Below are 113,480 nucleotides of genomic sequence, written 5' to 3'. Positions count from 1 at the left end.
GCAAAGAGTCACGGCGGCTGCGGTCATGGCTCCAGCCTAACCGGCACTTCCGCGGATACCGGACTGCATCACGCCTGCTGCCACGGGCCATCCCCATTGCTACAGTGAGGCCCATGAACCCGGCTGGAGAGGACCACTCCACCCCTGCACCAAGAGTTGGGGCCGTGCTTCGCCGCCCCGTGCCGTTGCCGGGCTGGCTGGCCCGGAATCCGCTGTATGCCGGGTGGGCGTGGACTGGTGCGTGGGCGGTGCTGATCGTTGCCGACGAGTACCTGGACCTGGCCGACTGGACCTGGTACGCCTGCGTGGGGATGGCCGCCCTGCCTACCTTGGCGTGCACTGTGGCCGTGCTTCACGCAACTCCGCGCCGATACCTCCGGCCAACACGGGAATCTGTGCTCTCGCACTTCTTCGTCAGGTTCCTGGCGTTGACTGCCGCTTTCCTGGTGTGGGGCATCTCGGTCGTGGCCAGCGCCTCAATTTCAACCACGGTCCAGGCGCCTGCCGGCGATTCGGAGCGGGAAGTCACCTCGCTGGGACTCAGCCTGCTCGCCGCGGCCGTCCCGCTGGTTGTGTCCGTGCTGTGGATGGCACTGATCGTGCGCTGCGCGTGGTTCCTGCGACGCCTTCGGGGCTGGCGCCAGGTACCGGTGCATTCGCGTGTGCCGTCAGGGTTCCTGCACCGCTCGCCGCAGCTCCGGCAGGTAGTGGTTGCCCTCGCCCACCCGGGGCTGCTGCTCGTGGCCGGACTGGGCACTTCGATCCTGGCGCTGTCCCTCGGCGCAGCGGAAGTAACCCTGGACCTGGCCGGGTAAACGATCTTTTCCTGCCGCCGGCAGGCCCCGGGGCCGGCTAGCCCAGAGCCCTCGGATGGGCGGCGGCGTAGATCTCCCGCAGTGTGTCGGCGGTGACCAGCGTGTAGACCTGCGTGGTGGTTACGGAGGCGTGGCCCAGCAGTTCCTGCACCACCCGGACATCGGCGCCCCCTTCGAGGAGGTGGGTGGCGAACGAGTGGCGCAGCGTGTGGGGTGAGACGTCCCTGGTGATGTTGGCTTTCTCCGCAGCAGCCTTCAGGATGGTCCAGGCGCTCTGCCTGCTGATCCGTCCGCCGCGGGCATTGAGGAACAGGGCCGGTGTGCCTTTGCCCTTGGCGGCGAGCAGCGGGCGGCCGCGGACCAGGTAGGCATCGAGGGCGCGTGCCCCGTACGACCCCAGCGGGACCAGCCGTTCCTTCGATCCCTTGCCGAACAGCCGGACGATGGCGGGACCCGCCCCGGGCTCCGCGAGGGTGATGTCATCGACGTCCAGCCCCACCGCCTCGCTGATCCGCGCTCCGGTGGAATAGAGGAACTCGAGCAGGGCCCGGTCCCTCAACCCGGTGGCAGTATCAGTGCCCGCGGCCTCGAGGATGCGGGTCACCTCGTCCACACTGATGGCTTTGGGCAGCCGTTTGCCGGCCATCGGCGGATGGACTTCGCTGGCGGGATCGGCCGGCGTGTACCCTTCGAGGGCCCAGAACTTGTGCAGTCCCCTTACCGCCACCACCGTCCTGGCCGCTGACCGCACTCCCAAGGCGGAGCCGCCGTCGGAACCGTCGGAGAGGGCGCGGACGTAACCGGTGACATGATGACGGGTGATGTCCTCCGGGCGGCTGCAGCCGGCGGCCGCGAGGTACCGGGCGTACCGGGCGAGGTCGCGGCGGTAGGCCGCCAGTGTGTTGGCGGCCAATCCCCGCTCCACGCCCACGTGCTGCAAATAATCGGTGATGGCCCGGTCGATGGCCCCGGAACGTCCTGCTGCCGGTTCCGCGTCTGCAGCGGCCGCAGCGGTTCGCGGCGCCGGTCCGGCGGAAGGCACCGGTTCAGCCGAAGGACCGGGACCCATCAGCGCTGGCTGGGGTGCGCGGGCCAGGGGGCGTCGGCTGGGCGGAGTTCCTGGAAGTTGCCGGCACGGGCGGCTGCGGCGGCAAGGATCCCGACGACGGCGGACGGGTTGTGCAGGCGCCCGGCCAGGACGGAGGCCACGGCATCGTCCAGGCTGATCCAGTGGAACTCGATCTCCGCTTCCTCGTCGGTCCGCTCGTGGCGTTCGTGGTGCGGGATCTCGGTGAGGTCGCGGGCCAGGTAGATGCGGATTGCTTCGCTGGACGAGCCGGGCGAATTGAAGACGTCGGCAAGGACGTTCCAGGTTCCGGCGGCGAGGTCGGCTTCCTCGGCAAGTTCGCGGGCGGCGCCCACCACGAAGTCTTCGCCTTCGACGTCGAGCAGGCCGGCCGGCACCTCCCACAAATCCATCCCTACCGGGTGCCGGTACTGCTTTAGGAGCAGGATGCGGCCCCCGGCATCCATGGGCAGGACAGCCACTGCCCCGGGGTGGTCGATATAGTCGCGGGTCAGCGCATCCCCGGACTCGGAAAGCTGGAAAGTGTCGCTGACGACGTCCCAGATCCGGCCCTGGTACACCTTCTCGGTAGACAAAAGACGGCGCGGGCTTGGTGCATCCGAAACCTGCGTTGCAGGGGGGTTTTCAGGTGTACCAGGCATCGCGCCGTCCTTCTTCTGCTCTATTGACTACTTAGCGGTAACCGTACCGGATGCCGCGGCCTTCCCGGCCACGGGCGCAGCCGTGTCGGCAACCGCCTGGGATCCGGCGCCCTGGTGGTCCAGGGCCGCCTTGACCAGGCCGGCGAACAGCGGGTGCGGGCGGGTGGGCCGCGAGCTCAGCTCGGGGTGCGCCTGCGTGGCCACGTAGTACGGGTGAACGTCGGCGGGCAGCTCGACGAACTCCACCAGCTTGCCGTCCGGCGAGGTACCTGAGAAGACCAGGCCCTTGTCGGCAATCTGCTGGCGGTACTTGTTGTTGACCTCGTACCGGTGCCGGTGGCGTTCGCTGACGGTGGTGGCGCCGTACGTTCCGGCGATGACCGAGCCTTCGTCAAGCTTGGCTTCGTAGAGGCCCAGGCGCATGGTTCCGCCGAGGTCTCCGCCCCCTTCGACGAACTCGAGCTGTTCCTCCATCGTGGCGATGACGGGGTATTTGGAGTCCGGTTCGAACTCGCTGGAAGAGGCACCCTCCAGGCCCACCACGTTGCGGGCGTACTCGATGACCATGCACTGCAGGCCCAGGCACAAACCCAGGACGGGGAGCTTGGTTTCGCGGGCGAACTTCAAGGCGCCGAGCTTCCCTTCCAGTCCGCGGATGCCGAAGCCGCCCGGCACGCAGATGGCGTCGACGCCGTCGAGCGCCTTAATGGCGCCTTCGCGCGTCTCGCACTCGTCGGACGGGACCCAGCGGATCTTCACCTTGGCCTCGTTGGCGAAGCCGCCGGCGCGTAGTGCTTCGGTCACCGAAAGGTAGGCGTCGGGCAGGTCGATGTACTTGCCCACCAGGGCGATCTCGACGTGGTGCTTGGGGTTGTGGACGGCGTCGAGCAGTTTGTCCCAGCTGGTCCAGTCGACGTCCTTGAACGGCAGGTCGAGGGCCCGGACGATGTAGGAGTCCAGTCCCTGGGAGTGCAGGGTCTTGGGGATGTCGTAGATGCTCGGGGCGTCGGCGGCGTTGACCACGGCGTCGATGTCGACGTCGCACATCCGGCCGATCTTTTCCCGCATGGCTTCGGGAACTTCGCGGTCCGAACGGATCACGATCGCTTCGGGCTGGATGCCGATGGAGCGCAGCGCGGCCACGGAGTGCTGCGTGGGCTTGGTTTTCAATTCCTGGGACGGCCCGATGTAGGGCACCAGCGAGACGTGCAGGAAGAAGACGTTTCCGCGGCCGATGTCCTGGCGGACCTGGCGGGCGGATTCGAGGAACGGCTGGGACTCGATGTCGCCAACGGTGCCGCCGATTTCGGTGATGATGACGTCGGGGGCGTTCTTTCCCTCGGCGGGCAGGCGCATGCGGCGCTTGATCTCATCCGTGATGTGCGGGATGACCTGGACGGTGTCGCCGAGGTATTCGCCGCGGCGTTCCTTCGCGATCACCGTGGAGTACACCTGGCCGGTGGTCACGTTCGCGGAACCTTCAAGGTTCTCGTCGAGGAAGCGCTCGTAGTGCCCGATGTCGAGGTCCGTCTCGGCGCCGTCGTCGGTCACGAAGACCTCGCCGTGCTGGAAGGGGTTCATTGTGCCCGGATCCACGTTCAGGTAGGGATCGAGCTTCTGCATCGTCACGGACAGGCCGCGGGCCCGGAGCAGGTGACCAAGGCTTGAAGCCGTCAGTCCCTTACCGAGCGAGGACGCCACACCGCCGGTGACGAAAATGTGCTTCGTCGTCTTGGAGGAGCCCGGGAACCGGGAATTTACACGGGAATTTGATCGCTGCACCACGGAATTCGAGCCTATCATCAATTCAGCCGTCCCGTCGTTGTCCCGTCAGGCCCGCTGGGGCAGGAGCTTGGCGTCGTCCAGCAGTTCGCGGGCGTGTGCCTGCGCGGATTCGGAGTCCTCCTGGCCTGCCAGCATGCGGGCCAGTTCACGGACCCGTTCGGGACCGTCAAGGAGGCGGACATCACTGGACGTGAAGCCTGTGGCGGTTTTGCCGTCCGCTCCCCTGACCGAGGTTTTGGTCACAGTGATGTGCTGGTCCGCGAAGGCGGCCACCTGGGGAAGGTGGGTGACCACCAGCACCTGCACGTGTCGGGCCAGCATCGCCAGGCGCCGGCCGATCTCAACGGCGGCCCGTCCGCCCACCCCGGCGTCCACCTCGTCGAAGACGAACGTGGGGACCGGATCCACGGCGGCAAGCACTACCTCGATGGCCAGCATGACGCGGGACAATTCACCGCCGGATGCACCCTTGCCCAGCGGCCGGGCCGGAGCGCCGGAATGGGGCTGGAGCAGGAAACTGATGTCGTCCGCGCCGTGCGGGCCCAGTTGTCCGGCTGGTTCCAGGTTGATCACCAGGGTGGCGTCTGCCATGGCCAGCGCCGTCAATTCGGCGCTGACACGGGCCGAGAGGTCCTTGGCGGCCTTGGAACGGATCTTGCTGATGGCCGCCGACTGCTTCTGGAGCTCCGCTTCGGCCCGCACCACCTCGGCGTCCAGCGCCTCGATCCGGGAGGAGTCGTCCTGCAGTTCGTCGTACCGAACCCGCGCGGTTTCAGCCCACACCAGCACCTCGTCAATGGTGGGTGCGTACTTGCGGACCAGCTTGGCCAAGGCGCCCCTGCGGTCCTCGATTTCGGCAAGCCGTTCCGGCCCTTCCGAGTCCAGTCCTGCCTGGTAGCTGGCAAGTTCCGTGGCGATGTCGTTGAGCAGGAAACCAACTTCGGCCAGGCGTGCGGCGGCGGAACCGAGCTCGGCATCGTGCTCTGCCACATGCTCCAGGGTGCGCTTTGCAGCATCCACAAGCGTGGTTGCATCGGCGGCTTCGCCAAAGTCCTCGGCGATGAGGGCCTGGTGGGCGGTGCTGGCGGCGATCCGGAGTTCCTCGACGTTCGCAAGCTTTACGGCTTCGGCCTTCAGCTGCTCATCCTCGCCGGGCTGGGGGTCCACGCCGTCGATCTCCGCGAGGGCCGCCTCCAGCGACTCCGCTTCCCGGAGCCGGTCGCGGGCTGCGCTGCGCAGGCTGTCCAGCTCTGCCTGGCTGGCCTTCCACCGGCCGTAGAGCTCCTGGTAGGCGGCCAAGGGCCCGGCCAGGACATCGCCGGCGAACTTGTCGAGCGCCTCCCGCTGGGCCGTGGCGCTCTTGAGCCGGATCTGGTCCGACTGGCCATGCACCACCACCAGCGACTCGCCGATCTCGGCCAGTACACCCACCGGAGCGGCCCGGCCGCCCAGGAACGCCCGACTGCGTCCGTCCGCGCCCAGGCGGCGGCCCAGGATCAGCTCGGCGCCGTCGTCGAACTCTTCTGCTTCCGCGCCGGCATCAAGGGCGCGGGCGATGGCCGGATGCCCGGCTTCAAGCTTCAGGACGGCCTCGGCCGTGGCGCTCTTCGCGCCGCTGCGGACGGCCCCGGCATCCGACCGGGCACCCAGCAGGAGGCCGACGGCGGTGACCACCATGGTCTTGCCGGCACCGGTTTCGCCGGTCACCACGCTCAGGCCCGGGCCGAGCGGCAGCGTTGCGTCGGTGATGACGCCCAGATCGCGGATTCTCAGTTCTTCAATCATGGATTCACTTTGCAGTCGACGGATCGGGGTCGCCGCCGGCGCCGTCCGGCTCCGGGACCTGCAGCGGCGGCATGGGCCGTGGCGTGCGGACCAGCGGGATGGGGCCGGTGTGCACTGCGTCGGCTTTGGGCACGGGGCCGCGCCAGCCGTGGATGGGCAGTTCGAACTTGCGGACCAGGCGGGCGGAGAAGGGGGTCTGGTGGGTGCGGGCCAGCCGCACCGGGTTGGCGGACTTGGTGACCTCGACGCGGGCGCCGGGCGGCAGGTCCACGGAGCGCCGGCCGTCACACCACAGCACACCCTGCGCGTCGGTCCGGCCGAGCACCTCGACGGCCAGCCTGGACCGGGGCGAGACAACCAGTGGCTTGGCAAACAGCGCGTGCGCACTGATGGGCACGATCACCAAGGCTTCCACTTCCGGCCAGACCACGGGTCCGCCGGCAGAGAACGCGTAGGCCGTGGAACCGGTGGGGGTGGCCAGTACGATGCCGTCCGAGCCGAAGGACGTGAGCGGGCGCTCATCCACTTCGGTCACAACTTCGAGCATCCGTTCGCGGTTGGCCTTCTCGATGGCGGCTTCGTTTAGAGCCCAGGTGTGCCAAATCTTTTGTCCCCTGACCCACACCTGGACGTCAATGGTCATCCGCTCTTCCACCGTGTATTCACGGCTGGCGATCCAGTCGACGGTCTGGGCCAGGTCCGCCCGTTCGCTTTCGGCCAGGAAGCCCACGTGCCCAAGGTTGACGCCCAGCAGGGGCACGTCCTCCTCGCGTACCAGTTCGGCTGCGCGCAGGATGGTTCCGTCGCCGCCCAGGACCATGACGAGTTCGACGTCGGACAGCTGGACATGGTCGTGGAGCACCTCCACCGGCTGGGCCAGGTGGCCAAAAAAACGCTCCATGTCCCCCAGCTCGGACTCCTGCATCACAGGGACGATGCCCGACGCGTGCAGCAGGGCGCAGGCTTCCCAGGCAGCCTTCAGTGATTCCTCGCGGCCGGTGTGGGCAAGGACCAATACACGCCTGCTCATCAGGTTCCGCTCTCTAGTGGTTCGGCCAGATTTGTCCGAGCAACGCAGCGGCTGCTGCCTCTCGCTCTTCGATCTTAGGCAAGTCTTGGGTGTTCCTGCGTTTTATCCACAGGAAGTATTCGACGTTGCCATCCTGTCCCGGAAGCGGGCTGACCGCCAGCCCGCACAGGTCCAGGCCGGCGTCGAGCGCCGCCATGGCGACTTTCTCTACGGCCAGCCTGCGTTCGCGCTCCGACGTGACCACGCCAGTCCTGCCCAGGCGGTCCTTGCCGATTTCGAATTGCGGCTTCACCATGAGCACCAGGTCGCCGCCAGGGTCGGTGCAGGCCGCCAGCGGCCCCAACACCAGGGTGAGCGAAATGAAGGAGAGGTCGGCCACCGTCAGGGCGCACGTCCCGACGATGTCCTCCGGCACCATGTACCGGACATTCATTCCCTCGTGGACGGCCACGCGCGGGTCGTTGCGGAGGTGCGGCACCAACTGGCCGTGCCCGACGTCGACCGCCACCACGTGCGCGGCCCCGCGGCGAAGCAGGACGTCCGTGAAGCCGCCGGTGGAGGCGCCGGCGTCAAGGCACCTCTTGCCCTGGACGGTGATCGCCGGAAAGGCGTCAAGGGCACCGGCCAGCTTGTGACCGGCACGGCTGGCGTAAACATCCTGGTCATCATGCTCGACGGCGATGTCCCGGCCGTCATCGATCTGGAGGGATGCTTTGGCGAGGACCTGGCCGCCGGAACTGACCTTGCCTTCCGCGATGAGCGACGCCGCGTGCGTGCGCGACCGTGCCAGGCCGCGGGCCACCAGTGCCTGGTCGAGGCGGACGGGCATCAGGCGCTGCCTCCTGCGGGAGCATTGGCGGCAGGTGCGCTATCCGTGGGGTCGGTGTTGAGCGCGGCCAGCAGGTCGTCGTGAAGCCGGTTGTACACGTCTTCGTGACCGGCGGTTGGAAGCCGGGGTATCTCCTGGAGACGGTCGACCGCCTGTGCCACGCCTGGATCGGGGATGTCCTGTCCGACGGCCTGCGGCCACTCGGGAGCAGGCTGGGCTGGCACGTTGTCCGGTTCGGTCAGCTCAGTCATGGAACCATCCTAGTGATCCATCCACACCAGCTTGGGCGCCTGCGGGGCGGATGCGTCCGGGGTCGCAGCCCACCAGGCGGCACATGCTGCCCGCCAGGAATCAAGGTCTTCCTTGCTGCCAATGATGCCCACCGCGCCGTTGGCCACGCGTGCCGTCGCCTGGCCGCATGCGTACGTGCCGTCGTCGTGCGTCACGTCCGGGTACGGACGGTGCAGCCCGGCAAGGTCTTCGATGATGTAGTCGGGCCGTTCCGCGGACCGCGCCGCGAGGATGCTTTCCCGGGTGTCGACGCCGGTCAGGACGGCGACCGTGGCAAAGCCTGCGTTGTTGCCGCCCAGGATGTCCGTGTCCAGCCGGTCGCCCACGACCAAGGGACGCTCGGCACCGAGGCGCTTGGCGGCGGAGTGGAACAGCGGCGCCTCGGGTTTGCCGGCGACTTTGGGCTTCTGTCCGGTCGCCGCCGCGACGGCGGCCACCAGGGTCCCGTTCCCGGGTGCGATGCCGCGGGCCTGCGGAATGGACATGTCGGTGTTTGTTGCAACCCACAGGGCACCGGCAGACACCACATAGGTGGCTTCCGCCAGGTCCTTCCAGCCGATGGACGGGCTGAAGCCCTGCACCACGGCCACGGGTTCCTCGTCCTGGCTGCCAACCGGTACCAGGCCTGCCAGCTCTATTTCCCGGGCCAGCGCGGAACTGCCGGTGATCAGGACCCGTGAGCCGGCCGGGAGAAGCGAGGCCAGCAGGTCCGCCGCCGCTTGGGACGAGCTGACCACCTGGTTGTCCTCTGCCGGGGCACCAAGCTCGCGAAGGTGCCCGGCCACCTCCGCCGGGGAGCGGGAGGCGTTGTTCGTTACGTAGCCCAGCCCGATGCCCAGCCCGGAGAGCTGCTTCAGCGCATCGACGGCTCCCGGGATGGCGTGCGGGCCGGCGTAGACCACGCCGTCCAGGTCTGCGAGGAGTGCGTCGAAGCGGGAAACCAGGGAAGCGTCACTCATCCGGTGTCAGTCCTCCCGGCGTTCGTCGGAGTGCTGGGCGCTGTCTGCCCCGTCTTCGTGGCTTTGTTCCGAGGCGTCGGTAACAAGCTCGTCCTCTTCCACCGAGTCCGGGTCGGATTCGGCGTCGTCGGAGACGAAGTAGTCGGCGTCCTGGTCGTCGAGGTTGCTGTCCTGGACCGTCTTGGCCGCGGTGGCGCGACCAGCCTGGGCGCTTTCCGAGGAAGGAGCGGCGGCGTCTTCGGTTTCGGAGCCCCGTGCTTCCGGGGACGCGGACGCACGCTCCAGCAGCTTCCGGCGTTCGGCTTCTTCCCGGGCTTCTTCCTCTTCGTCCCAGCCGAGGTCGATGATTTCGGGTTCTTCATCGACGCCCTGGCCGAGGGCGTCTTCGGCAACGACGGCCTGCCTGCTCCACTTTTCCGACTCTGCCTGGCGGCCAACCGCGGCGAGGGCGTCGGCGTAGGCGCGGAACAGCCGCGGGCTGTAGGAGAATGCGCGGTTGATGTCCAGCTGCTGGATCTCGAGCTCGGCTACAGCGGCATCCAGCTGGCCCAGGTCGGTCCGGGCGCCGGCCGCCACGATGGCCAATTCCACCTTGCCGGGTGCGTCAAGGTCCTGGGCTTCCTCGGAACGGGCAACATCCAGCGCCCTGTCCGGACGTCCCAGGCCGCGTTCGCAGTCGGCCATGACAGGAAGGTGGACGTTGGAGCCGCTGATCCGGCGGAACGTACGGAATTCGCGGAGCGCCTCGCCGTAATGCCCGGCGGCGTAGGCGGTCAGGCCCACCGCTTCACGGACGGCCGCGAGCCGTCCACCACGCCGGCTCGCGGCGAGGGCATGCTGGAACGCCAGCTCAGGTTCGTCATCGATCAACCGGCCGGCCATCACCAAGTGGCGGGCCACCCACTCAGCGCTCTTCGGCTCGAGGGTCTTGATCTGGTGGTGGGTGGCGCGGTCCAGTTCCTTGCCCGTGACGTCCTCATCGATTTCGGGCGAACGTTCGCGGTCCGGCCGGTTGGCGCTGCGGAGATCGGCTGCGTTCGGCACACGAACGGGGCGCTCCTCCTGGCGGTCACGGCCGAAGCCGCGGGGACCCGAGCCGCCCCGCCCGGAGTCTGCACGGGAATCTCCACGATCGAAACTGCGGGGCGCGCGGTCCTGGCGGTCCCCGAACGGCTTGCGGTTCTCGCCGCCACTGAATCCGCGGCGGTCACCCTCACCATCACGACGGGGACGGTCACCAAACGGCTTACGATCACGGTCGCCGAACGGCTTACGATCACGGTCGCCGAACGGCTTACGATCACGATCACCAAACGGCTTACGATCACGATCACCACCGCCGATGAATCCGCGACGATCCCCTTCACCGTCACGGCGCGGACGATCACCAAACGGCTTACGATCACGTTCACCGAACGGCTTACGGTCACGGTCACCGAACGGCTTACGGTCACGGTCACCACCGCCGCTGAATCCACGACGATCCCCCTCGCCATCACGACGCGGACGATCACCAAACGGCTTACGATCACGATCACCACCGCCGCTGAATCCACGACGATCCCCTTCACCGTCACGACGCGGACGATCACCAAACGGCTTACGATCACGATCACCGCCACCGCTGAATCCGCGACGATCCCCTTCACCGTCACGGCGCGGACGATCACCAAACGGCTTACTATCACGATCCCCGCCACCTGCAGAACCGCCACGGGGGTCACGGTCTGACCTGGAGCGGAACCCGCGCGGGTCCCCGCCGGAATTGTTGTTGCCTCGGAAGGCCCCCCGGTCATTGCCGCGGTTGCCACCGTTGTGCTCGGCCATTTGGATTCCTCCTGTTATGAGCCGACCACTGGCGCAACTGCAGCCGCTCGTTTTGTTTCCTACGCAACCCGAAATCAACCGCTTCGAAGTCCGTGTATCTTCATCAATTCTAGTGGAGACGCCAAATCCCCCGGGACGGCGAAAGCCTTGACGGCCGAATCGTGGCGATCTTCACAGATGAGGCCTGGCTCGTGCTCCGAACGCCCGCTCACATCCTGCAGCCTCAACCCGAACGCCCGTTCAGATCCTGCAGCTCCAACCCCGACGCCCGCTCACTTCCTGCAGCTCCAACCCCAACGCCCGCTCACTTCCTGCAGCTTCTCCCCCAACGCCCGCTCAGATGTGAGCGGGGGTTGCGGGGTTACGTGTCGGGTGTGAGTGGGCGTGGTGGTGGTGGGTGGTGGTGTTTTTAAATGTGGGAGGCCCCAACCGTGTTGGTTGGGGCCTCGACCAATGTGTGTGTCCGGCGGTGTCCTACTCTCCCACACCCTCCCGGGTGCAGTACCATCGGCGCTGTGGGTCTTAGCTTCCGGGTTCGGAATGGGACCGGGCGTTTCCCCCACGCTATGACCGCCGTAACCTTGTTACCCGTCCCAACCCTGGGGTTGGTGGGAAGACTGTGTGGTTACAACATGTGTGGTGTTGTTATTCAGTTGTTGGTTCCGTGCCGTATCAACCCCCGGTGTTGGGGGTTGTTGGTTGGGAACCACATAGTGGACGCAAGCAGAATTTGTATGTATCTGTGTGGTGTAAGTTGTTGGCCTATTAGTACCGGTCAGCTTCACGAGTCGTTAGTCCTCGCTTCCACATCCGGCCTATCAACCCAGTGGTCTGGCTGGGGGCCTCTCACACATAAAGTGTATGGAAATCTCATCTTGAAGCGAGCTTCCCGCTTAGATGCTTTCAGCGGTTATCCCATCCGAACGTAGCTAATCAGCGGTGCACTTGGCAGTACAACTGACACACCAGAGGTTCGTCCGTCCCGGTCCTCTCGTACTAAGGACAGCCCTTCTCAAATTTCCTGCGCGCGCAGCGGATAGGGACCGAACTGTCTCACGACGTTCTAAACCCAGCTCGCGTACCGCTTTAATGGGCGAACAGCCCAACCCTTGGGACCTACTCCAGCCCCAGGATGCGACGAGCCGACATCGAGGTGCCAAACCATGCCGTCGATATGGACTCTTGGGCAAGATCAGCCTGTTATCCCCGAGGTACCTTTTATCCGTTGAGCGACGGCCATTCCACAATGTACCGCCGGATCACTAGTCCCGACTTTCGTCCCTGCTCGAGATGTCTCTCTCACAGTCAAGCTCCCTTGTGCACTTACACTCGACACCTGATTGCCAACCAGGCTGAGGGAACCTTTGGGCGCCTCCGTTACTTTTTAGGAGGCAACCGCCCCAGTTAAACTACCCATCAGGCACTGTCCCTGACCCGGATTACGGGCCGAAGTTAGATGTCCAAAGTGACCAGAGTGGTATTTCAACGATGACTCCACCCGAACTGGCGTCCGGGCTTCAACGTCTCCCACCTATCCTACACAAGCCACTCCGAACACCAATACCAAACTATAGTAAAGGTCTCGGGGTCTTTCCGTCCTGCTGCGCGTAACGAGCATCTTTACTCGTACTGCAATTTCGCCGAGTTTATGGTTGAGACAGCGGGGAAGTCGTTACTCCATTCGTGCAGGTCGGAACTTACCCGACAAGGAATTTCGCTACCTTAGGATGGTTATAGTTACCACCGCCGTTTACTGGGGCTTAAATTCTCAGCTTCGCCGTGAGGCTAACCGGTCCTCTTAACCTTCCAGCACCGGGCAGGAGTCAGTCCGTATACATCGTCTTGCGACTTCGCACGGACCTGTGTTTTTAGTAAACAGTCGCTTCCCCCTGGTCTCTGCGGCCCCGATCCCCTCCACACCGCGAAGGTGTATCAAGGTTGGGGCCCCCCTTCTCCCGAAGTTACGGGGGCATTTTGCCGAGTTCCTTAACCATAATTCTCTCGATCGCCTTAGTATTCTCTACCTGATCACCTGTGTCGGTTTGGGGTACGGGCGGCTAAAACCTCGCGTCGATGCTTTTCTCGGCAGCATAGGATCACCAAATCCCCCCAAACGGGGGTCCCATCAGATCTCAGGCACCATGAGTGGCGGATTTGCCTACCACTCGCCCTACATCCTTAGACCGGGACAACCATCGCCCGGCTCGGCTACCTTCCTGCGTCACACCTGTTAATACGCTTGCCTCCCAGGATCAGGTCCCGCGCTCCACCAAAACCCACAACACCACAAGGGTGAGCGGGCAGGTCTCGGGCGGTTAGTATCCCCTGTTCAACATGGACGGTTTTTCGCCGGTACGGGAATATCAACCCGTTGTCCATCGACTACGCCTGTCGGCCTCGCCTTAGGTCCCGACTTACCCAGGGCAGATTAGCTTGACCCTGGAACCCTTGATCATTCGGCGGACGGGTTTCTCACCCGTCTTTCGCTACTCATGCCTGCATTCTCACTCGTGTAGGCTCCACCGCTGGTTTACACCGCGACTTCACCGCCCACACGACGCTCCCCTACCCATCCAAACACCTGAACCACGAAGGCTTAGTAAATGTTTGAATGCCACAACTTCGGCGGTGTACTTGAGCCCCGCTACATTGTCGGCGCGGAATCACTTGACCAGTGAGCTATTACGCACTCTTTTAAGGGTGGCTGCTTCTAAGCCAACCTCCTGGTTGTCTGGGCAACTCCACATCCTTTCCCACTTAGCACACGCTTAGGGGCCTTAGTTGGTGGTCTGGGCTGTTTCCCTCTCGACTATGAAGCTTATCCCCCACAGTCTCACTGCTGCGCTCTCACTTACCGGCATTCGGAGTTTGGCTGACGTCAGTAACCTTGTAGGGCCCATTAGCCATCCAGTAGCTCTACCTCCAGCAAGAAACACGCAACGCTGCACCTAAATGCATTTCGGGGAGAACCAGCTATCACGAAGTTTGATTGGCCTTTCACCCCTACCCACAGCTCATCCCCTCCATTTTCAACTGAAGTGGGTTCGGTCCTCCACGACGTCTTACCGTCGCTTCAACCTGGCCATGGGTAGATCACTTCGCTTCGGGTCTAGATCACGCCACTGCAACGCCCTATTCAGACTCGCTTTCGCTACGGCTGCCCCACACGGGTTAACCTCGCGACGTAACACTAACTCGCAGGCTCATTCTTCAAAAGGCACGCCGTCACCAGAATCAGACTGGCTCCGACGGATTGTAAGCACACGGTTTCAGGTACTGTTTCACTCCCCTCCCGGGGTACTTTTCACCTTTCCCTCACGGTACTGGTCCGCTATCGGTCATTAGGGAGTATTTAGGCTTATCAGGTGGTCCTGACAGATTCGCACGGGATTTCTCGGGCCCCGTACTACTTGGGATACTCTCACAGGCGGCACAAACACATTACGGTTACGGGACTAACACCCTCTCTGGCCGGCCTTTCAAAACCGTTCACCTATGCGCGCACATCACACCCCACCAGCCCGGCAGAACTGGTATGGAAAGTCCCACAACCCCGACCATGCAACGCCCGCCGGCTATCACACATGGAACGGTTTAGCCTGATCCGCGTTCGCTCGCCACTACTAACGGAATCACTATTGTTTTCTCTTCCTGCGGGTACTGAGATGTTTCACTTCCCCGCGTTCCCCCCACGCACCCTATGTGTTCAGGTACGGGTCACCAAGTCACTCGCGCGCTTGGCGGGGTTTCCCCATTCGGACACCCTGGGATCACAGTCCGGTTATCGACTCCCCCAGGCTTATCGCAGATTCCTACGTCCTTCTTCGGCTCCTAATGCCAAGGCATCCACCGTGTGCTCTTAAAAACTTGACCACAAAGATCAAAAAAATTTCTCGAGAGAACCACGGAAACCAACCACACCCCAACACCCACAAAGGGCATCAACAGCGCAGCCAGATCCAGGTTCATATTCTTGGAAATTGCTTCTTATACAAGATGCTCGCGTCCACTATGTAGTTCTCAAACAACAACCCCAAACCACACACCCCACACACCACGCCCGCAACAGCAGACGCACCCATGCATGATCGATGCAGCCAGGAAACCAGAAACAAACAAACCCACCAACAACCCCCACCCAAACAGGCAGGGGCCGTCCGTGGCCCTGTTGCCTCAGGACCCAACAGTGTGCCAAACACTAAACCGCGCCATCACCCACCCACCGTTCCAGAACCATCACTGGCTCGTACTAAGACAAGCAGAAAACACCACGACCGCTATTTGTTGATATTCCACCCTTGAGCACCCGCCACGAAACACTCGTCCGCGAAACGGGCCTTTACTCCTGACAACACCACCACCCCGCATACACGGGACAGCAACCGTTGTAGGTGCTCCTTAGAAAGGAGGTGATCCAGCCGCACCTTCCGGTACGGCTACCTTGTTACGACTTAGTCCCAATCGCCAGTCCCACCTTCGACAGCTCCCTCCCACAAGGGGTTAGGCCACCGGCTTCGGGTGTTACCAACTTTCGTGACTTGACGGGCGGTGTGTACAAGGCCCGGGAACGTATTCACCGCAGCGTTGCTGATCTGCGATTACTAGCGACTCCGACTTCATGGGGTCGAGTTGCAGACCCCAATCCGAACTGAGACCGGCTTTTTGGGATTAGCTCCACCTCACAGTATCGCAACCCTTTGTACCGGCCATTGTAGCATGCGTGAAGCCCAAGACATAAGGGGCATGATGATTTGACGTCGTCCCCACCTTCCTCCGAGTTGACCCCGGCAGTCTCCTATGAGTCCCCACCATCACGTGCTGGCAACATAGAACGAGGGTTGCGCTCGTTGCGGGACTTAACCCAACATCTCACGACACGAGCTGACGACAACCATGCACCACCTGTAAACCGACCACAAAGTGGGGCACCTGTTTCCAGGTATTACCGGTTCATGTCAAGCCTTGGTAAGGTTCTTCGCGTTGCATCGAATTAATCCGCATGCTCCGCCGCTTGTGCGGGCCCCCGTCAATTCCTTTGAGTTTTAGCCTTGCGGCCGTACTCCCCAGGCGGGGCACTTAATGCGTTAGCTACGGCGCGGAAAACGTGGAATGTCCCCCACACCTAGTGCCCAACGTTTACGGCATGGACTACCAGGGTATCTAATCCTGTTCGCTCCCCATGCTTTCGCTCCTCAGCGTCAGTTAATGCCCAGAGACCTGCCTTCGCCATCGGTGTTCCTCCTGATATCTGCGCATTTCACCGCTACACCAGGAATTCCAGTCTCCCCTACATCACTCTAGTCTGCCCGTACCCACCGCAGATCCGGAGTTGAGCCCCGGACTTTCACGGCAGACGCGACAAACCGCCTACGAGCTCTTTACGCCCAATAATTCCGGATAACGCTTGCGCCCTACGTATTACCGCGGCTGCTGGCACGTAGTTAGCCGGCGCTTCTTCTGCAGGTACCGTCACTTTCGCTTCTTCCCTACTGAAAGAGGTTTACAACCCGAAGGCCGTCATCCCTCACGCGGCGTCGCTGCATCAGGCTTCCGCCCATTGTGCAATATTCCCCACTGCTGCCTCCCGTAGGAGTCTGGGCCGTGTCTCAGTCCCAGTGTGGCCGGTCACCCTCTCAGGCCGGCTACCCGTCGTCGCCTTGGTAGGCCATTACCCCACCAACAAGCTGATAGGCCGCGAGTCCATCCAAAACCACAAAAGCTTTCCACCAACCACCATGCGATGGAAGGTCATATCCGGTATTAGACCCAGTTTCCCAGGCTTATCCCAGAGTCAAGGGCAGGTTACTCACGTGTTACTCACCCGTTCGCCACTAATCCCCAGTGCAAGCACCAGTTCATCGTTCGACTTGCATGTGTTAAGCACGCCGCCAGCGTTCATCCTGAGCCAGGATCAAACTCTCCGTTGAAGAAAAACAGACACAACCAAGCAGGTGGAAATAACACCACACCCGGCTGCACAAAATTTGAAACCAGCTGTAAAAACCAGACCACACCACGGGGGTGGCGGATCCAGTCAATTCAACCAATCCATAAAACAATTGGTATCAACAAACTTGGCACACTATTGAGTTCTCAAACAACAGACACATTCGAATATTCCCGGAAGAAATTCAGTAACTGAATTACATATTCCGTATTTCTTCGCTGCGATGTTTCGATCTTATTTCATTCATATTCACTTTTGCAAATCCGGTTATTTTCCCGGAATTCACTCGGTGGAATGAATCCGCCCAGCAGAATGGGAAGCAATTTCTCCAGTTCCACGCTGTGCGCGGTAAGAATTGCTTCTCATCAGTTGGGGGTTGTCGCCACTCAGCGGCGGCGACTCAAAAAACAATACACGCCCCCCGGCGGCCGTGCAAATCGGCTGCCGAGAGGCGTGCATCAAGCATCCGAAGGTGCTAGGGAACCAGCACCTCAACCGTGGCCAGGTTCTTCTTGCCCCTGCGCAGGAGCAAATACTGGCCATGCAGGAGTTCAGACTCGGAAATCACGGCCTCAGGATCCGAGACTTTCTCGTTGTTGACGTAGGCGCCGCCCTCCCCCACGGTTCTTCGGGCAGCCGACTTGCTTTCGGAAAGTCCGGACGCAACCAGGAGGTCGACGATTCCCATCCCGTCCACCTGCACCGTGGTGGTGGGAAGTTCGGAGGTTGCCGCCTGCAGGGTTGCCTTGTCCAGCGCGGCCAGGTCGCCGTTGCCAAAGAGCGCCGCCGAGGCGGCAATGACCTTCTCGGTGGCGTCGACGCCATGCACCAGCGAGGTGACCTCGAAAGCCAACTTCCGCTGGCCTTCCCTGGCAAAGGGACGCTCCGCCACCGAAACTGCGATCTCTTCGATCTCGGCCCGCGTCAGGAAGGTGAAGACCTTGAGCCGGTCCACGACGTCGGCATCGGACGTGTTGAGCCAGAACTGGTAGAACGCATACGGGCTGCACATGCCGGCATCGAGCCAAATGGCGTTGCCCTCGCTCTTGCCGAACTTGGTTCCATCGGAGTTGGTGATCAAGGGAGTGCCGAGGGCGTGTACGCTCTTGCCCTCCACCTTGCGGATCAGCTCCGTACCGCTGGTGAGGTTGCCCCACTGGTCGGAGCCGCCGGTCTGCAGTACGCAGCCGTAGTCGCGGTAGAGCTGGAGGTAGTCCATGCCCTGCAGGATCTGGTAGCTGAATTCGGTGTAGCTGATGCCTTCATCGGAGTTCAGCCGGGAGGCCACAGCGTCCTTGCGCAGCATGGTGCCCACCCGGAAGTGCTTGCCCACTTCACGCAGGAAGTCGATGGCGCTCAACGGCGCCGTCCAGTCCAGGTTGTTCACGATCCTTGCAGCGTTGTCCCCTTCAAAGCTGAGGAAGCGGCTGACTTGGGCCTGGAGGTAGCCGACCCACTCCGCAACCGTGTCCTTGGTGTTCAAGGTGCGCTCCGCCGTCGGACGGGGATCGCCGATCATGCCGGTGGAACCGCCAACCAGCCCCAGCGGTTTATGCCCGGCCAGCTGGAGCCGCCGCATGACCAGCAGCTGGACCAGGTTGCCCAGGTGCAGGCTCGGCGCGGTGGGGTCGAAGCCGCAATAGTAGGTGACCGGCCCATTGGCGAGGAGCTGCTCCAGCTCTGCTTCGTCCGTGGAGACATGGACCAGCCCACGCCACTTCAGTTCCTGCCAAATGTTGGCGAAAGTGGGGTCGTTGCGCTGCGGTTCGAGGTTGTTCAGTTCAGGCACGCTTCCTAAGTTAGCAGTAACGCCGGGACCCCGGTCAGCCGGCTATTCCGGCCGGTACCGGTTCTGCGGCAATCAACCGCAGCCGCTGCGTGGCGCGGGTCATGGCAACGTAGAGATCCCCCACCTTGCCGTGCTCGTGGTTGAGCATGAGAGAAGGTTCCAGCACCACCACACCGTCGAACTCCAGTCCCTTCGCCTCACGCGGGCTGATTACCACGATGTCCTGTTCGTAGCTTCCCGCGCCGGTACCGATCCGCCGGCCGTAGGCCGCACGCAGGGCGGAAGTTGCCTGGGGCAGGAGGTCACCGTCGGCGATGACGGCGAGCAGGCCGCCGTCGAGCGCTCCCAACTCCTCCGGAAGGACCTCGAGGAGCCGGTCCACCACGCCGCCGGCAGCAACCTCATCGATGATGGGTGACCAGCGTCCTTCACGTACGGCCTTGGGAGCGGACACCACCAGGCCGGCGGCGTTGGCCATCCTGACCGCGGCCTCGGCGATCTGGGACGGCGTACGGTAATTGACCGTCAACTCTTCCAGCTGCCACCGGTCACCGAACATCGGGGCCAGTGCGCCCTGCCAGGAGTTGGCACCGGCCACGGAACTGGTCTGGGCGATGTCCCCCACGATGGTGAAGGACTTCAGCGGGCAGCGCCGGACCAGCAGCCGCCACTGCATGGGCGAGAGTTCCTGCGCCTCGTCCACCACGATGTGCCCGAATGCCCAGGTCCGGTCACTCGTGGCACGCTCGGCAGCGGTCTGCCGGGCGCCCTGCTCCTGGTTCTGTTCAGCAAGCTCCTCAGCGGACATCAGCGGGTCCACGCCGGCGGCCTGCATGTTGACCAGGGTCTGTTTTGCGTTGGCAAGGTCCCGGGCCCGGTCGTGCTCCTGCTGGGCCAGCCCCCGTCCGGCGGCCGGGTCCAGCTCGCCCAGCAGCTCGGCGGCCTCATCCAGCAGCGGCACGTCCGGCTCGGTCCACGGAGCGTCGGCGGGGCGCAGCAGCAGCGCCCGCTCCTCCGGTGTCATGTTGGGGGTGCAGAATTCCAGGATTTCCGGCTTGCTGAAGAGGTCCGAGATCAGCTTTTCCGGAGTCATCGGCATCCAGCACAAGTTCAGCGCAATCCGCACGTCCCGGGCAGTGCGCACATCCTCGGCCAGGTACGAGCGGTCCGCATTGTTCCCGATGCTCCCGGCCTCAACGAGTTCGGTCATCTCCTCGGTCAGCTCGCGCAGCAGGATCTTGACGAACGTCACCCGGGCCTCGTTGTACGGCTTCCCGGTGGCGCGTGCACGTTCCCGGGCACGACGGACCTGCCGGGGCGTCAAGGTCAGCTTGCGCCCGTCCACCTCGAGGATCCGGTTCCGGGCGGGGACACGCATCCGGTTGGACACGGCGTTGGCCACGATGGCGGCCATGTCCAGGCGCCCCTTGATGGCCGCCACGTCGGCGTTGGTTTCGGGCACGGCGTGGATGCCCGGCATCAAGCGGCCAACGCTGGCCATGACAACCCCCGTCTCGCCGAGCGAGGGCAGCACCCGTTCGATGTATTTCATGAACGACGACGACGGCCCCACCAGCAGGACGCCGGCGCTTTTGAGCCGGTCACGATGGGTGTAGAGCAGGTAGGCGGCGCGGTGCAGCGCCACGGCGGTCTTGCCCGTGCCGGGGCCGCCCTGGACCACCACGGCACCGGAGATCGAGGACCGGATGATGCGGTCCTGCTCGGACTGGATGGTGCTGACGATGTCCGACATCCGGCCGGTCCGCTTGGAGTTCAGGGCGGCAAGCAGGGCCCCTTCGCCCTGGAGCGATTCGGCGTCCGTCAGCATGCCTGCGTCAAGGACGTCGTCCTCGATGGCTTTGACGTCGCGGCCCTGCAGGATCAGGTGCCGGCGGCGCCGCACACCCTGCCGGTCGAAGGCGGTGGCCTGGTAGAAGTGGCCGGCCTCGGGTGCCCGCCAGTCCACCATCAACCGCTGCAGGTCCTCGGTGGTCAGCCCGATACGCCCGATGTACTGGGCCTCGCCGGAATCCAGGTCCAGCCGGCCGAACACCAGCCGGTCATCCACGGCGTCCAGCTGGGCCAGGCGGTCCTCATACAGTGCGGCGAACGCATCACGTTCGGAAACGTTCTGCATGGTGCCCACGGCTCCGGCACGGCGGACCTGCGCCAGTTGGCGGCGCTTTTCCTCACGGAGCTCCTCCAGCCGGGCATACAGGCCGGCAACATAGTCCCGTTCGTGGGCCAATTCGGCGTCGAGCATCAACGTTCCCCTATCGCGAAAGACAGACCGTCCATTCTACAACCATTTCGATTAACGCAGGCGAAACGTGCCGGCCCCGGGCGGCCCACCGGCCGCGGGCCTCCGGGTCCGCGGTTTGGCTGCCTTGTATTTGGAAACCGTGGGGTCGCCGGTGAGCCAGAACCGCCAGGCGTAGCGGTCCGATCCCCCGGCCCCGGCCACGCCCACCCGCGGACCGGAGCTGACGGGACCGGCCGGACCGGAGGGAAGCTCCAGCCCGAACGGCGGTGCCAGCGCATCCCGGCCGCTGTCCGCCGTCGTCATGCCCAGCGCCTTGGCCAGGCGGGCCGGGCCGCTGGCAAGGTCGGCGGGGGTTTTCGACGTCGGACGCCGGCGTTGCGCCACGTCCAGCCCGCCGACGATTTCCCCGGCCCGCAGCAGCAGGGCGGAAGCCACCCCGTCGGGTCCGCACACGATGTTGGTGCAGTGATGCATGCCGTAGGTGAAGTAGACGTAGAGGTGCCCGGCCGGACCGAACATCGGCGCGTTGCGGGGCGTCGGGCCGCGGTAGGTGTGCGAGCCGGGATCGGGATGCAGGGAGTCCTCCGGCCCAAGGTAGGCCTCCACCTCGGTCAACCGCACGGACACGGTGCCGTCCCGGGACTCGTGGGTCAGCACGGCGCCAAGCAGCAGCGGCGCGAGTTCCCGGGCGTCCCCGGACAGGAAATCCCGGAGCAGCCCGGTGGTTGAAGGGCTCTCATCCATTGCTCGACTGTACCCAGAAATCCGCTGTTCCCGCGGGAACCAACGGGCATCCGGCACCAACCGCGGCGATGTCCGATTTCCGCTAGTAGCAGTGGTGCGGGGCTGGCAGGATGGAGGCATGGACTTCTGGCAGCGCTACCGGGCAATCGATGCCCGCGACCCCCGGTTCGATGGCCAGTTCTTCACAGCCGTCCGCACCACCGGGATCTATTGCCGTCCCTCGTGCCCGGCCCGGACGCCAAAGGCATCGAACGTGACGTTCTACGAGACGTCCGCGGCCGCCCACGAGGCAGGGTACCGGGCCTGCAAACGTTGCCTGCCGGAGGCTGTCCCCGGGACACCGGCATGGAACGTGCGCCAAGACGTTGCCGGCCGGGCGATGCGCCTGATCAACGATGGCGTCATCAACCGGGACGGCGTGGCGGGTCTTGCTGCCCGGCTGGGTTACTCCGCCCGGCAGCTCAACCGCATCCTCGGCCAGGAACTGGGTGCCGGTCCTCTGTCGCTGGCCCGGGCGGCGAGGGCACAGACGGCACGCACCCTGTTGGTGTCCACGTCCATGAAGTTTGCGGATGTGGCCTTCGCAGCCGGTTTCAGCAGCATCCGGCAGTTCAACGACACCATTGCCGAAGTCTTCGACCTGACCCCCACGGCACTGCGGCGGACCACCCGGCATCCGGCAGCCGCCGGGGGCGCCACCGCCCTGACCCTGAGCCTGCCCTACCGGGCGCCCTTCGATACCGGTATTTTCTCCTTCCTGGCCGTGCGTGCCATTCCGGGAATCGAGGAGGGCACGCCCACCTCCTATGCCCGGACCCTCCGCCTCCCGCACGGCGACGCCCGGTTCCGGGTGGAGTACGACGACGCCGCGCGGGGGCGGCCGCTGACCCTCACCGTCGGCGCGGTGGACCTGCGCGACCTTCCGGCGCTGCTGAGCCGCGTGAGGCGGCTGTTCGACCTCGACGCGGACCCGGAAGCGATTGACGGCACGCTTGCTGCGGACCCCCGGCTGGCGGACTCCGTTTCAGCTGCCCCCGGGATGAGGCTGCCCGGGGCGCTGGACCCGCAGGAACTGTTGGTGCGGGCCATGGTGGGGCAGCAGATCACGGTGGCGGCCGCCCGGACCGCACTCACGCAACTGGCCGCCGCCGGCAGCCCCGCCAGCGACCCCGGCGGGGGCCTGGAACGGCTGTTTCCGACGCCGGCGCAGATCGCCGCAGCGGGGCATGTGCTGCGCGGACCCCGGCGAAGGATCGAATCGCTGCTGAACGCGGCGGATGCGATGGCCGGCGGGCGGCTCGAATTCGGGTACGGCGACGATGTGCCAAGCCTCACCGGGGCCCTGCTTCCCCTGCCGGGGGTGGGACCATGGACGGTGGGATACGTGGCAATGCGCGTCCTGGGCGCCCCGGACATCTTCCTCGCCAACGACGCCGCCGTCCGGAACGGCATCCGCGCCCTCGGCACCGGAGGCCACACCCTCACACCGGACTTCCGGGAAACCAGCCCCTGGCGTTCCTACGCCACCATGCACTTGTGGCGCGCCGCGGCACGGCCCGCCACTCCATCCACCCCCGCGAAAGGGATGCCATGAAAGCCCAACTGCTGCAACTGTCCACCCCGGACGGTCCGTTTACCATCCTCGCCAGGGACGGCATGGTCCTGGCCTCGGGCTGGACGGCCGGCCTGCCGGAATTGATCGGGCAGGTCCACCCCGCGCTGCGTCCCGAGGACGTGGAGGAGGTGGCCGGCCTGGCGGGAATCTCGTCCGCCGTCGAGGCCTTCTACGACGGCGACCCGGCGCCCGCCATGGCCGTTCCGGTCCTGCAGCGGTCCGGGCCGTTCCGCGCGCACGCCTGGGATGTGCTGCGGGAGGTCAAACCGGGTTTCCCGGTGACGTACAGCGAGTACGCGGCCCTGGCAGGGAACCCCAAGGCAGTGCGGGCGGCGGCCAGTGCGTGCGCCTTCAACGCGGCGGCCCTTTTTGTCCCATGCCACCGGGTGATCCGGACTGACGGCTCTTTGGGCGGGTTCCGCTGGGGCCTGCCTATCAAGGAGAGCCTGCTGGCCCGCGAGGCCGCGTAGGGCTACTTGGGGTCCGGCATCGCCGAAGGCCAGGGCAGCAGCTCCGGAAGGTCCGTCCCGTCGCCGGCGGCGGTGGCGCGCAGGCTGTCCAGCGATGGCTGCCTGCCGGCGAGCCACGCGGCGATGTCAGTGACCATGCCGCTGACGACGACGGTGCTGCCGCCGGCGCCGAGTCCCATCGGCGGCAGGGCAACGGGCTGCAGGACCAGCCGGGTTCCCGTGGGAACCCGGGCGGCCAGGAAGTCGAAAAGGTGCGAGCAGAAGGCGCCGTTCCAGGTTTCGGGGCCCGTGCCGGCATCCAGGTCCGAGGTGTGGATGACAAGTTCGCGCCACAGCGCCAGGCCTGCGTCGTAGATGACTCCGTCGCGGAAGGCGATGGGCGTCTGCCACTCAGGACCGGTCAGAGCATCGAAGGCGGCCAGCGCCCGGTGGAGGGCTGCGGTGATGTCGGCGCGGTGCTGGCCGAGGCTGTGCCCCGCTGCAAGATCGATGGCACGGTTGCGTCCCTCTACGCCGCCGTCGTAGAGCGCCACTTTTTCGCCGCGGCGGCCGTGCTCCACCTGCCGGGCGAGGGCGTCGCAGATGCCGGCGATGTGGGCCAGCAGGTGGCCGCGGCTCCAGCCGGGAAGCGTTGACGGCGCCTTTTCGCCGCCGTCGGGAAGGCGGTCCAGGGCGGCGGCAAGCGCCTCGGCGGCCTTGTGCAGTTCAGCTTGGAGCGCCGCAGGGGAAGGTGAGGTCATGCGGTCAGCCTAGCGGAGGGCCCGGCGCGGCGGCGGCTATTCCAGCGGTGTTCCGTCCGGTCCAACGCGGTGCCGGACGTGCCGGCCGTCGGCGGCTGCCTGCCAGAACTCAATCTCGCGAGGCTGGAGTGCATAGAGCTGCCAGTTCGGGTTTTCGGTGCCGTCTGCGCGGGGCCGTTCGTGCCAGTCGAGGCTGGAGGCTTCGGCGGAGAGACCGGTCACCGTCCCGGCGAGCCGGACCTGGCGGCCCAGGCGTGGCCAGTAAAAGTTCATCGCAGCCCTCGGTTCCGCCGTGAGTTCCCTGCCCTTGCGGGAGGTGCGGGACGTGGCGAAGTGCCAGCCGTCGTCGTCGATGTTCTTCAGGATCAGCATCCGGGAGGAAGGCTGCGGGCCACCGCCGGACGCGGCATCCACCGTGGCGAGGCTGAACGCGTGCGGCTGCTGCTCCCCCGCGTCCAAGGCCTCGTCCAGCCATTGTTTGAAGAGCAAAGCCGGATCCTGCGGGGCACTGCCGGGATGGAAGGCGGGCAGGTCGGCCGGGAAATCGGGCAGCGTGCGAAGGAACTTCCGGAACGTTTCGCTCATGGACCCAGCCTAGCCACATGCGGGTTTCAGCAAGCCCAACCACCCACACCTACCCCCGACGCCCGCTCAGATATTGCAGTGGAACTACCAACGCCCGCTCACTTTCTGCCCTATAAAACGAAACGCCCGCTCACTTCCGTAAAGAAAGTGAGCGGGCGTTGGCCCAAAACCTGCAGGAAGTGAGCGGGCGTTCGCCCCAAAACCGGCAGGAAGTGAGCGGGCGTTTCAGCCGGCGTACGCCCGGACGTCCGCGAGTTCACCCTCCAGGGCGACAAGCTGGCGTTCGACGGCGGCCGGTGCCGTGCCGCCCTGGGAGTTGCGGCTGTTCAGCGAACCTTCCGTGGACAGGACCGTGCGGACCTCCGGCGTGAGGTGCTCCGAAATGGCGGCGTACTCCTCATCCGTCAGATCCCACAGCTCAACGCCGCGGGACTCGGCCTGCTTGACCGCGGCACCGGAGAGCTCGTGCGCCTCGCGGAACGGCACGCCCTGGCGGACCAGCCACTCGGCGATGTCCGTGGCCAGAGCGAAACCCTGCGGGGCCAGGGACTCCATCCGTTCCGTATTGAACTTTAGGGTGGCGATCATGCCGGAGACGGCCGGGAGCAACAGCTCCAGGGTGTCGGCGGCGTCAAACACCGGTTCCTTGTCCTCCTGCAGGTCGCGGTTGTACGCGAGCGGCAGGCCCTTAAGCGTGGCCAGCAGCCCGGTCAGGTTGCCGATCAGGCGCCCTGCCTTGCCGCGGGCCAGCTCTGCCACGTCCGGGTTCTTCTTCTGCGGCATGATCGAGGAGCCGGTGGAATAGGAATCGTGCAGGGTGACGAAGGAGAACTCCTTCGTGGCCCAGAAGATCACTTCCTCGGAGATCCGGGACAGGTCCACGCCGATCATCGAGCAAACCCAGGCGAACTCGGCGAAGACGTCGCGGGACGCGGTGCCGTCGATCGAGTTGTGCGTGGCCGAGTAGAACCCAAGGTCAGCCGCCACCGCTTCGGGGTCCAGCCCCAACGAGGAGCCGGCCAGCGCACCGGAGCCGTAGGGCGAGACCCCGGCCCGCTTGTCCCAGTCCTGGAGCCGCTGCACGTCGCGCAGCAGTGCCCAGGCGTGGGCCAGCAGGTGGTGGCTGAGCAGGACCGGCTGGGCGTGCTGCAGGTGGGTGCGGCCCGGCATGGCAACACCGTGGTGCGCCTTGGCCTGCTCCACCAGGGCATCCACTGTTGCCAGGACGCCCCGGGCAATGATCCGTGCATGGTCGCGCAGGAACATCCGGCCCAAAGTGGCCACCTGGTCGTTACGCGACCGGCCGGCGCGGAGCTTGCCGCCGAGCTGGGCACCGGCGCGCTCGATCAGGCCGCGTTCCAGCGAACCGTGCACGTCCTCGTCGGACTCGGCCGGAGTGTACGCGCCGGAGGCGACGTCCGCGTCCAGGCGGTCCAGGGCATCCAGCATTCCCGCCAGCTCGCCGTCGTCAAGCAGTCCGGCCTTGTGCAGCACGCGCGCGTGCGCCTTGGAGCCGGCTACGTCGTAACGGGCCAGGCGCCAGTCGAAGTGCGTGGACTTGCTCAGCGCCGCGAGGGCGTCCGCGGGGCCGCCGGCGAACCGGCCGCCCCACAACGCACCCGTGTTCGTCCCCGAGCGCACCCCAACCTCGCTGCGCTCGGCCGGGGACCCCTGCGCTCGTGGGCCCTGCTTGGAATTCTGCTCAGCCATCCGGGCTACTTTCCTGCGACGCGGATGTCGCGGCCGGAGGCAACCTTGGCGGACATGCCCCACAGCTCGATGAAGCCCTTGGCCTGGGACTGGTCGAAGGTGTCGCCGGTGTCGTAGGTGGCCAGCGAGAAGTCGTACAGCGAGGTGTCGGAGCGGCGGCCGTTGACGATGGCCTGGCCACCGTGGAGGGTCATGCGGATGTCGCCGGAGACGTACTTCTGGGTGTCCTCGATGAAGGCGTCCAGGGAGCGCTTGAGCGGGGAGAACCACTGTCCGTCGTAGACAAGTTCGGCCCAGCGCTGGCCAACGGTGGCCTTGAAGCGGGCCTGCTCGCGCTCGATGGTGATGTCCTCCAGGTGCTTGTGCGCGGTGATCAGCGCCATGGCACCGGGGGCCTCGTAGATTTCGCGGGACTTGATGCCCACCAGGCGGTCCTCGACGACGTCGATGCGGCCCACGCCCTGGGCACCGGCGCGGCGGTTGAGTTCCTTGATGGCCTGCAGCGGGGTGACCTTGACGCCGTCGATCGCGACGGGGACGCCTGCCTCGAAGGAGATGGTGACTTCATCCGGTGCCGGCGGGAACTCCGGGGTGGCGGTGTAGTCGTAGATGTCCTTGGTGGGGGCGTTCCAGATGTCCTCGAGGTAGCCGGTTTCCACGGCGCGGCCCCAGACGTTCTGGTCGATCGAGTACGGGTTCTTCTTGGTGGTCTCGATGGGCAGTCCCTTTTCCTCGGCGAAGGCGATGGCCTTGTCGCGGGTCAGGGCGAGGTCGCGGACCGGGGCGATGCACTTCAGGTCCGGGCCGAGGGTCTGGATGCCCACTTCGAAGCGGACCTGGTCGTTGCCCTTGCCGGTGCAGCCGTGGGCCACGGTGGTGGCGCCGAATTCGCGGGCGGCCTTCACCAGGTGCTTGACGATCACCGGGCGGGAAATGGCGGACACCAGCGGGTAGTGGCCCTGGTACAGGGCGTTGGCCTTCAGCGTGGGCACGCAGTATTCGTTGGCGAACTCGTCCGAGGCGTCTGCGACGTAGGCCTCGACGGCGCCGCAACCGAGGGCGCGCTGGCGGATGGTTTCCAGAGATTCGCCGCCCTGTCCGACGTCGACCGCCACGGCGATGACCTCGGCACCGGTGGCTTCACCGATCCAGCCGATGGCTACTGACGTGTCCAGGCCGCCGGAGTAGGCCAGCACAATGCGTTCAGTCACTTTAAATGCTCCTTGTTGGGGTTGGTTGATGTTCTGACGTCAAGCTTATTGCCCGGCTTCCTCGGCCAGTTGCAGGAAGCGGGCTGCGAGGTCCGGGCCGCCCAGCGGATCGCGTGACACCAGCAGGACGGTGTCGTCCCCTGCGATGGTGCCCAGGATGGATGGCATCACCGAGTGGTCGATGGCCAGGGCCAGGAAGTTCGCGGCACCGGGCGGGGTCCGCAGGACGGCGATGTTGGCGGAGGCTTCCGCCGTGACCAGCAGTTCGCTGCACAGCCGGGCCAGCCGCGCGTCCAGGATTTCCTGCGTGACGCCGCTCTTCGCGGCCCGTTCACCGCCTTCGCCGGGGACGGCGTACACCAGGACGCCTTCCTTGCCACGGACGCGGACCGCACCCAGTTCCACCAGGTCCCGGGACAGGGTTGCCTGGGTGACCTGCACGCCGTCGTCCGCCAGCAGCGCCGCAAGCTCAGCCTGCGAACGAACGGACTGCCCGGTAAGGATGGCGGTGATGCGTGCCTGCCGGGCGGTCTTGGTGGCCGGGCTGCTGCCCGGGGAGGACGGCTGGGCGGTCACTGGAACGTGCTCTCCCCGGCACCTTCAACGGGGGAAAGGCCGTCAACGACGGCCAGGCCGGACCGGTGCATCAGCCAGGCCATCAGGGCCTTCTGGGCGTGCAGGCGGTTTTCCGCCTCGTCCCAGACGATGGACTGGGGTCCGTCGATGACGTCCGCTGAGATTTCGTAACCGCGATAGGCAGGCAGGCAGTGGAGCACGACGGCGTCTTCCGCGGCGAGTGCCAGGGCGTCCGAATCGACGGAGTAGTCCCGGAACAGCTGGAGCCGTGCTTCCTTCTCGGCTTCCTGCCCCATGGAAACCCACGTGTCGGTGGCCACCACGTCCGCTCCCTGCAGGGCTTCCTTCGCATCGGTGGTGACCAGCACGGAACCGCCGGTTTCGGCCGCCCGTTCCTTCGCGGCCGCCACGATGTCCGCGGCCGGCAGGTAGCCTTCCGGCCCGGCAATGCGGACGTGCATCCCGGCCGTGACGCCGGCCAGCAGGTAGGAGTTGGCCATGTTGTTGGCGGCGTCGCCGAGGTAGCTCATGGTGAGCCCCTTCAGTTCGCCCTTGTGCTCCTTGACGGCGAGGAGGTCGGCCAGGAGCTGGCAAGGGTGGTAGTCATCGCACAGGGCATTGATGACCGGGACTTTGGAGTTGGCAGCCATGGCCACCAGCCCGGAGTGCGCGCCGGTGCGCCACACGATGGTGGACACCATCCGTTCGAGGACCTTGGCGGTGTCCTCCACGGATTCCTTGTGCCCGATCTGCGCCTCGCCGGGATTGATGATCAGGGCATTGCCACCCATGTCGGCGATGCCCGTGGCGAACGAGACGCGGGTCCGGGTGGAGGTCTTGTCGAAGATGACGGCCACGGTCTTGCGTCCGCTGCGCTCAGCGGCGAACGGCTGGACGCTGTACGGAGCGGCCTTCATCCGGGCTGCGAGTTCCAGGACCTCTGCCTGCTCGGCGGGGCTGAGGTCGGTGTCCTTGAGGAAGTGCCGGGTTGCGGTGGTCACTGGGCGTCCTTAGCTGTCTGGAGGATTGCCGGGAAAGCGGCGAGGAAGGTGTCCGCCTGGGCTGTGGTGAGGATCAGCGGGGGTGCGAGGCGGATGGTGCGCGGGCCGGGGCTGTTGACGATGAAGCCTGCGTCGAGGGCGGCCTGCACGACGGCGGGGGCGACGTCGGCGTCGAGGTCGAAGCCGACCAGCAGCCCTTCACCCCGGACCTCGGTGACGCCGGGGACCGCGGCCAGTGCGGAGCGCAGGTGCGCACCCACCGCGGTGGCGTTGGCCAGGACGTCCTGGCTTTCGAGCGCGTGGAGGGTGGCCAGGGCGGCCGCCGTGGCCACCGGGTTGCCGCCGAACGTGGTGCCGTGCTGGCCGGCGGACAGCAACGACGACGTCTTCTCACCCATGGTGATCAGGGCGCCGATGGGGAATCCGCCGCCGAGGCCCTTGGCCAGGGTGACGGCGTCGGGGACGATCCCGGCGTCTTCGCTGGCCAGCCACTTGCCGGTCCGCCCGATGCCGGTCTGGACCTCGTCGAGGATCAGGAGTGCTCCCGCCTTGGTGGTGGCCTCACGGGCAGCCTGCAGGTAGCCCGGGGGCAGCGGCCGGACGCCGGCCTCGCCCTGGATGGGCTCCAGGAAGACGGCGGCAACGGTGTCATCCACTGCTGCCTGCAGCGCAGCGATGTCGCCGAACGGAATGTGCACCACGCCGCCGGGCAGCGGTTCGAACGGTGCCCGGTAGGCTTCCTTGGCGGTCAGCGCCAGGGCACCCATGGTCCGGCCATGAAAAGCGCCTTCGAGGGCGATGATTTTGCTCCGCTTGGTGTCGCCGGCGCCGGTGTTGCGGCGGGCAAGCTTGAACGCTGCCTCGTTCGCTTCCGTGCCGGAGTTGCTGAAGAACACCTTGGACCCGGCAGGGGCGTGGGTGAGCTCCAAAAGTTTCTCCGCCAAGGCCACCTGCGTGGGGCTGGTGAAGAAGTTCGAGACATGGCCCAGGGTTGCCAGCTGGCTGGCGATGACTGATGTCACGAAGGGGTGGGCGTGGCCGAGGGCGTTGACGGCGATACCGCCGAGCAGGTCCAGGTATTCCTTGCCGTCGGCGTCCCACACCAGGCAGCCGGCGCCGCGGACCAGGACGCGCTGGGGCGTGCCGAAGACGTTCATCAGCGAGGTGGAGTAGCGGGAGAGCCACTCGGAGCCCGCGTGGCCCGTGGTTTGCACCAGTTCGGCCACCGGGGTTTCGACAAGCTCAACCTCTGCGGTGTGCTTACTCATGCGTTGTTCTCCTCGTCCGGGACCACCTGGGTGCCGATGCCCGCCGTCGTAAATGTTTCAAGAAGCATGGAGTGGGGCAGGCGCCCGTCCACGATGTGCGCGCGCTCCACGCCCTCGTCGATGGCCTTCAGGCACGCGGCCATCTTGGGGATCATGCCCGATTCGAGCCGGGGCAGCATCTTCCGGAGCTCGGAGGCCGTCAGCGATGAAATCAGGGAGGACTTGTCCGGCCAGTTGGCATACAGGCCTTCGACGTCGGTCAGGATGACCAGCTTGGAGGCGCCCAGTGCCGAGGCGACGGCGGCGGCCGCGGTGTCCGCGTTGACGTTCAGGACCTGGCCGGTGGGCTGGAAACGCCCGGCACCTGGCACGTTCTCCCCGCCGTCGACAATCTCCGGGGCGACGGTGGAAATCACCGGGATGCGGCCGGCGGCCAGGATGTCCACGATGCCCGCGGGGTCGACGCCGACCACCTCGCCCACGAGCCCGAGGTCGATGTCTTCGCCGTCCACCACGGTGCCGGTGCGGACGGCGCGCAGCAGCCCGCCGTCTTCGCCGGACATGCCGACGGCGTAGGGCCCGTGGGAGTTGATCAGGCCCACCAGTTCGCGCCCCACCTGGCCGGTGAGGACCATGCGGACCACGTCCATGGCTTCCGGGGTGGTGACGCGCAGGCCGCCTTTGAACTCGGATTCGATGCCCAGCCGGCCCAGCATGGAGTTGATCTGGGGGCCGCCGCCGTGGACCACCACCGGGTGGATACCCACGTGGTGCAGGAAGACGATGTCCTCGGCGAAGGCCCGGCGGAGTTCGTCGTTGACCATGGCGTTGCCGCCGTACTTGATCACCATGGTGGTGCCTGCGAACCGCTGGATCCAGGGCAGTGCCTCGATCAGGGTGGCGGCCTTGTCCTGGGCAGCGGACATGCTGGTGGTTTCACGCGTCTGGGTGTTCATGCTGTCACTTTCCGCAGCGGTTCCTGCCGGGAGCAGGAGCTCCTAGCTGGAGTAGGCGCTGTTCTCGTGGACGTAGTCGTGGGTGAGGTCGTTGGTCCAGATGGTGGCTTCGGCGTCGCCTGCCTGCAGGTCGATCTCCACCAGGACCTCGCGCGGTTCCAGGTCCACCAGGCTCCGGTCGTCGCCGATGCTGCCGTTGCGGCAGATCTGGATCCCGTTCATGGCCACGTTGAGCTTGTCCGGATCAAACGCAGCGTCCGTAGTGCCCACGGCGGACAGCACGCGGCCCCAGTTCGGGTCCTTGCCAAAGATGGCGGCCTTGAACAGGTTGGAGCGGGCCACGGAACGGCTGACCGTTTCGGCGTCCGCTTCGCTGGCGGCATTGAAGGTGCGGATGGCGATGTCGTGGCTGGCACCCTCGGCGTCGGCGATCAGTTTGCGGGCCAGTTCGGCGCAGACCTGGGTGAGGCCGGCACCGAAGTCCGCTGCGGAAGGTACGGCCCCGGACGCGCCGGAGGCCAGCAGGACCACGGTGTCGTTGGTGGACATGCAGCCGTCGGAGTCGGCGCGGTCGAAGGTGACGCGGGTGGCGTCCCGCAGGACGACGTCGAGCATTTCGGATTCGACGGCGGCGTCGGTGGTGAGGACTACCAGCATGGTGGCCAGGCCGGGGGCCAGCATGCCGGCACCCTTGGCGATGCCGCCGATGCTGAACTCCTGGCCGTCGGCGTCGGTGCCGATGAACAGCGCCGATTTGGGAACGCTGTCGGTGGTCATGATCGCGGTGCCCGCCGCCGGACCGCCGTCGGCGCTCAATGCTGCCGCCGCCGCTTCGACGCCCGGGAGGATCTTGTCCATGGGCAGCTGTTCACCGATCAGGCCGGTGGAGCAGACAAAGACGTCGGTGGCCGAAATCCCCAGGACCTCTGCCACTTTCTCCGCGGTGCTGTGGGTGTTCTGGAAGCCGGTGGGGCCGGTGCAGGCGTTGGCGCCGCCGGAATTAAGGATCACGGCGTCAACGCGGCCGTCGGAGACCACCTGGCGGGACCAGTGGACCGGAGCCGCTGCCACCCGGTTGCTGGTGAACACGGCGGCCGCGGCCTTGGCCGGGCCGTCGTTGACCACGAGGGCGAGGTCCGGGTTGCCGGAAGCCTTGAGGCCGGCGGTGACGCCGGCTGCCCGGAATCCCTGGGGTGCGGTGATGGTCACGGGGCTACTCCCTGCAGGTTGAGGCCGTCGGTTTCCGGCAGGCCGAGTGCGATGTTCATGGACTGGACGGCGCCGCCGGCGGTGCCCTTGGTGAGGTTGTCAATCACGCAGGTCACGATCACGCGCCCGGTGTGGGGGTCGAGGGCGAGCTGCATGGCGGCGTGGTTGGAGCCCTGGACGGACTTGGTGGCTGGCCACTGGCCTTCCGGCAGGACATGGACGAACGGCTCGTCGTCGTACGCGTCCGTCCAGGCCTGGCGCAGCTGCGTCGCGGTGGTGCCGGCCTTGACCTTGGCCGTGGCGGTGGTGAGGATTCCGCGGCTCATCGGAGCCAGCGTGGGGGTGAAGGACACCGTGACCTGCTCCCCCGCCGCGTTGGACAGTCCCTGCTCGATTTCCGGTGTGTGCCGGTGTCCGCCGCCCACTCCGTACGGGCTCATGGATCCCATCACTTCGGAGCCGATGAGGTTGGCCTTGGCCGCCTTGCCCGCGCCGGAGGTGCCGGAGGCGGAAACGATGACGACGTCGTCGGGCTCCAGCAGGTGGGCTGCGAACCCGGGAGTGAGCGCCAGCAGGGCGGAGGTGGGATAGCAGCCGGGGACGGCGATGCGCCTGGCACCCTTCAGGGCCTCGCGCTGGCCGGGCAACTCCGGAAGTCCGTACGGCCAGGTGCCGGCGTGGGCGGAACCGTAGAACTTCTCCCAGGCCGCGGGGTCCTCGAGCCGGTGGTCGGCTCCGGCATCAATGACGACCGTTCCTTCCGGAAGCTGGGCGGCGATTTCGGCGGAAGCGCCATGCGGGAGGGCAAGGAAGACGACGTCGTGGCCGGAGAGGTTCTCCACCGTGGTGTCTTCCAGGATCCGGCTTGCCAGTCCGTGCAGGTGCGGCTGCAGTTCCCCCAACCGCGAGCCCGCGTTGCTGTGCGCCGTAATTGCGCCGATGGTCACACCGGGGTGCCCGGCCAGGAGGCGGAGGACCTCTCCCCCGGCGTATCCGCTGGCTCCCGAAACCGCAACAGAAATAGTCATGCCTCCACCATACAACAATAATTATGCAATGGGGTCGATATTTATACATGCGCAATCCGGGGACGGTTGTTCCGCATACGTGTCCGTCCGGCACAAGGTGTCCCTAGGATGGACTTCGGCAGCCGGGCCGGAGGTACCGGAACCCGGGAAAGGAGCGCCATGACGCACGCAATCCTCGCACGGCAGGCAGGCGGACCGGAAGTCCTTGAATATACCGGGGTTGAGCCCCCCACGCCCGGCCCGGGGCAGCTGCTGTTCAAGGTGGGCGCGGCCGGCGTGAACTTCATCGATACCTACAAGCGCAGCGGCACCTACAAGGTGCAGTACCCCTTCACCCCCGGCACCGAGGCCGCCGGCACGGTGGAGGCGGTGGGAGACGGGGTGACCGGATTTGCCGTCGGCGACCGGATTGCCACGGCTGAGGGCATCAACTGCTACGCGGACTACGCGCTGGTGGACGAAGACGCCGCGCTGCCGGTACCAAGGGGCCTGGACGTCTTTACCGCCGCGGCGCTGCCCCTGCAGGGCATGACTGCCCACTACCTGATGAACTCCACCTTCAAGGTGGAACCTGGCCACAAGGTCCTGCTCCATGCCGGCGCCGGAGGCGTGGGACTGCTGCTGATCCAGCTGCTTAAGGCACGGGGCGCTGAGGTGTTCACCACGGTGTCCACGGACGAAAAGGAAGACTTGGCGCGCGACGCCGGCGCGGACCACGTGCTCCGCTACGAAGGATTCGCGGAGCACGTCAGGGACATCACGGGCAGTACCGGCGTGGACGTGGTGTACGACGGCGTGGGCAAAGACACCTTCGACGGTTCCCTTGCCGCCTTGCGCATCAGGGGGATGCTGGTGTTGTTCGGTGCCGCGTCCGGTCCCGTCCCGCCCGTCGACCCGCAGCGCCTGAACGCCGGCGGCTCCTTGTTCCTGACCCGCCCCACGATGGGCCACTACCTCCGGGATGCCACGGAACGGCGCTGGCGCTCCGACGAGGTGTTCGCAGCGGCGGCCGAGGGCAGCCTGAAGGTGCGGGTCGGGGCCCGTTACCCCTTGTCGCAGGCAGCCCTCGCGCACCGCGACCTTGAGGGCAGGAAGACCACCGGCAAAGTCCTCCTGGTCCCGTAACCTCCGGCAACGTGAACACCGGGCAAACGCCCGGGCCGCCGCAAACGGCGGTTTCGGGCGCGCCGGACACCTTTTGTTCATCTTCTCCCGGGAAAATGCACGGGTGACCCAGCAGCAGGTCCCCTTCGGGGATGACCATCCCGGTGCAGCGCCGGCCAGCACCGTCCACCAGGATCCTGCGGCCTCGGCAGCCGTGCCCCCGGCAGGTGGGGCCGGCAGGAACGTCGCCCTGTACGGGCCCCAGCTGCCGGGGGCCGCGGCTGCACCGGCGGCCCGGACGCTGATCGATATCCTGCAGGACACCGCGGCCCGCTTTCCCGACGCCTCGGCGCTGGACGACGGCCGTACCTCACTGAGCTACGCGCAGCTGCTGGACGCTGTCCGCGCCACCGGCCGCCGCCTGCACCAGGCCGGGTTCGGCGCCGGGGACAGGATTGGCATCCGGATCCCGTCCGGCACCAGCGAACTCTACGTCTCCATCCTCGCCGTCCTCCTGGTGGGAGCCGCTTATGTTCCCGTGGATGCCGACGATCCCGAGGAACGCGCACGGCTGGTGTTCGGCGAGGCCAACGTGGCAGCCGTCCTGGGGCAGGGCGGTTCGATCAGGCCGGGCGCATCGATCGGGACGGGGCCGGCCGGGCAGGGGCGGAAAGGCCCGTTCAAAGGCGCACGGCCCCCGGAACCTGGCGACGACGCCTGGATCATCTTTACCTCCGGCTCCACCGGAACACCCAAGGGCGTGGCGGTCCGGCACCGGTCTGCCGCTGCCTTCGTGGATGCGGAGGCAAGGATCTTCCTCCAGGACGAACCCCTCGGTCCGCAGGACCGGGTCCTGGCCGGGCTGTCGGTCGCCTTCGACGCTTCCTGTGAGGAAATGTGGCTCGCCTGGCGGCAAGGCGCCTGCCTGGTGCCCGCACCGCGCGCCCTGGTCCGGACCGGCATGGACCTTGGCCCCTGGCTGATCAACCACGGCATCACGGCCGTTTCGACCGTGCCCACCCTCGCTGCGCTCTGGCCGGCGGAATCGCTCGAGAACGTCCGGCTACTCATATTCGGCGGCGAGGCCTGCCCGCCCGAGCTGGCCAGCCGCCTGGCCGTTGAAGGCCGCGAAGTCTGGAACACGTACGGTCCAACGGAAGCAACGGTGGTGGCCTGCGCGGCGCCCCTGGGTGCACCCGGTCCCGTGCGGATCGGGTTGCCGCTGGACGGCTGGGACCTGGCCATCGTGGATGGGAACGCGGTACCGGTAGCCGAAGGCGAAGTAGGCGAACTCATCATCGGCGGCGTTGGCCTGGCCCGCTACCTCGATCCTGCCAAGGACGCGGAGAAGTACGCGCCCATGCCCACCCTGGGGTGGGACCGGGCCTACCGGTCGGGTGACCTGGTGCGCTTCGAGCAGGCCGGCCTGGTCTTCCAGGGCCGGGCCGACGAACAGGTTAAGCTCGGCGGCCGCAGGATTGAGCTGGGCGAGATCGATGCCGCGCTCCAGTCCCTTCCCGGGGTGGCCGGCGGCGCCGCGGCAGTCCAAACCACGGCCGCCGGAAACCACGTCCTGGTGGGCTACCTGGCGCCGGCGGCCGGGGTGGTCCTTGACCTTTCGATTGCCCGGGAGCAGCTGACGACAAGCCTGCCTGCGGCCCTGGTTCCCATGCTCACCGTGGTGGACTCCCTGCCGACCAAGACCAGCGGCAAGGTAAACCGGCACGAACTCCCATGGCCGCTGGCCGGGGCTGGCGCCGCGGAGGCTAACGCCGCCCCCCTGAATATTCCGGATGACGCCGCCTGGATCGTGGAGCAGTGGAGCAACGTGCTGGGGAGCCCGGTCAGCTCGCTGGACGCCGATTTCTTCGCGTACGGTGGCGGTTCACTCTCGGCCGCCCAGCTGGTCTCGGCCCTGCGGGTCCGCTACCCCACCATCACCGTGGCCGATATCTACGCGACGCCGCGGATCGGTGCGCTGGTGGAAGTGGCACGCCAGTCCCGTCCCGGCGGCCCGGCGGTCCCGGCACCGGAGCGCTCCGTGCGGCCCACTGCCAGGAAGTCCCAGGTTTTCCAGACCCTGATGGGTGTGCCGCTGCACATCCTGGTGGGCATGCGGTGGCTGACCTACGTCATGGCCCTGAACAACCTGTTGTCCGGGCTTGCCGGGTTCACTGCCGCTCCCACGGTCTCGTGGTGGTGGGTGGCGGTGTCCTGGCTGGTGTTCGTCAGCCCGGCGGGGCGGATGCTGTTGGCCATCGGCGCGGCCCGGTTCCTGCTGCGCGGGGTGGAACCGGGCATCTATCCGCGGTCCGGGCGCGTCCACCTGCGGTTGTGGCTCGCCGAACAGATCCAGGACCTCGCCGGCGCCGTCAGCCTCGCCAGTGCGCCATGGGTCCCGTATTACGCCCGGGCGCTGGGTGCAAAGATCGGCCGGGACGTCCAGCTGCATTCGCTGCCTCCTGTTACCGGGATGCTGACGCTGGGCAGCGGAGCCAACGTGGAACCGGAAGTGGACCTCTCCGGCTGGTGGATCGACGGCGACGATGTCCATATTGGAGCCATCCGGATTGGCCGCGGAGCCAGCGTGGGCGCACGCAGCACGCTGATGCCCGGCGCCTCGATCGGAGCCGGGGCGCAGGTGGAAGCCGGTTCCGCGGTGCTGGGGAAGGTCAAGGCAGGCCAGCTGGCGGCCGGGTCTCCGGCGCGCCGGCAGGGCAAGGCCAAACACAGCGTGCCGGATGCCGCAGCCCAAGGCAGGTTTGCCGCACGCGCCTGGTTCGCCGGCTTCGCGCTGGCGTCGGCTTGCCTTTCCGTCATCCCTTACGTGTCCGCCGCTGCCGCGCTGTGGGTCGCGTTCGCCTTCATCCAGGGCAGTACCTCTCTCACCGAAGCCCTCCCCCGGCTGGTGCCGGCCCTTGCCCCCGCGTCGCTGGTGTGGTTTGCCGTGAACGCCGTCCTGGTGCTGGCTGCCACGCGCCTGCTGTCCATCGGGATCGCGGAGGGCTACTACCGGATCCGCAGCCGGGTGGGATGGCAGATCTGGGCCACCGAGCGGGTGCTGGACCTGGCCAGGGACCTGCTGTTCCCGATCTACGCCAGCCTGTTCACCCCGGTGTGGCTTCGCCTGCTGGGCGCCAAGGTCGGGAAGAACGTCGAGGCCTCCACCGTGCTGCTGATACCGAAAATGACCACCGTGGGAGAGGGTGCCTTCCTGGCCGATGACACCATGGTGGCCTCTTACGAGCTCGACGGCGGCTGGTTGCGGGTGGCACCGGCCAAGATCGGCAAGCGGTCCTTCCTCGGCAATTCCGGCATGACCGCCGCCGGCCGGAACGTGCCCAAGAACTCGCTGGTGGCCGTCCTGTCCGCGACGCCGGCAAAAGCCAAGGCGGGCACCTCCTGGCTGGGAAGCCCGCCGGTCCGGCTGCGGCGGACCGCGATCGCCTCAGACGGTTCCCGCACTTTCCAGCCCCCGGCGCAGCTGAAGGTGGCCCGGACCCTGTGGGAGCTGGGCCGGTTTGTGCCGGTCATGCTCACGGTGGCCATCGCTGCCGGCACCATGCTGGCCTTCGACTGGATCGCTGCAGCCCTGGGCTATGGCGCCGCAGCCGTACTCACGGGCGTGGTCATGCTGCTGGCGGGCTTTGTGGCCGCAGCCGCGTCCGTCGTCGCCAAGTGGATCCTGGTGGGCCGGATCCGCCCCGGCGAGCACCCGCTCTGGAGCTCGTTCATCTGGCGCAACGAAGTAGTGGACAGCTTTATCGAGATGGTGTCCGCGCCATGGTTTGCGCGGGCTGCTTCCGGCACGCCGGCCCTGGTCTGGTGGCTGCGTGCGCTCGGCGCGAAGATCGGCAGCGGCACATGGTGTGAAAGCTACTGGCTGCCCGAAGCCGACCTGGTGACGCTTGGCCGCAACTCCACGGTGAATCGGGGCTGCGTGGTGCAGACGCACCTGTTCCATGACCGGGTGATGAGCATTGACGCTGTTACGCTCGAGGACGGGGCCACCATGGGCCCGCACGGGGTCATCCTTCCCCAGGCCAGGGTCGGCGCAGGCGGAACAGTGGGGCCGGCGTCCCTGGTGATGCGCGGCGAAGCAGTTCCCGCCGCGACGTACTGGATGGGCAACCCCGTCAGTCCCTGGAGCGGCCCCGGATCGCCGTCTGCCAACCGAAGGTCCCCATGAGTTCTTCAGCATCATCCGCGCGCGGCAGTGTCAACGAGGCCGGCGGCGCTGCCCCGGATCCTTACCTGCCCGGCGCCGGGACCAACGCCTTCCGGGTGGAGCGGTACGAACTGGACCTGGACTACCGGGTGGCCAGCAACCGGCTCAGCGGCAGGGCGGTGCTGCACGGCGTCACGTGCGTCCCGGCGTCGGCCATTGTGCTGGACCTTGCCGGGCTGCGCGCCACCAAAGTGCTGCTGGACGGCCGCAAGCCCCTTCGGTTCAGCCAGCGGGCAGGGCAACTCGTGGTTGCGGCGCAGAACCCTTTCGAGGCCCGGCAGCCGTTCACGCTGGAGGTGCGCTACGAAGGCAACCCGCGGCCACGTCGGGGCCTCTGGGGTGAGGTGGGCTGGGAGGAGCTCACGGACGGCGTCCTGGTGGCCGGGCAGCCCAACGGGGCGCCCTCCTGGTTCCCGTGCAACGACCACCTCGGGGACAAAGCCAGCTACCGGTTCACCGTGACCACCGATGCGAACTACCGCGTGGTGTGCAACGGCGTCCTGCAATCGCACACCGCCCGGTCCAGCCGCGAAACCTGGGTCTATGAACAAGCCGATCCCATGCCCGCCTACCTGGCCACCGTGCAGATCGGCAGGTACGCTCTGCTGGAACTGGACAGCGGACGGCACGGCACCCCCGTTCCGCAGACCGTGGCCGTCTCCCACGCCCTGGCCGACCGGGCACGGGCCGGCCTGGCGCTCCAGCCGGCCATGATGCGCACGTTCAGCAGCTGCTTTGGCCCCTACCCTTTTCCCGGGTACGTCGTAGTGGTCACCGAGGACGAACTGGAAATCCCGCTTGAGGCGCAGGCATTGTCCATCCTTGGCCCCAACCACCTGGGCCTGGACTGGGAGTCCCAGCGCCTGATCGCCCACGAACTCTCCCATCAATGGTTTGGCAATGCCTTGACGGCGGCCAGCTGGCAGGACATCTGGCTGCACGAGGGCTTTGCCTGCTACGCGGAATGGATCTGGTCCGAAGAAGCCGGCGTCATGGCCGTGGCGGACCGGGCCGGGGCTGCCTGGCGCCGGCTGGCAGCCGAGGAGCAGGACATCCTGGTGGGAGACCCCGGACCTGGGCGGATGTTCGATGACCGCGTCTACAAACGCGGAGCACTGGCTGTCCATGCCGTCAGGATGGCCGTAGGCGACCTCGCCTTCTTTGCCGTCCTGCAGGACTGGACCGCCAGCCACCGGCACGGCTCGGTCACGACGCAGGACTTCATCATGGCCGTCAGCCGGGCAACAGCCGTGGATGCCGAATCCCTGCTGCACCCGTGGCTCTACGAGGAGCCGCTGCCGCCATTGCCGGCGTCCTGAGCGGGCACGGAAAGCGCGACGGCGGCGGCCAGGTGGGCGGGAAGCCCGGTTTCCGCGGGGCCAAGGTCGATCAGTCCGGGACGTTCCAGGACGTCAAGGGAGGACGGCATCCTGCTGAGTCCCTCGCCGGTCATCTTCAGCCAGGCCTCTTTGCGGGCCCACAACCTTGCCCTGGCTGCAGGGAGGAGGTCCGCCGTGACGCCCCGGAGCGCAAGCTGTTCGGCAGGTGCCAGCGCCAGTCCGTCGAACCCGTCGAAACCGGTGCGGGCAGGATCCTCGATGTCTGTCCCGAGGCGGGTTCCCGGTGCGGCAACCGGCACGGCCGCGAGCAGGGTCCAGCCGCCGGCCCGGGACAGGCTGAGGGCCAGGGGCACGGGGGAACCCCGGTAGGTGTACCCCGGCGTGCCGTGGCCCAGGTCCGGGCCCGTGCCGCAGTGCGGGCAGCCGTAGGCCGTGGCGAGGTCGGCGGCGGACACTGACAGCAGGCTGGCGGCGAAGTCCCGCTGGGCCAAACGACCGGCCAGGAACGCCGTCCCGGCGGCGGGCGCCATGGCCTTGGCCCGCGCCAGCTCCACGCCGTCCAGGAGGCGTTCGGCGTCGCTGAGCACCGCGGCGGCTTCGCCGGGCAGCAGGAAGGGCGGGACTGCACGCATTTCACAGTGCGTCATGACCCGCCCTTCCGGAGGCTGCGAACAGGACCTAGCGCTGCACGGCTCCGAAGCGTTCCGCTGCCAGGGCCACGGCGCTTTCGCGCGCGGCCGAGGCTTCGTCCGCGGTCAATGTGCGGTCGGCGGCCCGGAACCGGAGCCCGAAGGCCAGCGACTTCTTGCCGTCCTCAATGCCCTTGCCGGCGTAGACGTCGAACAGGGCGACGTCCTCCAGCAGCTCGCCGGCACCTTCACGGAGGGCGGCGAGGACCTCGTCGGCCGGGACGTCGGCCGGGACCACGAGCGCCACGTCCTGGGTGGCCACGGGGAAGGTCGAGATGTGGCGGGCCACGATCACGTCCGGTGCGGCGTCGAAGAGGGCATCGGCATTGAGTTCCAGCGCCACCGAACGGGCCGGCATGTCCGAGGCCGCCAGCAGCTTGGGGTGCAGTTCGCCCGCGTACCCCACGGTCTCTCCTGTCCGCAGTGCGAGCCGGGCGGTGCGGCCGGGATGGAACGCCTGGTGGCTGCCCTGCGTGACCACAAGGTCGACGCCGAGGACGTCGCCCGCAAGGCGGGCAACATCCAGCGCGTCAGCCCAGTCCCACGTCCGCGGAGTGTTGCCGGCAGCAGCCGGGGAATCGTGGCCGGTGAGGATGGCGGCCACATGGAACGGCTGGTCCGGGACGCCGTCGTAAAGTGCGTCGAGCACCTCGTCGGCGGGTTTTTCCCCCAACGGCGGGATGGCGGCGGTACCCATGGCGTCGCCGGGAAGGAAGACCAGGCCGGACTCGAACAGGGCGAGGTCGCGGAAGCCGCGGGAATGGTTCCGCTTGGCCACCTCGATCAGGCCCGGAAGGATCGAGGTCCGCAGGTAGCCCTGCTCCTCGCTGATCGGGTTGGCGAGCTTGACGGCGCTCCGGGGGGTGGCTTCGTCGGCCGTGCCGAAGGTGTCGTTGGCCGCCTTGGACACGAACGGGTAGGACAGGACCTCGGTGAGTCCGGCGTCCGCCAGGGCCTGGATCAGGCGCCGGCGCTGCTGCTGGACCCGGGTGAGGCCGCGGCCGGGAGGGGCCACGGGCAACGTGGCAGGGATCTTGTCGTAGCCCACCAGCCGGGCGATTTCCTCTGTGAGGTCTTCCTTGGTTTCCAGGTCGCTGCGCCAGCTGGGCGGCGTCACGGTCCAGCCGGCGTCGTGCTTTACGACGACGGCACCCAGGTCCTCCAGCGAGGTGACAATCTGCGCTTCGGTGAAGTCGATCCCGATGCGGGCCGCGGCGAAGCCGGCCGGCATCTCGATGGTGACGGTTTCGGGGGCGGTGCCGACGTCGGTCCCCGCCTCATCAGCGGATCCCCCGGCCAGTTCCACCAGGAGGTCCACCACGCGCTGCGCGGCGATGCCCGCAACCTGCCAGTCAACGCCGCGTTCGAAGCGCTTGGACGCCTCGGACGGCAGCTTGTGCCGGCGCCGGGAACGTCCGATGGACACGTCGTCGAAGTGTGCCGCCTCAACCAGGATGTTCGACGTCGAATCACTCACCTCGGTGGCCGCGCCGCCCATGACGCCCGCGATGCCGATGGCGCCGGAGTCGTCGGTGATCAGGAGGTCCTCCGCGTCAAGGGTGCGCTCCTTGCCGTCCAGGGTGGTGATCTTCTCCCCTGCGGACGCGCGCCGCACCACGATGTCGCCGGACAGCTTGTCCAGGTCGTAGCAGTGCGTGGGCTGGCCCAGCTCAAGCATGACGTAGTTGGAAATGTCCACCGGCAGCGAGATGGAGCGGATGCCGGCCAGCCGCAGCCGGGATACCATCCACTGCGGGGTGGGCCGGGTGGCATCCACGCCGCGCACCGTGCGGGCCACGAAGCGGTCGCAGCCGGGCGTGCCGTAAATGGGGGCGTCGTCGTTGAGCTTGACGCCGTAGCCGCCGGACAGCTCGGCCGGGGCGTTGACCTTCGTGGCGGGATCCGTGAAGGCGGTGCCGGTGGCGTGCGCGTACTCGCGGGCCACGCCGCGGATGGAGAAGGCGTAGCCGCGGTCCGGGGTGACGTTGATTTCCGCAGCCTGGTCGTAGAGGCCCAGGAGCTCCATGGCGTCGGTGCCGATTTCCGGGTCCAGCCCGATGCGGGAGAGCACCAGGATGCCGTCGTGGTCATCGCCGATGCCCAGTTCGCGGACGGAGGCGATCATGCCGGCGGAGAGGTGGCCGTAGGTCTTGCGGGCGGAGATGTGGAAGTCGCCGGGCAGCACGGCGCCGGGCAGGGTGACCACCACTTTGTCGCCTTCCACGAAGTTGTGGGCGCCGCAGATGATGCCCTGCACGCCGGAGGGGTCGATGCCGTCTCCTGTCAAAGTCTGCTCCTGCCCTTCGGGCACGACGCGGACCTGGCACCAGTTGATGGTCTTGCCGTTGGTCTGCGGTTCCTTGACCAGGCTCAGGACCTGGCCCACCACCACGGGCCCGCGCAGGGCGTCGGTGGGGCGGTGGACCGCTTCCTCTTCGAAACCGACCTTGACCAGTTCGGCCATGACGTCTTCGGCCGTTGCACCGGCCGGTACGGCCGCGAATTCACGCAGCCAGGAAAGTGGGATACGCACTGTTAGATCTCCATCCCGAAGTGCTCGCTGAACCGTACATCGCCTTCGATCATGTCGCGCATGTCCCCCACCTCGTTGCGGAACATGAGGGTGCGCTCAATGCCCATGCCGAAGGCAAAACCTGAATAGACGTCCGGGTCGATGCCGGCGGCGCGCAGGACGTTCGGATTGACCATGCCGCAGCCGCCCCACTCGATCCACGCCGGGCCCCCCTTGGCCCCGGGATGGAAGATGTCCAGTTCGGCGGACGGCTCCGTGAACGGGAAGTAGTTGGGGCGCAGCCGGATCTGGGCTTCATCGCCGAACATCTGCCGGGCGAAGTGCTCAAGGGTGCCGCGCAGGTCCGCCATGCTGAGGTTCCTGTCGATGGCAAGGCCCTCGAACTGGTGGAACACCGGGGTGTGGGTGGCATCGAGTTCGTCGGTGCGGAACACCTTGCCGGGGCACAGCACGTAGATGGGTACTTCGCGCTCGAGCATGGAGCGGACCTGTACCGGGGACGTGTGCGTGCGCATCAGCAGGTGGGCTTCGGGCGGCTCAACGAAGAAGGTGTCCTGCATTTCGCGGGCCGGGTGGTCCGGCTTGAAGTTCAGCGCATCGAAGTTGAACCACTCCGATTCGACCTCGGGGCCTTCGGCGATTTCCCAGCCCATGCCCACGAAGATGTCCGCCACGCGGTCCTGGAGGGTGGAGAGCGGGTGGCGGGCACCGGCACGGCGACGGCGCGGCGCGGCGGTGACGTCCACGGTTTCCTCAACCAGGATGCGGGCATCGTTCTCGGCTTCCAGGACGGCCGTGCGGTCGGCGAGCGCCTTGTTGACCCGGCCGCGGGAGGCGCCCATCAGCTTTCCGGCGAGCGCCTTCTGGTCCTTGGGCAACCGGCCGATCTCACGGTTGGCAAGGCTCAGCGGGGATTTCTCGCCGCTGTGGGCAAGCCGCACCGCCTTCAGCTCGTCAAGGGTGGCCGCACCGTCGATGGCGGTGATGGCCTGGTCTACAGCGGCGTTGATGGCGGCCTCATCCGTGGGGTTCGGAATGGCGGCGCCCGGCAAAGTTTCAGTCATCTACTGTTCTTAGCTACGAGTCGTGGCTGCCGGCGGGCGGGGCAGCCGTACGCGGTTTCCCGCTCGGCGCGTCCGTCGCTGGCAGGTCATGGATGAATGCGCTGAACGTCAGTTCATTCAATGACCAGGTCAGGGCTCGCCGGCAGGACCGGCGGCCACTGCCCTCCAGTCTAGTTGAACCCTCCGGCTACCATGGCCTCATGACTTTGCGGCAGCGCGCGGGTACCCAGGATGTCCCGACGACGGCCCAGCGGCTCAGGCGGGCAGCGAACCTCCTCAACGGGAGTACTGTCGCGGGCCTCGCCGTCGCCCTCGCCGCGGGGACCCGGCTAAGCCGCGGCCCGCGTGGCATGGTCTTGGCCGCCGGGTACCGTTGGCGGCTTCCGGCCGCCCGCGCCTTCACGGTGGGGAACGTGGTGCTGTACCGCGGTCCGGCCGCCGACCTGTTGTCCCGGCCTGCGTTGCTGGGCCATGAGGAGCGGCACTGCAGCCAGTACGCCTGGTGCCTCGGCCTGCCGTTCATTCCCTTATACCTGGCCGCGGCCGGCTGGTCCGTGCTGCGGAGCGGAAATCCGGGAACAGCGAATATTTTCGAACGCAGGGCCGGCCTGGCCGCCGGCGGCTACCCGGTTCCGGCGGGGAGCGCGGTCCTGTGAACGCCGCGGAGCGGGCCTCCACAGATGCCGGCACGGTGACCGTCACCGGGAGCGGGTGGGCGGAGGCGGTCCCTGACCTGGTGACGGTGTCCGTGGCGGTGGAGTGCCGCGCGCCGTCCTTGGCGGACGCGTATGCGGCGGCCGGCCAGGGCCTTGCCGCCGTGGCCGCGGCCCTCCGGGGACACGGCGTTGCCCCTGCCGACCTGCGGACGGGCGGCCTGTCAGTGCGGGCAGACCTCGCGTGGCGGGACGGCGAAGGGCAGAAACTCGTGGGCTACGTTGCGGTCGGCAGCCTTGCTGTCAGGCTGCGGGACGTCGGCAACGCACCGGCGGCCATCTCCGCCGCCGTTGAGTCGGGCGGTGACGACGTCCGGCTGGAGAGCCTGCAGCTGGTCCTCTCCGATGACTCAGCCACCCGTGCACAGGCCAGGGAGGCTGCCTGGCAGGACGCACTCCGCGCAGCCGCCCAGTTCGCGTCGCTCGCCTCGGCCACACTGGGCCGGGTGTTGTCCGTGACCGACCTCCGGGCGGCTCCCGGCCCGGTACCGGCCGCCGGCCTGCAACGGGCCTCCGCCGTTGAGGGGCTGCCCCTTGAGTCCGGCCGGACCCGGGTGGAGGCAGGCGTGACGGTCACGTGGGAGCTGCTGCACTAGCCGGCGTTGGCTGGGAGAAGCCCTGAGGCAGCGCGCCGCCCTTGACTTCCGTTCGAACATGTCTTCGAATGGAGGCCATGAGATGGGAAGCACAGGCTTTGGTTCCGACCCCCGAAACTGCCAGTGGGGCTGCTCCGGCATTGCTGCCGCTGGCCGGCCTGGTACGGTCCGTCACCACTCCCGAGTTCGCCGGCATCACGTTCCATGAGGTCACCGCAAAATCGGTGCTCAACAGGGTCCCGGCTGGGTCCAGGATGCCTTTCGAATGGACGGTGAACCCCTACCGGGGTTGCAGCCACGCCTGCGTGTACTGCTTTGCCAGGAAGTCCCACACGTATTTGGATTTCGACGCCGGCATGGACTTCGACAACCAGGTGGTGGTTAAGGTCAACGCGGCGGAAGTCCTGCGCAAGGAAGTGAACAAGGCGTCCTGGACGCGCCAGCAGGTGGCGCTTGGCACCAACACCGACCCCTATCAGCGGGCCGAGGGACGGTACCGCCTCATGCCGGGCATTATCTCCGCCCTGGCGGACTCCGGCACTCCCCTGTCCATCCTCACCAAGGGCACGTTGCTGGCGCGGGACATTCCCCTGTTGAAAAGTGCCGCCACCCAGGTGCCGGTAGGCCTGGGAATCTCGCTGGCCATGACCGATGAGGCCCTTTCGGAAGCCATCGAGCCCGGCACACCCGGGCCCAGGGCGCGGCTGAGGCTGGTGTCCCGGCTGCGCGAAGCCGGGCTCCCGTGTGGGGTGATGGCCATGCCCATCCTGCCGTGGCTTTCCGACAGTGACGAAGCCCTGGATGCTCTCTTCGGCTCCTTGGCGGCCGCGGGCGCAACGGGAGTCACCGCGGGTGCCCTGTACCTGAAGCCCGGGACCAGGGAGTGGTTCATGAAGTGGATCGCAGCCCACCACCCCGAACTGGCGGGACGCTACCGGCGGCTGTACGGGACGGGGTCCTACGCTTCCAAGGAGTACCGCACCTGGCTGGCCGCCAAGGTCCGGTACTTCAAGGCACGCCACGGTTTCTCGCATTCCTCCGGCTTCAGCCACCGGGACCTGGACGATCCCCGCGCCGAGGAAGCGCAGTACCCCGACGGCAGCATCCCCGCCCCGGCTACAGAGGGCACCGCGGGGGTTCCCGCCCGGCCCTCGCAGCAGGACGCCCTCTTCTAGCAGGTCCTGTGGTGGCGGTCCCGTGTCAGAGGCCCTGGTTCAGAGTGCCTGGTTCAGAGTGCCTGGTTCAGCGGGGATGCCACCGAGTCCAGCAAAGCCCGGACGATCGGAAAATCAGCAGGGATCCACGGCAGGCCCAGGACCGCGTCCCGGTCCCGGAGGTCCAGCCACCGCAGTTCGTCATGGTCTTCAAGGGGCCGCGGCTCGCCGTCGCTGACCTCCGCGAACCAGACCCGCATGCTGGCCCGTTCGTTCAGCGGCCAGCCACCGGGATCCTCCGCCGGCAGTTCGGGTCCCAGCCGGACACCGATTCCGAGTTCCTCTGACAGTTCCCGCACCAGCGCGGCCTCGGGCTCCTCGCCGGGTTCAACCTTGCCGCCCGGGAACTCCCACAGACCGGCCAGGTGCTCCGGCGCACTTCGCCTGGCGACCAGCAGGGCCGCCGGGTCCGCCAGCTCGTCCACGATGGCTCCGCCCACAACCTGAATCAGTCCAGTCATTCGGCCATTCTATGGTCCACAATGGAATGTCCCGGAACAGCATTCCGGCTCAGGGAATAGGTCCTGGCCGCCAAGGGTTTGCGACTCTGTCCGGACGTTCCTGCCCCACTGCCGTGGCATCCGGTCTTTTCCACCCATCTTTGAGAAGCAGGCACATGAGCAGCGTTCTTTCCCAGTCCACGGCAACACCCGCCAAAACCCCGAACCTTGGGATGGCCATTTTTGCGCTGGCCATGGGCGGGGTAGGCATCGGTGTGACCGAGTTCACCATGATGGGCCTGTTGAAGGAGGTGGAGCAGGGACTGGCGATCAGCACTCCCCAGGCCGGCTACCTGATCTCCGCCTACGCCCTGGGCGTCGTGGTCGGCGCCCCGCTGCTTGCCGTCGTCGGGGCCAAGCTACCCCGCAAATACCTGGCGCTCGGGCTCCTGCTTTTCTTTACGGTTGCCAACCTCAGTTCGTTCATCGCACCTGACTACGGGTCCATGCTCGTCTCGAGGTTCGCTGCGGGCCTGCCGCACGGGGCGTTCTTTGGCGTGGCCGCCGTGATAGCCGCCTCCCTGGTCCCGCCGACGCGGCGCGGCTGGGCCATCTCCATGGTGATGGCCGGCCTCAGCATCTCCAACGTCGTCGGAGTACCCTTTGCCACCTGGCTGGGCCAGGCCTTCGGCTGGCGGCTGCTGTTCGTCCTGGTGGGGTGCATCGGGCTGCTGGCACTGGTGCTCGTCTGGATCTTCGTGCCGTTCCAGAAGACGCACCCGGACGCGAGCATCCGGCGCGAACTCGGTGCGCTGAAACGGCTGCAGGTGTGGCTGGCGCTCCTGGTGGGGATTGTTGGCTTCGCCGGCTTCTTCGCAACCTATACCTACATCGCCCACACCATGACCAACGTGGCCGGAATCCCCTCCACGCTGATCCCGCTGGTGGTGGCCTTGTACGGACTGGGTATGGTGGCCGGGAACCTCATCGGCGGCAGGCTGGCCGACAAGTCGGTGATGGGCACCCTCTACCGCGTCCTGCCCGCGATTGCAGTTGCCCTGGTGCTCTACGCCGTGGCAGCACACTGGGCATGGAGCGCCCTGGTCATGGTGTTCGTGGTGGGGGCCGCCGGTTCCATGCTGGTCCCCGCCCTGCAAACCCGGCTGCTGGATGCTTCACCGGATGCGCCGTCCCTGGCCTCCTCGCTCAACCACGCCGCGCTCAACGTTGCCAACGCCCTGGGGGCCTTTCTCGGCGGCCTCGTCATTGCCCTCGGGTGGGGCTTCGTAGCCCCGGCGCTCGTGGGCGCCGTACTCGCCGTCCTCGGGTTCGGCGTCGCGCTGCTCAGTGGCGTGCTGGAGCGCAAGCGTCCGCTGGCAGCCTGATCCCGCCCGCGACCCACCATCGCCGCGGTACCGCCATGTACAGCCAGGGAGCTTCCTCGTCGCCGGTTCTTCGCTGCTGGACAGTTCAGGATCCCGCCGTGGCCCCACCCGGTCCATACCGTACCGGGACGCCCCTAACGATGCAGCAACGGCGCAGGTTCGGCTACTGACTTTGCGGGGCCCTTATGTTAGCTTGAGGCTCATCGGGACTATTTTTCCCGGTCACAATAAGGAGGAGACATGGGTTTTCTTGCTTGGATTATTTTGGGCCTGATTGTCGGGGCCATCGTTAAGGCCGTTATGCCCGGACGGGTCGGCGGCGGCTGGGTCACCAGCCTCATCCTCGGTGTTGTTGGTGCCATTGTTGGCGGCTGGATTGGCAGCCTCCTTTTCGCCAAGGGCGACATGGGCTTCTTCGACCTCGGCACGTGGATTCTCGCTATCGTCGGTGGCCTCATTGTCGCCGGCATCTACGGATTCGTCACCGGACGCGGAAAAGCCACCCGCGCGCCCTGACCACTCCGTCACCACATAACCACCGGGCCCCGGATATCCGGGGCCTTTCTTTGTGCCCGGCCGCTTCTTCCCCGGCCACTCCTTCGTCGGCGGCGCCCTCCTGGCTGGCCGCCGGCAACTTATTCCGGAACTGCCCCATCCCGGCGTTGGGACCTGGCGCTGGCGTAGAGGCAGACGGTGGCCGCAGTACCGAGGTTCAGGCTCTCCGCCGCCCCGTAGACGGGGACAGCCACCCGGTGGTCGGCCAGGGCAAGTTCTTCCTCCGACAACCCCTGCGCCTCGTTGCCGAAGAACCAGGCTGTGGGCCCGGCCAGGTCGTACACGGAATCCGGGCCCTTTCCGGTGAGCCTGCGGCGGGCGCTCTCGTCCTGGAGGACATCCAGGTCCAACAGTCCGTAGCCGTCCGCAGCGAGGATGCCGATGCCGCGGGCCTTGCACGCAGCCGCGAGTTCGGCCGGGTCGGCAGCCAGGACAACGGGCAGGTGGAACAGGGAACCGGCCGTAGAGCGGACTGCCTTGGGGTTGTAGATATCGACGCTGGACGCAGTGAACACCACGGCGTCGGCCCCGGCGGAATCGGCGGCGCGGAGCACTGTTCCGGCGTTACCGGGATCCCTGACCTGGCAGAGCACGGCTACCAGGCGTGGTCCGGCGTCGAGCACGTCCGCCAGGGAGACGTCCACGAAGCGGCAGACGGCCACGATTCCCTGCGGATTGACCGTGTCGGCCATGGCCGACAGGACTTCATCGGTGGCCAGCCGTGCCGTGGTCCCCTCGGCAAGCTCCTCGAACTCGGGAAACCGGTCCAGGCAGCTTTCGCTTGCGTAGACGTCCGTGACGATGCCCGGGGCTCCGGCCGCAAGGCGCTGCTGGTGGAGCTTGAGTGCCTCGCGCACTGCCTGCGGCCCCTCAGCAAGGAACTGGCCACGCTTTAAACGGGCCGGGCGCCCTGCAAGCTTTGCCACGTCCCTGACCCGATCGGCTCGGGGGTTGGACAGTGGAAAATCTTGCGGGCGCCCGGTGTCGTTCATACAAGAAACTGTAGTAGCTGCTGCCACCAGTTCTTGAACCGGCCCCTCAGGGAGGAGCACTGCGCGGCCTCTAGGCTGCGGCGACCTTCTTGGCGGAGGTGTCAGCCGGCAGGGAGTCCTTGGCCACCTGGACCAGTGCGGCAAATGCGTTGGCGTCCGAGACGGCGAGCTCGGCCAGCATGCGGCGGTCAACCTCGACCTCAGCGGCCTTCAGGCCCTGGATCAGTCGGTTGTAGGTGAGGCCGTTGGCGCGGGACGCAGCGTTGATGCGCTGGATCCACAGGCGGCGGAAGTCGCCCTTCTTCTTCTTGCGGTCACCGTAGCTGTACACAAACGAGTGCAGCAGCTGCTCTTTGGCCTTGCGGTACAGGCGCGAACGCTGTCCGCGGTAACCCTTTGCCCGCTCAAGGACAACCCGGCGCTTCTTGTGGGCGTTTACCGCCCTCTTCACACGTGCCACGTGCGTACTCCTTCGAAAATCTGATCCCAAGCATCTGTTGCCGGAAATCCGGCGGCCTGAGAAGGCTGTTTGGCAGAAGACGAACCGCCAGGGGGCGGCCCATCAATAAACTTGGAAACTAGATGCCGAGCATCTTCCGGATGACCTTGGCATCGCCCTTGAAGACGATCTTGTCGCCGGCGAGGCGGCGGGTCAGGCGGCTGGACTTGTGCTCCAGGTAGTGGCGGCGGTTGGCCTGCTGGCGGCGCAGCTTGCCGCTGCCGGTCAGCTTGAAGCGCTTCTTAGCACCACTGTGGGTCTTCATCTTCGGCATGGGAACCGATCTCCTTACGTTTCTGCGGGCCCTGGGGCCGGCAGTTCTATCGCGCAGCCGCCCCTGCGGGCAGCATGCTGGTTGCTGACTGCCGGAGGGCGGAACCTCCGGCAGCTGTGAACTAGTTGGTCTTCTTACCCGCCGGCTTGGGCACTGCCTTGGGGGCAGGGCGGGCAGCAGGCTTCGGTGCAGCAGGCCTGGCCACCGGCTTCGGCGGTGCAGGCACGGCGGCGGGCTTCGGCGCCGCTGCCGCCGGCTTGGCGGCCGTCGCGGGCTTCGGTGCTGCAGCGGCAGCCTTCGGAGCCTCCTGCTTCGGAGCCTCCTGCTTGGGTGCAGCAGCCTTGGCCGCGGCGGCCTTAGGTGCTTCCTGCCGGGGAGCCGGGGCAGCCTTGGGAGCTTCCTCCTTGGCGGCTTCCTGCTCGGGAGCCGGTGCAGCAGGCGCATCGGCAGCGGGAGTTTCCTCCGGAGCCGTCTCCGGTTCGGTGGAAACGGTGAAGCCTTCCGGCAGGAGGTCAGCCAGTGACTGGGTCATGGGCGCCTGGTCCGTGCCGGACGTGTCCACACGGCCGGAGGCCTTGGCTTCGTTCTGTGCCTTCGCCTCGGCGCGCTGGGTGGCGCGACGGGCTTCAGCCTTTGCCTCGGCCTTGTTCTTCAGCGGACCGACAACCATGACCATGTTCCGGCCATCGATGCGGGGGCTGGACTCCACCACGCCAACTTCGGCGACGTCGTCCGCGAAGCGCTGGAGCAGGCGGATGCCCATTTCGGGGCGCTGCTGCTCGCGACCGCGGAACTGGATCATGGCCTTGACCTTGTCCCCGGCGCCGAGGAAGCGAAGGGCGTGGCCCCGCTTGGTCTCGTAGTCGTGGGTGTCGATCTTGAGGCGGAAGCGGATTTCCTTCAGAACGGTATTCGTCTGGTTCTTCCGGGCCTCACGTGCCTTGACCGCGGCTTCGTACTTGTACTTGCCGAAATCCATCAGCTTGCACACCGGAGGCTTCGCCTGAGGTGCAACTTCAACGAGATCAAGGTCGGATTCGGCAGCCAGGCGCAGGGCATCCTCAATACGGACGATTCCTACCTGTTCACCTGCAGGTCCGACCAGCCGCACCTCGGGGACGCGGATACGCTCATTGATTCTTGGCTCGCTAATGTTAAAGCTCCTGTGTTTGTTGTTGTGTCCGGCAAATAGAGAAGGCCCCCAATTGCCGGAGCAATCGAAGGCCTCAAACAGGTTGGCGAAGCCGTCCCGAAAACGGGAAGCACGCGCACAGTTCCGGTTGTTACCGGTTCCATGCCCAACCAGGTACCCGGCAACCTTTCGTCCCCTGGCGGTTCGCAAGGAACCTGGGAAACAGCGGCTGACGCGGGTGGGAGAGAACTCCGCTTGCAAACTGGATGCCATTCTACAGAAAAAATTCCCGCCAACGCCGCGAAGCGCTGCTGGGAACCCCATCGTTTGGAACGATCTCTGAAATAACGACATCCAGTCGGTCTGTGTCAAGCTTACCAGTATGAGCACCTCAGACAGTAATTCGTATGTTTTCGAGCCCGCTGACGCAGGCGCGGACGTTTCACAGCAGATCCGCGACATCTCGGAGGTCCCCGCCATCGAGGTCATCACCACGGCCGCCGTGCACCTCATGAGCGCCGCCGCCGTGAAGCTGGGCCTCGCCGCTGAAGACAACGCAGCCGAACTCAAGGACCTGGACGAAGCCCGGAAACTGATCACCGCCCTTGCCGGCCTGGTTACCGCGGCCGCCCCGGAAATCGGCTCCCAGCACGCCGGACCGTTGCGCGATGGCCTCCGCTCCCTCCAGCTCGCCTTCCGTGAGGAGTCCCTGATTCCCGATGCTCCGGGCAAGGGCCCGGGCGAAAAGTACACCGGGGCCGTGAACTAACGCCGGACTCCCCCACGCAGCGCCCGACGGCGGGACGACCATCCGAGGTCGTCCCGCCGTCGTCGTTTCCCCGGGAACATGGCCCGCGGCTCGTCCACGCGGGCGGGGAGCAACCGTTGGAAGCGGGTTCAGGCGGCGGCCCTGCGCCGGCGCAGCTGCAGGGCCAGCCCCACCAGGCACAGCAGCACACCCGCGCCCCCGACCGAGACGAAGCCGCCGGAGGGGCCCATCAGGTCGATGAAGATGCCGGCGAGCGGCGAACCGAGTGCAACCCCGGCGGTGAGGGCCGAGCCGTACCAGCCCATCGCCTCCCCGCGCCGCTCCTCCGGGACCAGGTCCGCCACCTTCTCGGAGGCCGCCGAGAGCACCGGGGCGCACAGCAAGCCGGGCAGGACGGAGACGAAAGCGAGCGTCCAGGTGTCGTGGGCGAGTGCCATGGGCAGCGTCAGGGCCGCCATGCCCAGCAGCAGGATGACGGGCGGGACGGGCCTGTGCATGGCGCCGTAGATGATGCCGCCCACCACTGAGGCGGCGCACCAGAAGACGAAGACGATGCCGATTTCGCTCTGGTGTCCACCGATCTCCAAGGCGGCAACAATGCCAACGTCGGTGCCGCTCAGGACCATGCCGGCGCCGGCGGCGACCGCGAAGAGGGCCGCCACTGTGGCGGTGAACCAGGAGAAGCCGCCCGCCGGCCTTCCCCTCGAGCCCTCCTGCGGTGCAGCGGCACCCGCGGGCGCCGCCAGTTCCGCGGCGGCTTCCTGGACATGGGCCGGGGCGGTGGAGACGACGGCGGCCTCCGCCGCGTGCTGCTCGTCAGCTTCGCGTCCCATTCCCGGGTCCGCACTGCGGGTGGGCGGGTTGAACCACATGAGGAACAGTCCGGCCAGCGACGTCGCTATGCCCACGACGGTCAAGCCTGCGGTGGTGAACCCGCTGGTGGCCACCACGGCGCCCGCGGCCGGGCCGATCATGAACACCATTTCGGTGGTGATGGCGTCCAGGGCAAAGGCCGTACGGCGCTGGTCGCCTTGGGCCAGGACGCCCAAGGACTGCCGGACGACGCTGAAGATGGGCAGTGTGAGCAGGCCGCCGACGAAGACGAGCGGCAGGAGCCACTGGTAGGACACATGGGGCACCACGGACCAGATGATGGTCTCCGAGATCACCGACGGAATAAGCGCCGTCCGCAGGCCCACGGTGTCAACGCGCCGGCCACGCCACGGGGCGCCAAGGGCAATGCCAATGGTCATCACCGCCGCGGCGGCGCCGGCCGCCGCGTAGCCCTGGCCCAGGGTCAGGACGATATGCAGGGTGAGCAGGACTCCGGCAGCCGAGTGCGGGATCCGGGCAACCATGCCCACCAGCAGCAGCCGCCGGATGGGCCGGACGGCGAGCAACTCCCGGTAGAGAGCGAAATTCACGAAGCGATCCTTAGGGTCCGCCCCGGCGCGGGCGGGGTTCACCCATCCGGCCGGCAGCTAGTCGGGAGCGCGCCTGAGCTTGATCTCCAGGGAATCGACGCGCTCCCCAAACAATACATTCCGGGACCACTCCGCCTGCAGGCCGGCCACCAGTTCCTGGACCCCGGCGGCGTCCAACCCGTCCTCAAGGTAGAGCACCACCTGGAGTTCGGGTCCGGCGCCGCCGCCGGGAACCACGGTGCCGTCGGCAGCAGTGGCGGACACTCCCCTGCCAGGCAGGAGTTCGATACCGCGCACCGCGGGAAACCCGGAGGAGGCGCGGCCAAGTTCACCCGCAAGCTCACCGTCCTCGTAGGAAGGGACCCAGTGGTGCTGCTTGGCCAGGGCCCAGACGGCCGGGCGGCGGACCACGAAGGTGAAGTCTGCCCCCGGGTCCAGGACCAGGAGTTCGGCACCCTCCGCGACGGCAGAGAGCGCGGCGCGGGCCGCGTACACGGCAACCGGCCGGGCCTCGGGGTGCCAGGCGGAGAGCGCGGCTGAAGAGGTGAATGCCGGGAGCGCCGTCCGGCCGTCGGCGGCCTTCAGCGTGACCAGGGCCATGTCCGCCTGCTTGTCGGCGTGCAGCCCGTGGTCCGTCTCCGCTTCCTCAGCAAGCTGCGCCACGATGGGGATGAAGACCCGGGCCGTTGCCAGCGCCGCCACCACCCCGGCCTCGCTGCCGCTCCCCTGCCGGAGCGCCGCAACAGCGGTGAGGTAGCCGGCGTCGGCCGTGCCGTCGTCGTCTTCGAAGTTGTGGATCTTGCCGTCTGCGCCGGCTAGGCTGCGCCCGGCCCATGGCCGGCCCGCGGAGTCCGCCGGCCCGCCGGCCCCGGCAAGGGCTGCGGCGATATGTCCTGGCAGATGGCGGGCTGGGGGATGTCCCGGTTCCTGGGCGCTGGGCATTGGCTGGACCTTCCGGGCGCCTAGCGCCGGCCGGCGACGTCGAGGGCTTCGGGCAGCGTGAAGGCCCCGGCGTACAGGGCCTTGCCCACGATGGCGCCTTCCACGCCCAGCGGCACCAGCGAGCGGAGGACCTTGAGGTCATCGAGGCTGGAGATGCCGCCGGAGGCGACCACGGGTTTGCCGGTCTTCTCCACCATCTGGCGCAGGAGTTCAACGTTGGGTCCCTGCAGGGTGCCGTCCTTGGTCACGTCGGTCACCACATAGCGGGAGCACCCGGCCTCCTCGAGGCGGCCCAGCACGTCCCAGAGGTCCCCGCCTTCCTTGGTCCAGCCCCGGCCGGCCAGGGTGGTGCCCCGGACGTCAAGGCCGACGGCGATCTTGTCGCCGAAGCGTTCGATGGCCCGCGCGGTCCACTCCGGATTCTCCAGCGCAGCGGTGCCCAGGTTGACCCGGGCCACGCCCAGGTCCAGGGCCGCTTCGAGGGTCTCGTCGTCGCGCAGGCCGCCGGAAAGCTCCACCTTGATGTCCAGGCGGCCCACCACGTCGCGGAGCAGGTCCGCGTTGGAACCGCGCCCGAACGCCGCATCCAGGTCCACCAGGTGCACCCACTCGGCCCCCTGTTGCTGCCAGTTCAGTGCCGCGTCCAAGGGCGTGCCGTAGCTGGTTTCGCTGCCGGCCTCCCCCTGGACCAGCCGGACGGCCTGCCCGTTGACGACATCGACGGCAGGCAGCAGTTCAAGGACCGGCAGGTCATGTGCGGTGGTCATACTCATCCTCAGTGTTGGTTCTTCGGGACAGGGGCTGGGGCGCCGACGCCGGCATGGTCGCCGGCGGCCGGCGGGGTCAGCTGGCGGGCAGCGTGAGCAAATAGGCGGCCAGCAGCGACATGGCGGCCAGGACGTAGAAGGACACCTGCGTCCAGAGCGGCTTGTGCTGCTGACGGAACGAGATGCCGCCGCCAATCAGGATGCCGGCGAGGCCCATAAGAAGTACGGACCACATCTAGGCGCCACTGCCGGCTTCGGCCGGGGAGGTGCCATGGGCGGCGTCGCCGGTGGCGGGCTTGCAGAGGCCTTCCACCCAGTTGCGCAGGAGCCGGGCGCCGGCGTCGCCGGACTTTTCGGGGTGGAACTGCGTCGCGCAGAGCGGCCCGTTCTCCACGGCGGCAATGAAGGGGCCGCCGTGCTCGGACCAGGTGACCAGCGGTGGCGCCATCCGCGGCTGGATCACCTCAAAGTTCCACTCCTGCACGCCGTAGGAATGCACGAAGTAGAACCGTTCATTTTCGACGCCGGCGAACAGCTTGGATCCCTCGGGCACCTTGACGGTGTTCCAGCCCATGTGCGGGACAACTTCGGCGCGCAATGCCTCCACCTTGCCAGGCCATTCACCGATGCCCTCGGCTTCCGTGCCATGTTCCACGCCGGCCTCGAAGAGGACCTGCAAACCCACGCAGATGCCCAGCACGGGGCGTCCTCCTGCGACGCGCCTGCCGATGAGGCGGATGCCGTCCACGGCCTTGAGTTCGCGCATCACGGTCTCGAATGCGCCGACGCCGGGGACCACCAGGCCGTCGGCGTTGAGCACATCGTCCGGTTTGGCGCTGAGGATCACTTCCGCACCGGCGCGCTCCAGGGCGCGCACGGCCGAGCGGACGTTCCCGGACCCGTAGTCGAGCACCGTCACCGTCGGCTTGCCCTCGGGCGACGGGAGCTTCTGTGAGGCGGTGGGATCGATGATCGCTCCGTCCTTGAGGACCTGCCCGCTCACAGCGCACCCTTGGTGGAGGGGATGCCTTCAACCCGGGGATCGGGTTCGACGGCGGCGCGGAGCGCGCGGGCGAAGGCCTTGAACTGCGCCTCCACGATGTGGTGCGGGTCCCGGCCGGCCAGGACGTTCATGTGCAGGCAGATGCCGGCGTGCAGCGTGATGGCCTCAAAGACGTGGCGGGTCAGGGAGCCGGTGAAGTGGCCGCCTATCAAGTGGTACTCCTGGCCAGCGGGCTCGCCGCCGTGGACCAGGTAGGGACGGCCGGAGACGTCCACCACCGCGTTGGCGAGGGCTTCGTCCAGCGGCACGGTGGCCTCGCCAAACCTGCGGATCCCGGCTTTGTTTCCCAACGCGGTCCGCAGGACCTCGCCGAACGTGATGGCGACATCCTCCACGGTGTGGTGGACGTCGATGTGGGTGTCGCCGGTGGCTTTGACGGTCATGTCGATCAGCGAGTGCTTGCACAGGGCGGTCAGCATGTGGTCGTAGAACGGCACCGAGGTGTCGATGTTGGACACACCCGTTCCGTCGAGGTTGATCTCCACGAGGACGGAGGACTCGCTGGTGGCGCGCTCCATGCGGGCGGTCCGGGCCGCAGCAGTATTCGAACCGGTTGAACTCATGGTGAAGGATCCTTAGTGGGAGAAGGAGTGGTTCAGGGCGCCCAGCGCCGCTGTATCAAGTCTAGGCGGGAAGCGCGGCGTGGCCCGCAAGGATGCGCTCCAGGGACGTGAGGAAGGCTGTGGTTTCCGGCTCGGTACCGGCCGTGACCCGCAGGTGCCCGGGAATTCCCACGTCGCGGATCAGCACGCCCGCGTCCAGCAGTTCCTGCCAGACCTGGTGCGGGTTCTCCAGGCCGCCGAAGAACACGTAGTTGGAGTCGGACGCGGCGGGCTTGAGGCCCATCCTGGTCAGCTCAGCCACAATGCGGTCGCGCTGCTGCTTGATGTCCTGCACATCGGCCATGAGCGCTTCGCGGTGCTGCAGGGCTGCCAAGGCGGTTGCCTGGGTGATCGCGGACAGGTGGTACGGAAGGCGCACCAGCCGCAGGGCATCGGTGACCTCCGGGGCCGCGGCCATGTAGCCGAGGCGTGCGCCGGCGAGTGCGAAGGCCTTGCTCATGGTGCGGGAGACAATCAGCCGCTCCCTGCCGGGCAACAGGGTCAGGGCGCTGGGCGTGCCGTCGTGGGCGAATTCGTGGTACGCCTCGTCCACGATGACGATGGTCTGGCTTGGAGCACCGGCCTCGTAGACAGCCTCGACGACGTCCAGTCCCAGGCCGGTGCCGGTGGGATTGTTCGGCGAGCAGAGGAACACGATGTTCGGCTGCAGCTCCCTGACCTGCCGGGCAGCGGATTCTGCGCTGAGGTCGTAGCCCTCGGCCCGGACACCGGTGATGTATTCGGTGTCGGTGCCGCTCGCCAGCAGCGGGTACATGGAGTACGTGGGCGGGAAGCCCAGGGCGGTGCGGCCCGGGCCGCCGAACGCCTGGAGGATTTGCTGCAGGACCTCGTTGGAGCCGTTGGCGGCCCACAGGTTGGTTTCGTCGAGGCCGTGGCCAAGGTATTCGGCCAGGGCCTTGCGGAGCTCGGTGAACTCCCGGTCCGGGTAGCGGTTCAGGCCGGCGGCGGCCTCCGTCACGGCGGCGCTGATGGCGGCACGCACGTCCGCCGGGACGCCATGGGTGTTCTCGTTGACGTTCAGGAGAATGGGGACGTCCAGTTGGGGCGCCCCGTAGGGAGTCAGCCCGCGAAGGTTGCTGCGGAGGGGTAGCCGGTTCAGGCGTTCTAGCTGGTCGTTCACCTGAACAGTTTAGTTGCCGTGGCAACTACCGGAAAATATGACACTTTTGGCCTGCCTCGGAGACGCCCGGACGAAGAGCTGGCGGCAGCCTCCGGGGGACGCGCACCCGCAGTCACCAGGCCGCGGCGCCAGGCTACCGCTCCGCGGTACCCGCTCAAGAAGGGGTCAGCGGCTGGGGACGAAGAGCTGCTGCCCGGGCAGGACCGCGCCGGCGGAGAGGTTGTTGAGCTGGACGATGTCGGCCACGACGTCCCGTGCATCCCGATTCGGGGCCACGGCACCGGCGATGGACCACAGGGACTGGCCGGGCTGGACCGTGACTGTCACCGTGGGCGTCACGGCGAGGTCCGCGGCGGAATCGGAGGCCTTGGCCGGGGAGTGGAAAAGTCCCGCCAAGGAGAGCAGCAGGACCGCGAGGAGAATCAGCGGCACTCCCACCAGGACGATCCGCCCCCGCCGGGTCAACCGAAGCGGCGCCGGTGATGGCGCAGTTCCGGCACTTATCCGCCGGCTGCCGGACGAGTGGCGCTCCCCGGCCAGGAACTCCGGACGGGATATGTGGGAAAAAGTTAAAGCTGACATGAACTGAGCCCTCCTGGACCTGCCGTGCTGCCCGGGTGTCCGCCGCTGCCGTCCTGCCTGCCGTGCCGGAATACCAATCTCTTCCGGCCAGGTCTTCGAACAGGCCATGCAGTGGTTAGAACACATATTCGAACTTTGCTTACTAAGTTTTAGCACCTATCAACGAACAATGTCGAGACTCGCTAGAACAAATGTTTGAAAAAGCAATGTGGCTGGCCTAGCTTGGAAACCAAGAACAACCACCACTGAAGTTGAACAGCAGGGTCTGACAATGACAGCGGTGACCCTTCACGCAACGCCGGCCAACGGCGTGGGGCGGAAGATCCGGCGGCAAGCGAAAGGCATTGGCGAACATGGCAGCAGCAGCCGCCGGGGGCAGGACGGCCCCGCAACCAAAGAGGACTCCGAAGGGGCTTACCCCGCGGCAGAAGAAGATCCTCGAGACCATCCAGCGGTCCGTCAATGACAACGGCTACCCGCCCTCAATGCGCGAGATCGGCGACACGGTGGGCCTTGCGAGCTTGTCCAGCGTGACCCATCAGCTGTCCCAGCTGGAGAAGCTGGGCTACCTCCGGCGCGACCCGAAGCGGCCGCGGGCCATGGAGGTGCTCATGCCCCTCACGCTTGACGGCGGCGGCGGGAAGCCGATTGCCGCCTCAGCGCCGCAGACACCCGGCGCCACCGTAACGGAGCTGCCTACCGCGCTGGACACCGCCATGGTTCCGCTCGTGGGCCGGATTGCCGCCGGCGGTCCCATCCTCGCCGAGCAGCTCGTTGAGGATGTCATGCCGCTCCCCCGCCAACTTGTGGGCCAGGGTGAACTGTTCATGCTCAAAGTGGCCGGGGACTCCATGGTGGACGCCGCCATCTGCGACGGAGACTGGGTCGTGGTGCGCCGCCAGGCGGACGCCGTCAACGGTGACATCGTCGCTGCCCTGCTCGATGACGAAGCAACCGTCAAGACCTTCCGCCAGCGGGACGGCCACACCTGGCTGCTCCCGCAGAACACGCAGTACGAACCCATCCTGGGCGACCACGCGACCATCATGGGCAAAGTGGTTTCGGTGCTGCGGTCCCTCTGACACCGCCTGTCACCTCCGGCCGCGGCAGGCCTCTATCCAGAGGCCTCCGCGCCGAGCCTGGTGAGTGCGGCCAGCGCCTTGCTGCGGTCCGTGGTGGACCAGAAAGGCGGCAGCGCGGCCCGCAGGAAGCCCGCATAACGTTCGGTTGCCAGCCGCGAATCCAGCACCGCCACCACTCCTTTGTCGCCGGTTGACCGGATCAGCCGCCCGGCGCCCTGCGCCAGCCGGATGGCCGCGTGGGTAGCCGACACCGACATGAAACCGTTGCCACCGGCCTGGGCCACGGCCCGCGACCGAGCTGTCATGAGGGGATCGTCCGGCCTGGGGAAGGGAATCCGGTCGATCACCACGAGCCGGCACGACCCGCCCGGAACGTCCACCCCCTGCCACAGGGACATAGTCCCGAAGAGGCAGGTATCCGGTTCGTCCGCGAACTGCTTGACCAGGGCGGTCATGGTTGACTCGCCCTGGCAGAGCACGGTCATATCGAGCTTGGGCCGCAGGGCATCGGCGGCCTCCTCCGCAGCCCGACGCGAGGAAAAGAGGCAAAGGGCCCCGCCACCGGATGCTTTGATGAGCGCCTCGAGCTCCTCCAGGGCTTCCGGCGAAACACCCCGTCCGGGTTTGGGCAGGTGTCCCGCCACGTAGAGGATGCCCTGTTTGGGGTAGTCGAAGGGTGAGCCGACATCCACCCCCGTCCAGCTGGGTGCTCCGTCGCCTATCAGTCCCAGCCCGCCAGCTGCCGGTTCGAACGCGGACCCGATGGCCAGGGTGGCAGAGGTCAGCACAACAGTGTGGCCGGCGAAGAGTCCTTCCCTCAGCCGCCCGGCAACGGACAGCGGCGCGATGTTGACCAGCACCGGCGCATTCTCGTCAGGCTGGGAGTAACCCTGGCCGGGGTCGAAGGTGCTCGCGCGCGAGAACCAGACCACTTCGCGGTTCTCCCGGGCAGCCAGCAGCCGTTCGCATAATTCAAGGATCAGCATGAGGCGGGACCGGGCGAGCTGCCGCCCGCCGTCGGCCGTGGTGTTGCTGTCCCCCTTGGAATCGGACAGCGCCGCGCGGCAGGCCTCACGCAGCTGGTCCACGCAGTCCAGCTGTTCGTCGTTCAGGCCGTTGGGCAGCAGGCCGTTCGGGGCCCCGGCGAGGGCCAGCTCAAGGTTGGCGGCCGCAGCGTTCAGGGCGTCAACGGTGATGGCCGTGTGTTTGCGGGCACCTGATGCGGCGGCGTGCACCATGGCGACGGACAACTGCCCGGAGACGGCCCCGGTGACGCGGTCCTGCAGTTCATGCGCCTCGTCCACTACCACGACGTCATATTCGGGCAGCACGGCGAGCCCCTCGAAGGCGCTGACGGCGAGCATGGCGTGGTTGGTCACCACGACGTCTGCCTCGGCCGCGTCCTGCCGCGCCAGTTCACTGAAGCACTCAGCGGCCATGGGACATTTTTGCGCCCCCAGGCATTCCATGGAGGTCACGGACACCTGCCGCCATGCACGGTCGGTCACGCCGGGAAGGAGCTCGTCACGGTCGCCGGTGGCCGTTTTTTCGGCCCACTCCCGCAGCCGCACCACTTCCTTGCCCAGCTGGGAGGCGGGACCGCCCACAGATGCGGCGAAGTGCGGCACGCTGGTGTCCTCGCCCAGGGAGAACAGCTGGCCCTCCGAAGGCTCTTCGGAAGGGAACCCGCCCTCCACCTTGTGGCGGCAGACGTAGTTGGACCGCCCCTTGACCAGGGCCACTTTGACGGGCCGATCCAGGGCCGGGGTGATGTTCTTCAGGAGGCGGGGCAGGTCCCTGCCCACGATCTGGGTTTGCAGGGCCAGCGTGGCCGTGGACACCAGGGCGGGCTTATTGCTTTCCAACGCGTGGGCAATGAGCGGTACCAGGTAGGCCAGGGACTTGCCGGTCCCGGTGCCGGCCTGGACCAGGAGATGGTTGCCCGAACTGATGGCCCGGGCCACCTGGCGGGCCATTTCGTGTTGTCCGGTGCGGCTTTGTCCGCCCATGCCGGCGACGGCGCGGTCGAGCAGTTCAAGGACGAACTGCTCGCCGGCCGCCTGCGCAGCTTCCCCGGCCGCGAGGTCAGTCATTGAGGGCGAATGGTTCCAGCTCGGATGCCAGGCCCTCGCGGACCATCACCACGGCCCTGGTACCTTCCTCAACGTGGTCGAGGTGGATGATTTCGGCGTCGGATTCGTGCAGCTTGCTGAGCAGGTCGCCCCGGTCGTACGGAATGAGCAGTTCAAGCTTCACGCTGGGCCTCGGGATGGCGTCGCTGATGGCCTTCAGCAGCTCGGCAATACCCTCACCCGTCCGGGCCGAGACCACCACATGGCGTGGTTCGCGCTGCTTCAGCCGCTCAATCACGAAGGGATCGGCGGCATCGGCCTTGTTCAGCACGATGATCTCAGGCACCTTGCGGGCGTCAACTTCGCTGAAGACCTTCCGGACCGCGGCGATCTGGCCCTCGGGATCGGGGTGCGAGGCGTCCACCACGTGCAGGATCAGGTCCGAATCGGCCACCTCTTCGAGGGTGGAGCGGAAGGCCTCCACCAGCTGGGTGGGCAGCGAGCGGACGAAGCCCACGGTGTCGGCCAGGGTGTAACCCAGGCCGTCAGCGGTTTCGGCCTTGCGGACGGTGGGATCCAGGGTGGCGAACAAGGCGTTCTCCACCAGGACGCCGGCGTCGGTGAGCCTGTTGAGCAGGGAGGATTTCCCCGCGTTGGTGTACCCGGCAATGGCCACCGACGGTACCTCGTTACGACGGCGGTTGGCCCGCTTGGTTTCCCGCGCCGGCTTCATCGCGGCGATCTCGCGCCGAAGCTTGGCCATGCGCGTACGGATCCGGCGCCGGTCCAGTTCGATCTTGGTTTCACCGGGGCCGCGCGAGCCCATGCCGGCGGCGGCGCCACCCACTTGGCCGCCTGCCTGGCGGGACATCGATTCGCCCCAGCCGCGGAGTCGGGGAAGCAGGTATTCCAGCTGTGCCAGCTCCACTTGGGCCTTGCCCTCGCGGCTCTTGGCGTGCTGGGCGAAGATGTCCAGGATCAGGGCCGTACGGTCGATCACCTTGACCTTGACGATGTCTTCGAGGCCACGACGCTGCGAGGGTGCGAGCTCGGCGTCCACCACCACGGTGTCCGCACCGGTGGACATGACGATGTCCTTCAGTTCGAGCGCCTTGCCCGAGCCCAGGAACGTTCCGGGATCCGGCTTGGCCCTCCGCTGTACCAGCCCGTCGAGGACCTCGGAGCCGGCCGTCTCGGCGAGGGCGGCAAGCTCGCGCAGCGAATTCTCGGCGTCGGCCAGTGTTCCGTCGGACCAGAGCCCTGCCAGGACCACGCGTTCCAGGCGGAGCTGGCGGTATTCGACCTCGGTGACGTCTTCGAGTTCGGTGGACAACCCTGCCCTGCGGCGCAGGGCCCTGCGTTCCTCGAGGTCCTGCTGGTCGCCGTCGTACGTTGAATGTTCTTCGTCGAGGCGGGATATGGCCTGGGCCTTGCCGAGCACAGCTTTTCCGGTGCCGCTGCCGTCGCCGCTGGGCGTGCTGACTTTCCGGGCCGGTACGTCCTTGGCGAGGATCCGGTCGATGACAGCCTGGATTTCCTCGGGACTCATGTCCTGGGCGGCTGGATCGGACCCGGTGTTTGGCTGGCTGGTCATGGTCTCCTTTGAAGATTCGGCATTTCCAGAATAGTGCCGATTAGTTGGAAGGTGGGAAGAATTCGCGCTGGGCTGACGGCCTGCGGTCATGCAGTCCTCCTGATGGTGGGGCCGCCGGCGGCGGTGCCGGGGCCGGGATGCCGCGTTGCAGGGGCGGCTGGGCGGGCGAGGCCGGAGAATTGCAGGAAGCGCAGCGGAAGGCTGACGTTCGAGTACTGTCCGGCGGCCGGGCCTGGACGGAATGGTCCGGTCCGGTGCACAAGCGGAAGGCATGGGAACCTGCGTCGCTGTGGGACGGGCTGCCTCTGCTGGGCAGCGGCAGGAACGGGCGGGGCCCGTACCGGCTACTCGAAGATCAAGAACATGCCCATTAGCCTAACAGAGGGGCGCAGGCACAGTTTCCCATTACGCTGCAGGGGGAACTACTCTGGCCAGTTATGGAGTCCGCTCACTATTTCAGCACGTCCCCCGCCGGGCCCTTTACCCGCAAGCCCCTCACCGTGGAACTGGCCGGCGGAACGCGCAGGCTCCAGACCTCCTCGGGCATTTTCAGCCCGGACGGCATCGACAAGGGCACTGCAGTACTTCTGGCGGAGGTCCCTGCGCCGAACCCCCACGGCAACCTGTTGGACATTGGTTGCGGCTGGGGGCCGGTGGCCCTCACCATGGCTCTGCTGGCGCCCCAGTCAAGGGTCTACGCGGTGGACGTCAACGAACGGTGCATCACCCTGACCAACGAGAATGCCGAGGCGCTGGGCCTGTCCAATGTCGTTGCCAGCACGCCTGAGGCCGTAGACCCCGAAGTGCGTTTCGACACCATTTGGTCCAATCCGCCCATCAGGATCGGCAAGGAAGAACTGCATGCCCTGCTGAAGCTGTGGCTCCCCCGCCTGGCTGAGGGCGGGACGGCGTGGCTCGTGGTCCAGAAGAACCTGGGCTCGGACTCGCTGCAGCGCTGGCTGGCCGCCGAACTGGACAGCTCCTTCACCGTGACGCGCGAATCGACCGCCAAGTCCTTCCGGATCCTGAAGGTCAGGAAAGCGTCCCGCTCGCCACAATGACCGCCGGACCGCTGAGCTCAACATGCTCGTGGCCGCCGGGTCCGGCGAAGAACTTGACGCCTACAACCCCTCCGGGAACATGGACGCGCCAGACGTCGGGAGCCTCGGCACCTGCCCAGTGCCGGATGGCGACGGCGGCCGCGCAGGCGCCCGTGCCGCAGGATTGCGTCTCCCCCACACCGCGTTCATGCACACGCATGGTCACCGATCCGACGCCGTCGTGCACAAGGGGCTCAGCCGGAACGACGAACTCCACGTTGGTTCCGTTTGCCGGGACGGGATCGACTTTCGGCGCGGTGAAAAGCCGGGTGCCGGCCAGCTCGGACAGCTCGGCGAGGGCCACCACGGTGTGCGGGTTCCCCATGCTCACGGACAAGGCCGGCCGGGGAACCTCCAGCCCGTCGGCAGCGACGAGGGAATCCATGGCCTTGGCACTGGCTTCGCCGGGAAAGATGAACTCCCAGGGGCCCATGTCCACCGCGTAGTCGTTCCCGGTACGGACCACGGTCTTGACCCCGCCGCGCGTCCCGATGGCAAGTGAACCGCCGTCGGGCAGGTCGATCAGCCCCTCGGTGCGCAGGAAGTGGACGAACACCCGGACCCCGTTTCCGCACATTTCGGACAGCGAACCGTCCGCGTTCCGGTAATCCATGAACCATTCCGCGCCGGGGGTGTCCAGCAGCAGTTCCCTGCCCTCCGGCAGGAAGCGGGAGGGCACGGCCCTGATCAGCCCGTCGGCGCCGATTCCCTGGTGCCGGTCGCACAGGGCCGCTGCCTGGTGCGCATCGAAGCTGCGGGTGCCCTCAGGATCGGCTACCAGGACGAAGTCGTTGCCCGTGCCGTGCCCCTTGGAAAAGCGGAGGCCGCCCATGGCACGAAGGGCGGATCCGGACGTTTCGACGGGGGTAGCATTCATGGTCCCAAGCGTAGCGGCGGATGCCGCTGCCGCTGAAACCGCGGTTACCTGCAGAGCATTGCAGCCTTGCCGGCAAGTTCCGGATCCTGCCAGTCCAGCCACGTGATGCGGGGGTCGGCGCGGAACCATGTGAGCTGGCGGCGGGCAAATTGGCGGGTGGCCACAATGGTTTCCGCCGCAGCGTCCGCCACGGTTGAGGCGCCGTCGAGGACCCGCAGGAACTGTGAATAGCCGAGGGCCCGGGAGGCTGTCTTCCCGGTCCGCAGGCCTTGGGCGTCAAGCGTCCCCACTTCTGCCAGCAGCCCGGCGCCCACCATCCGGTGGACCCTGGCTGCCAGGCGCTCCCGCAGGACATCACGGTCCGCGGCCAGGCCCACCTGGACAGCCGGCTGGTGGTACTCCCGGCGGGGCATGAAGGAGCTGAAGGGCCGTCCGGTGAGTTCGTGGACTTCCAGGGCGCGGATGATCCGCCGGGCATCAGAGAGCCGCTCGGCCGATACGGGATCCACGGCGCGGAGCCTTGCCAGGAGTTCTGCCGTCCCGCGTTCCGCGTATTCGGCCTCAAGCCGCGCGCGCAATGAGGCGTCCGTACCGGGGAACTCCAGTACGTCCAGGGCGGCCCGTACGTAGAGCCCCGAGCCGCCGGCGAGGATGGCCCTCTTGCCGCGGGCATGGACAGCCGCTATCACGTTGCGGGCCTGCTCCTGGAACGTGGAGACGCTCGCTTCCTGCGTGACGTCCATGATGTCCAGGAGGTGGTGCGGCACGCCCTTGCGCTCGGCCACGGACATCTTCGCGGTGCCGATGTCCATTCCCCGGTAGAACTGCATGGCGTCGGCGTTGATGACCTCGCCGTCGAGTTCCAGGGCAAGGTTGACGGCAAGATCCGATTTGCCGGAGCCAGTGGGACCGACGACGGCGATGACGGGCGGGGCGGCCACCGGTCAGCGGGTGCGCAGCGGCAGCGAAGGCATGCCCAGCGAGACACCCTTTTGTCCAGCCCCGCTCCCTGGCACCGGCGCGCCGCAGGAATCGGCCTGCGACCGGTCCCACGCGTCCCCGGCGCGCGACCTGCGCAGGCTGTAGTCCTCCGGCGTGGGGTCGGCCACCAGGTGGAAGGCAGCGGCTTCGGTGATGGTGACTGTTACGAGGTCGCCCGGCCTCGGGGCCGGCGCGCCTTCAGGAACCGAGAAATGTACCAGCCTCTGGTCCCTGGACCGGCCGGAGAGCCGGTGCGTCTCCTCGGACTTGCGCCCCGACTGGGCGGTGGTCATGACCTCCAGCCGCCGGCCGAGCTGCTTCCGGTTCTCCTCCGCGGCGATCCTGTCCTGCAGTGCGGTGAGCCGTTCGAACCTTTCCTGGACCACGGTTTTGGGCAGTTGGTCCGGCAGGTCGGCGGCAGGGGTCCCCGGCCGCTTGGAGTACTGGAAGGTGAAGGCGGTGGCAAAGCGCGACTTCTCGACGACGTCGAGCGTGGCCTGGAAGTCCTCTTCTGTCTCGCCGGGGAAGCCGACGATGATGTCGGTGGAGATAGCGGCGTCCGGGATCCTGTCCCGGACCTTGTCCAGGATGCCGAGGAACTTGGTGGACCGGTAGGACCGCTTCATGGCCTTCAGGATGCTGTCCGAGCCGGACTGCAGCGGCATGTGCAGCTGGGGCATGACATTGGGTGTTGCCGCCATGGCCTCAATGACGTCGTCGGTAAACGCCGCCGGGTGCGGGCTGGTGAAACGGACCCGTTCCAGCCCGTCGATTTCGCCGCAGGCACGGAGGAGCTTGGAGAAGGCCTGGCGGTCGCCGAACTCCACTCCGTAGGAGTTGACGTTCTGGCCAAGCAGCGTGACTTCGATGGCGCCGTCGTCCACGAGGGCCTGGATTTCGGCGAGGATCTCACCCGGGCGGCGGTCCTTTTCCTTACCCCGGAGGGCCGGCACGATGCAGAACGTGCAGGTGTTGTTGCAGCCAACGGAGATGGACACCCAGCCGGAGTACACGGAGTCGCGCTTGGTGGGCAGCGTGGACGGGAACACGTCCAAGGACTCCAGGATTTCCAGCTGTGCTTCGTCGTTGTGCCGGGCCCGGTCGAGCAGGGCCGGGAGCGCACCAACATTGTGGGTGCCGAAAACGGCGTCGACCCAGGGCGCCTTCTTGAGGATGGTTTCCCGGTCCTTCTGGGCCAGGCATCCGCCCACCGCGATCTGCATCCCGGGGTTCGCCGCCTTGACGGGCGCCAGGATCCCGAGGTTTCCGTAGAGCTTGTTGTCAGCGTTTTCGCGCACCGCGCAGGTGTTGAACACCACGACGTCGGCTTGCTCGCCTTCCGCGGGAACGTACCCGGCGTCTTCAAGGAGTCCCGCCATCCGCTCCGAGTCGTGGACGTTCATCTGGCACCCGAACGTCCGCACCTGGTAGGTACGCGGCCGGGCTCCGGGCTGCGGACCCGTCCCGGGTTCAACGGAAGGGGTGGTGCCGGAATGGGGGGAAGGAATGGTCAAACTCACCCGTTAAGGGTACCGGCTTTGGAGCGGGTCACCGTCGGGATCCTGGACTGAACCGAGTACCTCATTGACGATCCTGAACGCCTGCCCGGGCTGGTAGCCCTTTCGCGCCAGCATGGACGCCAGACGGCGCACTGCTTTATCCCGTTCGGCCGGGTCTGACAGGCTTGTTCCGGGCCGCAGCTTGCGCTCAACCAGGGTCCTGGCGGCAGTTTCCTCGTCGGCGTCGGTCACTTGTTCCAGGGCCGCGGCAGCGGTTTCGGGGTCGATGCCCTTCTCCGACAGCTCGCGCCGGAGAGCTCCCCTGGCGAGCTTGCGGGACTGGGATCGGCTCCTGACCCACATGTCAGCAAATTCGGCGTCATCGATCAGGCGGACTTCCTGGAATTTATCCAGGACTTCCTCTGCCACGCGTTCCGGAATGTTTCGTTCGGCCAGTTTCCGGGCAAGCTGCAGCCTGCTCTTCGGCGAGGCCGTCAGTTGCCGGTACACGATGGCCTTGGCCACCCCGGCAGGATCCGGTTCGGCGTCCTCTGCCAGGGGATCTTCGGGCACAGCAGACCGCTCCGTTGCCCCACGGGCGGGGTTGGCGGAGCGGCGCCGCCGGGAACCGGATTTGGGTGACCTGGCGTCAGGAGGATGCGCCTCGGGAGACCATGTCAAGGGCTAGAACCCGTCGACGGCTTTCAGCTTGGGCGTGTCCTTGGACTCGTCCTCCGCCGGCTTCACGCCCACACCGAGTTTCTCCTTGATGAGGCGCTCCAGTTCGGCGGCAAGCTCGGGGTTGTCGCGGAGGAACCGGCGCGAGTTCTCCATGCCCTGGCCCAACTGGTCGCCATCGTACGTGAACCAGGAGCCGGACTTCTTGATGATGCCGTGCTCGACGCCCATGTCGATAATGCCGCCTTCGCGGGAGATGCCCTGGCCGTAGATGATGTCGAACTCGGCCACCTTGAAGGGCGGGGCCATCTTGTTCTTTACGATCTTGGCCTTGGTCCGGTTGCCGACCGAATCAGCGCCTTCCTTCAGGGTCTGGATGCGCCGGACGTCGATGCGGACCGACGCGTAGAACTTCAGCGCCTTGCCACCGGTGGTGGTTTCGGGGGAACCGAAGAACACGCCGATCTTTTCGCGGAGCTGGTTGATGAAGATGGCGGTGGTCTTGGTCTGGCTCAAGCGGCCGGTAATTTTACGCAGTGCCTGGCTCATGAGCCGTGCCTGGAGGCCAACGTGGCTGTCGCCCATGTCGCCTTCGATTTCAGCACGCGGGACCAGGGCGGCGACGGAGTCGATGACGACGATGTCCAGGGAGCCGGAGCCCACCAGCATGTCCATGATTTCCAAAGCCTGTTCACCGGTGTCCGGCTGCGAGACCAGCAAGGCGTCGGTATCCACGCCGAGCTTCGCGGCATAGTCCGGGTCCAGGGCGTGCTCGGCGTCGATGAAGGCAGCGATGCCACCCAGCCGCTGGGCGTTGGCAACGGCGTGCAGTGCCACGGTGGTCTTACCTGACGATTCCGGCCCATAGATCTCCACCACACGGCCACGGGGCAGCCCGCCAATGCCCAAGGCGACGTCCAGGGCAATGGACCCGGTAGGGATGACTTCGATGGGGGCACGGACTTCGTCGCCCAGGCGCATCACCGATCCCTTGCCGAACTGCTTGTCAATCTGGGCAAGTGCTGCTTCCAGCGCTTTTGCACGATCCGGGGCTGCCGCCATGGTTGACACCTCTAATGCTTTCTCGATGGTGGCCTGTGCGGCCGTCTTGTTGGTCATCTCTGACGCTAAGGGGACCCACTGACATTCCGGCCTCAGGACATCGGCTATGTGGATAAACCCAATAGAAAAAGCATAGCGTTATCCGAACAGGTATTCGAAGAGGATGGTCGCGCGGCGTGTCTGGCAAGGGTTCCCGGACCGGTCGGCAGGAGGGCCCGGCCGGCCGGCGGATGGTCCGTGCCCGGCGGGCGTCAGTCGCGGCGGGGGGCTATGTCCCGGCCGAGCCGGCGGTCCGCCGGCACGTCCTGGAGGTCGCAGACGGCAAGCCATACCTTGCGCGGCTCCACCCCGGCGGCCAGCGCCTGGTCCGCGGTGCGCCCGCCGACCCCGGCCAGGACCAAGGTACTGCTCAGCACGCGGGAGTAGCCCGCGCCGAACTCGTCATCCATGAGCCGCCAGTAGTCGCTGATTCGCATCGGTAAATCCTCTCATGAGTGTGGACCCTAGAATTGTTGCCATGAGCAACTCCCCCGATGGCACGCCGGCTGATGTAGCAGTCGATTCTGCTGCCGATACGGCCCTGCAGAACGTCGAACACCAGATCAGTCTTTTTTGGCGGCGGGCCCGGGCCATCTCGAACCAGCTGTCCCGGGAAGTGCACCCGGACATGGAGCCTGCGGCGTACGGGCTGTTGACCGTGATCCGCCGGGAGGGGCCCATCCGGCTGACCGAACTGGCAATGAACATCGGGGTGGGCAAGCCCTCCGTCAGCCGGCAGATCGCATTCCTTGAAGGCCTGGGGCTGGTTTCCAAGGAGGCCGATCCGCTGGACCGCCGGGCGCAGGCCATCCGGCTGACGCCCAAGGGGGAGGAAAAGATGCACCAGGTCCAGGACGCCCGGCGCCAGGTCTTTCAGGAACGGCTGCGGGAATGGCCGGTGGAGGACCTGCAGGAGTTGGCCCGCTACATGGCCAAGCTGAACGCCACCTACGAGCCCGACGGATTCCCGAAGGAAGCACCGGGCGCGTCGCCGGCACAGGAGAGCTAACCGCCTTCACGCAAGGAAGCCCCCGGCCATGCCGGGGGCTTCCTGGTTCCACGGCCCACCCAACGGGTGGGGGCTGCCCCTAACGGGCGCCGGAGAGAAGGCCTGTGGAGAGTTCGTCGTTCAGTTCAGCGTTGAGGTCGCGTTCCAGGTCACGGCCGTAACGCTGGGAGAATTCCTGCGGAACGGTGTCCGGAACTGCAACGCCCTCGGCTACCGCCACCCGATCGCTGACCTCCCGAAGCATGCTGGACAACGGCACGTCCAGGGCCGAGCAAATCGAGGACAGGAGCTCCGACGAGGCTTCCTTCTGGCCACGCTCCACTTCGCTGAGGTATCCCAGGGAAACGCGGGCGCTGTGCGAAACTTCACGGAGCGTGCGCCCCTGACGCTGGCGGACATCGCGCAGCACATCACCGATTTCGTGACGAAGTACCACCATCTTGCGCTCCTTCTGTTCGCTCTTAGCCTGTTCGGCGAGGCCCACATCCTTCCAGCGGACAACGCCGTTTACGGATACGGGCTGCTTTACCATCTGTATCGCCTTGCTCCCTCATTGGTCAGGTCCGCCGAAAGGCGGACCGTCTGGTCGTTTCATCCTAGGCGCCTCCGCTCTCCGGAAGCGACACAATGTAATAACTAATCGGTACCGGCTTTTGTTCCCGGCAACTTTACGTGCGGTAACTTGAGCGGGCAAGCGTCAGGCGGAGATCGCCTCGAGGAGTCTTTCGAGGGCCGCCGCACACGCTTCGGCGCGGATATCAGGCCTGCTGCCGGTGAAGGAGTATTCAAATGCCGCGGTACCGGCGGCGGTGGCAATCCCGACATAGACCCGCCCCACGGGTTTGCCGTCGTGCGGCTCCGGACCGGCCACGCCGGTGGTGGAAACCCCGAGGTGGGCGCCCAGGACGTCGCGGGCTCCTGCCGCCATGGCGCGGGCGACGTCCGGGTCGACGGAGCCGACCCTTGCCAGGAGCCCGGCGGGGACGTGGAGTACGCCTTCCTTGACCGAATTCTGGTACGCCACGACGCCGCCCTGAAGCATGCCGGAGGCGCCGGGGGTGTCGGCGAGGACGGCGGAGACCATGCCGGCGGTCAGGGACTCTGCCGTGGCAACGGTCAGTCCAGCGTCAAGTGCCTGCCGCACGGCCTGTCCGGCGAGATGGTGGAGGTTGCTCACGGTTCCTGTCCTTTCGCCGTTCCTGCCTGCCGCCCCTTCGCGCGCAGGCGCAGGGCTTCGATGACATACTCGACGCCGGTCCACACGGTGATGGCCAGCGCCGCCATCATGACGGCGAAAGCAACCCACACCAGCCACGGCGCAAAGGCGCCCAAGGGGAGCAAATACAGGAAGATCGCTGCGGTCTGCACGACGGTCTTGAGCTTTCCGCCGCGGGAAGCGGGAATGACCCCATAGCGGATGACGAAGAAGCGCAGGGCCGTGATACCCCATTCCCGGACCAGGATCACCAGCGTTGCCCACCACGGCAGTTCACCCAGCAGGGAAAGCATGACCAGGGCCGATCCGATGAGCAGTTTGTCCGCGATGGGGTCGGCGATTTTGCCGAAGTCCGTGACAAGGTTCCGGCTCCTGGCGATATCGCCGTCGAGCTTGTCCGTGTAGATGGCGACGGCGAACGCCGCCACCGCGGCCCAGCGCCACGGCCCGGCCTCACTGCGCAGGCCGGGGGCATCCGCCACAAGGAACCACACGAAGAACGGGACCAGCGCGATGCGGATCATGGTCAGGACGTTGGGAAGGTTCCAGACCCCGGCACGGCGCGGGCCGGCGGCGGTGGCATCGGTGCTAGTCACGTACCTAGGCTACCTTCCCGGGGCTGCCGCAACGCCGGCGCGGCCCTACCGTCCGGTCAGCGACCAGGCGTCCTCGGAGCCGTCGTCGTCATCGCCGTACCCGCCGGGAGCGGAATCGGAGCCGTCGTAGTACTCAACGTTCTGCTTCCGTTTGTCCAGGTCCGCGGCCACCAGGTCCTCTGCGTAGCCGCCCTGGGCGATGTTGGCGTTGGCATTGTCACTGAGCGCGGCTGTCTGCGAATCCGGGGCGGCCGGCGCGTCCTGGCCCTTCATGGCGGCCAGCACGGCCGCGAGGTCGTCCGGCTTGACCAGCACGTCGCGGGCCTTGGAGCCCTCGGAAGGGCCCACCACTCCCCTGGACTCGAGCAGGTCCATGAGCCGACCGGCCTTGGCGAACCCCACCCGGAGCTTGCGCTGCAGCATGGAGGTGGAGCCGAACTGCGTGGTGACCACGAGTTCCGTGGCCTGCAGCAGCACCTCGAGGTCATCGCCGATGTCGTCGTCGATCTGCTTCTTTTCCGCCTCGGGGGCGACGTCGTCCCGGTAGACGGCCTGGAGCTGTCCCTTGACGTGCTCCACCACCTTGTGGATCTCCGACTCGGTGACCCAGGCGCCCTGGACGCGCATCGCCTTGGAAGCACCCATCGGCAGGAAGAGCGCGTCGCCCTGGCCGATCAGCTTCTCCGCCCCGGGCTGGTCCAGGACCACGCGGGAGTCGGTGACGGACGACGTTGCGAAGGCCATGCGGGAGGGCACGTTGGCCTTGATGAGGCCGGTCACCACGTCCACGGAGGGCCGCTGGGTGGCCAGCACCAGGTGGATGCCGGCGGCACGGGCGAGCTGGGTGATGCGGACGATGGAGTCTTCGACGTCGCGCGGGGCGACCATCATCAGGTCGGCGAGTTCGTCCACGATCACCAGCAGGTACGGGTACGGCCGGATGACGCGCTTGGAGTCCACCGGCGGGTGGACCTTGCCGGCACGGACGGCCTTGTTGAAGTCGTCGATGTGCTTGAAGCCGTAGTTGGCGAGGTCGTCGTAGCGGGCGTCCATTTCGCGGACCACCCACTGCAGTGCCTCGGCGGCCTTCTTGGGGTTGGTGATGATCGGCGTGATCAGGTGCGGGACGCCCTCGTAGGCGGTCAGTTCCACGCGTTTGGGGTCCACCATGACCATGCGCACCTCGTCCGGGGTGGCGCGCATCAGGATGGAGGTTATCATCGAGTTCACGAACGAGGACTTACCGGCACCGGTGGCACCGGCGACCAGGAGGTGCGGCATCTTGGCGAGGTTGGCCACCACGTAGCCGCCCTCGACGTCCTTGCCGACGCCCATCACCATCGGGTGGTCCGTGCGGCGGGCGTTCTGGCTGCGGAGCACGTCGCCCAGGGAGACCGTCTCGCGGTCCGTGTTGGGGATCTCGATGCCGATCGCGGACTTGCCCGGGATGGGGCTGAGGATCCGGACGTCCGAGCTGGCGACCGCGTAAGAGATGTTCTTGGACAGCGCGGTGACTCGTTCCACCTTGGTGCCCGGCGAGAGTTCGATCTCGTACCGGGTGACGGTGGGGCCGCGGCTGAAGCCGGTCACGGTGGCATCGACGTTGAACTGGGTCAGGGTGTCGGTCAGGGCGGCGACGACGGCGTCGTTGGCCTCGGTGCGTTCCTTCGGGATGGACCCGGGGGTCAGGTAGTCCGAGGCAGGGAGGGTGTAGGTGACGTCCCCGGCGAGGGAGAGTTGTTCGGTCCGCTGCGGGATGGGCACAGGTGGCGGAGCGGGCGCTACCGGGTTCGAGGGCACCGTGGGTGCGGCGGCCGGTTTCCCGGGAGCCGCGGCGCCGGGAATGACCAGCGGGATGGCCTCGGTGGCGTTCTCCGCGGGAGGGGCCGAGCCGGCGCCCAGGCCCTGCGCGGCCTTGATTTTTTCGACGGCGATCTCCGCCTGGGTGGGGCGCCGGACGCCCGGTGCGGGCCGCGCGGGCTCCGGCTCGTCGTCGTCGATGACCGCGTGTTCGAAAGCTTCGTCGCCCACGTAGCCTTCCAGGCCGGCATCGGGCTCCTGGTCCTTGCCGAACAACCTGCGCTTCTTCTTTTTGGGCTCAGCGGCTGCGGGGCGTTCGAGGTAGCTGCGGTCGTGGGTGTCCGCGGTCAGGTCCTGGTCCATCAGGTCGATGCCCATGAGGTGCTCGTAGGCTCCGCGAAGGCGGCGCGGGATGGCCGTGAACGGGGTGGCCGTGATGATCAGCAGGGAAACGAAGGCCAGCAGCCCGTAGAGTGCCACCGGCACGGCGGGATGGATGGCGGCCAAGGGACTGGCGGCCAGGAAGCCGAGCATGCCGCCGGCTTTGCGGAGGCCGTCGAAGCCATCGGCAACCGTGGGCTGGCCGCCGAGGATGTGGGCCAGGCCGCACCCGGCGAAGGTCATGATGAGGAAGCCGATGCCCACCCGATTGTTGCCCCGGCCGTCCGAGGGGCGCCTGAACAGGCGGAACGCGCAGACAAAGAGCATGAGCGGGAGCAGCAGGGAGAGCCAGCCGAAGGTTCCGTTGACCACGGCGTAGACGGCGTCCGGGAACCAGCCCGTCAGGCCCCACCAGGCGAACGTGGCAATGAACACACCCAGGGCCAGGTTGAACAGCGCGGCACCGTCGCGGCGTTCGTCCGCGGGGAGGTCGCTGACGTCGTAGCCGATCCGGCGTACTCCCCCGCCCACCAGGTGCCCGATTCCGAGCCATGCCCCGCCCACGACGCGCAGGAGCCAGGGCTGGTGGTGTTCGACGGCGGGAAGCTGTCGGGTGCGTGCGGTGCTGGTTGAGCCGCCGCGCCCTGTCTTGCCGGCTGTGGAGCCGGTTCCGCGGCCTGTGGAGCTTCCGGCTTTGCTGCCGGAGCTGCCCCTGCCGGTACCTTTGGGCGCGGAAGTAGTACGTGTGGCCATAGTAGCCACGGTACCGGAAGCATGCTGTGATTCCGGGGATGTCGGGGCTGCCGGGCCGCCTGCCGGGGCTTGCCGATGCGCTTGCGGATGCGCATGGCCGGACGCACGAAAAGGCCCGGTCCACTGGGAACCGGGCCTTATCGGAGGTGCAGCGACGTTGTCCGCGCAGCTCAGTGTCGCAGCCGGGCCGCGCGGGGCGCTCAGGCCTCGAGCACCACCGGGATGATCATGGGCTTGCGGCGCAGCTTGCGGTTGACCCAGGTGCCCACGACGCGGCGCACCACCTGCTGGAGCTGGTGGCTGGTGTGGTCGGCGTGGTTCTGGACTGCTTCCTCCAGCGCGGCGTTGATCTTGGGGATGATGTCGTCGAAGACGGAATCGTCCTCGGCGACGCCGCGGGCGTGAATTTCCGGACCGGACACCACCTTGCCGGTGGCGCGGTGGATGACCGTGATGATCGAAATGAATCCTTCGTCACCCAGGATGCGGCGGTCTTTGAGGTCGGCGTCGGTGATTTCACCCACGCTGGACCCGTCAACGTAGACAAAGCCCACTTCCACCTGGCCGACGATGTCTGCCTGGTGGTCGCGGAGGTCGATGACTGTGCCGTTGTCGGCAAGGATGACGCTCGCCTCGGGCACGCCGGACTCGATGGCGATCTTGCCGTTGGCGATGAGGTGCCGGGTTTCGCCGTGGACGGGCATGGCGTTCAAGGGCTCAAGGATGTTGTAGCAGTACAGCAGCTCACCCGCGGCGGCGTGGCCGGAGACGTGGACCTTGGCGTTGCCCTTGTGGATGACATCGGCGCCGAGCTTCAGGAGGCCGTTGATGATCCGGAACACGGCGTTCTCGTTGCCCGGGATGAGGCTGGAGGCCAGGATCACGGTGTCGCCGTCGCCCACCACCACGCGGTGGTCGCCGTTGGCCATCCTGGACAGGGCGGCCATGGGCTCGCCCTGGGAACCTGTGGACATCAGCACCACGCGGTTGTCCGGCAGGTTGTCGATGTTCTTGATGTCCACGATCAATCCGGCGGGAACATCCAGGTAGCCAAGCTTTTCCGCGATGGCCATGTTGCGGACCATGGAGCGGCCCACGAAGGCCACCTTGCGGTTGTGCTTGGCGGCGGCGTCGAGGACTTGCTGCACGCGGTGGACGTGGGAGGAGAAGGACGCCACGATAATGCGTTTGGTGGCCTGGCCGAAGAGGCGCTCCAAGGTGGGGCCGATTTCCTTCTCGGCCGTGGTGAATCCGGGCACGTCGGCGTTGGTGGAGTCGGACATGAAAAGGTCCACGCCCTCCTCGCCCAGCTTGGCGAAGTGCCGGAGGTCGGTGATCCGGCCGTCAAGGGGCAGCTGGTCCATCTTGAAGTCGCCGGTGTGCAGGACCGTTCCGCCCGCAGTGCGGATGAAGACGGCCAGGGCGTCCGGGATGGAGTGGTTGACGGCCACGAATTCGCAGTCGAAGGGGCCGAACTTCTCCACCTGGCCCTCCTCCACGGTGAGTGTGTAGGGCCGGATGCGGTGTTCCTGCAGCTTGGCCTCGATGAGGGCGAGGGTCAGTTGCGAACCCACCAGCGGGATGTCGTTGCGCAGGCGCAGCAGGTACGGCACGGCGCCGATGTGGTCCTCGTGGCCGTGCGTGAGGACGACAGCCACGACGTCATCCAGCCGGTCCTCGATGTAGGAGAAGTCGGGCAGGATCAGGTCGACGCCGGGCTGGGTTTCCTCAGGGAAGAGGACGCCGCAGTCCACGATCAGCAGCTTGCCGTCGATTTCGAACACGGCCATGTTCCGGCCGATCTCCCCCAGCCCGCCCAGCGGAACGATCCGCAGCGTGCCCTGGGGCAGGCGCGGAGGGGTGACAAGGCCGGTAAGGGCAGTTTGGGTCATAATGCACTACTTTCCAGGCGGAAGGGTGCCGGTCTTAGCCTCAGGAGAAGACCAGCCCAGCTTCCGCCAAATCCCCGCGGATGGTTTCGATCTCGGTTTCGTCCGGCTCCACGAGGGGCAAACGGACAATCGAGTTGGGCAGGACTCCCTGCCATTTAAGAATCTGCTTGGCCGCCACGGCCCCCTGGACGCGGGTCATGGTTGCCCGGACCACCGGCTGGAGTTCAACGTTGATCTTCCGGGCGGTGCCGAGGTCGTTGGCGTTGACGGCGTCGATGAGTTCGCGGAAGCGGCGGGTGGCCACGTGGGTGGTGACGCCCACCAGTCCGACGGCGCCCAGCGCCATCCACGGCAGGGTCAGTCCGTCGTCGCCGGAGTAGAAGAGGAGGTCGGTTTCGGCCATGACCCGGGTTGCCGCCACGAGGTCCGCCTTGGCGTCCTTGACGGCCACAATGTTGGGGTGCTGGGCCAGCCGGATCATGGTGTCGGGTTCGATCGCGATGGAGGACCGGCCCGGAATGTCGTAGAGCATGACCGGAACGTCCACGGCGGAGGCGACGGTCTCGAAGTGGGCGCGGACACCGGCCTGGCTCGGCTTGTTGTAGTAAGGGGTCACCAGGAGCAGTCCGTCGACGCCGAGGGCAGCGGCCTGCTTGGACAGGTGGACCGAGTGGGCTGTGTCGTTGGTGCCGGTACCGGCAATGATCGCGGCGCGGCCACCGACGGCGTCTTTCACCGCGCGGAACATGCCGAGGTTCTCTTCGTCGGTCAGGGTTGAGGTCTCACCGGTGGTGCCGGTGACCACCAGCCCGTCGCAGCCGTCGTCGACGAGCTTGCTGGCCAGCGCCGCCGCCTGGTCGTAGTCCACTGCGCCGTCCTTGGTAAACGGCGTGACCATGGCGGTCAGGAGGGTACCGAGGGCAGGGATGTGCGCGGAAGAATCAGCCATGGAAAAAACGTTACCCTGTCCCCGGCTGGTTAGGACAATGCCACGGGCGTGACGAGCGTCAAACAGCCTGGCTGCCGGGCCCCGGCGCGTCTGTTCCGGCGTGGCAATAGCGGCCGACGGCGGCCTGCCGGAGGTCCTCCGCCCAGGCAGCGAGCCGCTGCGCGGCCCGCACGTAATGGAACAGCTCGGTGGGCGTCAGGGCATCGATATCCGTCTCGGACAGCCGCCGGGCGAGTTCCGCCCCCTCCGGCTGGGCCGAGAGGGCGATGCCTTCCCGCTCCCACTGGAGGTCCTCTGACGGCCGCCCGGACACCAGCTGCCGGAACAGGTAGTCCACCACGCCCGGGCTCATTGCCCTCAGCGGCAGGTTGGCTGAGTGGGTATGTGCCGGCTGCAGGCTTTCCCGCCGGGCGGGGATTCCGGATGATGGCGTGTCCATTCCGCCATGTTATTCGAACATATATTCGAACACAAGGGTGCGCCGCCACCGCATCGGCACGATAGTCCGCCGGCGGCCACCCGTCACCTCACCGGCAAGCCGCGCCGCGCGGGCATGTGAGACGATCGGGTCATGACGTCCCGCACCCCGGCCACCCGGTCGCGAAAGGCCCCCGGGCCGAACCAGCCGGGCCGTCTTCGCGGCATCGATGCAGCGCGGGGCCTCGCCCTTCTGGGCATGATGGCCACGCACCTGCTGCCAACGTTCGAGTCGAACGCCAACCTCACCCCGACCTGGATCGGCCTCACCTTCTCCGGACGGGCCGCGGCCCTCTTCGCCGTGCTGGCCGGGGTGGGACTTGCCCTGTCCACCGGAAAGCACCAGCCGCTGTCCGGTCCCGATCTCGCGAAGGCCCGCCGCGGTGTGGCGCTGCGGGCCCTGGTGATTGCCGCCGTCGGACTTACCCTCGGCGGCCTGGAAGTGAACGTGGCCGTCATCCTGGTCCATTACGCCGTGTTGTTCCTGTGCGTACTGCCATTCCTGGGCCTGGGCGCCAAAAGCCTGTGCGCCTGGGCCGCGGGCTGGATCCTTGCGTCACCCGCGCTGGCCTACCTGCTGCGCCCCTGGCTCCTTGCCGCTGAGCCGCCACTGAAGCTGGGCCACAACCCGCGGTGGGAGGACCTGGGCACCCCCGGCCAGCTGCTGGGCGACCTCTTCCTGACCGGCTACTACCCGGTGGTGCAGTGGCTTGCCTACTTGCTGGTGGGCCTGGCCATCGGCCGCCTGGTCCTTGCCAAGGCACTGGTCCCTGTCCTCCTGCTGGTGGGCGGAACGGTGGTGGCCGTCACCGCCAAGGCCATCGGGGTGGCCGCGATCGAGGATTGGGGTGGCCTGGCCGCCCTGGAGAAAGTCGTCAACGCCCCCGGCTATCCGCTGGGCAGTGTCTTGCAGGTAAACCTGGCGGGGCTCCCGCAGGACGGCTCCTGGTGGTGGCTGGCATCAGCTGCTCCGCACTCCGGGACCCCCCTTGACCTGCTCCACACCTCGGCGGTGGCGGCGGCCGTCATCGGCGCGTGCCTCCTGCTGGGGCGGCTCGCCGAGTGGATTGACCTGGACCTGCTGCTGCCCCTGCGCGGCGCAGGGGCCATGACCCTGACCCTGTACACGGTCCACGTCTGGGTGTTGTCGAACTTCTACCTGAAGCCGTTGCCGGCCGGCTGGACCGAGGACGGCATGTACTTTGCACACGCCGCCGTTGCCATCACCATTGGCGTGGTGTTTGCCAGGTTGGCGTGGCGCGGCCCGCTGGAATGGCTGGGCCACGCCGCGGGCCGACTGGGCCGCGGCGTGCTGCCGAGGCCTGCTACTGCGGGGTCACGGTGAAACTGGACGCCTGGTCGCCGTAGTCATTGGTGACCACCACCGTGACGGGGCCCTCCTTGACGTCGAAAGCGATAACGCCCTGGCGCGAATCACCGGCGCCCACCTCGTCGGTCTGCAGGCCACCGATTTCCTTGTCCAGGTAGATCAGCTCGCCCTCCTTGCCGTCCGCGTCAAAGACGCTGAAGTTCGACGGCGTGGCAAAGCTGGTACCGCTCACCGTCTCCCAGGACACCTGCACAGCCAGGAATCCGCCGTTCTTTGGTTCCAGGTAGGACATGCCGGGAATCTCGGCGGTGTAGATGGAATCCAGCACTCCTACCCTGACCGTGTTGCCCTCGGACATGGTCACCACCGAGGAGTTCGCTTCCGTGGACGTGCCCGGTGACGGCGCCGGTGCGGCCGGGGAGGCCGGGAGGGGCGCCTGGGCCGGGACGTTGAAGCCCTCAACGGCAGCGGAAACCACGGCGATGGAGGCAATGGCCAGGACCGTTCCCGCAACAGCGCCCACAAGCCAGACGACGGCGGTGATGATCCAGGCCTTCTTCTTGTTCTCCGGATACCCCTCCAGCGGGCGGCCATGGATGTCCCTGGTGTTCCCGGTCAAGGTCATGACCAGGTCCACGATGGCCCAGATACCCAGGCCGCCCGCCGTCAGCAGCTTGGCCACGGCGGAACCGGTCTTGCCGAGGTAGAACCGGTCCGCCCCGAAGGTGCCCAGGAGCAGGGACAGGAGCCAGGTGGCAAGAAAGGACTTGCGCGGCCCGTCACCGTAGGGAACCTGCGGGTAGGCGCCCGGCTGGTATTCCCCCTGGGGGCTCGTTGGGTACGGCCCGCCAAACGGGGAGGGTGCCGGCGGGACCGGGGGCACGGCCGGTCCGCTGTGGGGCGGCTGGGGGTATTGGGGCTGGGGGTAAGGCGGCTGGCTCATTGGTCGTCCTTCGTGCGGGATCGGTGCAGGCAAACGGGGTTTCGAAGGACGACTGTGGCGGAGAACCCGCCCACCCCATCTCCGCCCCCAGGCCGGAAATTGTTGCCAGACGAACATACCGCGGGCGGCATGCGGCTGCGATGGGCAGAAATGCCCATCGCAAGAATCACATGCAGGCGCCGGCCGTTTGGCCGGCCACGGGAAGGGCCGCTGCTAGGAAGCGGCTGTGAACAGCCGGACGGCGTCGCGCATGGAGGCCCGGGCCCGCTTGCGGTCTCCGGCGGCGTCGTAAGCGCAGCTCAACCGGAACCATGAGCGCCAGTCGTCCGGAGCCGATTCGGCTTCGATGCGGTACTTTTCGAACTCGGCGTCTGCCGCCGCCCGGACGATCCGGCCGCCGGGCGTCCGCGGCAGCTCATCCACCGGCAACCCGCCTTCGGCTTCCAGGACCTTGGCCATCTGCTCGGTGCGGGCACCGAACATCAGTTCGCGGATCAGGGCCCACGCGCCCACCACGGGCAGCACCAGGTACGCCGCGCCAATGGCTTTCGCCGTGAGGTTGCTGTCGGCCAGGAGCAGGAGTGAGCGCTGGAAGGACACCACCAGGTAAAAGACCAGCAGCAGCGTCACCGCTCCCACCCAGATCTTGGTGCGGTTCTTCCGGAAGCCGGCAACGAACCCGTTCATTCTCAGAGCCCCAGGTCCAAGTAACCGTCCAGCCCCACGGTCAGGCCGGGGTGCGAGGCTACCTGCCGAACGCCCAGGAGAACGCCGGGCATGAAGGACGCACGGTCGAAAGAGTCGTGGCGGATGGTCAGCTGCTCGCCGGGGCCGCCCAGCAGCACTTCCTGGTGCGCCACAAGCCCGCGGAGCCGCACGCTGTGCACCCGGACGCCATCCACGTCGCAGCCGCGGGCACCGGCACGTTCGCTGGTGGTGGCATCAGGGCTGGGCGGCACCTGCGCTGCGCTGCGCCCGGCGGCGATGAGCTGGGCAGTCCGGACGGCGGTGCCGGACGGGGCGTCCACCTTGTCCGGGTGGTGCAGCTCGATGATTTCCACGGACTCGAAGTATTGGGCGGCCTTGGCTGCGAAAGCCGAGGCCAGGACGGACCCGAGGGCGAAGTTCGGGGCGATGAGCACTCCGGCCTCCGGGTGCCGGGCCAGGACGGACTCCAGCGCGGACAGCTTGTCCGCGTCCCAGCCCGTGGTGCCCACCACGGCGTGCATGCCGTGTTCAACGGCGAACCGGACATTCGCTTCGGTGCTCTCGGGAACCGTGAGGTCCACTACGTACTGCGCACCGGAGGACGTCAGCTGCTCCAGCGAGTCACCCCGCCCCAGGGCTGCGGCAAGCTTCATGTCGGGCGCGGCGTCAATGGCTTTTACGGCCTCGGCGCCCATGCGTCCGTTGGCGCCCAGGACGGCTACCAGTTTGGGGGCGGAGTGTTGTTCGGTCATGCCATCCAGCCTACCGGCGGGACCGGTTGCCGCAGGAACCGGTCCCTGTGCGTTACCTCGCAACGGAGCGGACAACCACGCCGGCTTGGCCGGGCCGGTGCGCGGACGCAGCAGGCATCAGCCGTCCGCGCCGACCCATTCGACGGTGCCGTCGGAAAAGAACTGTTCCTTCCAGATGGGAACCTGCTCCTTGATCCGGTCCACCAGCTCCGAGCAGACCGCGAAAGCCTGGCCGCGGTGCGCCGCGGAGACCGCGCACACCAAGGCTGGATCGCCGATTTCCAGCATCCCGATCCGGTGCGCCGCCCAGATCCGGACGGGTTGCCGGACGGCGTCGCCGCCTGCGCCCGGCGCAGCGTCCTGCTCGGCAACCAGGCGGGCCACGACGTCGGCCATCACCTGGTGTGCCGTGGGGTGCGCACTGTAGCTGAGCCGCTCGACTGCCTTGCCGGCGTCGTGGTTGCGTACTACGCCGCTGAAGCTGACCACGGCTCCCGCGGTGTCGCTTTCCACCGCTGCGATCGCCTGGTCGACGGAGATGGGGTCCGCGCTGAGGACTGCCCGGACCACCTCGAATGCCGCGTCAGTGCCCATGTCCGCCTTCCAGCTGGTCGCAGAGATGCCCGATCACCGGGTCCAGGACGGTGAGCCCGTCCATGACGCCCTTGGGTGAGCCGGGCAGGTTCACAATAAAGGTTGCGCCGGCGGCCCCGGCGTGGCCCCTGCTCAGGGCGGCCAGCGGGGTTTTTGCGGCGCCGGCCCGCCTGATGGCTTCCATGATGCCCGGGATCTCCCGATCCAGCAGGGGCAGCGTAACGTCCGGAGTCCGGTCGTCCGGGCTCAGGCCTGTCCCGCCGCTGGTGATCACGACGGCGGGACGCTGGGTCAGGAGCGCCCTGATGGCGGCGCCCACGGGCTCACCGTCCGGGACCACCATCGGCGGAAAGACATCGAAGCCGTGCTCGGCCAGCCAATCGCTGATCACCGGGCCGGTCTCGTCAACGTAGATTCCGGCTGCGGCGCGGGTGGAGGCGATCACCACGCCGGCTTTCCGTCCCTGGGCGTCGCCGTGCCGGTGCGGCTCGGGGGCGCCGAGGGGCTTGGTGTTGGTCACAGCGCCCAGTCTCCGCTCTTGCCGCCGCTCTTGGCCAGCACCTTGATATCCGTCAGGACGGCGTGCTTGTCCACGGCCTTGATCATGTCGTAAACGCTCAGGGCCGCAACGGACGCAGCAGTCAGGGCCTCCATTTCCACGCCGGTGACGCCGCGGGTCTTCACGGTGGAACTGATGGTGACGGTATCGGGGCCGAGGTCAAAATCGACGGTGACTTTGGCCAGGGGCAACGGGTGGCAGAGCGGAATGAGGTCGGGCGTCTTCTTCGCAGCCATGATGCCGGCCACCCGGGCCACGGCCAGCGCGTCGCCCTTGGGCAGGCCCCCGGCCCCCAGGAGTTCCATGACCTCCGAGGTGGTCCGGACGGTAGCTGTGGCCGTGGCTTCCCGGGTGGTCTCGGCTTTGGCTGAGACGTCCACCATCTGGGCACTGCCGTCCTGGCGCAGGTGCGTCAGGGCGGGGGTCTGTTCTGCGTTCACAGCATCCATACTTCCACCTCATCGCCGGCGCCGAGTTCCGTGACGCCGTGGGGGACGTGGACCAGGACGTTCGAGCCCGCGAGCGCATGCATCAGGTGGGAACTCTCACCACCCTCAAGCCGCACGGTGCCGCCGGCTTGCAGGCTGCCCCGCCGGACCTGGTGTTTGTGGCCGGGGGACGTGAGCGGGTGGGCAAGGCGTGCCCGCAGCGGCAGCCTGGCCGCCGGTGCGCCCAGGAGTCCGGACAGCGCGGGGCGGAGGAACATTTCGAAGGACACCAGGCAGCTGACGGGGTTACCGGGGAACCCGAGGAAAGGGAGGCCGTCGAACGTTCCCAGGCCTTGGGGGCCGCCGGGCTGCATGGCCACGTGCAGGAAATCGACGGGCTGATCCACCATCGCCTGCCGCACCACTTCGTAAGCGCCCTTGCTGACCCCGCCGGTGGTGACGATGAGATCGGCGCCTTGGCCCTCGGAACGCAGCAGGCCGCGCAGTTCATCGGGATTGTCGGTGGAGATACCGGCCCGCCGGACGGTGAGGCCGGCCTGCGTCATGGCGGCTTCGAGGAGGGTTCCGTTGGAATCGTAGATCTTCCCGGGCGGGAGGGGCCGGCCGGGTTCCACCACTTCGTCCCCGGTGGTGACCAGCAGGACGGTGGGCGCCCGGTAGACCGGCACCTCGGCCAGGCCCAACGCGGCGAGCAGCCCCAGCTGGGCCGGCCCCAGGCAGGTCCCGGTGGCCAGGGCCAGCTCCCCCGCCGCGATGTCGCTGCCGGCGGACCGCACGTACGCGCCGGGTCCGGTGGCGGGCAGCCTGACGGTGCCGCCCCGGGCGGGTTCCAGGAAGTGGTCCGGCACGGCCCGTTCAATGGGTACGACGGCGTCCGCCCCGGCCGGGATCACGGCACCTGTCATGATGGGCGCCGCCGTCCCCGGTTCGAGCGCGGGCGGCCTTGATCCGGCGGCTACCGGGGGCATGGTCTCCAGGTCCGCGCCGCCGTCGGGAATGTCGCCGGAGTGGACGGCGTAACCGTCCATCTGCGAATTGGCGAATGGCGGCAGGCTGACGGGCGCTGTCACATCGGCCGCCAGCCCACGGCCCAGGGCCCTGCTGAGTGGGAGCGTTTCGGTGCGTCCCGCCGCCCGGAGCGGCTGCAGGAGTGCTGCGACGGCGGCGGCGTGGTCGGCAACCGAGCGGGCATGTTCATGCGGGTGCCGGGCACGGCTCTCCGGCGGGTGGCCGTGCGGGGTGGGGCTGGTCATGGGTACGCCTTCGGTCGCGGACTTCAGGATTTCACGTCCACTCTAACCGTGTGGAATCCGGTGGCACCGTCAGGTTGGGGCGGCCGCTCCGTTTCCTCCTGGGGTTTGCCCGTGAGGTCCGTGGCGCGGACCTGGACCTCGTACTGCCCCGGGGTCAGGTCCACTGCCAGTTTCCACTGGTACCAGGTGTCCGCTGACAGGCCCGCAGCGAGTTCGGCCTCCCGCCACGGCCCACGGTTGATCCTCAGTTCAACCCTCCCGATCCCGGTGTGTTGGGCCCAGGCGACGCCCGCGAAGACCACGGACCCTGCACTGACCGGACGCCCGCTGCGGGGCACGTCGATCCGGGAGGACGTCTTGACCGGGCCGCGCTCGGACCAGCCCCGGGGGGTCCAATATCCGGCGTCCTGCGCGAACGTGGTGACTTTGAGTTCGGTGACCCATTTGGTGGCGGACACGTAGCCGTAGAGTCCCGGGACGATCATCCGGACGGGAAAGCCGTGCTCGAGCGGCAGGGGTTCCCCGTTCATTCCGACGGCAAGCAGGGCGTCCCTGGTGTCGGTGAGGACTTCCAGGGGCGTCCCTGCATTCCAGCCGTCCGTGCTCCTGGACAGCACCATGTCCGCTCCGGGGTGGGGGCCCGCCTGGGCCAGCAATTCGCGGACCGGCCAGCCCAGCCAGCGGGCATTCCCGATCAGGTCGCCGCCCACGCCGTTGGACACGCAGGCGATAGTGATGTGGCGCTCCGTCAGCGGCTTGGCCAGGAGTTGCCCGTAGGACAACTGGATCTCCCGGTCCACCATGCCTGTGACCCTCAGGGCCCAATTGTCCGGGTTGACTGCCGGGACGGACAGTGCGGTGTCGATCCGGTAGAACTCGCGGTTGGGCGTCACCAACGGCGTCGCTCCGGCCACGTCCAGGTCGGCGCCCGCCGGAACCGGCGGTGCGGGTGACGCCGGGACTGGCAGGGTGATCCGTGCCCTGGCCTCGCTGACGGCATTGGTTGCCCCGCGCCACGCCCCGGCCAGCACACCTGCCACCGCGGACACGGCCGCCGTGCCGGCAAGGGCCTGGAGGAAGCTCCGACGTGAACTTCCCGGTCCGCCCGGTTCAGCGGCGCCCGCTTTCCATTCGCGAAGCTTTCCGATGAGGAATCGCAGCAGCACCACGGCCACCACCGCGGTCACGAGCGGGAGTGCCACGGCGATTGGCGTCATTTGGGCGCGGGTGAGTACAGCGGCGGCTCCCACGGCTCCGAAGATGCCCACCACGGCCGCACCCCGATAGCCGCGGCGGAACTCCAGCACCCCTGCCAGCGCGGCCAGGACGGCAATGACCAGCGCCATGCCCGCCAGGAGGGCAGCCTTGTCCGCCGTCCCGAAGACGGATACCGCCCAGTCCTTGACGTCCGGCGGGACGGCGTCGATGACCGCACCGCCAACGGCCGTCAGCGGCGAGACGGAAGGACTGGCAAATCCTGCGAGCAACTCCCCCACGGCCACGCCGCCGGCGACGGCGGCTGCACCCGCGGCGGCGGCCCACCTGCCCGTGGCGCCCGTGGCAGCCTTGTGCGGGACGGGACGGTCCGGCAGCTCCCCACGGCGCCCGCCGTCGTCGTCCGCCGCCTTCGAAACCCGGGAATCGTTCACCCCTCCAGCATAGGTTTGCCACCGCCCGCCGGCACTGGCCCCCAGGTGTGACCGGAACCCGTGCAGTCACGGTGTGATGCGCGGCTCAAGGTGGCGTAGCCTGAATCCATGACTGTCCAGCTAGGCATGCCGCAGCCGCGGGAGGAAGCAGCATCGGAGCTGCCCGGCGTTCCCGCACGCCGTCCCGAGGATGCACCGGACGGGCTGGTGGACCGCTACGGCCGCCGCGCCACGGATATGCGGCTGTCCCTGACGGACAAGTGCAACCTCCGCTGCACCTACTGCATGCCGGCGGAGGGCCTGGAATGGCTCGCGAAGCAGGCCGTCATGTCGGCTGAGGAGATCGTCCGGATTGTCCGCGTCGGCGTGGAGCAGCTGGGGGTGCGGGAACTGAGGCTGACCGGCGGTGAGCCGCTGGTCCGGCACGACCTCGTGGAGATCATCTCGGCGCTGCGGAACAACCATCCGGACCTGCCCATCTCGATGACCACCAACGGTGTTGGCCTGGCCAGGAAGGCGGCCCCGCTCAAAGCGGCCGGGCTGACACGGATCAATGTCTCACTGGATTCGCTGCACGAGGAAACGTTCGCCAAACTGACCAGGCGGCCGTTCCTGGACCAGGTCCTGGCGGGTGTGGACGCCGCATGGGCGGCAGGCCTGGGCCCGGTGAAACTGAACGCTGTCCTCATGCGCGGCATCAACGATACCGAGTCGCCGCAGCTGCTCGCCTGGGCCTTGGAGCGGGGATACGAACTTCGGTTCATCGAACAAATGCCGCTGGACGCCGACCATGGCTGGACCCGCCGCAACATGATCACGGCCGCCGAGATCCGCGACCTGCTGTCCAAGGACTATGTGCTCAGCCCCGATGCCCGGGCCCGTGACGGTGCCCCCGCCGAGCGCTTTGACGTCCGACGACGGGCGGCAGGTTCATTGGAAGCTGACGGTCCGGTGCTGGGAACAGTGGGGATCATCGCCTCCGTCACCGAGCCGTTCTGCGCGGACTGCCGGCGCACCCGGATCACCGCCGAGGGCAAGATCATGAGCTGCCTGTTCTCCCGCGAGGAATTCGACCTGCTGGGCCTGCTGCGCTCCGGCGCGGCTGATGACGAGCTGGCGCAGCGGTGGCAGGATGCCATGTGGCTCAAGCCAAAAGCCCACGGCATGGACCACGTGGGACTGGACGCTCCGGACTTCGTCCAGCCGGACCGCAGCATGAGCGCCATCGGGGGCTGACCGGAATGCTTGTACGTTACTTCGCTGCCGCACGCGCTGCCGCCGGCCGGGAGGAAGAAAAGTTCGACCTGCCCGACGGTTCCACGGTCGCCCATCTCCTGGAGGCTGTGCTTGCGGTGCCCCGTGCCGAACCGCCGGCAGGCACCCCTCCACTCCCCCGGCTCCTGTCCCGCAGCAGCTTCCTGCTCAACGAGGTGGCTGTCCGGGACCAGTCAACGGTTCTTGGGGCCGACGACGTGGTTGACGTACTTCCCCCGTTCGCCGGCGGGTAGGTATTCCGTAACGCCCAGGCGACTGGCAGCATTCCGGGGGGGTGGCCTCCTGCCTGGTCCTGCCAACGCTGCCGCAGCCTTGAATGTCGGACCCTGGTTGGATGATGTTTCCATGGGAATCGGTGCGGATCTGGCGGTGGTGATGGAGGGTGTTTCTGCCTCTGTTGCTGCGCTCAGCGGGCTGGTTCGGGAGGATGGTTCCTTCGCTTCAGGTACCGGCGCCGGCGCGGATCTGGACGTGCTGCAGCGGCGGTATGAGTCATGTCTGGGGCGGCTGGAGGTGGTGGCCCGGTTGGAGGCCCAGCTGGCGGCGGTGAAGGCGCGGGACGTGGCGGATGCGGTTGAGATCCAGCATGCTCTGCTTCGGCCGGACGCCCCGGTGGAGGAGCGCACGTTCGCGGAGATGTCGGTGGTGGAGGAGATCGCCGTGGTCCTGACCATCAGTTCGGGGGTTTCCGGCGCGCTGGTCGAGCAGTCCCGCCGGGTGTGCTCGCTGCCGCCTGTGGTCGAGGCCCTGTCCACGGGTGCGGTGTCGTGGCAGCACGCCCGGATCGTTGCCGACGAAACCGAAGGCCTCACCCCTGAAGGGGCGGCCGGGTTGGTGGCGCACTTCTTCGACCCCGGCGCACCCAACCCCGCCCGCGGCGCCGCGCCCGGTGACCTTGTCCCGTCCCGGTTCCGGGCGAAGGTCCGGGCCTGGCGGGAACGCCACCACCCTGAGTCCTTGGAGAAACGGCATGTGAAGGGGGTGGCGGACCGGCGGATGGACTACGCCCCGGACCACGACGGGATGGCCTGGCTCTCGTTCTACCTGCCCGGGGACACCGCGTGCGCGATCTGGAACCGCAGCACCGCCACTGCCCGCGGCCTCCAAACCCCCGACGAGCCCCGCACCCTCACCCAGCTCCGCGCCGACGTCGCCGCGTCACTGCTCCTCGGCGCCGGAAACGCGACAGCCCCGGGTGAAGCTGCCGCAGATGCCGGTGCTATCGGCAAGATCCCCACGCCGCGGGCTGATGTCCTGGTCACGGTCCCGGTGTTCTCGCTGCTGGGCCTCACCGATGAGCCGGCCGTGCTGGACGGGTTCGGGCCGGTCCCGGCATCCATGGCGCGGAAGCTCGTCGCCGGCGGGGCGGAATCGTTCTACCGGGTCCTGGTCGACCCCCGCGACGGGGCACCCCTGGAAATTGGCCGCACCCGCTACCGGCTCCCGGAGACCATCAAACAATGGATCCGGCTACGGGACGGCACATGCACCTTCCCCGGCTGCACCAACCACACCCCCGACAACGACACCGACCACCTCAACCCCTGGCACCACGGCGGCACCACCGGAACCCACAACCTCGCCCAACTCTGCCCCCGACACCACCGCCTCAAACACCACAGCACCTGGACCCCCGACCCAGCCACCAAAAACAAACCACCCGGCTGGACCTCACCCACCGGCCGACACTACAAACCCGAACAACACGACCCCCAACCAACCCACTGGCCACCAGGAACCCCGCCGCTTGCCGAACTCCCAGCGTGCCCGGATCCGGAAACTGAGGAGCCGGACGGGAACTTGATTGAGCCGGATCAACTCCCTCCAACAGATCCTGTGTGGGACGACTTCTACGCTATGCCGTTCATCCTGCCGCCAGACCCAGCGAGGCGATGGGACGTCGTCTTATCGTAGGGACTTTCGGTAAACGAATGTGTCTCAGGCGGTGGCTCCGGAAGCCAACAGCCCACCGCTAGGCCCTGGCTCCCGTGCCCAGGGCCATGGCCAGCAGGGACACCCGGCTGTGGACTCCGCATGTCTGGAAGAGTTGCTTGAATTGGTCCTGGATCGTGTACGGCGTCACGCCCTGGGCGTCCGCCATGGCTGCCGTATCGGCCCCTTCCGCAGTGAGCCAGAGCAGTTCCCCCTGCCGGGGTGACAGGCCAAACGCCCGGGCAAACATGTCAAGCCTCGCGGCAGGCGTGCTGGCCTGAATCGTCACGGCCACCGGTGGAGTGGGTCCGGACACCTCCGACTCCATGCGGTTGGCCCGCAGGGAGGCCCAGCGGCCCGCCCCGACGTAGACCCTGCATTCCGCGGGGTGGGTGTCCACCAGCGCTTCCCGTGCCGCCAGCTGGGCCGCAACGTTCAACACCTCAGCCGGCACCTGATGGTGAGGGACCGGACCAGGCTGAAGCAGCTTGAGCCAGTCGTCCACGGACGCCGTTCGGCCAGCTATCGCCAGATCGTCGTCCAGGGTGAGGACAGCCTGCTCCGGCAATCCGGGCTGCCCGGATCCTGTCCCGGATGCCTGGTCCGGGCCAGGTTCCGGATCCGGTCGAATCCAAAATTGCCTGGCTACGGACCTCCGCAGGCCGGCGGTCACTGCCGCTGCCAGCTCGCCCAGGTAGGCAGTTTCTTCGTCCGTGAAGGGGACCGAATCGCCGGTCCGCCACAAATCGAGCCAGGCCCAACACCCATACTTGTCGGCAAACACGGCGGACAGGACATCGCGGACGCCATAGCGTTGCAACACGCCACTCCACACCGGGCTGCGGGAGGGCTCTCCCTGCGTTGCCTTCAGGAGGGATTCCGCCGGCTCCGGCCAACGCATCAGCTCGGTCCAGCGGCCCGCCCGGGAGAGGTACTTGAGGCGGATAAGTGTGGGCAATTCCTGGGGGCAGGGAGTCCTGGCCCTCGGCGCCATCCCCACCGTCGTGACGGGATCACACAACGGCCAAACGAATGCATCGAAAGGCACCATGGTGGCCACTTCTGCCAGAATCGCTGTCCGGAGGGCTTGGTGATCCAGGTCCGAGCCTGCCAGGAGTCGGATGCGCTCCTGGCTCCGGTCTGCAGCCCAGCCCTTGGTCATGTTCCAAGTATGCTCCGGCAATCCTGCGCGACCCGGCGGCGCTGCCACCCAGAATTCTGGGATACCCGCCGCAGCCCGGACCATCTAGCTTTAGCAGCGTGGAGCGTCCTCCAACCTGGCGGGACGAGTAAGGAGACTGGAATGTTCACCCTGCAGATCGAACACAGAATCACAGATTTCAGCACATGGAAGGCGGCATTCGACCGGGATCCGGTTGGCCGGTCCGCGTCAGGGGTTCTCGCGCACCGGATAGGCCGGCCCGTGGGCGAACCGCAATATGTTGTTGTGGAACTCGACTTCGCGGACCTGGCCCAGGCAGAGCAGTTGCTCTCGAACCTCCAAACACAGGTATGGCGTTCGCCGGCGGACGCCCCTGCGCTCGCCGGCGCGCCAAAATCGCGCATCCTCGAGGCGGCGTCCTAGCCCCCGCCTCCGGCGCGGTGAAATTCCGAGCGCATGAATGGTGAGTAGGACGAAGCCTTGCCGTCCACACCCCCCTCCGGGGCATCGTCGCCGTCGTTACGCCCGTGCGAACGCAATTCGGTGACGTGTGTCAGGACACCGTTCGCCACCTCGATCGAGTGGCGCGTCCAGCCTCCGGCATTGCGGCGTTCAACACGGATGACACCGTCGCGCGAGGTGCAGCGGGCGGCGTTGCCGGGCGGCACGCCGGTGCTGTCAACGTAATACCACAGCACGTCGTTGTGGACCGGATCGATCGTGAATATGCCGTGGCCCTCGAAGTGGCTGCCGTCCGGTTCGACGTGCCGGTAGCTCTGCACCACGCCGAGACCCCCGGCAACCTGCGTGTAGGACACTTGGGCGCTCACGCGGTGTTCCGGCCCCCAAGGGCCGGCAGCAACGTGTGTGTAGCCCTCCCAGTGACCCAGCAGGTTCGTTAACTCCGGATGTCCGTGCTTCGCTCCTGGCCCGTTCACCGTTCCGCCTTCCCCTGCCGAAGATCATTCCTACTCAGGATGTACTCTGCAGAGCCGGGCCGCCAGCGTCTCCGCGGCGCAGGGTGCCACAGGCCGAAGGTTTCGGTCTCGTCGAACGGACCCACCAAAATGACGGTGCGCTCGTCGAACGGGCCCACTAAGGTGACGGTGCGCTCGTCGAACGGGCCCACCAAGGTGACGGTGCGCGGCGCGGAAGCTACAACCCGAACGTCTCGTCTTCGTCGAACGGGCCCACCACGGTGACAGTGCGCGGCGCGGCGGCGAGTTCGGCGGCCAGTTCCTGGACCTGCTCCGCAGTGACGGCTTTGATCTGGCGCAGGGTTTCGTCGATGTCCTGGTATTCGCCGGAGACCAGTTCGGCCCGGCCCAGCCGGGACATCCGGGACCCGGTGTCTTCCAGCGCCAGGACGATCCCGCCGCCGAGTTGTCCCACGGCCTTGCGCAATTCATCGCCTGAAATACCGTGCTCCGCGAGTTTGTCCAACTCCACGCCCAGCAGGTCCAGCACCTGGCGGACCTTTGACGGAGTGCAGCCGGCGTACATCCCGAAGTAGCCGGCGTCGGCGTAGGACGAGGCAAAGGAGTAGGTGGAGTACACCAAACCGCGCTTCTCGCGGATTTCCTGGAAAAGCCGGGAGGACATGCCGCCGCCCAGGACGGCGTTCAGGACGCTCATGACGTAGCGGCGCTCATCCGTGGCAACGATGGTGGGGCACCCCATGATGATGTTGGCCTGTTCCACTGCGCGCTTGACCACGTGCAGTCCCGCCGTTCCGGTGATTTGGGCGCGTTCGGTGGGGCGCCGGCTGACCGGGGCCGCATCCGGCTCAAGCGACCATCCGGCGGATTCGAGGGCGTCCACCACGAGTCCGCAGACAACGTCGTGGTCCAGGCCGCCCGCGGCGGTGATGACCAGTTCCTGGGGCTTGTAGTACTTGCGGTAGTGGTCCCACACGGAGTCGCGGGCCACGGCTTTGATCGCTGCGGGCGTCCCGCCGATCGGCCGTCCCAGGGGGTGGCTGCCCAGGACGGCGGCCACAAAGTGTTCGTGCGCAACGTCGGTGGGGTCGTCGCTGTCCATGGCGATTTCCTCAAGGATGACGTCACGTTCCTGCTCCATCTCATCCGGGTCCAGGACGGCGCCGGTGATCATGTCCGCAATGACATCGATGGCCATGGGCAGGTCCGAATCCAGGACACGGGCGAAGTAGCACGTGCTTTCCTTCGCGGTGGCGGCATTCGATTCTCCGCCCACCTCGTCAAACGCCGAGGCGATCTCCAGGGCGGTGCGCCGGCGGGTGCCTTTGAACAGGAGGTGCTCAAGGAAGTGCGTGGAACCGTGCTGGCCGGGCGCCTCGTCACGGGATCCGACGCCCACCCAAAAGCCGATCGTGGCCGACCGTTGGCCCGGCATCGCTTCCGTCAGTACCCGCACTCCCCCGGGCAGCACGGAACGGCGGACTTCGGACCCGCCGTCGGAGCCATGGACCAGGGTGTCGCCGGCGTGGTTCTGCTCAAGCGGCAGGGGTACAACAGTCATTGAAGCCTTTCAGGACGGGCAGCCGGATCTGGCTGCCATCGTAACAGCGGCGGGACCGGTGGATCATCCACCGGTCCCGCCGATTCATGCTGTTGCCAAGCGAGGGCTGTTAGACGTCAGCGCCTTCAGCCGGCTCCGTGGCGTGGACGCGCTCGGTGTCGGCCGGAGCCTCTTCCTCGGCGACGACCGGGGCGAGCGAGAGCTTGCCGCGGTCATCGATCTTGGTGATCTCAACCTGGACCTTCTGGCCCACGGAGACGACGTCTTCGACGTTGTCCACGCGCTTGCCGTTGGCCAGCTTGCGGAGTTCGGAGATGTGCAGGAGGCCGTCCTTGCCCGGGGTCAGCGACACGAAGGCACCGAAGGTGGTGGTCTTGACGACCGTACCCAGGTAGCGCTCGCCGATTTCCGGGACCTGCGGGTTGGCGATGGCGTTGATGGCGGAGCGTGCTGCATCTGCAGACGGACCGTTGGTGGCGCCAATGTAGACCGTGCCGTCGTCCTCGATGGAGATGTCGGCGCCGGTGTCTTCCTGGATCTGGTTGATCATCTTGCCCTTGGGGCCGATGACCTCGCCGATCTTGTCCACGGGGATCTTGACGGCGATGACGCGCGGTGCGAACTCGGAGAGCTCGTCCGGGGTGTCGATGGCCGAGTTGATGACCTCGAGGATGTGCAGGCGGGCTTCGCGGGCCTGCTTCAGCGCTGCAGCCAGCACCGAGGCGGGGATACCGTCGAGCTTGGTGTCCAGCTGGATGGCGGTGACGAACTCGGCCGTACCGGCAACCTTGAAGTCCATGTCGCCGAAGGCGTCTTCGGCGCCGAGGATGTCGGTCAGTGCCGCGTAGCGGGTCTGGCCGTCAACCTGGTCGGACACGAGGCCCATGGCGATACCGGCGACGGCGGCCTTCAGGGGCACACCGGCGTTCAGCAGGGACAGGGTGGAGGCGCAGACGGAACCCATCGACGTCGAGCCGTTGGAACCGAGGGCCTCGGATACCTGGCGGATGGCGTAGGGGAATTCCTCGCGCGACGGCAGGACGGGCACCAGGGCGCGTTCGGCCAGGGCGCCGTGGCCGATTTCGCGACGCTTGGGCGAGCCCACACGGCCGGTTTCACCGGTGGAGTACGGCGGGAAGTTGTAGTTGTGCATGTAGCGCTTGCGCGTTACCGGCGACAGCGAGTCGATCTGCTGTTCCATCTTGAGCATGTTCAGCGTGGTGACACCCATGATCTGGGTCTCGCCGCGCTCGAAGATGGCCGAACCGTGGACGCGGGGCAGGACCTCGACCTCGGCAGTCAGCTGGCGGATGTCCGTCAGGCCGCGGCCGTCAATGCGGACCTGGTCCTTGAGGATGCGCTGGCGCACAACGTGCTTGGTGACCGAGCGGAAAGCAGCGGACAGCTCCTTTTCGCGGCCTTCGAACTGACCGGCCAGGCCGGCCAGGACTTCGTCCTTGAGCGCGTCGGAGGCGTTGTCGCGTTCCTGCTTGTCGGCGATCTGGAAGACAGCTGCCAGCTTGTCGGCGGCAGCGGATTCGACGGCGGCGTAAGCGTCGTCCTCGTAGTCCAGGAAGACCGGGAACTCGACCGTGGGCTTTGCGGCGCGCGCGGCGAGATCGGCCTGGGCGTCGCAGAGAGCCTTGATGAACGGCTTGGCGGCCTCGAGGCCTTCGGCCACGACCTCTTCGGTGGGGGCGGTGGCGCCCTGTTCCTTGATGAGGTTCCAGGAGTTGTCGGTGGCTTCGGCTTCAACCATCATGATGGCGACGTCGTCGCCGGCAACGCGGCCGGCAACCACCATGTTGAAGACCGAGTTCTCCAGCTGGGAGTGCTTGGGGAACGCAACCCACTGCGAACCGTGCTCGTCGGCGACGAGGGCAACGCGGACGCCGCCGATCGGGCCGGAGAACGGCAGGCCGGACAGCTGCGTGGACATCGAGGAGGCATTGATGGCCACAACGTCGTAGAGCTCGTCCGGGTTGATGGCCAGGACGGTGACGACGATCTGGACCTCGTTGCGCAGGCCCTTGATGAAAGCGGGGCGCAGCGGGCGGTCCATCAGGCGGCAGGCCAGGATGGCTTCGGTGGAGGGGCGGCCTTCGCGGCGGAAGAACGAGCCCGGGATGCGGCCGGCAGCGTACATGCGCTCTTCGACGTCGACCGTCAGCGGGAAGAAGTCGAAGCCTTCACGCGGGTGCTTGCCTGCGGTGGTGGCGGACAGCAGCGCGGTGTCGTCGTCGATGTACACCATGGCTGCGCCGGCGGCCTGCTTGGCGAGGCGGCCGGTTTCAAAGCGGATTACACGCTTGCCGAAGCGGCCATTGTCAATGACAGCCTCTGAGAACTGGATTTCGGGACCCTCCAAGAGAGTCACCTCCGTTTCTGTTTCACGGAAGTCCAGCCGCATCAACCCGGCCCAGCATCTGTCTACTGGCCCTTGCACCCGGTCATCGATCGAGACCCACGGGCCGCTGGCTTCAGTCAACGAAGCCGTTCCCGGGGATCACTACCGAGGACCGCGAATGCGTGATGCGGTTGATCCTCCTGTTTAGTTTTTCATTTGAAGAAGGCGGCCCGTTCCGGAGGGAAAGGGCCGCCCCAAAGCCAGACTAGCGGCGCAGGCCGAGACGCTCGATGAGCGTACGGTAGCGGGCGATGTCAGTCTTCTTGAGGTAGCTCAGCATACGCTTGCGACGACCAACCATGGCCAGCAGACCGCGCTGGGTGTGGTAGTCGTGCTTGTGCTCCTTCATGTGCTCAGTCAGATCCTTGATCCGCTGGGTCAGGACGGCAACCTGGACCTCGGGTGAACCGGTGTCGCCTTCGGCGGTTGCGTATTCCTTGATGATGGACTGCTTTACAGCGGCGTCAAGTGCCACAATAACTCCTTGGGAATGTGCCGTGAGGGCCCAGGTCAGAAGTTCACTGCCGGGTCTGCCATGCACGTCCTGTCCCGGAAACCCGGGAAAGCCGCAACGACAGGACCCAGCCGCCACGGACTGCAGCCGGATCCATCGTTCAGTTTACCGGGCCGGGCCTAACCTTGTCGAAACAGTCCGGGCGGACCCGCGGCCCGCTCCGGCGCCGGGCGTCAGCCCTGCAGCCGGTCCCGGATGGCGGCCATGCCGTCGAGGACCTCGGCGAAGCTGGTGCTCAGCGGCGACAACCCAACCCGGATCCCGTGCGGTGAGCGGAAGTCCGGGATGACGTCGCCGTCCCAGAGCGCTTCCACGGTGGCTTTGCTGAAGTCCGGGTGGTCCACGGTGATGTGGCCGCCCCGCTCCCCCGCGTCCCTGGGCGAAGCCAGTTCGGCACCCAGCGGGGCGAGCCAGGCGTCGAAGACATCGATGGCGAAGGCGGTCAGTGCCACTGACTTCGTCCGGATGGCAGCCATCGAGGCTTCCTCGATGAGGTCCAGGGTGCCTTGCATGGCGATCATGCCGAAGATGGCGGGGGTGCCGCTGAGGAAGCCGCGGATACCTGCCGCCGGTTCATAGCCGGCGGCCATCTCAAAAGCGTCCTTGCGGCCCATCCAACCCCAGATGGGCTGGTTGAGCGCCGGAAGGTGGCGGGCGTTGACGTACGCGAAGGCGGGTGAGCCCGGGCCGCCGTTGAGGTACTTGTAGGTGCAGCCGGCGGCGAAGTCCACGTCCGCGCCGTCCAGGCCGATCTCTACCGACCCCGCGGAGTGGCAAAGATCCCACACCACCAAGGCGCCGGCGTCGTGCACCGCCGCGGTGATTCCGGGCAGGTCAGCCAGGTGCCCTGAACGGTAGGCGATCTGGCTGAGGAGCACGACGGCGGTCCGCGGCCCGGTGGCCTGGCGCACCTGGTCAAGGGTCACCCCGGCTGCCGGATCGGGGTCGATCCATCGGAGGGTCAGCCCCTCTTCCAGGGCAATGCCCTCCACCAGGTAGCGGTCCGTGGGAAAGTTCCCGGTATCGAGCACAAGCTCGTTGCGGTCCGGGTCCGGCACGGCGGCCAGCGCGGCGCGGAGCAGCTTGTAGAGCACCACGGTGGTGGAATCGGCAATGATCGTTTGTCCCGGGGCCGCGCCCAGGACGGCGCGGCCCAGCTGGTCTCCGATGGCCTGCGGCATGGCGAGCCACTGTTCGTCCCAGCCGCGGATGAGCCGGCCGCCCCATTCGTTCCGGACGAAGGCGGCGACGTCGTCGGCGGTCCGTTTCAGGGGCCGGCCCAGGGAGTTGCCGTCAAGGTAGGACAGCGGGGTGTCCGTTCCGATGAAATGGTCCCGGTACGTTGCCAGCGGGTCTTGGCGGTCCAGCTCCGCCGCCCGGCGGTGGAGCGCCTCAGTGGTCACGCCGGTGGGGCCGTCCTGGTGGATGCTCATTGTCCGATCTCCGTCCTGACGGCAAATAGTTCCGGAAAAAATGTCAGCTCCAGCGCCTTCTGCAGGAAGGTGACCCCGCTGGAACCACCCGTGCCTGTCTTCATGCCGATGGTCCGCTGAACGGTGCGCAGGTGCCTGAACCGCCAGAGCTGGAAGTTGTCCTCCAGGTCCACCAGTTCCTCGCACGCCTCGTAAGCGGCCCAGTTCTCTGCCGCGTTTTCGTAGATGTGCTTGAAGAGTGGGACCAGGTCCGGGGTGAACTCATGGGCGCGCGTCACGTCCCGGTCCAGGACGGAAGCGGGCACGTCGAATCCGTGCCGGGACAGATAGGCGAGGAACTCGTCGTAGATGCTGGGGGCCGCAAGCAGTTCCGCCAGCATGGCGTGGGCCTCGGGATCGGATTCGAAGACCGGCAGCATCTTGCGGTTTTTGTTTCCCAGCACGAATTCGACCGCCCGGTATTGGGCGGACTGGAAGCCCGAGGAATTCCCCAGGAAGCCGCGGAACTGCGAATACTCGGTGGGGGTCAGGGTGGCCAGTACGGACCATTGTTCGGTGAGGGTCTTCTGGATGTGCTTGACCCGGGCAATGCCCTTCAGCGCCGAGCCGAGGTCGTCGGCCCGCAGCCAGGCGGCGGCGCTGCGCAGCTCGTGCAGGACCAGCTTCAGCCACAACTCGGTGGTCTGGTGCTGGATGATGAACAGCATCTCGTCGTGGTGTTCCGGCTCGCTGACCGGCTTTTGGGCACTAAGCAGCGTGGGCAACTGCAGGTAGGAGGCGTAGCTCATCCGCGAGCTGAAGTCGCGGACAATCCCTTCATCGAGCTTGCGGGTGTTCTTTTCGACGGACACGCACTGCCTTTCGTTGTTAGGGCCCCGGCAGTGCTGTCAGCGGGCGGCGAGGAGTTGATGGGCCTGCGCCACATCCAGCCGCATCTGTTCCACCAGGGCCTCAGGGCCACGATAGGCCACCATGCCCCGCAACCGTTCGACGAATTCCACGATCACTGTCTGGCCGTACAGATTGAAGTCCTCCACGGCTTCCTTGGGCCGGTCGATGACGTGTGCCTCGACTTGCCGGCTGACGCCGTCGAACGTGGGATTGGAGCCCACCGAAATCGCCGCCGGCCAGCGCGTTCCGGCCTGGTCCACCAGCCAGCCTGCGTAGATGCCGTCGGCCGGGATCAGTCCCGAGGCATTGGAGGCGAGGTTTGCGGTGGGGAAACCGAGCGCCCTGCCGCGGGCGGCACCGTGGACCACTTCGCCGCGCATCCGGTGGGCCCTGCCCAGCACCGCGGCAGCGGTGGCGACGTCGCCCTCCTGCAGCGCCTCGCGCACCCAGGTGGACGAGCAGCGCCGGTCGGTGGCTTCGTCGCCGTGCAGCGGGTAGCCCTCTGAGCCGAATTCGCTGATCACCTGGACATCGAAGCCGAACTTTTTGCCCAGCGCCTTCATGGTGTCCAGGTCACCGGAGTTGCCGCGGCCGAATCGGGCGTCGTGGCCGATGACAACGTGGCTCGCGTGCAGGCAGTCCACCAGGTACTGCTCCACGAATTCCTCGGCCGTCAGGCTGGCGAGGTCCAGGGAGTACTTGACCACGAGGACGGCGTCCAGGCCGAGCTCGCCCAGGGCCTCAAGCTTGTCCTCCAGGCCCATGATCAGTTCCGGCGCGGCCTCGGGGCGGTGGATCAGCGCAGGGTGGGGGTCGAAGGTGACGGCCACGGCCTTGGCGTGCGCGAGGCGGGCCGAGCGGATCAACTGGGAGAGCACCTGCTGGTGGCCGCGGTGAACGCCATCGAAATTGCCGAACGTGACAACGGATGGGCCGAAGTCCGCCGGGACATCGGACGGATCGTTCCAGATGTAGACCATCACCCTCGCCTTAAGCTGCCTGCAAAATCTGTGTTCCGGGGCCAGGCCGGCCGCGGAACTCTTCAAGGTTACCCGGATTCACTGCGCGGCCTTGGCCTGGGACGGGCGGCGGCGGTACAGCCACGCCAGCCCGAGGATGGGCAGCAGCAGCGGGATGAAGCCGTAGCCCCGGCCGAACAGCGACCAGACCGTCTCGTGCGGGAACTGCACGGAGTCCAGGACGCTCAGGGTCCCCACCACCAGGACACCCGCCAGTTCCACCAGGACGGCCGCTACGGAGACCTTGAACCAGGTGCTGCCTGCTTTGGCCAAGGAGACGGTGGCTACTACGTAGACCAGGGCGGCGAAGGCCGAGAGCAGGTAGGCCAGCGGGGCCTCGGAGAATTTGGTGAGGATCTGGTACCCGGCGCGGGCCGTGGCGGAGATCGCGAAAACCCCATAGACCGCAATCAGCAGCCTGCCGGGCCCGGTATTGCGGGTGTTGCGGGCGGGTGCGTCCTCGGCCGGGCGGGCCTGCTGGTCTTTCATTTGTTTTGCTTCTTCCACTTCAGTACCAGATCTGGTTCATCCGCGCGGCCATCACCAGTGCGGTGACGCCGACGGCGGCCAGGACAAAGTTGCTCCACCGGGTCCGTTCCAGGATGGACCAGTACGCCGCTGCCGGGGGCAGGAGCATGGCGGTGGCCATGTAGCCCCAGAATTCCCAGGCTTCGCCTGCAATGTGTTCGCCGGCAATGACCCGCACGATGGAACCCACCAGGTAGACCACGAGGGCCAGTTCGACCGCGGCGACGGACAGGATGGTGACGTCGTTGGGCGCTTTCTTCAGGATTCCGGCACCGAGGCAAAGCACCGTGGACACCAGGCCGACCACCAGGATGATCCAAAAATATGCATCCACGCCTATGCCTCCGCGGCGGCGGTCGCTGCCGGGCCGGTGCCGGGGGCGAAGACCAGCACCGGTTTGGCGTAGCTGCCCGCGTCGGCGAGGAGGGCCACCAAGGTGCCGTCGGGGGCGAAGGCTGCGGCCGGGTGTTCCGCCGTGGCAGCGCCCGCGGTACCTGTGGAGGCTCCGGAAGCGATCCGCCGGCCGAAGGAGATTTCCGTAGTCTCCTCCGCGGTCAGCTCACGGTTGGGCATCAGGGCCCGGGCGGCCTGTGACATTTCCAGGATGGTGAGTTCCTCGGCGAGCTCTTCAAGGGTCCGCGCCTGGTCCAGCGAGTAGGGGCCCACATGGGTCCTGCGGAGGGCGGTGAGGTGCCCGCCGGTGCCGAGGGCGTTGCCGAGGTCCCGGGCGAGGGCACGGATATATGTACCGGAGGAGCATTCAACCGTGACATCGAGGTCGATGACGTCCGCGTCCGGATCCCGCCTGACGGCATGGACCTCGAAGCGGTGAATGGTGACGGGGCGGGCGGCCAGCTTGACGTCCTCGCCGGAGCGCACCCGCGCATAGGCGCGTTCGCCGTTGACCTTGATCGCGCTGACGCTGCTGGGCACCTGCTCGATCCTGCCGGTGAGGGCTGCGACGCCGTCGTAAATTGCCTGCTCGCCCACCCCGGACGTGCCGGCCGTGGCGGTGACCTCCCCTTCGGCGTCGTCCGTCACGGTGGACTGGCCCAGCCGAATGGTGGCCGTGTAGGTCTTGGAGGTGCCCACAATGTAGGTCAGCAGGCGGGTGGCCTTGTTGATGCCGAGGACCAGCACGCCGGTGGCCATGGGGTCGAGGGTGCCCGCATGCCCCACTTTCCGGGTACCTGCGAGGCGCCGCATCCGGCCAACCACGTCATGGCTGGTCCATCCCTGCGGCTTGTCCACTATCACCAGTCCAGAAAGCACGCCTCCCAGTATATCGGCGCAGGTTGGGGCGCCCGCACGCCAGGCGGAGGGCGGACATGGACGGCTAGGATGGCTGGCATGCCCGAGCTTGCCGCCCACGTCCGCGACGTGCCCGTCAACCAGATCCGCGAGATCACCGAGGCCGCCTGGCGCACGCCGGACGCGCTGGTGCTGAGCATCGGCGAGCCCGGCTTCCCGCTCCCCCGCCACGTCCTGGACGCCGGCATCGCCTGCCTGGACCGCGATGAAACCAACTACACGCCCAACGCGGGGATCCCGGCCCTGCGCGAGGCGTTCGCGGCCAGGTTCCGCCAGGACCAGGGCGTCGATGTCGGGGCCGACCAGGTCTACGTGGTGTCCGGCGCGCAGCAGGGCCTGCACTTGGCCATGAGCCTGCTGCTCTCCCCGGGTGACGAGATCCTGATCCCCAACCCGGGCTATCCCACCTTTGCCATGACCAGCCGGCTGCTCAATGCCGTGCCCGTGCAGTACCCGCTGCACCCGGACCACAACTTCCAACCCCGGGTGGCCGACGTCGAGGCCCTCATCACCGGCCGCACCCGCGTGCTGGTGCTCAACTCACCGTCAAACCCGCTGGGGGCCGTGCTGGGCGAGGACCTGGTCCGCGACCTGATGGACCTGGCCCGCCGGCACGATCTCTGGGTCATCTCCGACGAGTGCTACGAGGCGTTCACCTACGATGTGCCGCACGTGAGCCCGGCACGGTTCGATGCCGGCTCCCCGGAGGGGGCCCGCGTGTTCACCTCCCTGACGCTGTCGAAAACGTACGGCCTCACCGGACTGCGGATTGGCGCGCTCATCTGCCCGCCGGGCCTCAAGCAGAAAATGGACAACGTCATGGAGTCGATCGTGTCGTGTGTGGCGTCCGCCCCGCAGTATGCGGCGCTCGCCGCCCTGACCGGGCCGCAGGACTACGTCCGGCACGCACATCGGCATTACCGGGAGAACCGGGATGCCGCCTCGGCGGTACTGGCTGCCAAGGGGATCCGTTTCCTCCCGGCGCAGGGTGCGTTCTACCTGTGGGCCGATCTGTCCCACGCGACCGGCGGCGATGTGCGGGCCTGGGTGCGGCGCTTCCTGGCGGACGCCGGTGTGGCGCTGGCGCCGGGGACCGCATTCGGCTCCATTGGCGAGGGTTGGGTGCGGATCGCGTTGTGCGGCCGGAAGCAGGAACTCCTCGAGGGCGTGTCGCGGCTTCCTGCCGCGTCCCGGTAGCGGCGCCCGCAAGACCTGGCGGCCGGCGTCAGGTTTGCGCGCCGGCGAGAGCCCGGTCCAGCCAGGAACGCAGGACGTCCGCCGGTGCGGCGCCGGCTTGGCGGGCCACCACCTTGCCGTCCACGATCACCATCAGTGTCGGAATGGCTCGGACATCGAACCGCCGCGACAAACCGGGAGACGTGTCCACGTCCACCTTCACCAGCTTGATCTTTCCCGGCCGCTCCCGCGCCAGCTTGTCCAGGACGGGGCTGACCATCCGGCAGGGCCCGCACCATGCGGCCCAGAAGTCCACCAGCACCGGCACTGCCGATTGCTCGGCCACGGCGGCAAAGTCCGCGTCGCCGGCAGACACAATCCACGGAAGGTCAGCCTTGCAGTTGCCGCAGCGCGGATGCCCGGCTGCCCGGACCGGCACCCGGTTGGTCTTTCCGCAGGCGGGGCAGGCGATGAGTGCGGTTTCCATGGCTAGTAGTCCGTCCTGCCGGCGAAGGCGCCCCACGCCTGGAAGGGGAGGTCCGACGTCGGGATGTCACCCCGGGTGACCGGCATCAGGTCCGGCCGGGCGCCGTTGAAGTAGTCGTAGAAGAGGGCGTCATCGAAGCCCGCAGCCGCCGCCCCGTGCCGGTCTGCGGCAAAGTAGACATGGCCGATCCTGGCCCACAGGGCCGAGGCCAGGCACATGGGGCACGGCTCGCAGCTTGCGTAGAGCACGGATCCGGTGAGGTCGAAGTTTGCCGTTGCCGCCGCCGCTGCCCTGATGGCCACGACCTCTGCGTGGGCGGTGGGATCGTTGTCCCGGGTGACGCGGTTGACACCGGCGTGGGCTTTCCCGTCGGGGGTCACCACCACGGCAGCGAACGGTCCCCCGCCCAGGCCGACGTTCCGCGTTGCCAGGTCCACTGCCTGCTCGAGGTACGTGGAGGGGATGCCGTGCTCGTCCGAGGTCATAGCACGATCCTAGCCACGTGGGCGCTGTTGGGGGATAGAAAGGGGGCAACGCAGGGGGGATTCCCCCAACGACTACCCGCTGGTAGGAGCCTACGCTTGCGCGCGGGGGAACATTTCGCCTCCTCGGAGGCTTCCTATCCAGCCCGTCAAGGGCCCCGCACCCGGAGATCCCAATGAAAAAAAGACTCGCACTCTTAGCCTGTATCGCGGCCACCGCCGCCGCCATGGCGTCCGCTGGCCCCGCCTCTGCATCCACCCGCACACATGACTACGATGTCCTTGCAGATGGACTCGTCTCTCCCCTGCACGTCGCTGCAGGGACCGGAAAATCGGTCCTGGTGTCCCAGGACTTTGCCGGAAAACTCACCCGCATCAGCAGGGACGGCGCCACGAAGGACCTGGCGACCGAGACGCCCCAGGGCTGGGAGGTGGCCGGCTCGGACACCCACGGCAGCACCACGTATTACCTTGAAAGTGTGGGCGCCGGCCAGGGAGACCCCGCCGCACTGCACGGATACCTCAAGTCGATCGACGCCAAGGGCGATGTGGACACCATCGCCAACTTTGCCGACTACGAACGGCGCCACAACCCGGACGGAGACCAGCGCTACGGGTTTGGCCGTGACGTCAGCGATCAGTGCCTCGCCGGTTGGCCCGCGTTCCCGCCGGCAAAGTACAAAGGCACGGTTGACTCCCACCCTTATGCCCTGGCGGTCAAGGATGACACCGCCTATGTGGCCGACGCAGGGATGAACGCCGTGCTCAAGGTGAACCTGAAGAACGGCGACATCGATACAATCGCCGTCCTGCCGCCACGGCCGGCCACCATTCCGGCGGGTTTGAAGATCCCTGTGGACATGGAGGGGAACACCATGACGGTTCCGGACTGCGTGGTAGGGCACAAGTACGCCTTCGAGCCCGTGCCTACCGATGTGGTGATCGGCCCGGACGGGATGCTGTATGTGACATCCCTGCCGGGCGGACCGGAAGGACCGGAGCTTGGTGCCCGCGGTGCGATTTTCAAGATCAACCCGTGGAACGGTGACACCGACCTCTGGGCGGACCACATTCTCAGCCCCACGGGCCTGGCGGTCGCCGGCAATGGTGATGTGTATGTGGCGTCCCTGTTCGGCGGCGAGATCCTGAAGTTCACGTGTGAGGGCAGCCGTTCCCAGTTCCTGGCTGTAAACATGCCCGCGGACGTCGACATCAGCGGCAACACGCTCTACGCCACGGCTGACGCGCTCGGGGATCCCTCGCAGCCGCCGTCCGGGAAGGTCATCAAAGCTGACCTGCACTAGGGATGCAGCACTGATGGGTTAAAAGCAGCAGGGCCCGGGATCAGCTCCCGGGCCCTGCTGGCGTCCTGCATGTTGCTGTCCGCGTCGACGTCGCCGTCGCTGCTGAGGCCGGTGTCTTACTTGTTGCTGTCCTCGTCGACGGCGCCGTCGCTGCTGAGGTCGGTGTCCTCTTCGTCGAAGTCGTCTTCGTCGATGTCGACGTCGTCGGACTTGTAGGGGTCGGCGTCACCGGCGTGCTGCGCATTGGCGGCCAGCGCGGCCACTTCGGCGTCACGCTTGCGGGCTTCCCGCAGGAGTTCCTCGAGGTTCGAAGCGTTGACCGGGATCTGGTCTGCCACGAACTCCAGGGTGGGGGTCAACCGGACGGTGATGTTCCGGCCGACTTCCTGCCGCAGCACACCCTTGGCCTTTTCAAGCCCCTTGGCGGCGTCGGCCTGGACAGCCTCGTCACCGAAGACCGTGTAGTAGACAGTGGCGTGCTGCAGATCATTGGTCACCCGGGCGTCGGTAACAGTAATGCCCTCAAGCCGGGGATCCTTGGCCTTCCGGCCCAGAGCCTCAGCAACAACAACCTTAATCCGCTGCGCCAATTTGGCAGCACGTGCCGGATCAGCCATGAACAACTCCTCAAAAATTTGGATGTACGACGGCGCAAAACGACGAACGCACAGACTCGGGTTTGTTTGCCACGCGCCTAAGGCAAGCCTACGACGGACTCCCGTTGGGTTTTTTCCGGCGGCCTGGGAGTGGCATCGGGCCTATCGGAGCCGGACGGTTTGCGATCGAAGATCGAAAACCGTCCGGCGAAGGGGCGGGGCCGCCGGAAAAAATCCAACGGCCCCGCACCAGTAACGCTAGGACACCCTAGACGCGCGGCTTCTCGCGCATCTCGAAGGTCTCGATGATGTCGCCTTCGGTGATGTCGTTGTACGAGCCAAGACCGATACCACATTCGAAGTCCGTGCGGACCTCTGTGGCGTCGTCCTTGAACCGCTTGAGCGACTCGACCGTGAGGTTGTCACCAATGATCTTGCCGTCGCGGGTGACGCGTGCCTTGGCGTTGCGGCGGATGATGCCCGAGCGGACGATCGAGCCGGCGATGTTTCCGAACTTGGAGGAGCGGAACACTTCGCGGACCTCGGCGGTGCCAAGCTGGACTTCTTCGTACTCCGGCTTGAGCATGCCCTTGAGGGCTGCTTCGATGTCATCGATTGCTGCGTAGATGACGGAGTAGAAGCGCATGTCCACGCCTTCGCGGTCTGCCAGTTCGGCAACCCGCTCGGCGGGCTTGACGTTGAAGCCGATGATGACGGCGGAGTCGACCGTTGCCAGGTTGACGTCGTTCTGGGTGATGGCACCCACACCGCGGTGGATGACGCGCAGCTGCACGCCTTCGCCGACGTCGATCTTGAGCAGCGCGTCTTCGAGGGCTTCCACGGCACCGGACACGTCACCCTTGAGGATGAGGTTAAGGGTGTCGATCTTGCCTTCGGCGACGGCCTGGTCGAAGTCTTCCAGGCTGATCCGCTTGCGGCGCTTGGCCAGGGCGGCGTTGCGGTCGGCGGCTTCACGCTTCTCGGCGATCTGGCGGGCGGTGCGCTCGTCAGCGGTCACGAAGAAGGTGTCACCGGCGCGCGGGACGTTGGACAGACCCAGCACCTGCACGGGGCGGGACGGGCCTGCCTCGGTCAGGGCGCTGCCGTCGTCGTCGAACATCGCACGGACGCGGCCGTGGGCCGTGCCTGCCACGATGGTGTCGCCGACGCGCAGGGTGCCGGACTGCACCAGGACGGTGGCAACCGCACCACGGCCCTTGTCCAGGTTGGCTTCGATCGCGATACCGCGGGCGTCCTTGTTCGGGTTGGCGCGCATGTCCAGGGCAGCGTCCGCGGTGAGCAGGACGGCCTCGAGCAGCTCGTCGATGTGGAGGTTCTGGCGGGCAGAAACTTCCACGAACATGGTGTCGCCACCGTATTCCTCGGGAACCAGTCCGTACTCGGTCAGCTGGCCGCGGACCTTTTCCGGGTTGGCGCCTTCCTTGTCGATCTTGTTCACTGCCACGACGATCGGTACGTTGGCCGCCTGGGCGTGGTTGAGCGCCTCAACGGTCTGGGGCATGACGCCGTCGTCCGCTGCGACCACCAGGATGGCGATGTCGGTGACCTTGGCACCTCGGGCACGCATGGCGGTGAACGCCTCGTGGCCCGGGGTATCGATGAAGGTGATCTTCCGGTCGTCGCCTTCGTGGTTGTGCGTGACCTGGTAGGCACCGATGTGCTGGGTGATGCCACCGTGTTCGCCCGCCATGACGTCGGACTTGCGGATGGCATCGAGCAGTCGGGTCTTACCGTGGTCGACGTGACCCATGACGGTGACTACCGGAGGACGTGCCTCAAGTTCCTCGTCGCCTTCGGCTTCGAGTTCGGCGTCAAAGTCGATGTCGAAGCTGGAGAGCAGCTCGCGTTCTTCGTCTTCCGGGGAGACGACCTGGAGCTTGTAGCCCAGTTCCTCGCCGAGGAGGGCGAAGGTGTCTTCGTCCAGGGACTGGGTGGCGGTAGCCATTTCACCAAGGTGGAACAGTACGGTCACCAGTGCAGCGGGGTTCGCCTCGATCTTGTCGGCGAAGTCCGTGATGGACGAGCCGCGGCGGAGCCGGATCACAGTGTTGCCGTCGCCGCGGGGTACGCTCACGCCACCCAGCGACGGGGCACTCATCTGCTCAAGTTCCTGGCGCTTGGCGCGCTTGGACTTGCGCTGCTTGCCACGGCCTGCGCCGCCCTTGCCGAAGGCACCCTGGGTGCCACCGCGGCCGCGGCCGCCCTTGCCGAACCCGCCACCGGCGGGAGCACCGCCGCCGCCACCGGGGCCACCGGTACCGGGAGCGCCGCCGGGGCGTCCGGGCCCGCGGCCGCCGCCGGGACGGCCGGCACCTGCGGGTGCGGGACGCTCGGTGCGGTTAGGCATCATGCCGGGAGTGGGGCGGGGACCGCCGGGGCGCGGGGCGCCGGGACGGGGTCCACCGGCACCTGCCGCGGGACGGGGTCCACCGGCACCGGCTGCGGGGCGCGGACCACCGGGACGGGGTCCGCCTGCACCGGCTGCGGGACGGGGACCGCCGGGACGGTCGCCGTCGCGGCCGCCGCCCGGTCGGGGCATGCCCTGTGAGGTGGCGAACGGGTTGTTGCCTGGACGCGGAGCGCGTTCACCGTCTCCGCCGCGGCCACGGGGCATGCCCTGTGAGGTGGCGAAGGGGTTGTTGCCCGGGCGGGGACCGCCGGGCCGGGGGCTGGAGGCACCCGGCGTGGAACCACCCGGACGGGTGGAGGGAGCCGGGGTCTCTGCCTTCGGGGCAGGGCGGGCGCCGGGCTTGGCTCCCGTGGACGGAGCCGCGGGGGCGGCCGGCGCGGGGGTTTCAGCTGCGGGAGCTGCCGGGGCAGCCTGGGCAGGCGTTGCCGGTGCTTGTGCCGCGGGGGCCGGAGCCTTGGGCGCGGCCGGGCCGGGTGCGGGTGCTGAAGGACGTGATCCTGCTGCGGGTGCGGGCGCCTTGGGGGCGGCTGCGGGCGTCGCGGCAGGGGCTGCCGACTTGGCAGCGGCGTCGGGGAAGGCGTTGCGCAGTTTCCGCACAACGGGGGCCTCAATGGTGGATGAGGCGGAGCGAACGAATTCGCCCAGTTCCTGCAGTTTTGTCACTGCATCTTTGGAAGTTATACCGAGCTCTTTGGCGAGCTCATGTACGCGGACCTTGGCCACATTTCTCCTGTCTCGGTCCGCACCGAGCCAGGCACGAACCGTCTACTTCTTACTGCGGACCCCAGCCGCTGTTGATGCGAAGGGGCCCATTGCAGAGCGCAACAAAGTTGTCATCGTTACGCACTCATCGCTGGGAACTCATCGGGTTTCCATCAGATTTCTGACCCGCTTTCAGGTTGGACGGTTGGTGTTGCAGCCACCGGGGCGGCGTCAACGTTCGGACCTGACATGATCCAGTGTTCGACGGCGGCTGTTCCGGTCGCGCCCGGAAGGGCACGTCCGAATGCTCGCCGCTTGATCGCCAGAGCCAGGCACGATTGGCTGGGGTGCAGCCATGCACCCCGGCCAGACATCCGGCGTCGTTCATCCACCAGGACAGCGGTTGACCCGCTGCCTTCGGCGACGAGCCGGAGCAACTGCGACCGCAGGCCTTTCTTCCGGCATCCGATGCAGGTACGTTCGGGCTGACTCCCGGTGGAAAGCACTTCTGCCACGGTCATCGTCCTGACGTTCATTCTGCTGGCCCTCGAATACCCGCCTCCGGAGTCCCGGAAAACTGGCATGCACAGGGCACACGGCTGCCGGCCGTTAGGCGCGGTCTTATCTATTCTAGCCCCTTTGGGCCCTTCTGCCCGAAACCGGGTGGCTGCCGGAGTCCGGCAGCCACCCTGCCTTGAACGTTATTTGTCGCGGGGGGCCGCGGCGTCGGAGACGATGTCGATCCGCCAGCCCGTCAGCTTTGCCGCCAGTCGGGCGTTCTGGCCTTCCTTGCCGATGGCCAGGGACAACTGGTAGTCGGGGACCACCACCCGGGCGGACCGGGTTGCTTCGTCGGTAATGGTGACGGAATTCACGCGCGACGGCGAGAGGGCGCTGGCGATGAAGGTCGCCGGGTTCTCGCTGAAGTCGACGATGTCGATCTTTTCGTCGTTGAGTTCGGTCATGACAGCCCGGACCCGCGATCCCATTTCCCCGATGCACGCGCCCTTGGCGTTGATCCCGGGAGTGTTCGCCTTCACGGCAATCTTGGTCCGGTGTCCGGCCTCGCGTGCCAGTGCCACGATTTCCACCGAGTGGTCGGCAATCTCGGGCACTTCGAGTTCGAAAAGCTTCCGGACCAGGCCCGGGTGCGAGCGGGACAGCGTGACTGACGGACCCTTGGTGCCGCGGTGGACGTCGATCACCAGGGCGCGCAGGCGGTTGCCGTGGATGTACTTTTCCCCGGGGACCTGCTCCGGGGGCGGCAGCAGCGCCTCCAGCGATCCGAGGTTGACCTGGATCATGTGCGGGTTGTTGCCCTGCTGGATGGTGCCGGACACCAGCTCGCCCTCGCGGCCCTTGAACTCGCCCAGGACGTTGTCATCCTCGACGTCGCGGAGCCGCTGCAGGATGATTTGGCGCGCAGTGCTGGCAGCGATCCGGCCGAACCCTTCGGGGGTGTGCTCGAATTCGCCGATCGGAGCGCCGTCGTCGTCAATTTCGACAGCCCAGATGGTCACGTGGCCGCTCTTGCGGTCCAGCTCGGCACGCGCTTTTTCGAAGGCGCCGGGCGACTTGTGGTAGGCCACCAGGAGCGCCTGCTCGATGGTGGGGATCAGGAGGTCCAGCGGGATTTCACGCTCACGCTCCAAAAGCCTCAGTGCGCTCATGTCAATATCCATCAGGCCTCCTCGGAAGGTCCATTGTGTTCAGGTTCCAGACCATCCCCGGAGAGGTGGCTGAATTCGATCTCGACTTTTCCGTTGCGGATCCTGTCGAAAGGAAGCTTTACGGGTTCGCCCTGCCGGGGCTTCATGCCCTTCTTGACGGCGACCTCGGGAACCAGGGTCACGCCGTCGTCGTCCACCGACTGGATGCGCCCGGTGACGTTCTCACCCTGGACCACGTTGACCTTGACCATCCGGCCACGGGCACGGTGCCAGTGGCGTGGTTCGGTCAGGGGACGCCCGACGCCGGGCGAGGACACCTCGAGGTCGTACGGGCGCGTGTCGGCGCTGGGGTCGTTGTCCAGGACGTCGGAGAGCACCTTCGAGATGTCGGCAATGACGTCCAGGCTGACACCGCCCGTTTCCTCCTGCGGGAGGTCCACCACGACGTTGACCACCCGGTGCGAGCCGGCGATGTTGATGGCCACGTCCTCAAGGTAGAGCCGGTTGGCCTGGACGGCGGGCTCCAAAAGAGCCCGGAGCCGGGCGGCTTCCGGGTTGTGGGCCGGTGCGGATCCGCTTCCCGTACCGGTGTGGTCTGGTGAAGCCGTGGCTTCTGCATTGCTCACGATGCCGGCCGCCCTCCCTATAGATGATGTGTGTTTACTAGCGTAGCTATTTTACCGGCCCAGTGGTGCACCGGGGTTCCCCCGCAGCGTGACACCATGGTCTGTTGTGAATGACCGCCGCCATGACAGCCACCCGAGCCTGCGTCTGTTCCGTGTTGCCGCCCTCGCCTTGGCGGCGCTGGTTGTCCTGAGCCTCGGTTTCGCCATGGTTCCCGCGGAAAAGCCCGCGCCGGCGGTTCCTTCCTTTTCGGAGCAGGCCCGGGCGGCGGCGCTCACGGACGCCCTGGAACTGCGGGCTGCGGGACAGGGCCTGACGGTCGACGGTGCCGTGGATTCGACCACGGTGGACGCCGTTGTGACGTTGCTGACCATCCAGGCCAGGGCCCTCCAGTCCCCTTCCCCGGAAGCTGGCGCGCAGGGGTCGGGGTCCCCGTCGCCAGCCTCTGCCACCCCTGCCAAGGGGGCGGCAGAGGTGGTCCAGGCACTCGCCGCGAGCGGCCGCGTCCGCATCAGGGACGCAGGCGAGGCCGAC

At 67.0% G+C, this 113,480-nt stretch carries 104 protein-coding genes and 3 rRNA genes (2 of these 107 only partly in view); 24 read left to right on the top strand and 83 right to left on the bottom strand.

All coding sequences use genetic code 11. The features are described 5' to 3' along the window. On the bottom strand, positions 1–27 hold the beginning of the coding sequence (locus AC4EEV_RS18800; RefSeq protein ID WP_109864180.1) for an 8-oxo-dGTP diphosphatase. The gene continues 456 nt to the left of window position 1, outside the view; 27 of the gene's 483 nt are visible here — the first part of the coding sequence; it begins with the start codon at positions 25–27; its stop codon lies off the left edge, out of view. An 86-nt stretch (positions 28–113) separates the two neighbouring features. On the opposite strand from AC4EEV_RS18800, the gene AC4EEV_RS18795 reads away from it, so the two are divergent. Continuing rightward, a complete protein-coding gene (locus AC4EEV_RS18795; RefSeq protein WP_491329709.1) occupies positions 114–815 on the top strand; it encodes a hypothetical protein in 702 nt (233 codons plus the stop codon). A gap of 37 nt (positions 816–852) precedes the next feature. On the opposite strand, the gene xerD is transcribed toward AC4EEV_RS18795, so the two are convergent. Genes xerD through AC4EEV_RS18750 form a run of 9 tightly spaced genes read right to left on the bottom strand, consistent with a single transcriptional unit; the run spans position 853 to position 10,092 of the window. Continuing rightward, positions 853–1,884 carry a site-specific tyrosine recombinase XerD gene (gene xerD, locus AC4EEV_RS18790; RefSeq protein ID WP_206073973.1) on the bottom strand — a complete coding sequence of 344 codons (1,032 nt, stop codon included), beginning with the start codon at positions 1,882–1,884 and terminating at the stop codon, positions 853–855. Further along, a complete protein-coding gene (locus AC4EEV_RS18785) occupies positions 1,884–2,543 on the bottom strand; it encodes an NUDIX domain-containing protein (protein ID WP_491329708.1) in 660 nt (219 codons plus the stop codon). Before AC4EEV_RS18785 ends, xerD begins: the two co-directional genes overlap by 1 nt. Positions 2,544–2,570: 27 nt before the next feature. Continuing rightward, positions 2,571–4,346 (bottom strand): CTP synthase, encoded by a 1,776-nt coding sequence (gene pyrG, locus AC4EEV_RS18780; protein ID WP_133832200.1) that lies wholly within the window; start codon positions 4,344–4,346, stop codon positions 2,571–2,573. Positions 4,347–4,373: 27 nt separating this feature from the next. Beyond that, positions 4,374–6,113: a DNA repair protein RecN gene (gene recN / locus AC4EEV_RS18775; protein ID WP_491329707.1), complete on the bottom strand. Its 1,740-nt coding sequence runs from the start codon at positions 6,111–6,113 to the stop codon at positions 4,374–4,376. 4 nt (positions 6,114–6,117) lie between these two features. Continuing rightward, positions 6,118–7,143 (bottom strand): NAD kinase, encoded by a 1,026-nt coding sequence (locus tag AC4EEV_RS18770; RefSeq protein ID WP_026265079.1) that lies wholly within the window; start codon positions 7,141–7,143, stop codon positions 6,118–6,120. Positions 7,144–7,156: 13 nt separating this feature from the next. Continuing rightward, positions 7,157–7,972: a TlyA family RNA methyltransferase gene (locus tag AC4EEV_RS18765; protein ID WP_133832198.1), complete on the bottom strand. Its 816-nt coding sequence runs from the start codon at positions 7,970–7,972 to the stop codon at positions 7,157–7,159. Next, a complete protein-coding gene (locus tag AC4EEV_RS18760) occupies positions 7,972–8,223 on the bottom strand; it encodes a hypothetical protein (RefSeq protein WP_491329706.1) in 252 nt (83 codons plus the stop codon). Before AC4EEV_RS18760 ends, AC4EEV_RS18765 begins: the two co-directional genes overlap by 1 nt. A gap of 9 nt (positions 8,224–8,232) precedes the next feature. Further along, entirely contained in the window at positions 8,233–9,222 is a 990-nt protein-coding gene (locus AC4EEV_RS18755) for an HAD-IIA family hydrolase (RefSeq protein WP_018763497.1), read from the bottom strand. Positions 9,223–9,228: 6 nt separating this feature from the next. Further along, positions 9,229–10,092, bottom strand: a complete 864-nt coding sequence (locus AC4EEV_RS18750; RefSeq protein WP_491329705.1) for a hypothetical protein — start codon at positions 10,090–10,092, stop codon at positions 9,229–9,231. On the opposite strand from AC4EEV_RS18750, the gene AC4EEV_RS18745 reads away from it, so the two are divergent. Next, entirely contained in the window at positions 10,057–10,953 is an 897-nt protein-coding gene (locus AC4EEV_RS18745; protein ID WP_491329704.1) for a hypothetical protein, read from the top strand. The two genes, AC4EEV_RS18750 and AC4EEV_RS18745, sit on opposite strands and share 36 nt — an antisense overlap. A 557-nt stretch (positions 10,954–11,510) precedes the next feature. On the opposite strand, the gene rrf is transcribed toward AC4EEV_RS18745, so the two are convergent. The 6 genes from rrf to AC4EEV_RS18715 form a co-directional block, all read right to left on the bottom strand. Next, a 5S ribosomal RNA gene (rrf, locus tag AC4EEV_RS18740) occupies positions 11,511–11,627 on the bottom strand. A 166-nt stretch (positions 11,628–11,793) separates the two neighbouring features. After that, positions 11,794–14,922, bottom strand: a 23S ribosomal RNA gene (locus AC4EEV_RS18735). Positions 14,923–15,451: 529 nt separating this feature from the next. Beyond that, a 16S ribosomal RNA gene (locus AC4EEV_RS18730) occupies positions 15,452–16,976 on the bottom strand. The 16S, 23S and 5S rRNA genes sit together here, the layout of an rRNA operon. A 495-nt stretch (positions 16,977–17,471) precedes the next feature. Continuing rightward, positions 17,472–18,785 (bottom strand): tyrosine--tRNA ligase, encoded by a 1,314-nt coding sequence (gene tyrS, locus AC4EEV_RS18725; RefSeq protein WP_491329703.1) that lies wholly within the window; start codon positions 18,783–18,785, stop codon positions 17,472–17,474. Between the two features lie 34 nt (positions 18,786–18,819). Next, positions 18,820–21,048, bottom strand: coding sequence for a HelD family protein (locus tag AC4EEV_RS18720; protein ID WP_491329702.1), 2,229 nt, complete (start codon positions 21,046–21,048; stop codon positions 18,820–18,822). A 51-nt stretch (positions 21,049–21,099) separates the two neighbouring features. Beyond that, positions 21,100–21,792 carry a DNA-3-methyladenine glycosylase gene (locus tag AC4EEV_RS18715; protein ID WP_133832565.1) on the bottom strand — a complete coding sequence of 231 codons (693 nt, stop codon included), beginning with the start codon at positions 21,790–21,792 and terminating at the stop codon, positions 21,100–21,102. A 118-nt stretch (positions 21,793–21,910) separates the two neighbouring features. Between AC4EEV_RS18715 and AC4EEV_RS18710 the strand changes: the two genes are divergently transcribed. Both AC4EEV_RS18710 and AC4EEV_RS18705 read left to right on the top strand, forming a co-directional pair. Further along, positions 21,911–23,386 carry an AlkA N-terminal domain-containing protein gene (locus AC4EEV_RS18710; RefSeq protein WP_491329701.1) on the top strand — a complete coding sequence of 492 codons (1,476 nt, stop codon included), beginning with the start codon at positions 21,911–21,913 and terminating at the stop codon, positions 23,384–23,386. Continuing rightward, positions 23,383–23,877, top strand: a complete 495-nt coding sequence (locus AC4EEV_RS18705) for a methylated-DNA--[protein]-cysteine S-methyltransferase (RefSeq protein ID WP_133832567.1) — start codon at positions 23,383–23,385, stop codon at positions 23,875–23,877. The genes AC4EEV_RS18710 and AC4EEV_RS18705 overlap by 4 nt, the downstream gene beginning before the upstream one ends. Before the next feature lie 2 nt (positions 23,878–23,879). Here AC4EEV_RS18705 and AC4EEV_RS18700 read toward each other — a convergent pair whose 3' ends face one another. From AC4EEV_RS18700 to argC, 10 genes are all read right to left on the bottom strand, one after another. Further along, a complete protein-coding gene (locus AC4EEV_RS18700; RefSeq protein WP_133832568.1) occupies positions 23,880–24,617 on the bottom strand; it encodes a maleylpyruvate isomerase family mycothiol-dependent enzyme in 738 nt (245 codons plus the stop codon). A gap of 36 nt (positions 24,618–24,653) precedes the next feature. Continuing rightward, positions 24,654–25,202, bottom strand: a complete 549-nt coding sequence (locus AC4EEV_RS18695) for a pyridoxine/pyridoxamine 5'-phosphate oxidase (protein ID WP_109044874.1) — start codon at positions 25,200–25,202, stop codon at positions 24,654–24,656. Positions 25,203–25,427: 225 nt separating this feature from the next. After that, positions 25,428–26,912 (bottom strand): argininosuccinate lyase, encoded by a 1,485-nt coding sequence (gene argH / locus AC4EEV_RS18690; protein WP_491329700.1) that lies wholly within the window; start codon positions 26,910–26,912, stop codon positions 25,428–25,430. Positions 26,913–26,917: 5 nt separating this feature from the next. Further along, a complete protein-coding gene (locus AC4EEV_RS18685; protein ID WP_018763590.1) occupies positions 26,918–28,123 on the bottom strand; it encodes an argininosuccinate synthase in 1,206 nt (401 codons plus the stop codon). 45 nt (positions 28,124–28,168) lie between these two features. After that, positions 28,169–28,699 carry an arginine repressor gene (locus AC4EEV_RS18680; RefSeq protein ID WP_018763591.1) on the bottom strand — a complete coding sequence of 177 codons (531 nt, stop codon included), beginning with the start codon at positions 28,697–28,699 and terminating at the stop codon, positions 28,169–28,171. Then, the gene (argF, locus tag AC4EEV_RS18675) at positions 28,696–29,700 is read right to left on the bottom strand and encodes an ornithine carbamoyltransferase (RefSeq protein WP_109044876.1); all 1,005 of its coding nucleotides are present in this window, start codon (positions 29,698–29,700) and stop codon (positions 28,696–28,698) included. Before argF ends, AC4EEV_RS18680 begins: the two co-directional genes overlap by 4 nt. After that, the gene (locus tag AC4EEV_RS18670; RefSeq protein WP_285320620.1) at positions 29,697–30,968 is read right to left on the bottom strand and encodes an acetylornithine transaminase; all 1,272 of its coding nucleotides are present in this window, start codon (positions 30,966–30,968) and stop codon (positions 29,697–29,699) included. The genes argF and AC4EEV_RS18670 overlap by 4 nt, the downstream gene beginning before the upstream one ends. Continuing rightward, positions 30,965–31,924, bottom strand: a complete 960-nt coding sequence (argB, locus tag AC4EEV_RS18665) for an acetylglutamate kinase (RefSeq protein ID WP_285320619.1) — start codon at positions 31,922–31,924, stop codon at positions 30,965–30,967. Before argB ends, AC4EEV_RS18670 begins: the two co-directional genes overlap by 4 nt. Positions 31,925–31,966: 42 nt before the next feature. Continuing rightward, entirely contained in the window at positions 31,967–33,133 is a 1,167-nt protein-coding gene (argJ, locus tag AC4EEV_RS18660) for a bifunctional glutamate N-acetyltransferase/amino-acid acetyltransferase ArgJ (RefSeq protein WP_491329699.1), read from the bottom strand. Continuing rightward, the gene (gene argC / locus AC4EEV_RS18655; RefSeq protein ID WP_491329698.1) at positions 33,130–34,161 is read right to left on the bottom strand and encodes an N-acetyl-gamma-glutamyl-phosphate reductase; all 1,032 of its coding nucleotides are present in this window, start codon (positions 34,159–34,161) and stop codon (positions 33,130–33,132) included. Before argC ends, argJ begins: the two co-directional genes overlap by 4 nt. 159 nt (positions 34,162–34,320) lie before the next feature. On the opposite strand from argC, the gene AC4EEV_RS18650 reads away from it, so the two are divergent. From AC4EEV_RS18650 to AC4EEV_RS18640, 3 genes are all read left to right on the top strand, one after another. Continuing rightward, positions 34,321–35,286, top strand: a complete 966-nt coding sequence (locus tag AC4EEV_RS18650) for a quinone oxidoreductase family protein (RefSeq protein ID WP_491329697.1) — start codon at positions 34,321–34,323, stop codon at positions 35,284–35,286. 193 nt (positions 35,287–35,479) lie between these two features. After that, complete coding sequence (locus AC4EEV_RS18645) at positions 35,480–39,454, top strand: Pls/PosA family non-ribosomal peptide synthetase (protein ID WP_491330912.1); 3,975 nt, start codon at positions 35,480–35,482, stop codon at positions 39,452–39,454. Beyond that, positions 39,451–40,812, top strand: a complete 1,362-nt coding sequence (locus tag AC4EEV_RS18640; protein WP_491329696.1) for a M1 family metallopeptidase — start codon at positions 39,451–39,453, stop codon at positions 40,810–40,812. The genes AC4EEV_RS18645 and AC4EEV_RS18640 overlap by 4 nt, the downstream gene beginning before the upstream one ends. On the opposite strand, the gene AC4EEV_RS18635 is transcribed toward AC4EEV_RS18640, so the two are convergent. From AC4EEV_RS18635 to pheS, 3 genes are read right to left on the bottom strand one after another with little or no spacing between them, the layout of a single operon-like run. Then, positions 40,776–41,480, bottom strand: a complete 705-nt coding sequence (locus tag AC4EEV_RS18635) for a 4'-phosphopantetheinyl transferase family protein (protein ID WP_491329695.1) — start codon at positions 41,478–41,480, stop codon at positions 40,776–40,778. The two genes, AC4EEV_RS18640 and AC4EEV_RS18635, sit on opposite strands and share 37 nt — an antisense overlap. A gap of 31 nt (positions 41,481–41,511) precedes the next feature. Beyond that, positions 41,512–44,055, bottom strand: a complete 2,544-nt coding sequence (gene pheT / locus AC4EEV_RS18630) for a phenylalanine--tRNA ligase subunit beta (RefSeq protein WP_491329694.1) — start codon at positions 44,053–44,055, stop codon at positions 41,512–41,514. Positions 44,056–44,057: 2 nt separating this feature from the next. After that, positions 44,058–45,119: a phenylalanine--tRNA ligase subunit alpha gene (gene pheS, locus AC4EEV_RS18625; RefSeq protein ID WP_018763602.1), complete on the bottom strand. Its 1,062-nt coding sequence runs from the start codon at positions 45,117–45,119 to the stop codon at positions 44,058–44,060. Positions 45,120–45,319: 200 nt separating this feature from the next. Between pheS and AC4EEV_RS18620 the strand changes: the two genes are divergently transcribed. From AC4EEV_RS18620 to AC4EEV_RS18610, 3 genes are all read left to right on the top strand, one after another. Beyond that, positions 45,320–45,775: a hypothetical protein gene (locus AC4EEV_RS18620; protein ID WP_109044884.1), complete on the top strand. Its 456-nt coding sequence runs from the start codon at positions 45,320–45,322 to the stop codon at positions 45,773–45,775. Then, positions 45,772–46,428, top strand: coding sequence for an SIMPL domain-containing protein (locus tag AC4EEV_RS18615; RefSeq protein ID WP_491329693.1), 657 nt, complete (start codon positions 45,772–45,774; stop codon positions 46,426–46,428). Before AC4EEV_RS18620 ends, AC4EEV_RS18615 begins: the two co-directional genes overlap by 4 nt. A 77-nt stretch (positions 46,429–46,505) precedes the next feature. After that, on the top strand, positions 46,506–47,603 hold the full coding sequence (locus AC4EEV_RS18610; protein ID WP_491329692.1) for an Rv2578c family radical SAM protein: 1,098 nt from the start codon (positions 46,506–46,508) through the stop codon (positions 47,601–47,603). A 53-nt stretch (positions 47,604–47,656) separates the two neighbouring features. Here the strand turns inward: AC4EEV_RS18610 and AC4EEV_RS18605 are convergent, their stop codons facing one another. Then, a complete protein-coding gene (locus tag AC4EEV_RS18605; RefSeq protein WP_018763606.1) occupies positions 47,657–48,103 on the bottom strand; it encodes a (deoxy)nucleoside triphosphate pyrophosphohydrolase in 447 nt (148 codons plus the stop codon). 155 nt (positions 48,104–48,258) lie between these two features. Between AC4EEV_RS18605 and AC4EEV_RS18600 the strand changes: the two genes are divergently transcribed. Both AC4EEV_RS18600 and AC4EEV_RS18595 read left to right on the top strand, forming a co-directional pair. Beyond that, positions 48,259–49,467: an MFS transporter gene (locus AC4EEV_RS18600; RefSeq protein WP_491329691.1), complete on the top strand. Its 1,209-nt coding sequence runs from the start codon at positions 48,259–48,261 to the stop codon at positions 49,465–49,467. A 240-nt stretch (positions 49,468–49,707) separates the two neighbouring features. Next, positions 49,708–49,983: a GlsB/YeaQ/YmgE family stress response membrane protein gene (locus AC4EEV_RS18595; protein WP_018763608.1), complete on the top strand. Its 276-nt coding sequence runs from the start codon at positions 49,708–49,710 to the stop codon at positions 49,981–49,983. A gap of 119 nt (positions 49,984–50,102) precedes the next feature. Here the strand turns inward: AC4EEV_RS18595 and AC4EEV_RS18590 are convergent, their stop codons facing one another. From AC4EEV_RS18590 to infC, 4 genes are all read right to left on the bottom strand, one after another. Next, entirely contained in the window at positions 50,103–51,014 is a 912-nt protein-coding gene (locus AC4EEV_RS18590; RefSeq protein WP_491329690.1) for a TrmH family RNA methyltransferase, read from the bottom strand. A 70-nt stretch (positions 51,015–51,084) separates the two neighbouring features. Next, positions 51,085–51,474, bottom strand: a complete 390-nt coding sequence (rplT, locus tag AC4EEV_RS18585; RefSeq protein WP_018763610.1) for a 50S ribosomal protein L20 — start codon at positions 51,472–51,474, stop codon at positions 51,085–51,087. 118 nt (positions 51,475–51,592) lie between these two features. Then, a complete protein-coding gene (rpmI, locus tag AC4EEV_RS18580; RefSeq protein ID WP_009358635.1) occupies positions 51,593–51,787 on the bottom strand; it encodes a 50S ribosomal protein L35 in 195 nt (64 codons plus the stop codon). A 121-nt stretch (positions 51,788–51,908) separates the two neighbouring features. Further along, a complete protein-coding gene (infC, locus tag AC4EEV_RS18575) occupies positions 51,909–52,898 on the bottom strand; it encodes a translation initiation factor IF-3 (RefSeq protein WP_491329689.1) in 990 nt (329 codons plus the stop codon). Positions 52,899–53,301: 403 nt separating this feature from the next. Here infC and AC4EEV_RS18570 point away from each other — a divergent pair, with 403 nt between their 5' ends. Next, entirely contained in the window at positions 53,302–53,688 is a 387-nt protein-coding gene (locus tag AC4EEV_RS18570; protein ID WP_018763612.1) for a DUF1844 domain-containing protein, read from the top strand. A gap of 128 nt (positions 53,689–53,816) precedes the next feature. Here the strand turns inward: AC4EEV_RS18570 and AC4EEV_RS18565 are convergent, their stop codons facing one another. From AC4EEV_RS18565 to AC4EEV_RS18530, 8 genes are all read right to left on the bottom strand, one after another. Next, the gene (locus tag AC4EEV_RS18565; RefSeq protein ID WP_018763613.1) at positions 53,817–55,112 is read right to left on the bottom strand and encodes an MFS transporter; all 1,296 of its coding nucleotides are present in this window, start codon (positions 55,110–55,112) and stop codon (positions 53,817–53,819) included. A gap of 57 nt (positions 55,113–55,169) precedes the next feature. Beyond that, positions 55,170–56,054 carry an SseB family protein gene (locus AC4EEV_RS18560; RefSeq protein WP_018763614.1) on the bottom strand — a complete coding sequence of 295 codons (885 nt, stop codon included), beginning with the start codon at positions 56,052–56,054 and terminating at the stop codon, positions 55,170–55,172. Between the two features lie 20 nt (positions 56,055–56,074). Continuing rightward, on the bottom strand, positions 56,075–56,821 hold the full coding sequence (gene priA / locus AC4EEV_RS18555; RefSeq protein WP_018763615.1) for a bifunctional 1-(5-phosphoribosyl)-5-((5-phosphoribosylamino)methylideneamino)imidazole-4-carboxamide isomerase/phosphoribosylanthranilate isomerase PriA: 747 nt from the start codon (positions 56,819–56,821) through the stop codon (positions 56,075–56,077). Positions 56,822–56,897: 76 nt separating this feature from the next. Then, positions 56,898–57,056, bottom strand: a complete 159-nt coding sequence (locus AC4EEV_RS18550) for a hypothetical protein (RefSeq protein WP_018763616.1) — start codon at positions 57,054–57,056, stop codon at positions 56,898–56,900. Then, positions 57,057–57,824: an imidazole glycerol phosphate synthase subunit HisH gene (gene hisH, locus AC4EEV_RS18545; RefSeq protein ID WP_491329688.1), complete on the bottom strand. Its 768-nt coding sequence runs from the start codon at positions 57,822–57,824 to the stop codon at positions 57,057–57,059. Next, complete coding sequence (gene hisB, locus AC4EEV_RS18540) at positions 57,821–58,447, bottom strand: imidazoleglycerol-phosphate dehydratase HisB (protein ID WP_018763618.1); 627 nt, start codon at positions 58,445–58,447, stop codon at positions 57,821–57,823. The genes hisH and hisB overlap by 4 nt, the downstream gene beginning before the upstream one ends. 61 nt (positions 58,448–58,508) lie before the next feature. Next, positions 58,509–59,627, bottom strand: a complete 1,119-nt coding sequence (locus AC4EEV_RS18535; protein WP_018763619.1) for a histidinol-phosphate transaminase — start codon at positions 59,625–59,627, stop codon at positions 58,509–58,511. 165 nt (positions 59,628–59,792) lie between these two features. Beyond that, the gene (locus AC4EEV_RS18530; RefSeq protein WP_491329687.1) at positions 59,793–60,209 is read right to left on the bottom strand and encodes a LysM peptidoglycan-binding domain-containing protein; all 417 of its coding nucleotides are present in this window, start codon (positions 60,207–60,209) and stop codon (positions 59,793–59,795) included. 353 nt (positions 60,210–60,562) lie between these two features. Between AC4EEV_RS18530 and lexA the strand changes: the two genes are divergently transcribed. Further along, a complete protein-coding gene (gene lexA / locus AC4EEV_RS18525) occupies positions 60,563–61,291 on the top strand; it encodes a transcriptional repressor LexA (protein WP_109044892.1) in 729 nt (242 codons plus the stop codon). 32 nt (positions 61,292–61,323) lie between these two features. On the opposite strand, the gene AC4EEV_RS18520 is transcribed toward lexA, so the two are convergent. Both AC4EEV_RS18520 and hflX read right to left on the bottom strand, forming a co-directional pair. Beyond that, complete coding sequence (locus tag AC4EEV_RS18520; RefSeq protein WP_491329686.1) at positions 61,324–63,384, bottom strand: ATP-dependent DNA helicase; 2,061 nt, start codon at positions 63,382–63,384, stop codon at positions 61,324–61,326. Beyond that, entirely contained in the window at positions 63,377–64,957 is a 1,581-nt protein-coding gene (hflX, locus tag AC4EEV_RS18515) for a GTPase HflX (RefSeq protein WP_109044894.1), read from the bottom strand. Before hflX ends, AC4EEV_RS18520 begins: the two co-directional genes overlap by 8 nt. Before the next feature lie 437 nt (positions 64,958–65,394). Here hflX and AC4EEV_RS18510 point away from each other — a divergent pair, with 437 nt between their 5' ends. Beyond that, positions 65,395–66,018 (top strand): class I SAM-dependent methyltransferase, encoded by a 624-nt coding sequence (locus AC4EEV_RS18510; RefSeq protein ID WP_018763624.1) that lies wholly within the window; start codon positions 65,395–65,397, stop codon positions 66,016–66,018. On the opposite strand, the gene dapF is transcribed toward AC4EEV_RS18510, so the two are convergent. The 6 genes from dapF to AC4EEV_RS18480 all read right to left on the bottom strand — a co-directional run bounded on the left by dapF (position 65,990) and on the right by AC4EEV_RS18480 (position 71,630). Then, positions 65,990–66,934, bottom strand: a complete 945-nt coding sequence (gene dapF, locus AC4EEV_RS18505) for a diaminopimelate epimerase (RefSeq protein WP_491329685.1) — start codon at positions 66,932–66,934, stop codon at positions 65,990–65,992. The genes AC4EEV_RS18510 and dapF overlap by 29 nt on opposite strands. A 44-nt stretch (positions 66,935–66,978) precedes the next feature. Beyond that, complete coding sequence (gene miaA, locus AC4EEV_RS18500) at positions 66,979–67,875, bottom strand: tRNA (adenosine(37)-N6)-dimethylallyltransferase MiaA (RefSeq protein ID WP_491329684.1); 897 nt, start codon at positions 67,873–67,875, stop codon at positions 66,979–66,981. Between the two features lie 3 nt (positions 67,876–67,878). After that, entirely contained in the window at positions 67,879–69,435 is a 1,557-nt protein-coding gene (miaB, locus tag AC4EEV_RS18495; protein WP_491329683.1) for a tRNA (N6-isopentenyl adenosine(37)-C2)-methylthiotransferase MiaB, read from the bottom strand. A gap of 3 nt (positions 69,436–69,438) precedes the next feature. Continuing rightward, complete coding sequence (locus tag AC4EEV_RS18490) at positions 69,439–69,987, bottom strand: regulatory protein RecX (protein ID WP_491329682.1); 549 nt, start codon at positions 69,985–69,987, stop codon at positions 69,439–69,441. A 111-nt stretch (positions 69,988–70,098) separates the two neighbouring features. After that, positions 70,099–71,154 carry a recombinase RecA gene (recA, locus tag AC4EEV_RS18485; protein WP_026265110.1) on the bottom strand — a complete coding sequence of 352 codons (1,056 nt, stop codon included), beginning with the start codon at positions 71,152–71,154 and terminating at the stop codon, positions 70,099–70,101. A 251-nt stretch (positions 71,155–71,405) separates the two neighbouring features. Next, complete coding sequence (locus AC4EEV_RS18480) at positions 71,406–71,630, bottom strand: DUF3046 domain-containing protein (protein ID WP_018763630.1); 225 nt, start codon at positions 71,628–71,630, stop codon at positions 71,406–71,408. 41 nt (positions 71,631–71,671) lie between these two features. On the opposite strand from AC4EEV_RS18480, the gene AC4EEV_RS18475 reads away from it, so the two are divergent. Beyond that, the gene (locus AC4EEV_RS18475; protein ID WP_491329681.1) at positions 71,672–72,202 is read left to right on the top strand and encodes a MarR family winged helix-turn-helix transcriptional regulator; all 531 of its coding nucleotides are present in this window, start codon (positions 71,672–71,674) and stop codon (positions 72,200–72,202) included. A 79-nt stretch (positions 72,203–72,281) separates the two neighbouring features. Here the strand turns inward: AC4EEV_RS18475 and AC4EEV_RS18470 are convergent, their stop codons facing one another. The 7 genes from AC4EEV_RS18470 to AC4EEV_RS18440 all read right to left on the bottom strand — a co-directional run bounded on the left by AC4EEV_RS18470 (position 72,282) and on the right by AC4EEV_RS18440 (position 80,228). After that, complete coding sequence (locus AC4EEV_RS18470; RefSeq protein WP_018763632.1) at positions 72,282–72,734, bottom strand: helix-turn-helix domain-containing protein; 453 nt, start codon at positions 72,732–72,734, stop codon at positions 72,282–72,284. A 165-nt stretch (positions 72,735–72,899) separates the two neighbouring features. Next, positions 72,900–73,379: a CinA family protein gene (locus AC4EEV_RS18465; RefSeq protein WP_109044899.1), complete on the bottom strand. Its 480-nt coding sequence runs from the start codon at positions 73,377–73,379 to the stop codon at positions 72,900–72,902. After that, the gene (gene pgsA / locus AC4EEV_RS18460; protein WP_285320604.1) at positions 73,376–74,014 is read right to left on the bottom strand and encodes a CDP-diacylglycerol--glycerol-3-phosphate 3-phosphatidyltransferase; all 639 of its coding nucleotides are present in this window, start codon (positions 74,012–74,014) and stop codon (positions 73,376–73,378) included. The genes AC4EEV_RS18465 and pgsA overlap by 4 nt, the downstream gene beginning before the upstream one ends. A gap of 45 nt (positions 74,015–74,059) precedes the next feature. Further along, positions 74,060–76,948: an FtsK/SpoIIIE family DNA translocase gene (locus AC4EEV_RS18455; RefSeq protein ID WP_491329680.1), complete on the bottom strand. Its 2,889-nt coding sequence runs from the start codon at positions 76,946–76,948 to the stop codon at positions 74,060–74,062. 200 nt (positions 76,949–77,148) lie between these two features. Then, on the bottom strand, positions 77,149–78,840 hold the full coding sequence (locus AC4EEV_RS18450) for a ribonuclease J (RefSeq protein WP_491329679.1): 1,692 nt from the start codon (positions 78,838–78,840) through the stop codon (positions 77,149–77,151). A gap of 40 nt (positions 78,841–78,880) precedes the next feature. Continuing rightward, positions 78,881–79,789, bottom strand: a complete 909-nt coding sequence (gene dapA / locus AC4EEV_RS18445) for a 4-hydroxy-tetrahydrodipicolinate synthase (protein ID WP_018763637.1) — start codon at positions 79,787–79,789, stop codon at positions 78,881–78,883. Positions 79,790–79,847: 58 nt separating this feature from the next. Further along, complete coding sequence (locus tag AC4EEV_RS18440; RefSeq protein WP_491329678.1) at positions 79,848–80,228, bottom strand: hypothetical protein; 381 nt, start codon at positions 80,226–80,228, stop codon at positions 79,848–79,850. A gap of 132 nt (positions 80,229–80,360) precedes the next feature. Between AC4EEV_RS18440 and AC4EEV_RS18435 the strand changes: the two genes are divergently transcribed. Continuing rightward, the gene (locus tag AC4EEV_RS18435; protein ID WP_491329677.1) at positions 80,361–81,611 is read left to right on the top strand and encodes a heparan-alpha-glucosaminide N-acetyltransferase domain-containing protein; all 1,251 of its coding nucleotides are present in this window, start codon (positions 80,361–80,363) and stop codon (positions 81,609–81,611) included. Here AC4EEV_RS18435 and AC4EEV_RS18430 read toward each other — a convergent pair. The 8 genes from AC4EEV_RS18430 to AC4EEV_RS18395 form a co-directional block, all read right to left on the bottom strand. Next, entirely contained in the window at positions 81,592–82,539 is a 948-nt protein-coding gene (locus tag AC4EEV_RS18430; RefSeq protein ID WP_491329676.1) for a TM2 domain-containing protein, read from the bottom strand. The genes AC4EEV_RS18435 and AC4EEV_RS18430 overlap by 20 nt on opposite strands. A 213-nt stretch (positions 82,540–82,752) precedes the next feature. Then, on the bottom strand, positions 82,753–83,226 hold the full coding sequence (locus tag AC4EEV_RS18425; protein ID WP_018763641.1) for a hypothetical protein: 474 nt from the start codon (positions 83,224–83,226) through the stop codon (positions 82,753–82,755). 2 nt (positions 83,227–83,228) lie between these two features. After that, a complete protein-coding gene (gene dapB, locus AC4EEV_RS18420) occupies positions 83,229–83,999 on the bottom strand; it encodes a 4-hydroxy-tetrahydrodipicolinate reductase (RefSeq protein ID WP_491329675.1) in 771 nt (256 codons plus the stop codon). A 117-nt stretch (positions 84,000–84,116) separates the two neighbouring features. Then, positions 84,117–84,593 carry a molybdenum cofactor biosynthesis protein MoaE gene (locus AC4EEV_RS18415; RefSeq protein WP_018763643.1) on the bottom strand — a complete coding sequence of 159 codons (477 nt, stop codon included), beginning with the start codon at positions 84,591–84,593 and terminating at the stop codon, positions 84,117–84,119. Continuing rightward, positions 84,583–85,113, bottom strand: a complete 531-nt coding sequence (locus AC4EEV_RS18410; RefSeq protein ID WP_018763644.1) for a MogA/MoaB family molybdenum cofactor biosynthesis protein — start codon at positions 85,111–85,113, stop codon at positions 84,583–84,585. Before AC4EEV_RS18410 ends, AC4EEV_RS18415 begins: the two co-directional genes overlap by 11 nt. After that, a complete protein-coding gene (gene moaC / locus AC4EEV_RS18405; protein WP_018763645.1) occupies positions 85,110–85,601 on the bottom strand; it encodes a cyclic pyranopterin monophosphate synthase MoaC in 492 nt (163 codons plus the stop codon). The genes AC4EEV_RS18410 and moaC overlap by 4 nt, the downstream gene beginning before the upstream one ends. Next, the gene (locus AC4EEV_RS18400; protein WP_491329674.1) at positions 85,589–86,854 is read right to left on the bottom strand and encodes a molybdopterin molybdotransferase MoeA; all 1,266 of its coding nucleotides are present in this window, start codon (positions 86,852–86,854) and stop codon (positions 85,589–85,591) included. The genes moaC and AC4EEV_RS18400 overlap by 13 nt, the downstream gene beginning before the upstream one ends. A gap of 23 nt (positions 86,855–86,877) precedes the next feature. After that, on the bottom strand, positions 86,878–88,356 hold the full coding sequence (locus AC4EEV_RS18395; protein WP_491330911.1) for a molybdopterin-dependent oxidoreductase: 1,479 nt from the start codon (positions 88,354–88,356) through the stop codon (positions 86,878–86,880). 255 nt (positions 88,357–88,611) lie between these two features. Between AC4EEV_RS18395 and moaA the strand changes: the two genes are divergently transcribed. The 3 genes from moaA to AC4EEV_RS18380 all read left to right on the top strand — a co-directional run bounded on the left by moaA (position 88,612) and on the right by AC4EEV_RS18380 (position 91,692). Then, positions 88,612–89,739 carry a GTP 3',8-cyclase MoaA gene (gene moaA / locus AC4EEV_RS18390; RefSeq protein WP_208294432.1) on the top strand — a complete coding sequence of 376 codons (1,128 nt, stop codon included), beginning with the start codon at positions 88,612–88,614 and terminating at the stop codon, positions 89,737–89,739. A gap of 5 nt (positions 89,740–89,744) precedes the next feature. Continuing rightward, on the top strand, positions 89,745–90,011 hold the full coding sequence (locus AC4EEV_RS18385; protein WP_133832591.1) for a MoaD/ThiS family protein: 267 nt from the start codon (positions 89,745–89,747) through the stop codon (positions 90,009–90,011). A gap of 112 nt (positions 90,012–90,123) precedes the next feature. Then, a complete protein-coding gene (locus AC4EEV_RS18380; protein WP_491329673.1) occupies positions 90,124–91,692 on the top strand; it encodes an HNH endonuclease signature motif containing protein in 1,569 nt (522 codons plus the stop codon). 58 nt (positions 91,693–91,750) lie between these two features. On the opposite strand, the gene AC4EEV_RS18375 is transcribed toward AC4EEV_RS18380, so the two are convergent. Then, complete coding sequence (locus AC4EEV_RS18375) at positions 91,751–92,872, bottom strand: helix-turn-helix transcriptional regulator (RefSeq protein ID WP_491329672.1); 1,122 nt, start codon at positions 92,870–92,872, stop codon at positions 91,751–91,753. Positions 92,873–93,013: 141 nt separating this feature from the next. Here AC4EEV_RS18375 and AC4EEV_RS18370 point away from each other — a divergent pair, with 141 nt between their 5' ends. Continuing rightward, the gene (locus tag AC4EEV_RS18370) at positions 93,014–93,295 is read left to right on the top strand and encodes a hypothetical protein (protein ID WP_109044909.1); all 282 of its coding nucleotides are present in this window, start codon (positions 93,014–93,016) and stop codon (positions 93,293–93,295) included. Here AC4EEV_RS18370 and AC4EEV_RS18365 read toward each other — a convergent pair. The 10 genes from AC4EEV_RS18365 to truB all read right to left on the bottom strand — a co-directional run bounded on the left by AC4EEV_RS18365 (position 93,292) and on the right by truB (position 103,435). After that, complete coding sequence (locus tag AC4EEV_RS18365) at positions 93,292–93,810, bottom strand: DUF1579 family protein (protein ID WP_491329671.1); 519 nt, start codon at positions 93,808–93,810, stop codon at positions 93,292–93,294. The two genes, AC4EEV_RS18370 and AC4EEV_RS18365, sit on opposite strands and share 4 nt — an antisense overlap. Positions 93,811–94,027: 217 nt before the next feature. Continuing rightward, positions 94,028–95,371 carry a M16 family metallopeptidase gene (locus AC4EEV_RS18360; RefSeq protein WP_018763491.1) on the bottom strand — a complete coding sequence of 448 codons (1,344 nt, stop codon included), beginning with the start codon at positions 95,369–95,371 and terminating at the stop codon, positions 94,028–94,030. Positions 95,372–95,480: 109 nt separating this feature from the next. Then, complete coding sequence (locus tag AC4EEV_RS18355; RefSeq protein ID WP_109044966.1) at positions 95,481–97,739, bottom strand: polyribonucleotide nucleotidyltransferase; 2,259 nt, start codon at positions 97,737–97,739, stop codon at positions 95,481–95,483. A 244-nt stretch (positions 97,740–97,983) separates the two neighbouring features. Beyond that, a complete protein-coding gene (rpsO, locus tag AC4EEV_RS18350; protein ID WP_018763489.1) occupies positions 97,984–98,253 on the bottom strand; it encodes a 30S ribosomal protein S15 in 270 nt (89 codons plus the stop codon). 212 nt (positions 98,254–98,465) lie between these two features. Then, complete coding sequence (locus AC4EEV_RS18345) at positions 98,466–99,725, bottom strand: kynureninase (RefSeq protein WP_018763488.1); 1,260 nt, start codon at positions 99,723–99,725, stop codon at positions 98,466–98,468. Beyond that, positions 99,722–100,576 (bottom strand): tryptophan 2,3-dioxygenase, encoded by an 855-nt coding sequence (gene kynA / locus AC4EEV_RS18340; protein ID WP_018763487.1) that lies wholly within the window; start codon positions 100,574–100,576, stop codon positions 99,722–99,724. Before kynA ends, AC4EEV_RS18345 begins: the two co-directional genes overlap by 4 nt. Positions 100,577–100,612: 36 nt before the next feature. After that, the gene (locus AC4EEV_RS18335) at positions 100,613–101,596 is read right to left on the bottom strand and encodes a bifunctional riboflavin kinase/FAD synthetase (RefSeq protein WP_491329670.1); all 984 of its coding nucleotides are present in this window, start codon (positions 101,594–101,596) and stop codon (positions 100,613–100,615) included. A gap of 78 nt (positions 101,597–101,674) precedes the next feature. Further along, entirely contained in the window at positions 101,675–102,124 is a 450-nt protein-coding gene (locus tag AC4EEV_RS18330) for a hypothetical protein (RefSeq protein WP_018763485.1), read from the bottom strand. 19 nt (positions 102,125–102,143) lie between these two features. After that, complete coding sequence (locus tag AC4EEV_RS18325; protein ID WP_133832596.1) at positions 102,144–102,497, bottom strand: hypothetical protein; 354 nt, start codon at positions 102,495–102,497, stop codon at positions 102,144–102,146. 2 nt (positions 102,498–102,499) lie between these two features. Beyond that, positions 102,500–103,435 carry a tRNA pseudouridine(55) synthase TruB gene (gene truB / locus AC4EEV_RS18320; protein WP_285320531.1) on the bottom strand — a complete coding sequence of 312 codons (936 nt, stop codon included), beginning with the start codon at positions 103,433–103,435 and terminating at the stop codon, positions 102,500–102,502. A 78-nt stretch (positions 103,436–103,513) separates the two neighbouring features. On the opposite strand from truB, the gene AC4EEV_RS18315 reads away from it, so the two are divergent. Beyond that, a complete protein-coding gene (locus AC4EEV_RS18315) occupies positions 103,514–104,671 on the top strand; it encodes a pyridoxal phosphate-dependent aminotransferase (RefSeq protein ID WP_491329669.1) in 1,158 nt (385 codons plus the stop codon). Between the two features lie 28 nt (positions 104,672–104,699). On the opposite strand, the gene trxA is transcribed toward AC4EEV_RS18315, so the two are convergent. Together trxA and AC4EEV_RS18305 are read right to left on the bottom strand one after the other, a co-directional pair. After that, a complete protein-coding gene (trxA, locus tag AC4EEV_RS18310) occupies positions 104,700–105,137 on the bottom strand; it encodes a thioredoxin (RefSeq protein WP_491329668.1) in 438 nt (145 codons plus the stop codon). Positions 105,138–105,139: 2 nt separating this feature from the next. Continuing rightward, positions 105,140–105,622, bottom strand: coding sequence for a nucleoside deaminase (locus tag AC4EEV_RS18305; protein WP_491329667.1), 483 nt, complete (start codon positions 105,620–105,622; stop codon positions 105,140–105,142). A 173-nt stretch (positions 105,623–105,795) separates the two neighbouring features. Here AC4EEV_RS18305 and AC4EEV_RS18300 point away from each other — a divergent pair, with 173 nt between their 5' ends. Next, positions 105,796–106,923 (top strand): ScyD/ScyE family protein, encoded by a 1,128-nt coding sequence (locus tag AC4EEV_RS18300; RefSeq protein WP_491329666.1) that lies wholly within the window; start codon positions 105,796–105,798, stop codon positions 106,921–106,923. 116 nt (positions 106,924–107,039) lie between these two features. On the opposite strand, the gene rbfA is transcribed toward AC4EEV_RS18300, so the two are convergent. From rbfA to rimP, 5 genes are all read right to left on the bottom strand, one after another. Continuing rightward, entirely contained in the window at positions 107,040–107,540 is a 501-nt protein-coding gene (gene rbfA / locus AC4EEV_RS18295; RefSeq protein ID WP_491329665.1) for a 30S ribosome-binding factor RbfA, read from the bottom strand. A gap of 247 nt (positions 107,541–107,787) precedes the next feature. Next, positions 107,788–110,673, bottom strand: a complete 2,886-nt coding sequence (infB, locus tag AC4EEV_RS18290; RefSeq protein ID WP_018763477.1) for a translation initiation factor IF-2 — start codon at positions 110,671–110,673, stop codon at positions 107,788–107,790. Positions 110,674–110,825: 152 nt separating this feature from the next. Further along, the gene (locus AC4EEV_RS18285; protein WP_018763476.1) at positions 110,826–111,173 is read right to left on the bottom strand and encodes a YlxR family protein; all 348 of its coding nucleotides are present in this window, start codon (positions 111,171–111,173) and stop codon (positions 110,826–110,828) included. Positions 111,174–111,353: 180 nt separating this feature from the next. After that, positions 111,354–112,334: a transcription termination factor NusA gene (gene nusA, locus AC4EEV_RS18280; RefSeq protein WP_018763475.1), complete on the bottom strand. Its 981-nt coding sequence runs from the start codon at positions 112,332–112,334 to the stop codon at positions 111,354–111,356. Next, positions 112,334–112,948, bottom strand: coding sequence for a ribosome maturation factor RimP (gene rimP, locus AC4EEV_RS18275; protein WP_018763474.1), 615 nt, complete (start codon positions 112,946–112,948; stop codon positions 112,334–112,336). The genes nusA and rimP overlap by 1 nt, the downstream gene beginning before the upstream one ends. Before the next feature lie 106 nt (positions 112,949–113,054). On the opposite strand from rimP, the gene AC4EEV_RS18270 reads away from it, so the two are divergent. Beyond that, positions 113,055–113,480, top strand: partial view of a DUF4439 domain-containing protein gene (locus tag AC4EEV_RS18270; protein WP_491329664.1) — the 5' portion only. The gene runs 675 nt beyond the window's last position; 426 of the gene's 1,101 nt are visible here — the first part of the coding sequence; its start codon is at positions 113,055–113,057; its stop codon lies off the right edge, out of view.

It is taken from the genome of Pseudarthrobacter sp. MOO14 (assembly GCF_058267675.1).
Note: the sequence above shows the minus strand (reverse complement) of the source record. Positions and strands in the feature narration are given on the sequence as shown.

Coding starts and splice junctions, on each gene's coding strand:
- AC4EEV_RS18700 (WP_133832568.1), bottom strand. CDS start 24,617: ATGACCTCACCTTCCCCTGCGGCGCTCCAAGCTGAACTGCACAAGGCC.
- AC4EEV_RS18450 (WP_491329679.1), bottom strand. CDS start 78,840: ATGACCCAAACTGCCCTTACCGGCCTTGTCACCCCTCCGCGCCTGCCC.
- AC4EEV_RS18560 (WP_018763614.1), bottom strand. CDS start 56,054: ATGCCCAGCGCCCAGGAACCGGGACATCCCCCAGCCCGCCATCTGCCA.
- AC4EEV_RS18760 (WP_491329706.1), bottom strand. CDS start 8,223: ATGACTGAGCTGACCGAACCGGACAACGTGCCAGCCCAGCCTGCTCCC.
- AC4EEV_RS18570 (WP_018763612.1), top strand. CDS start 53,302: ATGAGCACCTCAGACAGTAATTCGTATGTTTTCGAGCCCGCTGACGCA.
- lexA (WP_109044892.1), top strand. CDS start 60,563: ATGGCAGCAGCAGCCGCCGGGGGCAGGACGGCCCCGCAACCAAAGAGG.
- AC4EEV_RS18520 (WP_491329686.1), bottom strand. CDS start 63,384: ATGACTGACCTCGCGGCCGGGGAAGCTGCGCAGGCGGCCGGCGAGCAG.
- dapB (WP_491329675.1), bottom strand. CDS start 83,999: ATGACCGAACAACACTCCGCCCCCAAACTGGTAGCCGTCCTGGGCGCC.
- AC4EEV_RS18455 (WP_491329680.1), bottom strand. CDS start 76,948: ATGGCCACACGTACTACTTCCGCGCCCAAAGGTACCGGCAGGGGCAGC.
- xerD (WP_206073973.1), bottom strand. CDS start 1,884: ATGGGTCCCGGTCCTTCGGCTGAACCGGTGCCTTCCGCCGGACCGGCG.
- AC4EEV_RS18510 (WP_018763624.1), top strand. CDS start 65,395: ATGGAGTCCGCTCACTATTTCAGCACGTCCCCCGCCGGGCCCTTTACC.
- AC4EEV_RS18650 (WP_491329697.1), top strand. CDS start 34,321: ATGACGCACGCAATCCTCGCACGGCAGGCAGGCGGACCGGAAGTCCTT.
- AC4EEV_RS18600 (WP_491329691.1), top strand. CDS start 48,259: ATGAGCAGCGTTCTTTCCCAGTCCACGGCAACACCCGCCAAAACCCCG.
- rbfA (WP_491329665.1), bottom strand. CDS start 107,540: ATGGCTGATCCGGCACGTGCTGCCAAATTGGCGCAGCGGATTAAGGTT.
- AC4EEV_RS18590 (WP_491329690.1), bottom strand. CDS start 51,014: ATGAACGACACCGGGCGCCCGCAAGATTTTCCACTGTCCAACCCCCGA.
- AC4EEV_RS18635 (WP_491329695.1), bottom strand. CDS start 41,480: ATGACGCACTGTGAAATGCGTGCAGTCCCGCCCTTCCTGCTGCCCGGC.
- hisB (WP_018763618.1), bottom strand. CDS start 58,447: ATGAGTTCAACCGGTTCGAATACTGCTGCGGCCCGGACCGCCCGCATG.
- AC4EEV_RS18480 (WP_018763630.1), bottom strand. CDS start 71,630: ATGCGAATCAGCGACTACTGGCGGCTCATGGATGACGAGTTCGGCGCG.
- hflX (WP_109044894.1), bottom strand. CDS start 64,957: ATGACCAGCCAGCCAAACACCGGGTCCGATCCAGCCGCCCAGGACATG.
- trxA (WP_491329668.1), bottom strand. CDS start 105,137: ATGGAAACCGCACTCATCGCCTGCCCCGCCTGCGGAAAGACCAACCGG.
- AC4EEV_RS18755 (WP_018763497.1), bottom strand. CDS start 9,222: ATGAGTGACGCTTCCCTGGTTTCCCGCTTCGACGCACTCCTCGCAGAC.
- AC4EEV_RS18770 (WP_026265079.1), bottom strand. CDS start 7,143: ATGAGCAGGCGTGTATTGGTCCTTGCCCACACCGGCCGCGAGGAATCA.
- AC4EEV_RS18370 (WP_109044909.1), top strand. CDS start 93,014: ATGTTCACCCTGCAGATCGAACACAGAATCACAGATTTCAGCACATGG.
- recA (WP_026265110.1), bottom strand. CDS start 71,154: ATGGCGGCAGCCCCGGATCGTGCAAAAGCGCTGGAAGCAGCACTTGCC.
- AC4EEV_RS18745 (WP_491329704.1), top strand. CDS start 10,057: ATGCTGGAACGCCAGCTCAGGTTCGTCATCGATCAACCGGCCGGCCAT.
- AC4EEV_RS18475 (WP_491329681.1), top strand. CDS start 71,672: ATGAGCAACTCCCCCGATGGCACGCCGGCTGATGTAGCAGTCGATTCT.
- AC4EEV_RS18400 (WP_491329674.1), bottom strand. CDS start 86,854: ATGACCAGCCCCACCCCGCACGGCCACCCGCCGGAGAGCCGTGCCCGG.
- AC4EEV_RS18425 (WP_018763641.1), bottom strand. CDS start 83,226: ATGAACGGGTTCGTTGCCGGCTTCCGGAAGAACCGCACCAAGATCTGG.
- argC (WP_491329698.1), bottom strand. CDS start 34,161: ATGACTATTTCTGTTGCGGTTTCGGGAGCCAGCGGATACGCCGGGGGA.
- AC4EEV_RS18385 (WP_133832591.1), top strand. CDS start 89,745: ATGCTTGTACGTTACTTCGCTGCCGCACGCGCTGCCGCCGGCCGGGAG.
- AC4EEV_RS18380 (WP_491329673.1), top strand. CDS start 90,124: ATGGGAATCGGTGCGGATCTGGCGGTGGTGATGGAGGGTGTTTCTGCC.
- AC4EEV_RS18765 (WP_133832198.1), bottom strand. CDS start 7,972: ATGCCCGTCCGCCTCGACCAGGCACTGGTGGCCCGCGGCCTGGCACGG.
- AC4EEV_RS18640 (WP_491329696.1), top strand. CDS start 39,451: ATGAGTTCTTCAGCATCATCCGCGCGCGGCAGTGTCAACGAGGCCGGC.
- argH (WP_491329700.1), bottom strand. CDS start 26,912: ATGGCTGAGCAGAATTCCAAGCAGGGCCCACGAGCGCAGGGGTCCCCG.
- AC4EEV_RS18315 (WP_491329669.1), top strand. CDS start 103,514: ATGCCCGAGCTTGCCGCCCACGTCCGCGACGTGCCCGTCAACCAGATC.
- AC4EEV_RS18330 (WP_018763485.1), bottom strand. CDS start 102,124: ATGAAAGACCAGCAGGCCCGCCCGGCCGAGGACGCACCCGCCCGCAAC.
- AC4EEV_RS18430 (WP_491329676.1), bottom strand. CDS start 82,539: ATGAGCCAGCCGCCTTACCCCCAGCCCCAATACCCCCAGCCGCCCCAC.
- AC4EEV_RS18785 (WP_491329708.1), bottom strand. CDS start 2,543: ATGCCTGGTACACCTGAAAACCCCCCTGCAACGCAGGTTTCGGATGCA.
- AC4EEV_RS18375 (WP_491329672.1), bottom strand. CDS start 92,872: ATGACCAAGGGCTGGGCTGCAGACCGGAGCCAGGAGCGCATCCGACTC.
- recN (WP_491329707.1), bottom strand. CDS start 6,113: ATGATTGAAGAACTGAGAATCCGCGATCTGGGCGTCATCACCGACGCA.
- dapF (WP_491329685.1), bottom strand. CDS start 66,934: ATGAATGCTACCCCCGTCGAAACGTCCGGATCCGCCCTTCGTGCCATG.
- AC4EEV_RS18610 (WP_491329692.1), top strand. CDS start 46,506: ATGAGATGGGAAGCACAGGCTTTGGTTCCGACCCCCGAAACTGCCAGT.
- AC4EEV_RS18530 (WP_491329687.1), bottom strand. CDS start 60,209: ATGTCAGCTTTAACTTTTTCCCACATATCCCGTCCGGAGTTCCTGGCC.
- AC4EEV_RS18470 (WP_018763632.1), bottom strand. CDS start 72,734: ATGGTAAAGCAGCCCGTATCCGTAAACGGCGTTGTCCGCTGGAAGGAT.
- AC4EEV_RS18550 (WP_018763616.1), bottom strand. CDS start 57,056: ATGTGGTCCGTACTTCTTATGGGCCTCGCCGGCATCCTGATTGGCGGC.
- AC4EEV_RS18710 (WP_491329701.1), top strand. CDS start 21,911: ATGGACTTCTGGCAGCGCTACCGGGCAATCGATGCCCGCGACCCCCGG.
- AC4EEV_RS18620 (WP_109044884.1), top strand. CDS start 45,320: ATGACTTTGCGGCAGCGCGCGGGTACCCAGGATGTCCCGACGACGGCC.
- priA (WP_018763615.1), bottom strand. CDS start 56,821: ATGACCACCGCACATGACCTGCCGGTCCTTGAACTGCTGCCTGCCGTC.
- dapA (WP_018763637.1), bottom strand. CDS start 79,789: ATGGCTGATTCTTCCGCGCACATCCCTGCCCTCGGTACCCTCCTGACC.
- AC4EEV_RS18605 (WP_018763606.1), bottom strand. CDS start 48,103: ATGACTGGACTGATTCAGGTTGTGGGCGGAGCCATCGTGGACGAGCTG.
- AC4EEV_RS18720 (WP_491329702.1), bottom strand. CDS start 21,048: ATGCTCGACGCCGAATTGGCCCACGAACGGGACTATGTTGCCGGCCTG.
- AC4EEV_RS18440 (WP_491329678.1), bottom strand. CDS start 80,228: ATGGACACGCCATCATCCGGAATCCCCGCCCGGCGGGAAAGCCTGCAG.
- moaC (WP_018763645.1), bottom strand. CDS start 85,601: ATGGATGCTGTGAACGCAGAACAGACCCCCGCCCTGACGCACCTGCGC.
- AC4EEV_RS18595 (WP_018763608.1), top strand. CDS start 49,708: ATGGGTTTTCTTGCTTGGATTATTTTGGGCCTGATTGTCGGGGCCATC.
- AC4EEV_RS18795 (WP_491329709.1), top strand. CDS start 114: ATGAACCCGGCTGGAGAGGACCACTCCACCCCTGCACCAAGAGTTGGG.
- AC4EEV_RS18360 (WP_018763491.1), bottom strand. CDS start 95,371: ATGACTGTTGTACCCCTGCCGCTTGAGCAGAACCACGCCGGCGACACC.
- AC4EEV_RS18345 (WP_018763488.1), bottom strand. CDS start 99,725: ATGAGCATCCACCAGGACGGCCCCACCGGCGTGACCACTGAGGCGCTC.
- AC4EEV_RS18705 (WP_133832567.1), top strand. CDS start 23,383: ATGAAAGCCCAACTGCTGCAACTGTCCACCCCGGACGGTCCGTTTACC.
- AC4EEV_RS18285 (WP_018763476.1), bottom strand. CDS start 111,173: ATGACCGTGGCAGAAGTGCTTTCCACCGGGAGTCAGCCCGAACGTACC.
- AC4EEV_RS18695 (WP_109044874.1), bottom strand. CDS start 25,202: ATGAGCGAAACGTTCCGGAAGTTCCTTCGCACGCTGCCCGATTTCCCG.
- pyrG (WP_133832200.1), bottom strand. CDS start 4,346: ATGATAGGCTCGAATTCCGTGGTGCAGCGATCAAATTCCCGTGTAAAT.
- nusA (WP_018763475.1), bottom strand. CDS start 112,334: ATGGATATTGACATGAGCGCACTGAGGCTTTTGGAGCGTGAGCGTGAA.
- rpmI (WP_009358635.1), bottom strand. CDS start 51,787: ATGCCGAAGATGAAGACCCACAGTGGTGCTAAGAAGCGCTTCAAGCTG.
- pheS (WP_018763602.1), bottom strand. CDS start 45,119: ATGACTGAAACTTTGCCGGGCGCCGCCATTCCGAACCCCACGGATGAG.
- AC4EEV_RS18300 (WP_491329666.1), top strand. CDS start 105,796: ATGAAAAAAAGACTCGCACTCTTAGCCTGTATCGCGGCCACCGCCGCC.
- AC4EEV_RS18715 (WP_133832565.1), bottom strand. CDS start 21,792: ATGGATGAGAGCCCTTCAACCACCGGGCTGCTCCGGGATTTCCTGTCC.
- AC4EEV_RS18670 (WP_285320620.1), bottom strand. CDS start 30,968: ATGAGTAAGCACACCGCAGAGGTTGAGCTTGTCGAAACCCCGGTGGCC.
- AC4EEV_RS18335 (WP_491329670.1), bottom strand. CDS start 101,596: ATGGTCTACATCTGGAACGATCCGTCCGATGTCCCGGCGGACTTCGGC.
- AC4EEV_RS18415 (WP_018763643.1), bottom strand. CDS start 84,593: ATGGGCACTGACGCGGCATTCGAGGTGGTCCGGGCAGTCCTCAGCGCG.
- argB (WP_285320619.1), bottom strand. CDS start 31,924: ATGAACACCCAGACGCGTGAAACCACCAGCATGTCCGCTGCCCAGGAC.
- moaA (WP_208294432.1), top strand. CDS start 88,612: ATGACTGTCCAGCTAGGCATGCCGCAGCCGCGGGAGGAAGCAGCATCG.
- AC4EEV_RS18435 (WP_491329677.1), top strand. CDS start 80,361: ATGACGTCCCGCACCCCGGCCACCCGGTCGCGAAAGGCCCCCGGGCCG.
- AC4EEV_RS18305 (WP_491329667.1), bottom strand. CDS start 105,622: ATGACCTCGGACGAGCACGGCATCCCCTCCACGTACCTCGAGCAGGCA.